Source organism: Streptomyces polygonati (assembly GCF_042650325.1).
GTDB classification, from domain to species: domain Bacteria; phylum Actinomycetota; class Actinomycetes; order Streptomycetales; family Streptomycetaceae; genus Actinacidiphila; species Actinacidiphila polygonati.
The window spans coordinates 9,204-124,546 of sequence record NZ_JBHSBB010000014.1 but is presented as its reverse complement, the minus strand read 5'-3'; the positions used below and the strand labels follow the sequence as shown (position 1 = coordinate 124,546).

The 115,343-nt window shown below is 71.4% G+C and carries 95 protein-coding genes and 3 pseudogenes (1 of these 98 only partly in view); 47 read left to right on the top strand and 51 right to left on the bottom strand.

The window, feature by feature from the left end; translation table 11 throughout:
* On the top strand, window positions 1-844 hold the 3' portion of the coding sequence (locus ACFO3J_RS21100) for a right-handed parallel beta-helix repeat-containing protein (protein ID WP_386431311.1). The gene continues 323 nt to the left of window position 1, outside the view; 844 of the gene's 1,167 nt are visible here — the last part of the coding sequence; the start codon falls outside the window, past its left edge; its stop codon occupies window positions 842-844.
* A 68-nt stretch (window positions 845-912) separates the two neighbouring features.
* Here the strand turns inward: ACFO3J_RS21100 and mug are convergent, their stop codons facing one another.
* The gene (gene mug / locus ACFO3J_RS21095) at window positions 913-1,539 is read right to left on the bottom strand and encodes a G/U mismatch-specific DNA glycosylase (protein ID WP_386431308.1); all 627 of its coding nucleotides are present in this window, start codon (window positions 1,537-1,539) and stop codon (window positions 913-915) included.
* Window positions 1,540-1,611: 72 nt separating this feature from the next.
* On the opposite strand from mug, the gene ACFO3J_RS21090 reads away from it, so the two are divergent.
* Window positions 1,612-1,872: a ribbon-helix-helix domain-containing protein gene (locus tag ACFO3J_RS21090; RefSeq protein WP_386431305.1), complete on the top strand. Its 261-nt coding sequence runs from the start codon at window positions 1,612-1,614 to the stop codon at window positions 1,870-1,872.
* Window positions 1,869-2,312, top strand: coding sequence for a PIN domain-containing protein (locus ACFO3J_RS21085; protein WP_386431302.1), 444 nt, complete (start codon window positions 1,869-1,871; stop codon window positions 2,310-2,312). Before ACFO3J_RS21090 ends, ACFO3J_RS21085 begins: the two co-directional genes overlap by 4 nt.
* 17 nt (window positions 2,313-2,329) lie before the next feature.
* Here the strand turns inward: ACFO3J_RS21085 and ACFO3J_RS21080 are convergent, their stop codons facing one another.
* Together ACFO3J_RS21080 and ACFO3J_RS21075 are read right to left on the bottom strand one after the other, a co-directional pair.
* Window positions 2,330-2,749 (bottom strand): PIN domain-containing protein, encoded by a 420-nt coding sequence (locus ACFO3J_RS21080; RefSeq protein WP_386431299.1) that lies wholly within the window; start codon window positions 2,747-2,749, stop codon window positions 2,330-2,332.
* On the bottom strand, window positions 2,746-3,024 hold the full coding sequence (locus tag ACFO3J_RS21075; RefSeq protein ID WP_386431296.1) for a CopG family transcriptional regulator: 279 nt from the start codon (window positions 3,022-3,024) through the stop codon (window positions 2,746-2,748). The genes ACFO3J_RS21080 and ACFO3J_RS21075 overlap by 4 nt, the downstream gene beginning before the upstream one ends.
* 420 nt (window positions 3,025-3,444) lie before the next feature.
* On the opposite strand from ACFO3J_RS21075, the gene ACFO3J_RS21070 reads away from it, so the two are divergent.
* The 7 genes from ACFO3J_RS21070 (at window position 3,445) to ACFO3J_RS21040 (ending at window position 12,000) form a co-directional block, all read left to right on the top strand.
* Entirely contained in the window at window positions 3,445-4,470 is a 1,026-nt protein-coding gene (locus tag ACFO3J_RS21070; RefSeq protein ID WP_386431293.1) for a M28 family peptidase, read from the top strand.
* A 154-nt stretch (window positions 4,471-4,624) separates the two neighbouring features.
* Window positions 4,625-5,824 carry a polysaccharide lyase family 7 protein gene (locus tag ACFO3J_RS21065; RefSeq protein ID WP_386431290.1) on the top strand — a complete coding sequence of 400 codons (1,200 nt, stop codon included), beginning with the start codon at window positions 4,625-4,627 and terminating at the stop codon, window positions 5,822-5,824.
* A 244-nt stretch (window positions 5,825-6,068) separates the two neighbouring features.
* Window positions 6,069-6,668 (top strand): N-acetylmuramoyl-L-alanine amidase, encoded by a 600-nt coding sequence (locus tag ACFO3J_RS21060; RefSeq protein WP_386431287.1) that lies wholly within the window; start codon window positions 6,069-6,071, stop codon window positions 6,666-6,668.
* Between the two features lie 176 nt (window positions 6,669-6,844).
* Window positions 6,845-9,682 carry a hypothetical protein gene (locus ACFO3J_RS21055; protein ID WP_386431284.1) on the top strand — a complete coding sequence of 946 codons (2,838 nt, stop codon included), beginning with the start codon at window positions 6,845-6,847 and terminating at the stop codon, window positions 9,680-9,682.
* A 118-nt stretch (window positions 9,683-9,800) separates the two neighbouring features.
* Window positions 9,801-10,124, top strand: coding sequence for a WXG100 family type VII secretion target (locus ACFO3J_RS21050; protein WP_386431281.1), 324 nt, complete (start codon window positions 9,801-9,803; stop codon window positions 10,122-10,124).
* Between the two features lie 46 nt (window positions 10,125-10,170).
* The gene (locus ACFO3J_RS21045; RefSeq protein WP_386431278.1) at window positions 10,171-10,485 is read left to right on the top strand and encodes a WXG100 family type VII secretion target; all 315 of its coding nucleotides are present in this window, start codon (window positions 10,171-10,173) and stop codon (window positions 10,483-10,485) included.
* 117 nt (window positions 10,486-10,602) lie between these two features.
* Window positions 10,603-12,000, top strand: coding sequence for an EsaB/YukD family protein (locus ACFO3J_RS21040; protein WP_386431276.1), 1,398 nt, complete (start codon window positions 10,603-10,605; stop codon window positions 11,998-12,000).
* A 62-nt stretch (window positions 12,001-12,062) separates the two neighbouring features.
* On the opposite strand, the gene ACFO3J_RS21035 is transcribed toward ACFO3J_RS21040, so the two are convergent.
* Window positions 12,063-12,650, bottom strand: coding sequence for a response regulator transcription factor (locus tag ACFO3J_RS21035; protein WP_386431273.1), 588 nt, complete (start codon window positions 12,648-12,650; stop codon window positions 12,063-12,065).
* A gap of 361 nt (window positions 12,651-13,011) precedes the next feature.
* Here ACFO3J_RS21035 and ACFO3J_RS21030 point away from each other — a divergent pair, with 361 nt between their 5' ends.
* The 4 genes and pseudogenes from ACFO3J_RS21030 to eccCa all read left to right on the top strand — a co-directional run bounded on the left by ACFO3J_RS21030 (window position 13,012) and on the right by eccCa (window position 20,739).
* On the top strand, window positions 13,012-13,803 hold the full coding sequence (locus ACFO3J_RS21030; RefSeq protein WP_386431270.1) for a hypothetical protein: 792 nt from the start codon (window positions 13,012-13,014) through the stop codon (window positions 13,801-13,803).
* Window positions 13,804-13,840: 37 nt separating this feature from the next.
* Window positions 13,841-15,619 (top strand): annotated as a pseudogene (locus ACFO3J_RS21025) (right-handed parallel beta-helix repeat-containing protein); the annotation flags it as partial.
* A gap of 318 nt (window positions 15,620-15,937) precedes the next feature.
* A pseudogene (locus ACFO3J_RS35970) lies at window positions 15,938-16,592 on the top strand (AAA family ATPase); the annotation flags it as partial.
* 139 nt (window positions 16,593-16,731) lie between these two features.
* Entirely contained in the window at window positions 16,732-20,739 is a 4,008-nt protein-coding gene (eccCa, locus tag ACFO3J_RS21015) for a type VII secretion protein EccCa (protein WP_386431267.1), read from the top strand.
* A gap of 64 nt (window positions 20,740-20,803) precedes the next feature.
* Here the strand turns inward: eccCa and ACFO3J_RS21010 are convergent, their stop codons facing one another.
* The 5 genes from ACFO3J_RS21010 to ACFO3J_RS20990 form a co-directional block, all read right to left on the bottom strand.
* Window positions 20,804-22,306 carry a SulP family inorganic anion transporter gene (locus ACFO3J_RS21010; protein WP_386431264.1) on the bottom strand — a complete coding sequence of 501 codons (1,503 nt, stop codon included), beginning with the start codon at window positions 22,304-22,306 and terminating at the stop codon, window positions 20,804-20,806.
* 177 nt (window positions 22,307-22,483) lie between these two features.
* Entirely contained in the window at window positions 22,484-22,798 is a 315-nt protein-coding gene (locus ACFO3J_RS21005; protein WP_386431261.1) for a hypothetical protein, read from the bottom strand.
* The gene (locus ACFO3J_RS21000; RefSeq protein WP_386431258.1) at window positions 22,795-23,895 is read right to left on the bottom strand and encodes a protein kinase domain-containing protein; all 1,101 of its coding nucleotides are present in this window, start codon (window positions 23,893-23,895) and stop codon (window positions 22,795-22,797) included. The genes ACFO3J_RS21005 and ACFO3J_RS21000 overlap by 4 nt, the downstream gene beginning before the upstream one ends.
* Window positions 23,892-25,025 (bottom strand): hypothetical protein, encoded by a 1,134-nt coding sequence (locus ACFO3J_RS20995; RefSeq protein ID WP_386431256.1) that lies wholly within the window; start codon window positions 25,023-25,025, stop codon window positions 23,892-23,894. The genes ACFO3J_RS21000 and ACFO3J_RS20995 overlap by 4 nt, the downstream gene beginning before the upstream one ends.
* A 164-nt stretch (window positions 25,026-25,189) precedes the next feature.
* The gene (locus tag ACFO3J_RS20990; RefSeq protein WP_386431253.1) at window positions 25,190-25,864 is read right to left on the bottom strand and encodes a vWA domain-containing protein; all 675 of its coding nucleotides are present in this window, start codon (window positions 25,862-25,864) and stop codon (window positions 25,190-25,192) included.
* A 385-nt stretch (window positions 25,865-26,249) separates the two neighbouring features.
* Between ACFO3J_RS20990 and ACFO3J_RS20985 the strand changes: the two genes are divergently transcribed.
* From ACFO3J_RS20985 to ACFO3J_RS20970, 4 genes are all read left to right on the top strand, one after another.
* Complete coding sequence (locus ACFO3J_RS20985) at window positions 26,250-26,789, top strand: hypothetical protein (RefSeq protein WP_386431250.1); 540 nt, start codon at window positions 26,250-26,252, stop codon at window positions 26,787-26,789.
* The gene (locus tag ACFO3J_RS20980; RefSeq protein WP_386431247.1) at window positions 26,786-29,863 is read left to right on the top strand and encodes a M48 family metalloprotease; all 3,078 of its coding nucleotides are present in this window, start codon (window positions 26,786-26,788) and stop codon (window positions 29,861-29,863) included. Before ACFO3J_RS20985 ends, ACFO3J_RS20980 begins: the two co-directional genes overlap by 4 nt.
* A gap of 127 nt (window positions 29,864-29,990) precedes the next feature.
* Window positions 29,991-31,586, top strand: a complete 1,596-nt coding sequence (locus tag ACFO3J_RS20975) for a purple acid phosphatase family protein (protein WP_386431244.1) — start codon at window positions 29,991-29,993, stop codon at window positions 31,584-31,586.
* Window positions 31,587-31,837: 251 nt separating this feature from the next.
* The gene (locus ACFO3J_RS20970) at window positions 31,838-32,329 is read left to right on the top strand and encodes a signal peptidase II (RefSeq protein WP_386431242.1); all 492 of its coding nucleotides are present in this window, start codon (window positions 31,838-31,840) and stop codon (window positions 32,327-32,329) included.
* Window positions 32,330-32,426: 97 nt separating this feature from the next.
* On the opposite strand, the gene katG is transcribed toward ACFO3J_RS20970, so the two are convergent.
* Window positions 32,427-34,658 carry a catalase/peroxidase HPI gene (gene katG, locus ACFO3J_RS20965; RefSeq protein ID WP_386431239.1) on the bottom strand — a complete coding sequence of 744 codons (2,232 nt, stop codon included), beginning with the start codon at window positions 34,656-34,658 and terminating at the stop codon, window positions 32,427-32,429.
* A gap of 335 nt (window positions 34,659-34,993) precedes the next feature.
* Between katG and ACFO3J_RS20960 the strand changes: the two genes are divergently transcribed.
* Window positions 34,994-35,404, top strand: coding sequence for a Fur family transcriptional regulator (locus ACFO3J_RS20960; protein WP_386431236.1), 411 nt, complete (start codon window positions 34,994-34,996; stop codon window positions 35,402-35,404).
* A 56-nt stretch (window positions 35,405-35,460) separates the two neighbouring features.
* On the opposite strand, the gene ACFO3J_RS20955 is transcribed toward ACFO3J_RS20960, so the two are convergent.
* Genes ACFO3J_RS20955 through ACFO3J_RS20945 form a run of 3 tightly spaced genes read right to left on the bottom strand, consistent with a single transcriptional unit; the run spans window position 35,461 to window position 37,610 of the window.
* On the bottom strand, window positions 35,461-35,982 hold the full coding sequence (locus ACFO3J_RS20955; RefSeq protein WP_386431233.1) for a hypothetical protein: 522 nt from the start codon (window positions 35,980-35,982) through the stop codon (window positions 35,461-35,463).
* Window positions 35,979-36,563, bottom strand: coding sequence for a thioredoxin family protein (locus tag ACFO3J_RS20950; RefSeq protein WP_386431230.1), 585 nt, complete (start codon window positions 36,561-36,563; stop codon window positions 35,979-35,981). The genes ACFO3J_RS20955 and ACFO3J_RS20950 overlap by 4 nt, the downstream gene beginning before the upstream one ends.
* Before the next feature lie 51 nt (window positions 36,564-36,614).
* Window positions 36,615-37,610: a helix-turn-helix transcriptional regulator gene (locus tag ACFO3J_RS20945; protein WP_386431227.1), complete on the bottom strand. Its 996-nt coding sequence runs from the start codon at window positions 37,608-37,610 to the stop codon at window positions 36,615-36,617.
* A 96-nt stretch (window positions 37,611-37,706) separates the two neighbouring features.
* Between ACFO3J_RS20945 and ACFO3J_RS20940 the strand changes: the two genes are divergently transcribed.
* Window positions 37,707-38,312, top strand: a complete 606-nt coding sequence (locus tag ACFO3J_RS20940; RefSeq protein ID WP_386431224.1) for a DinB family protein — start codon at window positions 37,707-37,709, stop codon at window positions 38,310-38,312.
* Between the two features lie 154 nt (window positions 38,313-38,466).
* Here ACFO3J_RS20940 and ACFO3J_RS20935 read toward each other — a convergent pair whose 3' ends face one another.
* The 3 genes from ACFO3J_RS20935 to ACFO3J_RS20925 all read right to left on the bottom strand — a co-directional run bounded on the left by ACFO3J_RS20935 (window position 38,467) and on the right by ACFO3J_RS20925 (window position 41,430).
* Complete coding sequence (locus ACFO3J_RS20935) at window positions 38,467-39,840, bottom strand: condensation domain-containing protein (protein ID WP_386431222.1); 1,374 nt, start codon at window positions 39,838-39,840, stop codon at window positions 38,467-38,469.
* Between the two features lie 364 nt (window positions 39,841-40,204).
* A complete protein-coding gene (locus ACFO3J_RS20930) occupies window positions 40,205-41,065 on the bottom strand; it encodes an ATP-grasp domain-containing protein (protein WP_386431220.1) in 861 nt (286 codons plus the stop codon).
* Window positions 41,062-41,430 carry a hypothetical protein gene (locus tag ACFO3J_RS20925; protein ID WP_386431217.1) on the bottom strand — a complete coding sequence of 123 codons (369 nt, stop codon included), beginning with the start codon at window positions 41,428-41,430 and terminating at the stop codon, window positions 41,062-41,064. The genes ACFO3J_RS20930 and ACFO3J_RS20925 overlap by 4 nt, the downstream gene beginning before the upstream one ends.
* A gap of 310 nt (window positions 41,431-41,740) precedes the next feature.
* Between ACFO3J_RS20925 and ACFO3J_RS20920 the strand changes: the two genes are divergently transcribed.
* The 7 genes and pseudogenes from ACFO3J_RS20920 (at window position 41,741) to ACFO3J_RS20890 (ending at window position 47,831) form a co-directional block, all read left to right on the top strand.
* Complete coding sequence (locus tag ACFO3J_RS20920; protein WP_386431214.1) at window positions 41,741-42,811, top strand: M4 family metallopeptidase; 1,071 nt, start codon at window positions 41,741-41,743, stop codon at window positions 42,809-42,811.
* Window positions 42,812-42,847: 36 nt separating this feature from the next.
* Window positions 42,848-43,207 (top strand): VOC family protein, encoded by a 360-nt coding sequence (locus tag ACFO3J_RS20915; RefSeq protein WP_386431211.1) that lies wholly within the window; start codon window positions 42,848-42,850, stop codon window positions 43,205-43,207.
* Between the two features lie 95 nt (window positions 43,208-43,302).
* Window positions 43,303-43,728: a VOC family protein gene (locus ACFO3J_RS20910; RefSeq protein WP_386431208.1), complete on the top strand. Its 426-nt coding sequence runs from the start codon at window positions 43,303-43,305 to the stop codon at window positions 43,726-43,728.
* Between the two features lie 107 nt (window positions 43,729-43,835).
* Entirely contained in the window at window positions 43,836-44,174 is a 339-nt protein-coding gene (locus ACFO3J_RS20905; RefSeq protein ID WP_386433090.1) for a hypothetical protein, read from the top strand.
* A pseudogene (locus ACFO3J_RS20900) lies at window positions 44,063-44,320 on the top strand (DUF6461 domain-containing protein); the annotation flags it as partial. The gene ACFO3J_RS20905 and the pseudogene ACFO3J_RS20900, both read left to right, overlap by 112 nt.
* A 219-nt stretch (window positions 44,321-44,539) precedes the next feature.
* A complete protein-coding gene (locus ACFO3J_RS20895) occupies window positions 44,540-46,828 on the top strand; it encodes a tetratricopeptide repeat protein (protein WP_386432994.1) in 2,289 nt (762 codons plus the stop codon).
* Between the two features lie 193 nt (window positions 46,829-47,021).
* On the top strand, window positions 47,022-47,831 hold the full coding sequence (locus tag ACFO3J_RS20890) for an AAC(3) family N-acetyltransferase (RefSeq protein WP_386431206.1): 810 nt from the start codon (window positions 47,022-47,024) through the stop codon (window positions 47,829-47,831).
* A 13-nt stretch (window positions 47,832-47,844) separates the two neighbouring features.
* On the opposite strand, the gene ACFO3J_RS20885 is transcribed toward ACFO3J_RS20890, so the two are convergent.
* The 9 genes from ACFO3J_RS20885 to ACFO3J_RS20845 form a co-directional block, all read right to left on the bottom strand.
* Entirely contained in the window at window positions 47,845-48,828 is a 984-nt protein-coding gene (locus ACFO3J_RS20885; protein ID WP_386431203.1) for a DUF6086 family protein, read from the bottom strand.
* Between the two features lie 7 nt (window positions 48,829-48,835).
* Entirely contained in the window at window positions 48,836-50,260 is a 1,425-nt protein-coding gene (locus ACFO3J_RS20880) for a hypothetical protein (protein ID WP_386431201.1), read from the bottom strand.
* Entirely contained in the window at window positions 50,257-50,577 is a 321-nt protein-coding gene (locus tag ACFO3J_RS20875) for a hypothetical protein (RefSeq protein ID WP_386431198.1), read from the bottom strand. Before ACFO3J_RS20875 ends, ACFO3J_RS20880 begins: the two co-directional genes overlap by 4 nt.
* 108 nt (window positions 50,578-50,685) lie before the next feature.
* Window positions 50,686-50,946 (bottom strand): hypothetical protein, encoded by a 261-nt coding sequence (locus ACFO3J_RS20870; protein WP_386431195.1) that lies wholly within the window; start codon window positions 50,944-50,946, stop codon window positions 50,686-50,688.
* A gap of 31 nt (window positions 50,947-50,977) precedes the next feature.
* Complete coding sequence (locus ACFO3J_RS20865) at window positions 50,978-51,769, bottom strand: ABC transporter permease (protein ID WP_386431192.1); 792 nt, start codon at window positions 51,767-51,769, stop codon at window positions 50,978-50,980.
* Window positions 51,766-52,767, bottom strand: coding sequence for an ATP-binding cassette domain-containing protein (locus tag ACFO3J_RS20860; protein WP_386431189.1), 1,002 nt, complete (start codon window positions 52,765-52,767; stop codon window positions 51,766-51,768). Before ACFO3J_RS20860 ends, ACFO3J_RS20865 begins: the two co-directional genes overlap by 4 nt.
* Window positions 52,768-52,862: 95 nt before the next feature.
* Window positions 52,863-53,753, bottom strand: a complete 891-nt coding sequence (locus tag ACFO3J_RS20855; protein ID WP_386431186.1) for a DUF4097 family beta strand repeat-containing protein — start codon at window positions 53,751-53,753, stop codon at window positions 52,863-52,865.
* 173 nt (window positions 53,754-53,926) lie between these two features.
* On the bottom strand, window positions 53,927-54,463 hold the full coding sequence (locus ACFO3J_RS20850; RefSeq protein WP_386431184.1) for a toxin-antitoxin system HicB family antitoxin: 537 nt from the start codon (window positions 54,461-54,463) through the stop codon (window positions 53,927-53,929).
* A 318-nt stretch (window positions 54,464-54,781) separates the two neighbouring features.
* Window positions 54,782-56,323 carry an FAD-dependent monooxygenase gene (locus ACFO3J_RS20845; protein ID WP_386431182.1) on the bottom strand — a complete coding sequence of 514 codons (1,542 nt, stop codon included), beginning with the start codon at window positions 56,321-56,323 and terminating at the stop codon, window positions 54,782-54,784.
* Window positions 56,324-56,494: 171 nt separating this feature from the next.
* Here ACFO3J_RS20845 and ACFO3J_RS20840 point away from each other — a divergent pair, with 171 nt between their 5' ends.
* From ACFO3J_RS20840 to ACFO3J_RS20825, 4 genes are all read left to right on the top strand, one after another.
* Complete coding sequence (locus ACFO3J_RS20840) at window positions 56,495-58,174, top strand: DUF262 domain-containing protein (protein WP_386431180.1); 1,680 nt, start codon at window positions 56,495-56,497, stop codon at window positions 58,172-58,174.
* Between the two features lie 753 nt (window positions 58,175-58,927).
* A complete protein-coding gene (locus ACFO3J_RS20835) occupies window positions 58,928-62,974 on the top strand; it encodes a glycoside hydrolase family 3 C-terminal domain-containing protein (protein WP_386431178.1) in 4,047 nt (1,348 codons plus the stop codon).
* 301 nt (window positions 62,975-63,275) lie between these two features.
* A complete protein-coding gene (locus ACFO3J_RS20830) occupies window positions 63,276-63,869 on the top strand; it encodes a snapalysin family zinc-dependent metalloprotease (protein WP_386431176.1) in 594 nt (197 codons plus the stop codon).
* A 198-nt stretch (window positions 63,870-64,067) separates the two neighbouring features.
* The gene (locus ACFO3J_RS20825; RefSeq protein WP_386431174.1) at window positions 64,068-64,610 is read left to right on the top strand and encodes a GNAT family N-acetyltransferase; all 543 of its coding nucleotides are present in this window, start codon (window positions 64,068-64,070) and stop codon (window positions 64,608-64,610) included.
* 21 nt (window positions 64,611-64,631) lie between these two features.
* Here ACFO3J_RS20825 and ACFO3J_RS20820 read toward each other — a convergent pair whose 3' ends face one another.
* The gene (locus ACFO3J_RS20820; protein WP_386431172.1) at window positions 64,632-66,329 is read right to left on the bottom strand and encodes a choice-of-anchor P family protein; all 1,698 of its coding nucleotides are present in this window, start codon (window positions 66,327-66,329) and stop codon (window positions 64,632-64,634) included.
* Window positions 66,330-66,559: 230 nt separating this feature from the next.
* Window positions 66,560-67,873 (bottom strand): metallophosphoesterase, encoded by a 1,314-nt coding sequence (locus tag ACFO3J_RS20815; RefSeq protein WP_386431170.1) that lies wholly within the window; start codon window positions 67,871-67,873, stop codon window positions 66,560-66,562.
* Between the two features lie 451 nt (window positions 67,874-68,324).
* Between ACFO3J_RS20815 and ACFO3J_RS20810 the strand changes: the two genes are divergently transcribed.
* Together ACFO3J_RS20810 and ACFO3J_RS20805 are read left to right on the top strand one after the other, a co-directional pair.
* On the top strand, window positions 68,325-70,067 hold the full coding sequence (locus ACFO3J_RS20810; RefSeq protein WP_386431168.1) for a ricin-type beta-trefoil lectin domain protein: 1,743 nt from the start codon (window positions 68,325-68,327) through the stop codon (window positions 70,065-70,067).
* A 199-nt stretch (window positions 70,068-70,266) separates the two neighbouring features.
* A complete protein-coding gene (locus ACFO3J_RS20805) occupies window positions 70,267-71,097 on the top strand; it encodes a glycoside hydrolase domain-containing protein (RefSeq protein WP_386431166.1) in 831 nt (276 codons plus the stop codon).
* 142 nt (window positions 71,098-71,239) lie between these two features.
* Here ACFO3J_RS20805 and ACFO3J_RS20800 read toward each other — a convergent pair whose 3' ends face one another.
* Window positions 71,240-71,779, bottom strand: a complete 540-nt coding sequence (locus ACFO3J_RS20800; RefSeq protein ID WP_386431164.1) for a GNAT family N-acetyltransferase — start codon at window positions 71,777-71,779, stop codon at window positions 71,240-71,242.
* Window positions 71,780-72,286: 507 nt separating this feature from the next.
* On the opposite strand from ACFO3J_RS20800, the gene ACFO3J_RS20795 reads away from it, so the two are divergent.
* Window positions 72,287-73,660 carry a ricin-type beta-trefoil lectin domain protein gene (locus ACFO3J_RS20795; RefSeq protein ID WP_386431162.1) on the top strand — a complete coding sequence of 458 codons (1,374 nt, stop codon included), beginning with the start codon at window positions 72,287-72,289 and terminating at the stop codon, window positions 73,658-73,660.
* 200 nt (window positions 73,661-73,860) lie between these two features.
* Here the strand turns inward: ACFO3J_RS20795 and ACFO3J_RS35965 are convergent, their stop codons facing one another.
* Window positions 73,861-74,076, bottom strand: coding sequence for a hypothetical protein (locus ACFO3J_RS35965; protein WP_449343648.1), 216 nt, complete (start codon window positions 74,074-74,076; stop codon window positions 73,861-73,863).
* A gap of 424 nt (window positions 74,077-74,500) precedes the next feature.
* Here ACFO3J_RS35965 and ACFO3J_RS20785 point away from each other — a divergent pair, with 424 nt between their 5' ends.
* Entirely contained in the window at window positions 74,501-75,700 is a 1,200-nt protein-coding gene (locus ACFO3J_RS20785; RefSeq protein WP_386431160.1) for a glycoside hydrolase family 75 protein, read from the top strand.
* Between the two features lie 216 nt (window positions 75,701-75,916).
* Here ACFO3J_RS20785 and ACFO3J_RS20780 read toward each other — a convergent pair whose 3' ends face one another.
* Both ACFO3J_RS20780 and ACFO3J_RS20775 read right to left on the bottom strand, forming a co-directional pair.
* A complete protein-coding gene (locus tag ACFO3J_RS20780; RefSeq protein WP_386431158.1) occupies window positions 75,917-77,152 on the bottom strand; it encodes a DUF4041 domain-containing protein in 1,236 nt (411 codons plus the stop codon).
* A gap of 591 nt (window positions 77,153-77,743) precedes the next feature.
* Window positions 77,744-78,586: an NPP1 family protein gene (locus tag ACFO3J_RS20775; RefSeq protein WP_386431156.1), complete on the bottom strand. Its 843-nt coding sequence runs from the start codon at window positions 78,584-78,586 to the stop codon at window positions 77,744-77,746.
* A gap of 569 nt (window positions 78,587-79,155) precedes the next feature.
* Between ACFO3J_RS20775 and ACFO3J_RS20770 the strand changes: the two genes are divergently transcribed.
* Complete coding sequence (locus ACFO3J_RS20770) at window positions 79,156-80,778, top strand: cellulose binding domain-containing protein (RefSeq protein ID WP_386431154.1); 1,623 nt, start codon at window positions 79,156-79,158, stop codon at window positions 80,776-80,778.
* A gap of 384 nt (window positions 80,779-81,162) precedes the next feature.
* Window positions 81,163-81,807, top strand: a complete 645-nt coding sequence (locus ACFO3J_RS20765) for a dihydrofolate reductase family protein (RefSeq protein WP_386431152.1) — start codon at window positions 81,163-81,165, stop codon at window positions 81,805-81,807.
* 104 nt (window positions 81,808-81,911) lie between these two features.
* Here the strand turns inward: ACFO3J_RS20765 and ACFO3J_RS20760 are convergent, their stop codons facing one another.
* The 4 genes from ACFO3J_RS20760 to ACFO3J_RS20745 form a co-directional block, all read right to left on the bottom strand.
* Entirely contained in the window at window positions 81,912-83,471 is a 1,560-nt protein-coding gene (locus ACFO3J_RS20760; protein WP_386431150.1) for an ABC transporter substrate-binding protein, read from the bottom strand.
* On the bottom strand, window positions 83,468-85,651 hold the full coding sequence (locus ACFO3J_RS20755) for a hypothetical protein (protein ID WP_386431148.1): 2,184 nt from the start codon (window positions 85,649-85,651) through the stop codon (window positions 83,468-83,470). Before ACFO3J_RS20755 ends, ACFO3J_RS20760 begins: the two co-directional genes overlap by 4 nt.
* Window positions 85,652-86,085: 434 nt before the next feature.
* A complete protein-coding gene (locus ACFO3J_RS20750; protein ID WP_386431146.1) occupies window positions 86,086-86,391 on the bottom strand; it encodes a hypothetical protein in 306 nt (101 codons plus the stop codon).
* 264 nt (window positions 86,392-86,655) lie between these two features.
* Window positions 86,656-88,272 (bottom strand): purple acid phosphatase family protein, encoded by a 1,617-nt coding sequence (locus ACFO3J_RS20745; protein WP_386431144.1) that lies wholly within the window; start codon window positions 88,270-88,272, stop codon window positions 86,656-86,658.
* A 586-nt stretch (window positions 88,273-88,858) separates the two neighbouring features.
* On the opposite strand from ACFO3J_RS20745, the gene ACFO3J_RS20740 reads away from it, so the two are divergent.
* The 4 genes from ACFO3J_RS20740 to ACFO3J_RS20725 are packed head-to-tail and all read left to right on the top strand — an operon-like array spanning window position 88,859 to window position 92,141.
* Entirely contained in the window at window positions 88,859-89,587 is a 729-nt protein-coding gene (locus ACFO3J_RS20740) for a hypothetical protein (protein ID WP_386431142.1), read from the top strand.
* A 38-nt stretch (window positions 89,588-89,625) separates the two neighbouring features.
* Window positions 89,626-89,826 (top strand): hypothetical protein, encoded by a 201-nt coding sequence (locus tag ACFO3J_RS20735; RefSeq protein ID WP_386431140.1) that lies wholly within the window; start codon window positions 89,626-89,628, stop codon window positions 89,824-89,826.
* A gap of 36 nt (window positions 89,827-89,862) precedes the next feature.
* On the top strand, window positions 89,863-91,437 hold the full coding sequence (locus ACFO3J_RS20730; protein WP_386431138.1) for a hypothetical protein: 1,575 nt from the start codon (window positions 89,863-89,865) through the stop codon (window positions 91,435-91,437).
* A 5-nt stretch (window positions 91,438-91,442) separates the two neighbouring features.
* Window positions 91,443-92,141 carry a TIR domain-containing protein gene (locus ACFO3J_RS20725; RefSeq protein WP_386431136.1) on the top strand — a complete coding sequence of 233 codons (699 nt, stop codon included), beginning with the start codon at window positions 91,443-91,445 and terminating at the stop codon, window positions 92,139-92,141.
* 137 nt (window positions 92,142-92,278) lie between these two features.
* Here ACFO3J_RS20725 and ACFO3J_RS20720 read toward each other — a convergent pair whose 3' ends face one another.
* Complete coding sequence (locus ACFO3J_RS20720; RefSeq protein WP_386431134.1) at window positions 92,279-93,043, bottom strand: macro domain-containing protein; 765 nt, start codon at window positions 93,041-93,043, stop codon at window positions 92,279-92,281.
* A gap of 235 nt (window positions 93,044-93,278) precedes the next feature.
* Between ACFO3J_RS20720 and ACFO3J_RS20715 the strand changes: the two genes are divergently transcribed.
* On the top strand, window positions 93,279-94,631 hold the full coding sequence (locus tag ACFO3J_RS20715) for a macro domain-containing protein (RefSeq protein WP_386431132.1): 1,353 nt from the start codon (window positions 93,279-93,281) through the stop codon (window positions 94,629-94,631).
* A 507-nt stretch (window positions 94,632-95,138) separates the two neighbouring features.
* Here ACFO3J_RS20715 and ACFO3J_RS20710 read toward each other — a convergent pair.
* From ACFO3J_RS20710 to ACFO3J_RS20670, 9 genes are all read right to left on the bottom strand, one after another.
* Entirely contained in the window at window positions 95,139-95,528 is a 390-nt protein-coding gene (locus tag ACFO3J_RS20710) for a hypothetical protein (protein ID WP_386431130.1), read from the bottom strand.
* Window positions 95,529-95,659: 131 nt separating this feature from the next.
* Window positions 95,660-96,070, bottom strand: a complete 411-nt coding sequence (locus ACFO3J_RS20705) for a hypothetical protein (RefSeq protein ID WP_386431128.1) — start codon at window positions 96,068-96,070, stop codon at window positions 95,660-95,662.
* 37 nt (window positions 96,071-96,107) lie between these two features.
* Window positions 96,108-96,263 carry a hypothetical protein gene (locus ACFO3J_RS20700; protein ID WP_386431126.1) on the bottom strand — a complete coding sequence of 52 codons (156 nt, stop codon included), beginning with the start codon at window positions 96,261-96,263 and terminating at the stop codon, window positions 96,108-96,110.
* Between the two features lie 135 nt (window positions 96,264-96,398).
* On the bottom strand, window positions 96,399-97,106 hold the full coding sequence (locus tag ACFO3J_RS20695) for a LuxR C-terminal-related transcriptional regulator (RefSeq protein WP_386431124.1): 708 nt from the start codon (window positions 97,104-97,106) through the stop codon (window positions 96,399-96,401).
* Window positions 97,103-98,407, bottom strand: coding sequence for an ATP-binding protein (locus ACFO3J_RS20690; RefSeq protein WP_386431122.1), 1,305 nt, complete (start codon window positions 98,405-98,407; stop codon window positions 97,103-97,105). The genes ACFO3J_RS20695 and ACFO3J_RS20690 overlap by 4 nt, the downstream gene beginning before the upstream one ends.
* A gap of 109 nt (window positions 98,408-98,516) precedes the next feature.
* A complete protein-coding gene (locus tag ACFO3J_RS20685; protein ID WP_386431120.1) occupies window positions 98,517-99,050 on the bottom strand; it encodes a hypothetical protein in 534 nt (177 codons plus the stop codon).
* 1,238 nt (window positions 99,051-100,288) lie between these two features.
* Entirely contained in the window at window positions 100,289-102,307 is a 2,019-nt protein-coding gene (locus tag ACFO3J_RS20680) for an ATP-binding SpoIIE family protein phosphatase (RefSeq protein ID WP_386431118.1), read from the bottom strand.
* Window positions 102,308-102,580: 273 nt separating this feature from the next.
* Window positions 102,581-102,847 (bottom strand): hypothetical protein, encoded by a 267-nt coding sequence (locus tag ACFO3J_RS20675; protein ID WP_386431116.1) that lies wholly within the window; start codon window positions 102,845-102,847, stop codon window positions 102,581-102,583.
* A gap of 601 nt (window positions 102,848-103,448) precedes the next feature.
* Window positions 103,449-104,282 carry a PIG-L family deacetylase gene (locus tag ACFO3J_RS20670; RefSeq protein WP_386431114.1) on the bottom strand — a complete coding sequence of 278 codons (834 nt, stop codon included), beginning with the start codon at window positions 104,280-104,282 and terminating at the stop codon, window positions 103,449-103,451.
* 901 nt (window positions 104,283-105,183) lie between these two features.
* Here ACFO3J_RS20670 and ACFO3J_RS20665 point away from each other — a divergent pair.
* Both ACFO3J_RS20665 and ACFO3J_RS20660 read left to right on the top strand, forming a co-directional pair.
* A complete protein-coding gene (locus ACFO3J_RS20665; protein ID WP_386431112.1) occupies window positions 105,184-105,519 on the top strand; it encodes a hypothetical protein in 336 nt (111 codons plus the stop codon).
* Window positions 105,520-105,524: 5 nt separating this feature from the next.
* Window positions 105,525-105,836 (top strand): hypothetical protein, encoded by a 312-nt coding sequence (locus tag ACFO3J_RS20660; protein WP_386431110.1) that lies wholly within the window; start codon window positions 105,525-105,527, stop codon window positions 105,834-105,836.
* Between the two features lie 1,364 nt (window positions 105,837-107,200).
* On the opposite strand, the gene ACFO3J_RS20655 is transcribed toward ACFO3J_RS20660, so the two are convergent.
* The 3 genes from ACFO3J_RS20655 to ACFO3J_RS20645 all read right to left on the bottom strand — a co-directional run bounded on the left by ACFO3J_RS20655 (window position 107,201) and on the right by ACFO3J_RS20645 (window position 109,073).
* Window positions 107,201-107,401, bottom strand: coding sequence for a hypothetical protein (locus ACFO3J_RS20655; protein WP_386431108.1), 201 nt, complete (start codon window positions 107,399-107,401; stop codon window positions 107,201-107,203).
* A 458-nt stretch (window positions 107,402-107,859) separates the two neighbouring features.
* Complete coding sequence (locus tag ACFO3J_RS20650) at window positions 107,860-108,003, bottom strand: HGGxSTG domain-containing protein (protein ID WP_386431106.1); 144 nt, start codon at window positions 108,001-108,003, stop codon at window positions 107,860-107,862.
* A 680-nt stretch (window positions 108,004-108,683) separates the two neighbouring features.
* On the bottom strand, window positions 108,684-109,073 hold the full coding sequence (locus ACFO3J_RS20645) for a hypothetical protein (protein ID WP_386431104.1): 390 nt from the start codon (window positions 109,071-109,073) through the stop codon (window positions 108,684-108,686).
* On the opposite strand from ACFO3J_RS20645, the gene ACFO3J_RS20640 reads away from it, so the two are divergent.
* From ACFO3J_RS20640 to ACFO3J_RS20630, 3 genes are all read left to right on the top strand, one after another.
* A complete protein-coding gene (locus ACFO3J_RS20640) occupies window positions 109,072-110,103 on the top strand; it encodes a hypothetical protein (protein WP_386431102.1) in 1,032 nt (343 codons plus the stop codon). The two genes, ACFO3J_RS20645 and ACFO3J_RS20640, sit on opposite strands and share 2 nt — an antisense overlap.
* Window positions 110,104-110,399: 296 nt before the next feature.
* Window positions 110,400-110,663, top strand: a complete 264-nt coding sequence (locus tag ACFO3J_RS20635) for a hypothetical protein (RefSeq protein ID WP_386431100.1) — start codon at window positions 110,400-110,402, stop codon at window positions 110,661-110,663.
* Window positions 110,664-110,668: 5 nt separating this feature from the next.
* Entirely contained in the window at window positions 110,669-111,025 is a 357-nt protein-coding gene (locus ACFO3J_RS20630) for a hypothetical protein (RefSeq protein ID WP_386431098.1), read from the top strand.
* Window positions 111,026-111,455: 430 nt separating this feature from the next.
* Here the strand turns inward: ACFO3J_RS20630 and ACFO3J_RS20625 are convergent, their stop codons facing one another.
* Genes ACFO3J_RS20625 through ACFO3J_RS20615 form a run of 3 tightly spaced genes read right to left on the bottom strand, consistent with a single transcriptional unit; the run spans window position 111,456 to window position 115,058 of the window.
* Window positions 111,456-113,471, bottom strand: a complete 2,016-nt coding sequence (locus tag ACFO3J_RS20625; protein ID WP_386431096.1) for a DNA recombination protein RecN — start codon at window positions 113,469-113,471, stop codon at window positions 111,456-111,458.
* Entirely contained in the window at window positions 113,468-114,046 is a 579-nt protein-coding gene (locus ACFO3J_RS20620; RefSeq protein ID WP_386431094.1) for an ABC-three component system middle component 2, read from the bottom strand. The genes ACFO3J_RS20625 and ACFO3J_RS20620 overlap by 4 nt, the downstream gene beginning before the upstream one ends.
* Before the next feature lie 40 nt (window positions 114,047-114,086).
* Complete coding sequence (locus ACFO3J_RS20615) at window positions 114,087-115,058, bottom strand: serine/threonine protein kinase (RefSeq protein ID WP_386431092.1); 972 nt, start codon at window positions 115,056-115,058, stop codon at window positions 114,087-114,089.
* Window positions 115,059-115,343 lie beyond the last annotated feature (285 nt).

Here is a 115,343-nt window from a genome sequence, read left to right as displayed (position 1 = left end):
GACGGTCAGCGGCCTCACGGTGGAGAACGCCACCGGCGAGGGCATCCTGCTGCAGAACGTCCGCCATGTGACCGTGGTGGGCAACGACGTCCACACCAATGACGCGGGCGTACGGCTGAAGAACCCGGTCGCGAACACCTACGCCTTCTGCCAGCCCCAGGGCGCGATGGCCAACGACTGCGGCGAGAACATCCACCTCGTGGGCAGCTCGGACAACGTGGTGGCGGGGAATTCGGTCACCGACGGCTCCGGCGGCATCCTGCTCACCGACGAGACCGGGCCGACCTCCCACAACACGATCTCCGGCAACACGGTGGCCGACAACCACACCGCCTGCGGCATCGTGCTGGCCGGCCACAGCCCGCTGGCGGCCCCCGGCGGTGTGCCCGCGCCCACCGCGGCCGGCGTGTTCGCCAACACCGTCACCGGCAACAGCATCAGCGGCAACGGCCTCCAGGGCGGCGGCGGGGCCGGCGTGCAGCTGGCCACCGGTCTGCCCGGCGGCGCCGTCTACGACAACACCGTCACCCTGAACGCCATCGACGGCAACGGCCACTCCGGCGTCACCCTGCACAGCCACGCCCCGGGCCAGTACCTGAACGGCAACAGGGTCGTCGCCAACCGGATCGGCACCAACGACCTCAACGGCGACGTGGACTTCCCGGTCCAGGACCCGCAGACCACCGGCATCTTCATCGGCACCGCCGCGCCCGTCTCCATCACGGTCCGCGACAACGTCATCAGCCAGGACCACTTCGGCATCTTCACCACCGGCCCGGTGACCGCGACCGGCGAGCGCGACAACCTCTTCCGCCATGACACGGTCTCCATCGCCACCGACTGACCCCTCCTACCCCGCTCGGGGCCCCGGCCTCCACCAGGGGCCGGGGCCCTGCGGCGCTTCGAGACGGCTCAGCCGGGTCCGGGCGGTCCGGTTTCTTCGGGCGGTCCGGGTGCTTCGGGGCCCAGGAGGCCCGAGCGGTCCGGGAGGGAGGCGGCGACGCGCAGTTCGGCGAACTCGCGGGCGAGGGCGGCCGGCGGATAGTGGGCGTTGAGGCCGCTGGGGTTGGGGAGGACCCAGAGGCGGGTGCTGCCGAGGGTCTGCCGCTGGGGGCCGACGCTCGCGCCGGGGGCGTCGAAGGCCGCGCGGTAGCCGGTGACGCCGAGCAGGGCGAGCCAGTCCGGGCGCAGATCGAGCACCCGGCGGCGCAGATCCCGGCCGCCGTCCACGTACTCGGCCCTGGTCAGCTCGGCGGCCCGGGCGGTGGGCCGGCGCACGATGCTGGTGATGCCGATGCCCAGCTCCAGCAGTTCGTCCTCCTCCGCGGCGGCCAGCCGCCGCGGGGTGAAGCCGGCCCGGTGCAGGGCGGGCCACAAGCGGTTGCCGGGCGTGGCGAAGTGGTGCCCGGCGGCGGCCGACGACAGCCCCGGATTGATCCCGACCAGCAGCACGGCCAGCCCCGGCCGCACCAGATCCGGCAGCCGCGCCTGCCGCGCGGCTTCCAGCTCCGCCCGCGAGGGGCCCGAAGCGCCGGTCACGTTCGTGGTCTCCTCCCGGCTTCCGCCTCCTGCGAATAGGTCGCCTGATGGTACATGACCTAGTATTGGTACATGTCGATGAAGCGAACCAATGTGTACGCCGATCCGGAGGATCTCGCGATCATCAAGGAGGCGGCCGCCCGTCGCGGCATCAGCGAGGCCGAGATCATCCGCCAGGGCATCCATCTCGCCGCCATGGCCAACCGCGTCTGGGACGAGCCGCTGTTCTCCCGTACCTTCGAAGGCCGCGGCCGCACTCCGTCGCAGGAGGACGTACGGAACGCGGTGGCCGACGCCGCCCTCCGGGAGAGCGGGCCCGGGACCGCCGCGTGATCATTGTCGTCGCCGACACCTCCGGCCTGCTGGCCGCGCTCGACTCCGCACACCCGGAGCACCGCGGCGCCAACGAGGCGATCATGGCCGCCGGCCTGCTCGTCATGTCCCCGCTGCTGCTCGCCGAGATCGACCATGTCGCCACCCGGGAACTCGGCCGCGACGCCGCGGTCAGCGCGATCGACGACATCCGGCGCTGGATGCGGGTGAGCCGCGTCGTCGTACCGGAGATCACCGAGACCCAGCTGGCGACGGCCCAGTCCGTCCGAGCCCGTTACGCCACCCTCGCTCTCGATCTCGCCGACGCGGTGAACGTGGCCCTGGCCGCCGACTACGACACGGACGCCGTCCTGACTCTCGACCGCCGCGACTTCCGCGCCCTACGCCCCCTCGGCCGCCACAAGTCCTTCCGCCTGCTGCCGGACGACCTCCCGCTCTGAGTCTCCTCGGCTCGGCGTCATACCTTTCTGACCAGGACGCGGTCGGGAAGCAGTCGCCGCAGGTCGTCGGGGTCCGAGGTGAAGACGGTCACCTGGCCGCGCCGGCGCAGGGCCACGACGGCGAGGATCGCGTCGATCGCGTATTTGTGGCCGTGCAGGCCGGTGTCGGCCAGGAGGCGGCGGGCCTGGCGGGCCTCTTCCTTGCCGACGTCGGCGACGGTGAGCCGGGAGAGCACCCAGTCCCAGCGCTGTTCGGTCGTCCTGCCGTCGTAGGCCTCGACGAGGGTCATCGGCGAGGTCACCACGTCGGCTTCGCCGCCGGCGGCGAGGTCGAGACGGGCGATCATCATCCGGTCGCCGCGGACCGCGAGCGACAGGGCTTCCGAGTCGAGGACGAAGGTGCGGAGCGTCTGCTGCCCGCCGCCGCGCCTGCTCACGCGGCGTGCCCGGGGTGGCTCTCGCCGCCGCCGCGGTGGTATTCGTGTTCGGCGTCGAGATCGTCCAGTTCCCGCAGCGCCGCGGCGCGCTCCTCCTCAGTGACGGGGCCGTGCTCTTCCTGGAGCCAGCCGGCCAGCTCCCGGAGCCGGTCCCGGTCGCGCTTGGACCGCAGCGCCTCCGCGACGTAGGCGGACAGGCCCCGCTCCGCCGCCTCCGTCCGGATCTCGTCGAGGAGCTCCTCGGGGATGGTCACCGTGATCTTCTTACTCACCATACTGGAGACCATACTCCGGGTATTTCCAGCCGTACAAGTTCGACCCCGTGGGCCGAATGCCCCCTCCTCCCGCGGTGACCGGCCCCTTGCCAAAGGGGGGGCCGTCCGGTGACATGGGGATACCGTCCGGTCGGTACGGGCGGTGGGCGGTTGGTGGACGACGGAGGGCGGGGGGCCGTGGGTGACTTCGGGGTGGAGGCGGAAGCGGGGGAGCTGGGGTTGGACCGGTCGGCGGATCCGGACCCACGCTTGCGCGCCGGGTGCGCCGCTGCCACCCGGTTGTCGGCGGTCCGGCCGGTGGCGTGGCCGGTGGAGTCGCCGGTGCGGCCTGGTGCGGTCGGTGCGGCCGGAGGTGCGGCCCGGCTCCCGGGCGGGCGGCACGTATCGTGGCCGGGCGGAACACGTCCCCAGCGAGGTTCGATGCGTCAGACCGGTCAGGCCGATCCCGACCTGCTGCGCCGCCATGTCGCGGCGCTGGCCGGCGGTCCCCGGGGGCGGCGGCACACCCCGCGCGCCATGGCGGAGGCCGAGGAGTACGTGGCGGGGGAGCTGCGGGCGGCGGGGTGGGACGTCTTCCGGGAGCCGTTCGACGCGCGGCTGCGCGTCGGGTCGACCGACCGGCAAGGGCACCGGGCGATGCCGCTGAAGGTCCGGCTGCACCGGGGCCTGTCCGGCGCCAATCTGCGCGCCGAGCTTCCCGGCGCCGGGACGGCGGCGGCTCCCGGCGGGGCCGGCGCGCCGACACTGGTCGTCGGCGCGCATCTGGACACCGTGCGGGGCAGCCCCGGCGCCGACGACAACGCCTCCGGGGTGGCGGTGGTGCTGGAGACGGCCCGGCTGCTCGGCGGTCTCGCGTCACGGCCCGCGGTCACCCTCATGATCTTCGACATGGAGGAGCTGGGGCTGATCGGCTCCCGCGCCGCCGTCAAGCGCCTGCTGCGGACCGGCCGCGCCGTCGGCGGCATGATCTGCCTGGAGTCGGTGGGCTTCTTCTCCACCGAGCCGGGCAGCCAGCGCCTGCCGGCCGGCGCCGGCCTGGTGATGCCCGAAGCGGTGGAGACCGTACGGCGGTCCGGCTTCCGGGGGGACTTCACGCTGGTCGTGCACCGCCGCTCCTCCCGCACCCTGGCCGGCACCTGGAGCCGCGCGGCGGCAGCGGCGAGCCCGGCGCTGCCCGCCGTCCTCCTGCGCGACCCGCGCCCGGACGGCCCGCTGGGCGCCGTGGCAGGGCTGGCCGTTCCCGCGCTCGGCAATCTCGACCGCAGCGACCACTCCCCCTTCTGGAACCACGCGATCCCCGCCGTGATGCTCACCAGCACCGCCAACTTCCGCAACGAGCGGTACCACCGCCCCGGCGACACCCCGGACACCCTCGACTACGAGCGGCTGGCCGCCGTCGCCACGGCCACCGCGACCACGGCCGCGGCCTGGCCCGGAGGGCGTTGAGTCCGGGGCGGAGACCGGTGCCGCGCCGGTGAGCGGGGCGCCGGAACGAACTCCTGTTGCCCGAGGGACCGTTGACGCCGTCACGGGGCCGTGTTATTCAACTCTGGCGCGCCCATGGACTAGACCATCCCCCCAGCGCCAAAGGATCCCCCACATGAAACGCCGCTCCAAACTCCTCGCGGCCACCGCCGCGGCAGCCGTCGCCGGCACCATCGGCGTGCTCAGCAACACCAGCGCCCTCGCCGCCACCGCCGGCCAGATCACCGGCCTCGGCGGCAAGTGCGTCGACGTCGCCAGCGCCTCCTCGGCCAACGGCGCGCATGTGCAGACCTACGACTGCAACGGCACGGCCGCGCAGACCTGGACGGTCGGCAACGCCGACAACACCCTCCAGTCGCTCGGCAAGTGCATGGACGTGACCGCCGCCGCGACCACCAACGGCGCCAAGGTCCAGCTCTACGACTGCAACGGCACCGCCGCGCAGAAGTGGACCGTCAGCAACGGCGAGCTGGTCAACACCGGTTCGGGCAAGTGCCTCGACGCCACCGACAACTCCTCGGCGAACGGCAACCAGTTGCAGATCTGGACCTGCACCGGCGCGGCCAACCAGAAATGGACGCTGCCCGGCGCCGGCACCCCGCCCACCAGCCCGCCGTCCGGCGGCCTCAACACCTCGGTCGCGCCCGGCGGCAACTTCAACCTGTCGGTATGGGAGTTGCAGGAGCCCATCGGCTCGCCCGGCTCACCCACCACCATCTCGTCCTCCCGGCTCCAGGGATCGGGCGGCTTCCAGGACTCGTACTTCTACACCGACGGGTCCGACGGCGCGATGACCTTCTGGGCCCCGGAGAAGGGCGTCACCACGCCCAACTCCAACTACGCCCGCTCCGAACTGCGCGAGATGAACACCAACGGCAGCGCCGCCGACTGGGCGCTCAGCGGCACCCACCGGCTGAACGCCACGCTGCGCGTGGTGTCGGTGACCTCCAACGTCTGCGTGGGTCAGATCCACCTCGGCTCGGGCGGCAGCTCGACCAAGCCGCTGATCGAGCTCTACTACCACTCCAACGGCGATGTCGTCGCGGGCATCGAGAACTCGCCCGACGGCGGCCAGAACACCCACACCGTGGGCCATGTGGCGGTCGGCACGAAGTGGAGCTACACCATCGGTGTCTCCGGCGGCAACACGATCGACCTCACGGTGAACGGCTCCACCACGCACTACGCCATCCCGTCGTCCTTCAACCCCTACCACCAGTACTTCAAGGCCGGTTCCTACAACCAGTCGTCCTCCGACAGCACCACCAACGGCGCCCGGGTGGCCTTCTACGGGCTGACCGTCTCGCACAGCTAGCCGGCCGGCTCGATTCGGTCCGCTTCGCTGCGGGGCCGGCCCGCCGGTGAACCGGTGGACCGGCCCCAACCTTCCAGTATCGCGCTCAGTGCCTGATCGACAACCCTGAGTAGTCATACTCATGTCCGCCTGGACCGGGCGCGGTCACGATGTGAGGTATCAGCAGGGCGCGAGGCCCGTGCGGCCTCGCGGGCCCACCGCACATCGTGCACCGCGCACCGGTGATCCCCAGGAGGGACCGGCCATGGCAACTCCCATGACGGCCAGTCAGTTCGTCAAGGCGCTCAAGGACGAAGGCGCCACCGTCGCAGAACACGCCGGCTGGCGCCGGCACAACAGGAACGGGCACGGCGCGTGGGGCCCCGTGCACGGCGTCGTCATCCACCACACCGCCGACACCGACAGCCTCGGCCTGTGCTATTCGGGCCGGTCCGACCTGCCCGGCCCGCTGTGCCACGCCCACCTCGCCAAGGACGGCACGCTGACCATGGTCGGCAACGGCCGCGCCAACCACGCCGGTACGTTCGCCGCCAACGCGGTGGACGCGATGACCCGGGGCGCCGCCGAGCACCCGCGGCCCGACGCGGCCGAGCCGGTCGACGCCAACACGATCACCTACGGTGTCGAGATCGAGAACCTGGGTGACGGCAAGGACCCCTACCCGGCCGTCCAGTACACGGCCGCGCTGAAGTTCGCGGCGGCGATCTGCCGCTTCCACCACTGGACCGCCGAATCCGTCATCGGTCACAAGGAGGGCACCCGCCGCAAGACCGACCCGAGCTTCGACATGAACCGCTTCCGCGCCGATCTCGCGGACCGCCTCAAGAGCTCGACCGCCGATTGAGGCCGCGCCGCCCGGCCCGCGTCGAGCGCGAGCGTCCTTTGTTCATCGATCGGACGGGTGGATGTAACCGGACGTCCCACCGGGGCAATTGTTCGATCAACGCGAGCGTGAACTAATAGGAGGACGGGTGCTCCGCCGGGGGCGGAGCCTTGCCGTGAGCGGAAAAGGAGCAGCGGGTGACGCTGTGGGCCAGGGGGCGGCCACGTTCGGGCGGCGGGAAAGGCCCGCGAGGGCGCGCCGGGCACCCGGCGGAGGCCGAGGCCCAGGCCCAGGCCGTGCCCGTCCTGGTCGAGGACCACGACGGGCTGATCCTGCTCCGCGCTCCGCTGGACGACGCGCTCGGTCCCGCCGATGTCGTGGATCTGACCCGCGGACTGCGCTCGCGCGGGGGCATGGTGACGCTGATCGTCGGTGCGCAGGCCGCGGCGGCCGACGCGCTGTGGCCACGCCTGAACGAACTGCTGGACTCCCTCCGCGACACGGGCACCACGGCCGTCCGGCTGGCGCTGGCGGGCGCCGCCGAGGACCACCCGGACCAGCCGGCCGTCGCCCGCCGGATCGCCGACGGCTGGGACATCACGGTGGAGGCCCCGGTCGGGGCGGTCCTCGCGGTCCCCGGCGGGTCGCTCTTCGCACCCGAGGGCGGCTGGTGGCGGTTCGCGCCGGGGGAGAAGCCGGTGGCGCTGGGCCCGCGCTGCCCGGCGCCCTCCTGGCAGGCGGCGTTGGGGCGGCTGCCGGCCCGTACGTCCGGCGGGTGCGTGGTGGGGCACATCCCGGCCGGCCTGATCGTCCGGCCGGCGGAGGCGACCGCCCCGGAGCCGGGTGACCTCTACCACGCCGTACCGGTCGACCCCAAGCTGCCGGCCGTGGTGGTGGGGGTGGCCTACGGCGAGGACGTCTCGGCGGAGGAGGTGGCGGCCCTGCTCGCGCACCTGCTGGCGGGGCCCGCTTCCCCCACCGCGTCCGTACGGCTGATCCCCGGCGGGCTCCAGGACCTGCTGCCGATGGCCCAGCGGGTCGCCGGCATCCTCGGCGGCGAGGTGGAAGTGACCACCGGGCTGCCGCTGTTCGCCGCCAGCGGGCCGCTGGCGTCCTACGCCGCGCGCTCGGTGCTGATCGGGGCGGACGGTTCGCCGGGGTGGCTGCCCTTCGTGGACGCGGTCGTATGCCGGCCCTCCCGGCCGGGCGCTCCCGCTCCGGCGCCTCGACTTCTGCGCTGGTCACCGCCGTTGCCCGGCCCGGGGCGCCCGGAGGAAGGCGTCGTACGGCTGTCGGACCGCTGGCAGGTCACGGCGACCAGGGCCGGACTGTGGGTCGACACGCCCGAGCGGGCCCATCCACCGCACACCGCCCGCCCGGTGGCGGCCGGCGGCCCGGCCATCGAGGTCGGCACCCGGGGCGAGCAACTGGACAGCACCCTGTGGCCCGACCTCTCCCGCCTGCTCGGCGCGCTCAGCGCGGATCTGCGCGAGCGTGCCACGGTGTACGTCCACGGCACCCTGCTGGACGGCGGTCGCGAACTGCGCCGCCTGGCGGTCCAGCACGGCCTCCGCACCATCCGCTACGCGACAACCTCGGCCGGCCCGGGCTCCGGCCCCCGGCGGCCCGTCCCACCACCGGGACCGCCCCGGGCCCCGGCCCCCGGCCCGCTTTCCGCCCCGGTCCCGGGGCCGCGACCCCGCGCGGCCGTTCCCCCCGTTGATCCCTCCGCCACGCCGGACGCGGGCGCGGGCCCGTCCGGGGCGCCGGCCGCACCGGGCCCGGCGCCGGACTCGGCGCGGGCGCCTGGCCCAGGCCGTGAGCCGATGGTGGGCGGCCCGCCTACCGCCGCCGGGCCCGTCACCCCGGCGCCGGCCCCGGGGCCACGACCTCCCGCGGTCGTTCCGCCCGCTCGCCCGTCTGCCGTTCCCCGCCCGGCGTCCGCCGCGCCGGACGCGGGCGCGGGTCCGGCGCGTGCGCCGGTCGAGTCCGGTCCGGCGGCGGACTCGGCGCCCGTGCCCGGTCCGGGCCGTGAGCCCGTGGCGGCTCCGGTCCCCTCCGCGCCCGTCGTTGGGCGGCGGCCCCCCTTGGGCGCTCCGCCGGCCCGTCCGGCGGCCCCGATGGACGCGGGAGCGGGCCCGTCGCGGGCGTCGGTCGCGCCCGGCCCCGCGGCGGACTTGGCGCACAGGCCGGCGCCCGGTCCCGTCCCACCGGCCACCGATCCGAAGCGCCCGCCGGTGCCCGCCTCCGGGATCGGAGCGGGCCGCCCGCTGCGTCCCAGTCAGCGCAGCACCGATGAGGAGCGTGCCGCGTTCCGGGCGCTGGCCGAGCCGGTGTGGAATCGGCATGCCGGGGTCGTCGCGCAGGCGCTCGCCGTGATGCCCGATCTGACCGCCGAGGAACGGGAGGCCGCCCGGGCGGACTTGATCGCGCTGCGGGCGTATCTCGACGACGCGGTGGGCCCGTTGGGCCATCGCGAGCTCACCCGGGCCCTGCGCGGCGGGGACGACCGGCTGCTGCCGTATGCCGCGTGCCTGGCGTCGGGGCTGCGCAGGATGCCGACCTACCGGGGGCTGCTGCTGCGCGGCACCGGTGCGGAGGACGGCCGTATGGAGGATCTGCTGCCCTGCGCCGGGCTCAGCGACCGGGCGCCGGTCAGCGCCGTGCTGTCCGGCGGCGGCACCGCGCTGCCGCCGGGCGCCCGCTATGCCCTCTGGTCGGTCACCGGCCGGAGGGTGCGGCATCTGTCCGACGGGCGGGACCATCCCGACGAGGTGGTGTTCCCGGCCGGAACGCCCTTCCGGGTCCTGGACGTCCGCCCGGGCGGCGCCTCCCCGCTGGTGCTGCTGCGCGAACTGCCCACGCCCGACACCAGGGCCGCCGCAGCCGCCGGGCAGGAGGCCCCCGCCGGACTGGACGACGCGGACCGCGCCGTGCTCGCCCGGCTGGAGGACGCGCTGCGGGGCCGCCCCCACCCGGCAGGGAAGGGCGGCTGGCCGCCGCGCTGCGCCGGCCCCATCGGCGACGGCCCCTGACCCGGCCGACCCGGCTGACCCGGCCGAAGGGGACATCCGAATGGGGGACTGGAGGCGGTGACCCCCCGCTGGGACGATGACGGGGAATCCCAGGTGATCGCGCGAAGAGGGTGGGCAGATGTCCGGCTATCAAGTGACACCGGAAGAGGTCACGACCGCCGCGGCCTCGTGCGACAGCACGGCGGCCACCGTCCAGGAGCAGCTGGCGACGCTGAAGTCGTACGTCGTCGACCTGGAAGCCTCGTGGCAGGGCATCGCCGCGACCACCTTCCAGGGCCTGATGGCGGAGTACGACACGTTCTCGACGATGCTGCACGACGCGCTCACCGACATCGCCAGCGGTCTGCGCGGCACGTACGTGAACTACTCCGAGTCCGAGCAGACCAACATCAAGACGATCACGACCATCCAGTCCGGGCTGTCGTCCGCGAATCTCAGCTGACCCGTACCCACCGCCGCGCCCCGGGCGCGCCGGCCGAGGAGGACGCGTGACGAACATCGACGGCTCGCCCATCATGGTCAAGGACGACCTCGCCGGCGCGGGCGCGTACATCAACGGGATCGCGCTGCAGATCGCCGACGAGCTGCACAAGCTCATCGGGCTGCTCGGACCCCTCCAGGAGACCTGGACCGGCACCGCGGCCACGTACTACGAAGGGCTCCAGCAGGAGTGGAACTTCGCCGCGGACGGCCTGCTCGGCCCGAACGGCGTGCTCGGCGAGATCGCCCAGGCGATGCACGTCAACTGGGCGAACTACAGCGAGGCCGAGTGGGCGAACGTGCAGACCTGGCAGCACACGTGACCCGCCGCCCCACCGTCGTCCACCGGGCGCCGGGCGTGCTCGCGCCCGGCGCAGAGGCCCCGGGCGCGAGCACGCCCGGCGCCCGCGCGTCCGGGTCGAACTGAGGAAAGCGCCGTCGTGGACGAGCACTGCCGTATCACCGTCGTCGGCGAGCGCCGCCAGGTGGACCTCGCGGTCCCGGCCGGGGCCCCGATCGCGTCGTACATCGACACCGTGGCGCGGATGTGCCGGCAGGACGAGACCGACATCATGCCCGCCGCGTGGTCGCTGGCCACCGCGACGACCGAGCCGTTCGCCCCCGAGTGGTCGCTGGCCGAACTGGGCATCGTGGACGGCCAGATCCTCTATCTGCGCGATGTGATCGTCAACGAGTTCGCCGAACCGGTCGTCCGGGACGTCGGCGAGCGCGTCACCCAGGTGGCCGAGGGCGCCCTGGACCGCCGCTGGGACGCCGGCGCGCGGACGGTCGGCGTGATGCTGCTCGGACTGGGCTGGCTGGTCGCGACACTGGTGGTGCTGGCGGTACGCGGCCAGGTGGGCCCCGACGCGCTCGCCGGGGTCGCGGTGGCGGCCGGCCTGCTGCTGCCCGCGCTGGCCTGGACGGCGAGCGAGCGCCGTTGGCCCGTCCCGCCCGGGCTGCGGATGGCGCTGGCGCTCTGCGCCGTGCCGGTCCTGGCGCTGGCCGCCCGGACGCTGGCCACCATGGACGGGGCCGGACCGGCGCACGGCCCGGACCCGGCCATGACCTCCGCCGGACTCACCGCCTTCGCGCTGGCCGCCGGGGCCCTGGTCGGCGCGTTCCTGGCCTATGTCGCCGCCCCCGGCGCCAGCACCTCCGCCGTACTGCTCGCCGCACTGGTCGCCGCCGTGACGGCGGCCCTGCTGGGAGTGGTGAAGGCGGACGGCGTCGAGTCGGCGGCCGTCGTCGCCGTCGTCGGCTTCGGGCTGCTGACGGTCGCGCCGATGACGGTGAGCCGGCTGGTGGCCTTCGCCTACCGGCGGGCGGACCCGCGGACGCCGGTCCAGGAGGCCGACGACGCGGTGGCGGCCGCGGTGCGTTCGGCCACCACCGTGCTGCTGGTGTGGAGCGGCGGCCTCGCCGCGGTGATCGCGACCGCGCTGGTGATCCTCGCCGACTCGGGATCGTCCTACGCCGCCGCGCTGGCCTGCTGCCTCGGGCTCGCCCTGCTGCTGCGGGCCGGGTCCGCGCGCATGGCCGCCGAGGTCGTGCCGGTCGGACTCGCCGGTGTCATCGGGCTGTTCGCGCTGCTGCTGCTGGGCTCCGGGCGCTTCGGCTGGCCGTACTGGGCCGGCCCGCTCTACGCCGGACTGATCGCCGTGGTGCTGCTGGTGTACGGCTTCCGGCGGCTGATGCGCCGCGCCGACCTGCCGCCCATGGGGCGCCCGGGCTGGCTGACCGGTCTCGGTTCGCTGCTGGGCGGGGTCGGGATCGCGCTGGCCGCGGCGACGTTCGGGATGGTCGACCGCTTCCTGGAACTCGGGCGGCACATGTGAGCCGGGACCACCGGGACCACCCGGGCCGGGGCGACCGCGCGCCCTCCGGTGCCCGGTCCCGGTCACCGCGACTCGTGGACCAGTCCGAGTTCGATGGCCTTCCTGGTGAGGTCGGCCTTGTTGCCGACGTTCAGCTTGTTCCGGATCCGCTTGACGTACGTGCTCACCGTCGCCTCGGTGAGGTCCATCCGGCGGGCGATCTGGCCGTGCGTCAGCCCGGCGGCCAGCCAGCGGAGCGTCTCGGTCTCGCGGCGGGCGAGCGCGGGCGGTGTCGCGGCGGCGGGCTGGGCCAGTTCGGCGTGCAGCCGCGGGGTCAGGCCGGGGGCGACATGGAGTCCGCCGCCGGCCACCGTACCGATGGCGAGCAGCAGCCCGTCGTCGTCGGTCTGCCGGGTCACACAGCCGTAGGCCCCGGCGCGCAGGGCGCCGGCCAGCAGCTGCGGGCCGGCGAAGTCGGAGACGACCAGCACCCTTCCGTGGGGCCCGAGTTCGGCCACCATGTCGGGAAGCGTCTCCTCCGCCTGCGGGGACGGTCCCAGCACGATCACATCGGCGCGCAGCGCCGGGTCCAGCCGGCACGGCTCCGCCACCACCGCGACGACACGCAGCGGCGGGCTGTTCGAGACCAGGTCCTCAAGGCCGCGGCGCACCAGGTTGTGGTACTCGACAATTGCAATTCGCGATGTATGGGCCATTTCGTTCCCGCGCGTCTCCTGGAGCTTGTGGAACTCCGGCCGACCGGCAATTCCGTTGGCCGTCGCAGGCAATGTATCCGCTGAATGTCACGGTCAACAGCGCTGGCCCCGACGGGGATCGAGCGGTGCCCCATGTGTCGGGGTGTGTCACCAGATTCGTCATGACGCACCATCAGGAGCATTCATTAATCTTCAGTTAATGCCGGATTCCTTTTCTCCGACCGCGGACTGACTGTAAGGTGCAAAAAGGAGGACCGGGGTTTCGGCGCCTCCGTGTGAGGACCCGATCCGGATCGGTGAGGAGCATCACCCGCACATGATCGACGAGGAGTGGCGGGGCTTCACCTCCGCCTTCGCCGAGGCCGTGCGACCCGACGACCCGCAGGGCCGGTCCGGCAGAAGGATGCTGGTCATCGGCTTCGCCGCGGTGCTGGTCCTGGCTCTTTCCGCGCTGGTGGACGGCGCGCTGGGCTGGGGACCCGCCGTGAAGCCGTCCGAGGTGGTGGCCATCACGCCCCACCCCGCCGCTTCCGGCGCCCTCTCCATCGGCTCGCTGCCCGGCGCCACGTGGACGGCCGTGGCCGGCCCGACGTGTTCCAGGCCCGGATCGACGTTCACGGCGTACGGCTACTCCACCGGGACCAGCGCCGACGGGACGACCGGCTGGACCACGTCGCGCAGCGGCGGCCACACCGGCGACGGCTGCACCGGCGGGTTCCTGTCCGTTCCGGTGTCGGGACGGGCGGCCGCGTACGACAGCGGCCGGTTCGCGCTGTGGACCTTCGACTTCAGCGACAAGTTCACCGGCGCTTCATGCCGGCTGTCCACGTACATCCCGGTCAACTCGTCGCGCTCGTACGTCGGCGGCGACCCCGCCTACTATTACTACTACGGTACCGACTACGCCTACGGCTCCACAGCGGCCCCGCTGGGCGGCTATCTGGTCCATCAGGTCGCCGAGCAGGGCACCTGGGTGACCAGCCGCCCCTTCGAGGTGACCACCGGCGAAGTCGCGCTGAGAATGGTCGACGCCGGCGCCCGGGGCGGCGCGGCCGCCGACGCGCACGCGGCCGCCGCCCAGGTCCGGCTCAGCTGCACCGCCACATGACGGCGGCTCATCGAGGCCGCGCCGGGCGGGCGGACCGATGACGACGGGGCTGCGGGTCGCGACCCGGGGCTGGGGCGCGTACAAGACCGTGGTGGCCGCCGTGCGCGACGCGCAACCGGGCGCGGTGGTGTCGATCCAGCCGGGCACGTACACCGAGAGTGTCGTACTGGACCGGGACATCACGCTGGTGGCCGAGAAGGGCGCCGGATCGGTACGGATCGTCGGGGTGCGCGGCGCCGCGATCACCGTGCGCGGCGGGGGCGGCGCGGTGCACGGGCTGGTGATCGAGAGCGGCACCGGTGAGGCGTCCGTGGTGGTCACGGCCGGCACGGTGCTGATCGCCGGCTGCGAGATCACCGGGGGCCGGGTCGAGGTCACCGGCACGGCGGCGCCCACCTTCCGCGACTGCTCGGTCCACCACACCGGCGAGGTGGGACTGTATCTCGGCGGCGACAGCCGGGCGGTGGTGGAGGGCAGCGGGGTCGCCGACATCGACGGCACCGGAGTCCTCGTGGACCACGGCGCCGACCCGAGCCTGCGGCGGCTGTCGGTGACCCGCACCGGCGGGCACGGCGTGCGCGTCCGCGGCTCGGCCCGGGGGACCTTCGAGGACTGCGAGGTGACGCACACCGGGGCGGCGGCCCTGGCCGTGGACGACCTGGCCCGGCCCACGCTGCGCGCCGTCCGGATCGGCGACAGCGCCGCCGAGGGCATCGTCATCACCGGGGACGCCGGCGCCGGCACCCGCGCCGCCGCGGCGGAGCCGGCGGCGGGCGACCTCGCGGACGACTCCGCCGGGGCGGCCGATGCGGCCGGCGGGGCCTACGGCGTCGCCCTGCACGGCTGCGAGACGGCGCGTACGGCGAGGGACGGTGTCCATGTGACCGGCCGGGCGGTCGCCTCACTGGTGGACTGCCGGGTCAGCGACGTACGCGCGGCGGGCCTGGTCGTCGGCGGGGCCGCCCGGGTGCGGCTGGAGGGCACCACCACCGCCGACACCGGCGGCACCGGTCTGGCGGTGGGCGGGACCGCCCGGGTGGAGGTCCGGCGCGGCACCTTCCTGCGGGCCGGGGCCAACGGTGTCTACGCCTCGGAGGCGGCCCGTGTCACCCTCATCGCGAGCGCGGTCACCGAGGCGGCGTTCACCGCCGTCCACGCCGGTGGCGCCAGCAGACTGACGGTCCGCGACTGCGCGATCAGCGGCACCCCGGAACACGGGCTGCGGGTCACCGACCAGGCGGTGGCGACGGTGGCGGACACCGGGATCGAGGGCGCCGCGCTGAGCGCGCTGGTGGCCGACGGCGGCGACCTCTCGGCCGTCCGCTGCCGGATCGGCGCGGCCGGCACCGGCATCAGCCTGACCACCGAGCACCGTCCGCTCATCGAGGACTGCGAGGTGAGCGGCTGCACCGGACCGGGGATCGACATCGGCGCCGGCACCGCCGCACTCGTGGTGGACACCCGGATCACCGGCACCGGAGCGGCCGGCGTCTTCGTCCGCGAGCGCGCCTCCGCATGGCTGTCCGACTGCTCCATCACCGACACCAAGGGCACCGGCCTGGTCGTCCAGACCCGCGCCATGCCCCGGGTGCGCGGCGTCACCATCGCCCGGACCGCCAAGAACGGCCTCTACGTCGCCGACGGCGCCGCCGGACGCTTCGAGGACTGCGACATCAGCGCGACCGGCTTCCCCGCGATCTACGTGGGCGGCGGCGCCACCCCGCTGCTGCGGGGCTGCCACATCCACGACACCGACGAGGACCTGAAGCTCGCCGACGACGCGCGGCCGGTCTTCGAGGCGTGCCGGGTCGAAGGGGTCAAGACCAGCACCCTGCCCGAGGAGGGGCGCCAGGCGCAGCCGCCGGCCGGGCCCGGCCTCACCGCGACCGGACACGGGACCGCCGCCGGCCCCGGGGGCCACGCGCGGCCGGCGGCGTCCGGCGACGGCACCGCTGAGTCCCGGGCCGAGACCCTCGCCGACGTGCTCGCCGAACTGGACGGCCTGGTCGGCCTGGAGGGGGTGAAGCGGGACGTCAGCACCATGGTCAAGGTGATGCAGATGGTGCGGCAGCGCACCGAGGCCGGTCTGGCCGCGCCGCCGCTCAGCCGCCATTTGGTCTTCGCGGGCAACAGCGGCACCGGCAAGACCACCGTCGCCCGCCTCTACGGCCGGGTGCTGGCCGCCGTCGGGCTGCTGTCGCGCGGGCACCTGGTGGAGGCCGACCGGGGTTCGCTGGTCGGCGAGTACGTCGGGCACACCGCGCCCAAGACCACCGCGATCTTCCGCAAGGCGCTCGGCGGGGTGCTGTTCATCGACGAGGCGTACGCCCTCACCCCCGGCGGCCAGGGCGCGGACTACGGCCGGGAGGCCATCTCCACCCTGGTCAAGCTGATGGAGGACTACCGCGAGGACGTGGTGGTCATCGTCGCCGGCTATCCGGACGAGATGGAGCGCTTCGTGGACGCCAACCCGGGCCTGGCCTCGCGCTTCACCCAGACCCTGGAGTTCGAGGACTACGACGGCGACGAACTGGCCCGCATCGTCGAGTGGAGCCCGCAGTTACGAGTACGACCTGCCCGAGGAGACCCGGGACGCGCTGCGCGGCTACTTCGCCGGGCTGGTCCGCGACGACCGCTTCGGCAACGGCCGTACCGCCCGCCAGACCTTCCAGCGGATGACCGAGCGCCACGCCCAGCGGGTGGTGGACCTCATCGGCCCGACGAAGGACGACCTCGGACGGCTGCTGCCGGAGGACCTGCCGCCGTCGTCGCCGTCGTCGTCGTCATAGGGGGGCCGGCGCTCCCTGGTCCCCGAACGGGGACCTCCCGGCCGTGGCCGGTCCGCTCCTATCCTGGCGGAAGACCCTGCGTCCGCCCCGGCATTCGCTGCACCAGCGCCACGGTCCCCGTCACAGACGAAGAGCTTCGATGTCCCGGATCATCTTCCACCGCCCCGCGCGCGTCGTGCCGCCGCAGTTGCCGACCGATCCGGTGGTGCTGGCGGCTCCGCCGCAGCCGGTCGGGAAGGACTCCGGCGCCAACTGGATGTTCCTGCTGATGCCGCTGATGTCCAGCATCAGCATGGCCGCCTATCTGATGTCCGGCGGCAAGAAGCTGCTGATCCTGCTGGGCATCGCCTTCGTGGTGCTGTCGATCGGCGTCACCGTGGGTGTCCGGACGCAGATGCGCGGCGCCGCGCGGCGCCAGAAGGTGCGGGCGCGCGACCGGTATCTGGAGCACCTCGTCGAAGTGCGGGACGTGGCACGGCACGTGGCGGAGAACCAGCGGGTGGTGGCCGCCTGGGCGTATCCGTCGCCGTACCGGCTGTGGGCGATCGCCACCCGGCGCCGCAGGGTGTGGGAGCGCCGGGTGACCGACCCGGACTTCCTGCGGGTGTGTGTGGGCGTCGGGCAGGCGCCGCTGTCGACACCCATCCGGCTGGCCACCCGCAACGATCCGACGGTGGAGTACGACACCAGGGCCAAGGCGGCGGCGGACCGGCTGATCGAGTCGATGTCCACGGTCGGCGGCCAGCCCGCGCTGGTGGACCTCGGGCGGGCCGGGATCGTCAGCGTACTGGGACCGGCCGGCGCCGCCCGCGGTGTGGTGCGGGCCGTGCTGTGCCAGATAGCGGTGCTGCACGCGCCCGACGACGTCACCGTGGCCATCGCCACCGGCGGCGAGGACTGGGAATGGGCCAAGTGGCTGCCTCACACCCACGAGCCGGACGCGACCGGGCAGGCCGGGGTCGTACCGCTGGTCGCGGAGGACTTCGAGGGCATCGCCGACCATCTGCGGACCCGGCTGGAGCAGGCCGCGGCCCGGCCCGCCGCCCGGCGGCTCGTGGCGGAACGGGACGCGCCGGACACCAGGCGGCGGCTCGTGGTGGTGCTGGACCGCTACGACCCCAGGGCCGCCTGGGCGCGCTCGCAGACCGCCGCCGAACTCACCGAGGCGGCCGGTCCCGACACCGCGATCACCGTGATCTGCCTGGTGGAGCGGGAGCACGACGAGCCGACCCGCGCCGACATCCGGGTCCGGGTGACGGAGAGCGGCGCGCTCACCCTGGAGGGCCGGCGGGCCGACCAGGGCTCCCCGGTCACCGACGTGGTCGCCGAGCGGCCGGAACCCCGGCTGTGCGAGGCCGTCGCGCGGGCGCTGGCCCCGCTGCGGCTGTCCGTCGAGGGCGACGAGGTGCTCGCCCAGACCATGTCGCTGCCCAGCATGCTCGGGATCGCCGACCTGGCCGCCTTCGAGCCGGAGCAGCTGTGGGTCGACGCGGACACCGAGGACGTCCTGCGGGTGCCGATCGGCTTCGACGGCGACGGGCAGCCGCTCGCGCTGGACCTCAAGGAGTCGGCCCAGGGCGGCATGGGGCCGCACGGCCTGGTCGTCGGCGCCACCGGTTCCGGCAAGAGCGAGCTGCTGCGCACCCTGGTCAGCGGACTGGCGATGACGCACTCGCCCGAACTGCTGAGCCTGGTCCTGGTGGACTTCAAGGGCGGCGCCACCTTCGCCGGTGTCACCGAACTGCCGCACGTGGCCGGGCTGATCACCAACCTGGTCGACGATCTCGCGCTGGTGGACCGGGTGCGCGACGCGCTGGTCGGCGAACAGCAGCGCCGGCAGCGGATGCTGCGCGACGCGGGCAACGTCGACACCGTCCGGGAGTACCAGCTGCGCCGTGCCGCCGGGGCGAGCGGACCGGACGGCCGCCCGCTGGAACCGCTGCCGTATCTGCTGATCATCGTGGACGAGTTCGGCGAACTGCTGTCCACCCGGCCCGACTTCATCGACCTGTTCGTGCAGATCGGCCGGGTCGGCCGCAGCCTGGGCATGCATCTGCTGCTCGCCACCCAGCGGTTGGAGGAAGGCCGGCTGCGCGGCCTGGAGTCGAACCTGTCCTACCGCATCTGTCTGCGGACCTTCTCCGCCGCCGAGTCCCGCATCGTGATCGGCGGCCCGGACGCCTACCGGCTGCCGCCGATCCCCGGTTCGGCGTATCTCAAGGTGGCCGAATCGGTCTTCGAGCGGTTCCGGGTGGCGCATGTGTCGGGGACGTACGAGTCCGCCGAGCAGCGCGCGCTCGCCGCCGGACCGCCGCCCACCGATCCGGTCGAGTTCGGCCTGCGCCTGCCGCCGGACCCGGCGGCCGATCCCGCCGACGTACGGGAGCAGCGGCCGCGGGCGCTGCCGACCGGGCCGACCGAGATGCAGATCGTGGTGGAGAAGCTGGGCGGATCGGGCCAGGCCGCCCACCAGGTCTGGCTGCCCCCGCTGCCCGCCGCGCTGCCGCTGGACGACCTGACCGGCCCGGTCGCGATCCACCCGGGCCGCGGCCTGTCCGCCGAGTGGTGGCCGCACAAGGGCCAGCTCCGCTTCCCGGTCGGCGTCCTGGACGTACCGGTCCAGCAGCTCCAGCAGCCGCTGGTGCCGAACTTCGCCGAGTCCGGGCATCTCGCGCTGGTGGGCGCGCCGCAGTCCGGCAAGAGCACCCTGCTGCGGACCCTGATGCTGTCCGCGATGCTGACGCACACCCCCGACGAGGCGCAGTTCCTCTGCCTGGACCTGGGCGGCGGTACGCTCCAGCCGTTCGAACGGGCCCCGCACGTCAGCGGGGTGGCCGGGCGGCACGATCTGCCGCAGGCGCGGCGGATCCTGTCAGAGACGCTCCAGCTGATCGCCGAGCGCGAGCGGCTCTTCCGGCATCTGGGTATCGACTCGGCCGCCGCCTTCCGGCGGCTGCGCGCCGCGGGCGGGCTTCCCCCCGCGATCCGGGCCGCCGACGTCTTCCTGCTGATCGACAACTGGGGGGCGGCGCGCGGCGAGATCGAGGGTGTGGACGCGGCCGTGCTCGACATCGCCAACCGCGGTCTGGGCGTGGCCGTCCATCTGATCCTCACCGCCAACCGCTGGGCCGATCTGCGGATGTCGCTGCGCGACGCCTTCTCCGCCCGGCTGGAACTGCGGCTCAACGACCCGGCGGACTCCGAGATCAACCGCCGCGCGGCCCGGCAGTTCGTCACCGCGGCCCCCGGCCGCGGCATGGCGCCGCCCGGCATCCAGTACCAGGTGGCGCTGCCCCGGCTCGACGGCCGGGACACCGCCGACGGTCTCGCCGACGCCCAGGGCGAGGCCATCACCAAGATCGCGGCGGCCTGGCAGGGCCGGGCGGCGCCGCCGGTCCGGATGCTGCCCGAGCGGGTGACCGTAGCCCAACTCGCCCTTCCCGAGGGCGATTCGGCGCCCGGTGTGCCGATCGGCCTCGGCGAGAGCGATCTCGCGCCGGTCCACCTGGACCTGACCGGGACCGACCCGCACTTCCTGGTCTTCGGCGACTCCGGCTCGGGCAAGTCGACCTTCCTGCGCACCTGGATGGCCGGGCTGATGGCGCGGCGCTCGGCCTGGGAGGCGCGGTTCATCGTCGTCGACTACCGGCGCTCGCTGCTCGGAGCGGTCCCGCCGGAGTACTTGGGCGCCTACGCGGGCGACTCCGGCGCCGCCGCGGTCTATGCCGAGCAGGTGGCGGCCAAACTCGCCGAGCGGCTGCCGCCGCCCGATGTGACCGTCGCCCAGCTGCGGGAACGCGACTGGTGGACGGGCCCGGAGTTCTATCTCGTGGTGGACGACTACGACATGGTGGGCGGCCGCCAGTCGCCGCTCGCGCCGCTGATCGACTACCTGCCGCAGGCCCGCGAACTCGGCTTCCACGTCGTGCTGGCGCGGCGCGTCAGCGGCCTGATGCGCGGCCAGATGACCGAGCCGATGCTGAACCGGGTCCGCGAACTCGGGGCGGCCGGCCTGGTGCTGTCCGGCGACCCGCGCGAAGGGGTCGTGCTCGGCGACGAACGGGCTTCCCAGCGGCCGCCGGGACGCGGTGTCCTGGTCCGGCGGCAGTTCCCGCCGGCCCTGATCCAGCTGGCCGTGGCGGACTGATCCCCCGCCGGCCCCGCGTGCCGGGCCGCCCGCGGCCTGCTCCCGGCCGCGGGCGGGGACACCGTCAGAGCGCGGTCGGCACCGGGAGCCGGACGCTGACCGGGTCGGTGCCGTCGTCGGAGTGGGCCGGGGCCCAGTTCTCCAGGGCGGTGCGGCAGGCGTGGTCGAGGTGGCGCAGGCCGGACAGGTCGAGTTCGATGGGGCGGTCCTTGGGCAGGCCCTCCAGCTGTTCCAGGATGCGGGGCAGCCGCAGGAAGGTCGCGTTGCCGGTGACGGTGGCGACGAGCCGGCCGCCGGTGAGGGTGCGGACGTCGATACGGGTCCGCGAGGTGTCCCAGGCCGACTTCACCACGGACATCAGCAGCCCGAACACCACCCCTTCGAAGAGGTTGGTGGCCACGATGACGGCGGTGGTGGCGGCCAGCACGACCGCCTCGCCGCGGTGTTCGCGCCACAGCGACGCGAACTCCTTGACGGGCACCAGCTTGACGCCCGCGTACACCAGCACCGCGGCCAGGGCGGTCAGCGGGATGACCGAGATCGCCACGGGCAGCAGCGCGGTGAACAGCAGCAGCCACAGGCCGTGCAGTACGCGTGAGGCCGAAGTACGGGCGCCCGCCTGGACGTTGGCGGCGCTGCGGACGATCACCGCGGTCAGCGGGAGCGCCCCGAGCGCCCCGCTGACGGTGTTGCCGACGCCCTGGGCGATCAGCTCCTTGTCGTAGTCGGTGCGCGGGCCCCGGTGCATCCGGTCCACCGCGGCCGCGCTGAACAGACTCTCGGCGGAGGCGATCAGGGTGAAGGCGAGCACGGTCCCCACCGCCGCCACACTGCCGATCCGGCCGAAGGCGTCGGAGCCCGGCGGCGCGACCGCGTCGAGCAGTCCGCCCACCTGGACCTTGGCGACGGACAGGCCGAGGACGGCGCTGGCCGCCGTGGCCAGGCCGACCGCCGCCAGCGCACCGGGCACCACCCGTACCCGGGCGGGCAGCCGGGGCCACAGCACCAGGACCGCGACCGTGGCGGCGCCGAGCAGCGCGGCGGTCAACTGCGGGCCGCCGTCCAGGATGTCGGCGGCCAGGCCGGGCAGCCCGGCGATCTTTCCCGGGCCGTCGGACGGCTGGCGGACACCGGCGAGCGCGTAGACCTGGCCCAGGACGATGACCAGACCGATGCCGGCCAGCATGCCGTGCACCACCGACAGCGAGATGGCCCGGAACCAGCGCCCGAAGCGCAGCACGCCGAGGGCGATCTGGAGCAGGCCCGATACCGCCACGATGGCGCCGAGCGCGGCGAGTCCGTAGCTGTCCACCGCGTCGTGCACCAGCACGGTCAGCCCGGCGGCGGGGCCGCTGACCTGTAATCGGCTGCCGGGCAGTAGCCCGACGACGACCCCGCCGACGATGCCGGTGATCAGGCCGAGTTCGGCGGGCACCCCGGAGGCGACGGCGACGCCGACACACAGCGGCAGGGCGACGAGGAAGACGACGAGGGAGGCGAGGACGTCCCGGCGGAGGACGGCGGGGTTCCGCAGGTCGGAGAGCTGGGGGAGACGCGGAGCGCGCATCGGGGTTCCTTGCGACGGGGGCGGGGCGCGGCCGGTGGGAGCCGGCCGGTCGAGGCCGGTCCCCAGCACTCTGCCGCAGTACCGCCCTCCGTCGAAAGACCATGAACTTGCCATGATGACGTAAAGCATTCGCAAAATTCGAACGCGTGATGGAGAAAGGGGCAATGCGCCGTCCGACTACGCCCCCGCACTCCGATTGCCCGTCGGCACCCAGCCGACCCCGACCTTCAGCCGCAGACCGCCGAAGAGCCGGCGGCGGCGCTTGAGGACGACCAGCTGCTGGCGCGGCAGCAGGATGTCCGCCAGCGCCCGGTCGGCCAGTTCGAGGGCGGCGCCCTCCCGCCCGGTGACCTCGATCCAGCGGTCGCCGACCGCGGTGATCGTGGCGCCCTCGACGGTGCGGCTGAGCGGCTGGGCGTGGCACACCACGCAGTAGGGCGTCCCTTCGGCGTTGACGTGATCGCACCGGCGGCAGCGCCAGCCGGGGATCACGTCAAGGGCCCTTTTTTTCGGATCAGTGAGCCCCTCAGTGTCCCTTCGGTCTTCGCCGGAGCCGAGGTCCCGGACCCGGCCCCGCTCCCGGCTCCGGACCCGCCGGCGATCCCCAGGCCCTTGCCCCGCAGCGCGCCGCCCGCGCCGCCGGACGTGCCGCCCGCGCCGCCGCCCGCGGTGGAGGCGGGCGCCGGGCTCGTCCCGGAACCGACCATCTTCCGCAGCAGCTTGAGCGACTGCCCCACTTCCGCCACCGCCGGGCGGTCGGCGGGGCCGGGCGAGAGCATCCGCCCGATGAGTTCCGACAGCGCCTTCTCCAGGTCGGAGGAGACCGAAGGGACCTTCAGGCTCCCGCCGTTGGCGATCACCTCGCCCGGATACCCGCTGGTGCGGCCGGAGGGCAGCACCCCGGTCAGGTACTGGCAGAAGAGCAGGCCGAGGGCGAAGACATCGGAGGGCAGGCCGATCGTGTCGGCCGTCGCGTTGCCGGTGACGTAGGCCATCAGCTCCGGCGAGTAGTAGACGGGGTCGCCGACCAGTTCGTCCGCCACCGGGACGTCCCCGACGTGGAAGCAGTTGTCGAAGTCGATGAGTTTGGTGGTGAACCGGTCGGGACCGATCTGCTTGATCAGCACGTTCGGCGGCTTCAGGTCGCCGTGCACCAGGCCGCTCTTGTGCAGCAGGCCGACGCTGTGCGTCACGCTCATCATCAGCAGCAGTCGGTGCGCCAGCGGCTGCGCGGCGATCGCCTCCACCGGCAGGTCGGCGGCCTCCACCCGGTCGGTGACCTTGTAGTAGTGCGCGCCGTAACGGAAGAAGTCCTTGGTGACGACGAGATTGCCGCCGGCGCTGCTGAGCGGGGACAGCAGCCGGTCGATCGTCTGGTGATGGGCCTCGAAACGCTCGCAGCGCAGCCGCTTGGCGGCCTTGCCCGCCGCGCTCCCGGGGCCGTCGGGGAGCGGATAGGTGGGGGCCAGGAACTGCTTGATGAAGTAGGAGGTGCCGTCCCGCGTCGCGAACGTCCACTGGCTCTGGCCGCCGCCCGCCGTCGAGAACGGCGCTTCCAGACGGTAGGGCCCGACAGCCGAATCCGTCACGGCCGGCCCCCTTTCTCGCCGGACTCCTCCGGCGCGCTGTCCCGGCGGGCCGGCGGCAGGGTGCGTACGGGTTCGCCGAGAAGGTGCTCGTACACCGGGCGGTAGCGCGACCACAGGTCCTGCCGCGCTTCGAGGAAGCGGGCTTCGGCGAGGGCGAGTTGCGCGCGCAGCTCGATGGTCTCCTGGTGGAGGTTCTCCATCGCGCCGACCTCCTGCTGCAGCGCGTGGAAGCGCTGGAAGAGGCGGTTGCCGGCCGCTCCCGGGTTGGGCCAGCCCACCCCGGCGACGGCGAGCGTGGCGTCGTCACCGGTCACCGCCTCGATGGCGGCCCGCACCTTGTCCTCCCACGCGCCCTGCACGGTGTTGTCCAGCAGCGCGCGCAGCAGCAGCAGTTCGAAGTGCGCCGGAGAGGGCAGGTAGCCGAAGCAGCCGTCGGACGCGGCGAGGAACAGGAACGGGCCGTGGGGCAGTCGGATCCGGCGGTGGTTGAGCTGGAACCGGCCGTCGCCCGACAGGATGTTGGACATCGGCGAGTCCTCCAGCAGATTGCTCATGGCGTCACCCCCCGACTTCAGGTCGTCCTTGGTGAGCTGCTGGAGTCCCCACTGCGGGGAGAGCACATAGATCCGGGAATCACCGGCCCACAGCGCGTCCAGCACCACACCTTCCTCGGCCACCCGGAAGACGCCGAGGGCCAGGGTCGTCGGCAGCGGGCGGATCAGCTTGCTGCGGAGGTTGCCCGACGCGGACGGGGAATGCTCCCCCAGCTGTTCCAGATCCCAGCGGATGGCGCTGTCCAGATAGGTGAGGAACCGGTCCAGCGCGTGGTCGGCCTGCACCGAGTCCAAGGCCGAGCCGGCCGGGAACAGCCAGCCCGACGGCCCGAAGTGGGCGTCGATCTGGGTGCCCACCGTGGACAGGACCTGCCGCGAGGCGAGATAGGCCGCGCTGCGCGGGCCGTCGTTCGTCGCCATCAGGGTGCTGCCCGCCCCGCCCAGCCCGTCGCCGACGCCGATCGCGCCGACGACGCCGGCCGGATACTCGAAGTGCCGGACCAGCGGCGGCGCGTCCTCGCCCTTGCCCGGCACCTTCTCGATGCTGATCCGCGCGGTGAAGAGCGGAGGGCACACCCACGGAACGGCGCCGACCGGCAATTCACCGGCACTTCGCGGATCTTGCGGGGAAACACTCTGCCCGGCCGGTCCCGGCGCACTCCCGAGGTGACGGCTGTCGTCACCCATCACTCTCTCCACATCCTCGAAGCCGAGGCCGTCGTCCTCCATCCGGTGATCCGTCACACGCTGGCGGCGATGGTGTCGATAATCGTGGAGTAGTCCACATCCGAAAGGCCGCGCCCGGCCTTGGAGGTGTAGTGGACGGTGTTCTCCCAATGCAGACCCATGTCCGTCCAGGCGTAGGCGTCGGGAGCGTAGATGATGAGCCGCTTCGCATTCATGTCCATGTAGTCCTGCCCCTCCCACAAATCGGTGAGGGCGTCGAAATCGGCCGGCATGCCTTTCGGGTAGACCACGGGCTTCGAGCCGGCGTTCTTCTCCAGCGGGTGCGCGCTGGCGTCGGTCCACACGATGATGACCTGGCGCCGCTTGCTGCCGGACTTGGCCCAGTCGGACCGCATCCCCAGCACCAGCCCTTCGAGCCCGCTCTCCGGTTCGTCGCCGCCGCCGGTCGGGACCAGCGCGCTCACGAAGGCGCTGTATTCCCCCTGCTGTGCGGGGAGTTCGAAGAACTCCGAAGTCTCCATGGACTGCTCGCCGTCCGCGTAGTAATCGCGGAAGGCCACCACCCGCACCCGGAGGGAGTCGATGGTCTTGTCCTTGGCGCGCATCGCGGCGGTCAGATCCTCGTGGAATCGCAAGGCGTTCGCCTTCACCTCGTCGAGGATGCCGTGCATGCTCCCGGTCACATCGATCACCAGCGCGATGTCGACCTCATAGGTGAATCCCTGCATCAGTTCCCCCAGAACTCGCGGCCCTCGCGACCGGGCTCCCCAGCCTGTCGCCTCCGCGGTCACCACGCTAGCAGCAGCCGGTATTCCGGCAACGGGTATTCTGTGAACCGGCTGGGAGCCGCCGGGCGATGATGATCACGCCCCTCCCATTCGCCCCCCATTCGCCCTCGCGTATTTGCCCGCCGCGTCCCCGCCGCGTCCCCGCCGCATCCCCAACGCATCCCCGCCGAGGCCGCGTCCCCGCCGCGTCCGGGGCCGGACCTCGGGGAATCCCCGGTGATCATGGCGCCGGTTCTGCCAGGCTGGTCGGTCCGGGACCGCCCCGGCCGCACGGCGAGGATCCGCTCGCCGCCGGGCCGCGGGCGCGCCGGAAGGGGGAGGGCGTATGCGGCGGGACATGGACGGCCGGGCGGGGGACTCCGGGGGCGGGGCGGACACCGAGGGCATCGGCCCGGGTCCGCGGGTGACCCTCGATCTGGCGGATCTCGCCCGGAGCGTGGTCGCGGCCACCGCGCCCGAGCAGCTGGAACTGCTGGAGCGGATTCCGGCCCGCTGGACGAGCGAGCGGGCGGCCGGCCGGCCGGAGGCAGTGGGCTGGACCGGCGGGACGGTCGCCTCGGGGATGACGCCGACCGTCCTCAGCGAGCTGGTCTATCCGCTGCTCACCGGTGTCTTCACCCAAGTGCTGGGGACCACCGCGCTGCTCGGCTGGCAGCACCGCCGCTGGCTGCGCCGCCGCCCGGCCGAACCGCCGGTCGCGCGGGTGCGGCTGAGCCTCGACGCCGACCAGATCGAGCGGTTCCGGGCCGCGTGCGTCACCCACGGCGAGACGCTCGGCCTGTCGGCGGCCGAGGCGGCGCTGCTGGCCGACGCGCTGTACGGCGCGCTCCAGCAGGAGATGGACGACCCCCGGCCCCGAGCGTGACCGGCCCCGACCCGCGGTCGGGGTCCACCCCGGGTGACTCGCCCGTCGCCGGCGTCGCCGCCGTGCCCGCGCCGCGGCACATGTGGTGGACGTATCTGCTGACCGGCTTCGCGCTGGCGGTGATGGGAAGCGGGGCCGGCCAGGCGCTGTTCCTCACCCGGGATCTGGGCCGGGTGTCGCGCACGGTCGACTGCCTGGCCCGGCAGGGTGTCGACCCGATCGCCCTGAACCAGGGTGTGGGGGGCCGGGCGAGCACACGGCTCCACGCCTGCACCGCCGCGTACAACGACCGGTCCGGTGTCGCGATGCTCGTCGGGGCGGGCGCGGTGCTGCTGGCGGCGGGTCTGCTGACGCTCTGCGGCGGCCTCCTGCTCCGCCTGCGGCTGCGCGTGCGGGCGGGCGGGCAGGAGGCGGCGGCCGGTTCCGAGGCCGCCGGCCGCGCGGCCCGCCGCTTCGAAGCGTGGTGCGACACCTGGGAGTTGACCGGAAGGCGCCGGCCGCGCCTGCTGCTGGCCGCTCCCGGGCGGTTCGGCGGACGGGCGTTCACCACCGGTGTCCCGCTGGGCCGTCCGGTGGTCGTCGTCCCGCTGTCGTACGCCTATCTCGCGCCCGAGACGTTCGACGTCGTCGTGCTGCACGAGTTGGCGCACGTACGCTCCCGGGATCTGCTGTGGGCCGCGTCCGTGTGGTGGACCGGCTGGCTCAACGTCCCGGTGCTCCTGCTGGCGCTCGGCTCGACACTGACCGACCCCGGCGGCTATCTGGCCTACGACGTCGGCGCGTTGGGGACCGCGGCCGCCCTCTCGTCGGCCGTGCTGGTGCTGCGCGCGGCCCTGCTGCGCCGACGTGAGCTGGCCGCCGACCGGTTCGCCGTCGAGGTGATGGGCGACGCGGGTCCGCTGCGGACCGCGCTCGGCGGACGGACCGCGATCCCGGGCGCGGCCGGGCCGTTCGCCACCGCGCTGGCCCAACTCCGGCGCGGCATCAGCCGGTTGACCGCCTCGCACCCGCCGCCCGAGGTCCGCGCCGCCGCCACCCCGGCGGACCCTGACCGGTGGGAGGGCGGCTTCGCGCTGTCGGCGGCGGCCGGTCTCGTCGCCATGTTCACCTACCAGGGCGTCTACACGCTGCTGGTGGACCTCTCGGCCTTCCGCGGGTCCGACCCCTCGACCGTCTCCGATCTGGCCTTCGCCTCGACCGGTCTGATCTGGGCGTGCGTCGTCGTCCCGGCCTGGGCGCGACGGGTACGGGCCTCGGCCCCGACCGGCTCGGCTCCCAGCTGGCGGGGCCCGCTGGCCGGAGCGCTGCTCGGGATCGTCGGGGGCTACGTCCTCCAGGTCCCGGGCGCGCCCCCGGTGACCGGCCGCAGCCTGTTCCGCGGCCATCTCCTGCTGACCACCGGCCTGTTGGCGGTCGCCGTGGCCGGCGCCGCCGTCCTCACCCTCGGACTCGCCACCCGGGTGGCCGCCGGCCGGCGCCCCCTCGCCCTGGCCTCGGCGGTCGTCACCGCGGCTGTCGCCCTGACCATGACGCTGAGCACGACGGTCACCCTGCTGGTGGCCCGGATCCGCTGGGAGAGCGCGGCGGGGGACCGGATGCTGCTGGTCGGACTGGGCGACCAGCGCTACTGGCGGTACGTACCGCTGCTGCTGCTCGTCGGGTGCGCCCTGTGCGCGCCGCGCGGTCTCACCCTGCTGCCCCGCCGGCACTGGCCGGTGGTGGCCGTGGTCGCCGCAGTCGGCGGGCTGGCCTCGGCGCTGGAGTGGAGACTGCGGATCCCGGCCGCCCGGCGCTCCGGCGACGCCACGTATCTGCTGCTCCACGGGGGCTGGTGGATCTGCGCGCTGGCGGGCTGGACGGCGCTGGTCGCGGTGCTGCTCACCAGGGCGGACCCGCCCCTGCCCGCCCCGCCCGCCGCCTCCGTCCCCACCGCCCTGACCGCCGGGCTTCTCGGCGCCGCGCTGGCCGGCCTGGTGCGGTCCCTCCTGCTGCTCGCCGCCGGGGGTTCGGGCGCCACCGGGCAGCTGTTCCTGAAATCCGTCCGCGTCCCCCCGTGGATGTTCCTCGCCACGGTGGTGGTGACCCTGCCCTGGCTGCTGGCGGGAGCCGGCGCCGCCCGGCGGCGCCCGGCGCGCGGGCGGACGGCGCCGCGCCGGGGCGTCACCGCGCCGGCCGCCGGTATCGGTGTCGCGGTCCTGGCCGCCGCCCTCGCCGCCGGGCTGCTGTCGCCCCTGACGGTGTCCGCCCACGACTACACCCGCGGCCTGGCCGCCATCCGGAGCGACCCGCAGATCCCGGTGGCGCCGGTGGTGTCCGCCGCGCCCGCGCCGTCCGCGCGGCCGAGGCCGACCGGGGACCGGAAAGTCCCCCCGCCGGCCACCCCCGTCCCCGCCCCCACTCCGTCACCGGACCCCGGCCGCCCGCTGAGCCGCGCCGCCGCCGAGCACGCCTTCGACGGGCTGCGGGCCCTGCTGCCCGCGCACTTCAAGCAGGTCCCCAACAGCGAGCACTCCACGCTGAGCGTCCGGCCGAAGTCCTGCCAGACCCTGTTCGACAAGGACTACGCCCACGACCGGGCGCTGCCCCGGACCGCCGACATCACCCGCACCTACTCGGCCCCGGCCGAGGGCACCACGTCCTCGGGACTGACGATCACCTTCACCGTCACCTCGTACGTCACCCCGCAGCCCGGCTTCACCTCCCTGCGCCGCGAAGTCGCCCGGTGCCCGCACCCCGCCTGGGTCAGCCCCGGCGCGGACGACGGCCTGATCCACGGGACCCTTACGCTGCGCGACCTGCCGGGCACGCCGTACCCGGCCGTCCGCGAGGGGGTGAGCCTGGTCTCCCGGACCAACGGGATCACGATCGTGGTCGCGGGTTCGTCCGACTCCGAGCAGATCGGCCACACGATCGTGCTGGCCGAGGTGGACTACGCGTACTTCACCGTCCCGCCGCCCCGCGCCGTCCGCGCGTACCCCCAGGCCCTGACCGCGGCGGCGCTGACCACGGTCGTCCGCAACCTCCGCGCCGCCGCGGATTCCCCCGGCTCCGCGAGTCCCCCGTCACACAGGTGACGGCCGGGATGACCGGCGCTTTGTGTGACGACTCGTCATATCGCACGCATGAAGCGGGTGTTGGCGGTCATCGGCTGTTCATCCGCAGGTCGAGCGCAGGTCGCCGGGCACTGCGACATTGCGCGCCATGGACACACCTCACACGGGTATCGACGCCAGGCTCGCCGCGAAGATGAGCATGGCGGAGCAGCACGAGTATCTGCGGTCCAAGGTGACGCGCCGCCGTATGGTGCTCGGCGGGATCGCGACCGCCGGTACGGTCGCCGCGTCCGGGCTGCTCAGCGGGGTCGCGCAGGCGCAGACGGCCGGGCCGTCGCTGCTGACCCGGCCGGCCACCGACCACCATGTGGACGGCGCGCTGGTCGCTCCGTTCGGCCGCCACCTGCAGTTCGGCGCCGACCCCACATCGGAGTTCACCATCTCCTGGCAGGTCCCGCTGGCGGTCCGCAAGCCGTTCGTCCGGATCGGCCTCCAGCCCTGGTCGCTCAGCCACAAGATCGAGGCCGAGGTCCGCGACCTGCACACCCCGCAGCTGCTGAACAGCACGCTGCCCCCGGTCGACCAGTACTACCTGCACGCGCGGATCGGCGGTCTGCGCGCCGGGACGACCTACTACTACGGCGTCGGCCACGACGGCTTCGACCCGGCGGAAGCCGCCGCGTTCGCCACCATCGGCTCCTTCACCACCGCGCCCGCGCGCAGCGAGCGCTTCACCTTCACCGCCTTCGGCGACCAGGGCGTCAGCTACCACGCGCTGGCCAACGACTCGCTGATCCTGGCCCAGAACCCGGCCTTCCACCTGCACGCGGGCGACATCTGCTACGCCGACCCGGACGGTTCCGGCCAGGCCAGCGACGCGGCCGACTACGACGCGCGCACCTGGGACCAGTTCCTGGCTCAGACCGAGTCGGTGGCGGCCCGGGTGCCGTGGATGGTGACGACCGGCAACCACGACATGGAGGCGTGGTACTCGCCGAACGGCTACGGCGGCCAGGAGGCCCGCTGGTCGCTCCCCGCCACCGGCCACGCCCCGAAGACCCAGCCCGGCGCGTACTCCTTCGTCTACGGCAACACCGCGGTGATCGCGCTGGACGCCAACGACGTGTCCTACGAGATCCCGGCCAACTACGGGATCACCGGCGGCAAGCAGACCGCGTGGCTGGACCGCACGCTGGAGGGCTACCGCAAGCAGCGCGGGATCGACTTCCTGGTGGTGTTCTTCCACCACTGCGCGTACTCCACCACCAACTCGCACGCCTCGGACGGCGGTGTGCAGGCGGAGTGGGTGCCGGTCTTCGAGAAGCACCAGGTCGACCTGGTGATCAACGGCCACAACCACGTCTACGAGCGGACCGACGCGATCCGCAAGGGCGCGGTGTCCCACGCGGTGCCCATCGGGGAGACCACCCGGCCGGCCACCGACGGCACGGTCTACATCACCGCGGGCGGCGCCGGCCGCAGCCTGTACAACTTCCCAGCCCCCGACACCTTCGAGGGCCACGAGAACCGGGTGGACACGGTGACCACCTGGCACTCCGCGAAGGGCGGCGGCCAGGTCGTGGACACCGTGCACTGGTCGCGGGTCCGCTACACCGGCTACTCGTTCATCTCGGTGGACGTCGAGCCGGCCCGCTCGGGCCGCGAGTCGACGCTCACCGTCTCGGCGATCGCCGAGACGGGCCAGCGCGTCGACCACTTCACGGTGGCGCGCCGCGCCAAGTGAGTCCTCGCGCCGGGCGGTAGCCGGCGCGGCGGGACGCGAACCGCCGGGCGGCTCCGGGTTTCCGGGGCCGCCCGGCGGCTTTCCCGGGACCGCGTCCGACCCCGGGGCGTGGCCGCTCCCGGCTGTGACGCCCGTCACCAGGCGGGCGGCAGCCGCTTCCCCGGCCGGCGGGCCGGGTACGTACCTCCTCGTTGCCCGGCACCGGCGCGTACGCTCGGTGAGGGACGGGGCAGAGGATCAGGAGGTGGGCGGTGCGGCGCACATACCTGCTGTGGGTGACGGCGGCCGCCGGGCTCGCGGTGGACCAGGGCACGAAGGCGATCGCCGCGGTCGCCGTCGAAGGCCGGGAACCCACGCACGCCCTGGGCGGCGCGGTGACCTTCACCGCCTTCCGCAACTCCGGCGCGGCCGGCTCCTTCGCCCCGCACGCCACCTTGGTCTTCACGCTCCTGGCGTTCGCGGTGCTCGCCTTCATCGCCCGCGTCTCGCCGTCCGTGCGCTCGGCCGGCTGGGCGGTCGGCCTGGGCCTGATCTTCGCGGGCGCCGGCGGGAATCTCACCGACCGCCTCTTCCGTACCCCCGGCTTCGGCCGCGGCGCCGTGCTGGACTTCATCCAGGTCGGCCACTCGGGGATCTTCAACCTGGCCGACCAGTGCGTCACGGCCGGCGCGCTGGTGATCCTCTTCCAGACCTTCCGCGGCATCCCGATGCGCACGCAGGCGCCCACCTACAGCCACCCCTGACCGGGCGCCGTACGACGCGGGGGCCGACCCGATGGGGCCGGCCCCCGCGTCGTGATCCGGTCAGGCGACCCGGAGCCGGGTCGGCCGGGTGAGAGGGTCAGACGAGGTCGAACCGGTCGAGGTTCATGACCTTGTCCCACGCCGCGACGAAGTCCTTGACGAACTTCTCCTTCGCGTCGTCGCTCGCGTAGACCTCGGCGAGCGCGCGCAGCTCGGAGTTCGACCCGAAGACGAGGTCGACACGGCTGCCGGTCCACTTGACCTCGCCGGTGGCGGCGTCGCGGGCCTCGAAGGTGTTCGCGTCCTCGGAGGTGGCCTTCCACGTCGTGCCCAGGTCGAGCAGGTTGACGAAGAAGTCGTTGGTCAGCACACCGGGGGTGGCGGTGAGCACACCGACCGGCGACTGCTGGGAGTTGGCGCCCAGCACCCGCAGACCGCCGACGAGGGCCGTCATCTCGGGGGCGCTCAGGGTCAGCAGGTTCGCGCGGTCGGTCAGCAGGTACTCCGCCGGGAGCCGGTTGCCCTTCCCGAGGTAGTTGCGGAAGCCGTCGGCGGTCGGTTCGAGCGCGGTGAACGACTCCACGTCGGTCTGCTCCTGCGACGCGTCCGCGCGGCCCGGGGTGAAGGGGACCTCGACGGGGAAGCCCGCGTCCTTGGCGGCCTGCTCGACGGCGGCGGCGCCGGCCAGCACGATCAGGTCGGCGAGCGAGATCTGCTTGCCGCCGGCGTGGGCGGAGTTGAAGCCGTCCTGGATCCCTTCCAGGGTGCGCAGCACGGTGGCGAGCCGGTCGGGGTCGTTGACCTCCCAGCCGGCCTGCGGCTGGAGTCGGACGCGCGCGCCGTTGGCGCCGCCGCGCTTGTCGCTGCCGCGGAAGGACGAGGCGGACGCCCACGCGGCGGACACCAGCTCGGAGACCGACAGGCCGGAGGCGAGGATCTCGCCCTTGAGGGCGGCGATGTCCTCGCCGTCCACGAGCTCGTGGGTGACGGCGGGCAGCGGGTCCTGCCACAGCAGCGTCTCGGTCGGGACCTCCGGGCCGAGGTAGCGCACGACCGGGCCCATGTCGCGGTGGGTCAGCTTGAACCAGGCGCGGGCGAAGGCGTCCGCGAACTGCGCCGGGTTCTCCAGGAAGCGCCGCGATATCTGCTCGTAGGCCGGGTCCACCCGCAGCGCGAGGTCGGTCGTCAGCATCGTCGGCGCGTGGCTCTTCGCCGGGTCGTGCGCGTCGGGGACGGTGCCGGCCCCGGCGCCCTCCTTCGGCTTCCACTGGTTGGCGCCGGCCGGGCTCTTGGTCAGTTCCCACTCGTAGCCGAACAGGATCTCGAAGAAGCTGTTGTCCCAGGTCACCGGGGTGTTGGTCCAGGCGCCCTCCAGACCGCTGGTGATGGCGTCGCCGCCCTTGCCGCTGCCGTAGGCGCTCTTCCAGCCCAGGCCCTGCTCCTCCAGCGCGGCGGCCTCCGGGTCGGGGCCGACATTGTCCGCCGGGCCCGCGCCGTGGGTCTTGCCGAAGGTGTGGCCGCCCGCGATCAGGGCGACGGTCTCCTCGTCGTTCATCGCCATCCGGCGGAAGGTCTCACGGATGTCGCGGGCGGAGGCGAGCGGGTCCGGGTTTCCGTTCGGGCCTTCGGGGTTGACGTAGATGAGGCCCATCTGGACCGCGCCGAGGGGGCTTTCCAGCTCCCGGTCGCCGGTGTAGCGCTCGTCGCCGAGCCAGGTGGTCTCGGGACCCCAGTAGACGTCCTCCTCGGGCTCCCAGACGTCCGCACGGCCGCCGGCGAAGCCGAAGGTCTCGAAGCCCATCGACTCCAGCGCCACATTGCCGGCCAGCACCATCAGGTCGGCCCAGGACAGCTGCTGCCCGTACTTCTTCTTCACCGGCCACAGCAGGCGGCGGGCCTTGTCGAGGTTGGCGTTGTCGGGCCAGCTGTTGAGGGGCGCGAAGCGCTGCTGACCGGCGCCGGCGCCGCCGCGGCCGTCGCTGATCCGGTACGTGCCGGCGCTGTGCCAGGCCATCCGGATGATGAACGGCCCGTAGTGCCCGTAGTCGGCCGGCCACCAGTCCTGCGAGGTCGTCAGCACCTCCGCGATGTCCTGCTTCACGGCCGGGAGGTCGAGGCCGCTGAACGCCTCGGCGTAGTCGAAGTCCTCCCCGAGCGGGTTGGCCACCGCCGGGTTCTTGGCCAGGATGCGCAGATTCAGCCGCTCCGGCCACCACGCGCGGTTGCCGCCGCCCTGGGTCGGATGCGGGGCGCGCTCGTGCGCGACCGGGCAGCCACCTCCGCTGTCCGTCTTCGCGTCTACGACGATTGCATCATGGTTCTCAGACATGGGAATCCTTCCGGACCAGGCGGATCACGGGGCTCATGGAACTGCGGGCGGTGGAACGGCGGGGGCAGGTGCCGTACGGGGAGCGAGGGGATGGCCTCACACGCGACGGGGGCGGTCACCGCCCCGGGGCGACACCGCTCGGTTCCTCGGCGGCGGTCCCATCACGTCTGTGTCTCCCGCGGTATTGGAGGCTTCCCGTCCCTTGGCTATCGCCGGAACCGATCCTACGATGGACTGAGTCCAAGTCAAGAAGTGCGCCAAATGCAGATCTGATCGGAATCCGGACATCCACTGGTAACTTCGGGTATCCCACGAACCTGAATAGGTGAACCGATATGAGCGACCTGCTGGAGCGACTGCGAGGGCGCGGCTGGCGGATGACCTCCCAGCGGCGCGTCGTCGCGCAGGTCCTCGACGGCGACCACGTCCACCTCACCGCCGACGAAGTGCACGCCCGCGCGGCGCGCCAACTGCCCGAGATCTCCCGGGCGACCGTCTACAACACCCTGGGCGACCTGGTCGCCCTCGGCGAGGTCATAGAGGTCTCCACCGACGGCCGCGCCAAGCGCTACGACCCCAACGCCCACCACCCCCACCAGCACCTGGTCTGCTCCAGCTGCGGCACCATCCGCGATGTCCACCCGACTGGCAACCCGCTCGCCGACCTGCCGGCGGAGGAACGATTCGGCTTCACGGTGTCCGAGGCGGAGGTCACGTATCGCGGGCTGTGCCCGGCCTGCGCGTAACGCGCTCCGCACGTCGGCTCACCGTCCCGACCGCGTCGGTCCGGCCAGCGCCGCCGTCACGCGCCCGGGACGGGCACGGCGACGGCATGCTCGCGGACCGGGGCCAGACAGCCCTCCGTACTCGAGCAGGCGCCGTAGGTGAGCCGGAGGACGGCCGGGGCGGCGGACCGGGCAGAGGTCAGGCGGGTGGCCAGCTGGAGGGTGACGGGGCCGTCCGGATAGACCGGCAGGGTCACGTCGAGGCCGGCCATCCGCAGCCCGTACGGGTGCGCGGGCGTGCTGACGGCTCCCCGCGCGGTGAGCGGCGCCGCGACGGCGAGCCGGGTGGGGATGCCGAGCCCGTCGACACCGCCGTCGGGGAGCCCCAGGCTGTAGAGGTGGAATCCGCTCCGCCGCGGGCGCAGTGTCGCGCTGACCGCGACATCATCCGCGCCGGACCGCTCCAGCGTGACGGTGACGGCCACCCCGCCGTCGGTGAAGGAGGCGTGCGTGGCGGCCGGGCCGCCGCGGCCACAGCCCGGCACCGCGGCCAGCACGCAGCAGGCGGCCGCCGCGATCCCCGCCAACCGCCGCCTCACGCCCACTTCTTGAGGAACGCGTCCACCTGGGACTCGGGCATGCTCCGGGCGTTGGCGAACTCGCCCTTGTTGGTGGCGATTTCGGTACGTCCCGCGGAATTCACCACGGTGAGCGCCGGGATGCCGCTGCTCCCCAGGTCCACATAGGGCGCCGCGACATCCAGATTGTGGTCGAACTCGCCGACGTCCACCCGCACCACGTGGTAGCCCGCCAGCAGCGCGGCTGTCGCCGGCCGGGCGAAGGTCGCGCCGAGCACGCGGCAGTCCGGGCACCAGTCGGCGCCGAAGTCGATGAGCACCGGACGGCCGTCCTTCGCCGAGGCCCGCTCGGCCGCGGTGATGTCCGCCGCCGCGTCCCGCGTGGGGTCGTAGCCCTCGGGCCCGGCCGGACTCGTCGGCGTAGCGGCGGGCTCGGCCACCGGAGCCGAGGACGCCACCGGCGCCCCGGTGCTCCCGGACGAGGCGGTCGCAGCGCCGTCGGCCGCCTTCTCGGACCCCTCGGACTGCGCGCCGCAGCCCGCCAGCACCAGAACCGCCGTCCCCGCCACCGCGAGCACCCGCAGCGAACGTGCCCCACCCATTTCCCGCCCCCGCACGTGTGTGGCCCCCCGGCCCCGACAAGACAGCGCACTTTAGCAGCGTGGACCCTGATCGGCCGGGCCCGGGCCCTGGGCGGCGGCGCGGTTGAAGTGGGCTCCCCAGGCGCGGATCCGGTCGAGGAGTTCGGGGGGTTGGAGGACGCGGAAGTCGGCGCCGAGTCTGCCGAGTGCCATGGTCGGCCAGTCCAGGGAGTCGGTGGTCATGCGCAGGCGGCAGTGCTCGGGGTCGAGTTCCTCGACCGTGCCCCAGCGGCCGATCCGTTCGCGTACCGTCGCGGCCGGGGCGGTGACGAGGACCTCGACGCTGTACGGGCGGGGCAGGTTGCGCAGTCCCGCGCGGACGAATTCGGCGGCGTCGGCGGCGGGGAGGTCGCGGGTCCGGAAGCGGGCGCCGGTTCCGCGGGGCGCGGTGAGGCGGTCGAGCCGGAAGCTGCGCCAGTCGTGCCGGGTGAGGTCGTACGCGACGAGATACCAGCGGCGGTGGAGACGTACCAGCCGGTGCGGTTCGACATGCCGATCGGAGGGGCGGCCGTCGGCCGCGGTGTAGGCGAAGCGGAGTTGCTCGCTGTCCCGGCAGACCAGCGCGACCGCGGTGAGCACCCCCGGGTCGATGCCGGCCGAGGCCGGACCGCCCCAGTCGGCCGGCACGGTCATCGCGCGCAGCGCCTCGACCCGGCGCCGCAATCTGACCGGCATCACCTGCACCACCTTGGCGAGCACACGGACCGAGCACTCGGCGATGCCCTCCACCGAGCCCTCCGCGGCGGCCTGCAACCCCACGGCCAGGGCCACCGCCTCATCGTCGTCGATGACCAGCGGCGGCAGCACCGCGCCCGCGGCGAGCTGGTAGCCGCCGTCGACACCGCGCTGCGCCTCGACCGGGTAGCCCAGCTCCCGCAGCCGGTCGATGTCCCGGCGCAGGGTGCGGACCGAGATCCCCAGCCGCTCGGACAGTTCGGAGCCCGACCAGTACCGGTGGTTCTGGAGCAGGGAGAGCAGCCGCAGCGTTCGGGTACTGGTGTTGGCCATGCCCTTCATCCTTCCGGGATTCAGGTCGGAAAGTGACCGCTGTGACTCCTAGCGTGATCTTCACCGGCGGAACAGGAACAACGGAAGGCGCGGACCATGAGCGACACCACGACCGGCACCACGACCGGCACCACGACCGACTCCAACACCCTTGATGAGGCGAGCGGCCGCGCCCCGGCGGACCGGCCGGCCGTCGGCGGTGAGCGTGCCGACCTGCTGGCGGTGCTGGCCAAGCACCGGCACTTCCTGCGCTTCACCACCCGGGGCCTCACCGACGAGCAGGCCGGGCAGCGGACCACCGCCAGCGAGCTGTGCCTGGGCGGGCTGATCAAGCATGTGGCCTCGGTCGAGCGCGGCTGGGTGGACTTCGTCCTGGACGGCCCGTCGACGATGGGGGACTTCACCGCCATGACCGAGGCCGACCTGGCCCGGCGGGCCGACGACTTCCGGCTGCTGCCCGGTGAGACGCTGGCCGGTGTGCTGGCCGGATACGCCGAGGCCGCCCGCCGTACCGACGAACTGGTCGTCACCCTGCCGGATCTGGGCGCCACCCAGCCGCTGCCCAAGGCCCCGTGGTTCGAGCCCGGCGAGGAGTGGTCGGCCCGCCGGGTGCTGATGCACGTCATCGCCGAGACCGCTCAGCACGCCGGTCACGCCGACATCATCCGCGAGTCCCTGGACGGCGCGAAGAGCATGGGCTGATCCCGGCCGTATCAACTGTCCGCGGTGGGAGGCTCGTCGCGGTACGGCCGGGAGGGGCGTCGGTGTGGACCTTGCGGAACTCCGGGGGGTAGGGGCGACGGGTGCCGGCTGGGGGGCGTGTCACCGGGCGAGGGCCCACCGGCGGGATCGGTCGTCAGACGCAGCCCGTGGCCAGGGCGTCTTCGATGATGGTGGCCTCGATCTCGCGCAGGAACTCCTCCATGACCGGGCGTGGGACACGTGAGGTGTCCGCCGTCATGGTCAGGTCGAGCGCGCCGGGGGTGTCCAGGACGTCCAGGCCGAAGGTGACGTCCTTGCGCGGGGGGAATTCGACGGGCCAGGTCACGGTCGTCTGCTCGCGGGCCCGGGGCAGCGGCAGGTGTTCGGTGCCGGGTGGAGGCGCCGGCCGGAAGAGGTCGGGTTCGCGGGTGTCGTTGTAGAAGCAGGAGTGGTCCGCGAGTTCCGGTACGTCCTTGCGGAGTCGTTCGACGTCCCGGTCCAACAGGCGCTTGTCGTACGACGCGTAGCGGTAGGCGCCCAGCGCGCTCGCGTGGACGCGCCGCAGCAGCGCCGGGAAGTCCCCTTCGGCCACGGCGGCGTGGAACAGTCCGTCCTGCGCCAGCGTGGTGACCGTCTGGGCCATTCCGGGCAGGAAGCGGTTGCCCACCACCAGCTGGAACTGCACTTCCGGCGCGTCGGCGAGCCGGGCGATCCCCCGGGTGACCGCCGCCAGCAGGACGGACGAGCCGCTGACGTTGCGTACCGCGGCGACATGGTCGACGGAGCGCAGCAGCGCGGGGGAATGCAGCACGACGTTGGGGAAGAGCGTGTCCGGGTCGTGCTCGGCGCGTGCGGGGAACAGCCGTCGCGGGCCGTCGCCGAGCCGGGCGCACCAGTGCCGGCGCGCTGCGGCGTCCCGGCGCCGGCCCCGGTCGGACTTCTGGTAGGCGGCCTCGTCGAGCGGCTGCGTCGCCGGGTAGAGCTTCCGCAGCGACTCCGGGCTGGTGCCGGCCAGCAGCATCACCACGTCCCGGGTGAGCCGGCGTAGTCCGCCGCCGTCGACCGCGGTGTGCGACAGGGCCAATTCGAAGTGCCGGACCAGCCCGCCGGCCTCCACCAGCCCGACCCGGATCGGCCAATGGGCCGCGCAGTCGAAGGCGCCGGCCGCCAGGCTCGCCAGCAGCTCCTTGCCGACCCGCTCGGTCTCCGCGGGCGCGCAGCGCCGGATCACCACCGGGATCTGCCCGGTGTCGTCCAGGACCTGGGTCAGTTCCCCGGTCGGCGAGGGCTCCAGCCGGGTACGAAGGGCCTCGTGCCGCCGGGCCGCGGCCGTCAGGGCGTCGAGCACGGCGGAGCGCGGGTACGGCGGGTCGAGTTGGACGCCGACCATCTGGTTGTACCGCCGCCCGTCGTCGCCGAGGGAGGAGATCGAGTCCCAGATCACCTGCTGGCCCCAGGTCGCCGGGCCCCTGCCCGACCGCTCCGCGGAGATCCGGAGGGCCAGCTCTTCCTCTTCCGTCTCGCTCATCGACAACTCCTCCTGTGGAACCGGCGCTTCCGGCCCCCTCGCCGGCCGGGGCGGTGAGCGGCAGTATGCCCGCCACCCACCCGGACGCGCGGCCGAAACGGGCGGCCGGCCCCAAGAACCCGGCGATCTGCCGGTGGCGCACCGACGCCGACCGTATGGGCGCCGGCTCCGCACCCGCCCAACTGCCTGTGTGGGGCAGCCGAGTTGAGACGACCGGCGTCGTACCGGGCCTGTCGGAGGTGGCGAATTCGACTGCGCAGGTCACCGGTGCCCGGCACAGACCCTGTGCGTAGGACGCCTTGCGCCGGGTCCGCCAGCGGCAGGCACTCCCCGTCGACGGTGATGAGACGTGACCGCTCCTCGCTCAGCGCTGTCCCGGCGTGCCGTGCCGGTCGCGCGGACCGCCGGGAGCCGGTGCGCGGCGGAGGAACGGGCGGTCCTGGTGCGAGAACCGCTGACGAGGCCCGGTGGCGCCGATCACGACATCCAGGACCCGGTCCGGGTCGGCGGCGTAACCGTTTGCGAACCAGGGCATGGTGGCCTCCACCGCCGCCCAGCCCTCCCGGCCGGTGTCGGGGTCCTGGAGGAGGCCGATGTCGACCAAGACCGCGCTGGGCAGATCCTGGCCGCAGGCGGCCAGCAGCCGTTCGGTGAAGGCACGGACATCGCGCTCGTGGACATCCTGGTGGAGGGGCGCGGTGTCCAGCCGCCCGTGGACGGCGTACCGGCTGGCGGTGGCGATCCGCCGGTCGAGCAGGAACAGCCGGTACTCGACCGCGAAGGTGACCACCTCGGAGACCAGCACAGGAGTGTCCGGGCCGATGTCGGCGCCGCCACGGGGCAGTCGGGATCCGTCGGCGTACACCGCGGCGGGGAAGGACTTGTCGCTGGGCGGCTTGACGAAGACCGGCGTACGCGCCGCCCACGCCTCCGACAGGGAGGTCAACTCGATCCGCCGCCCGCTGAATTCCTCGGGCAGCCGCACCAACCAGTCGTCCGGCGGCTCCAGCAGCCCCAGATCGAACCGTCCGGCGATCCGGTCGGCGGCGAGCGGCCCGCCGTACCAGTGCGCCGGGCGGCCCGCGGCCGGTTCCTCGACCGGCCCGGAATCGCTCGGGACGTGTACGTCCATGCCCCGCCGCGCCGCGGCGTCGGCGAGAAGGGCGGTGGTGGTGGTCCGCTGCCGCGAGGTGAGCAGCACCGCGGCGCCCGCGTCGCCGGTCACGGCGCGGCCCGGAATTCACGCACGACCTCGATCCGTCCGACGATGTGCTGGTTGAACTCCGCCAACTCCTCGGCCGGCACCCACAGTTCGAGGATCGTCCGGCCCCCGGCCTGCCGGACCGGATAGCGCGCCAGGAACGCCGATTCGACATCGAAACGGGTCACGTAACCGACCCCGGAGGCGGGCACATTCCAGTCACGAGCGATCCGCACCGCGTAGTCCTCGTTGAGCACCGGGTAGAAGATCGGCTGGTCCGCCAGCCGAGGTGGCCAGGCGGTCCAGCCCGACGCCTCGACGAGGGCGAGTTCCTCCGGCCCGGTGGGTCGCCACAAGGTCGTCGCTGTCCCGGGTGCCTGCGCCGTCATCGCCGCCCCTCCTCGTATCCGCTGCGGTGGCGGCTCACCGTACCGATCAGGGGGCGCGCGCCCCAGCGAATTCTCAACCGGGTCGCCCGTGCGGCACCGTTGGCGCCGGGACACCCGCGCGGCGGCGGAAGCCCGCGCCGATGCGGCAGTGACGCGGGGCCGTACGGATCCGGCCGAGGACGCGAGCCGACACGCCAAAATTTGGCAGGACCCTGCCAAGTCCGCAGCTGCGGCCCCATGCTGCACCCGGCGCACCTACCGCGCCGCCACACACGGGGGCACCACCGTGCCCGCAGCGGAGGGCAGTCGTATGAAGAGGAAGAGACGCGCGAGGATGCTGCTGACGGCCGGCGCCGCGCTCGCCGCGACCGTCTGCGCGGTCACCACGGGCACCGCGGACGCCGACGCGCCCGCGCTCGGCTCGGGGACCGGCGTGTACGACGGGACGGTGCCGCTGACGACGCTGAAGACCACCGCCGCGTACCTGCTCAAGGACCCGACGCGGGGCAACACCCTGACCACGGACGGCAAGACCGGCGCGGTCCTCACCGACCCCGACAACGTATGGGGCAACGGACTGCCCACGAACCGCCAATCGGCCGGTGTGGACGCCCAGTTCGCGGCGGTCTCGGCGTGGGACTACTTCAAGTCCGCCTTCGGCCGGGTCGGCGTCAGGAACGACGGCCAGGGCATCCGCAGCGTCGTCCACTACGGCACGAACTACGGCAACGTCTTCTGGGACGACTCCTGCTTCTGCGTGAGTTACGGCGACGGCGCCGGCAACACCCGCCCGATCACCGAACTCGACATCGCCGCACGCGAGATCACCCACGGCGTGACCTCGGCCGCCGTCGGCCTCTCCTCCACCGGCGAAGCGGGCGCCCTCAACGAGGCGACCTCGGACATCTTCGCGACGATGGTGGAGTTCGCGGCGAACATCCCGGCCGACGTCCCCGACTACCTCATCGGCGAGAAGGCCGATTTGAACGGCGACGGCACCCCGCTGCGCTTCATGGACCGCCCCTCCCGCGACGGCGCCTCCGCCGACTACTACTCCTCCGCGATCCCCTTCATGGACCCCTACCTCGCCTCGGGTGTCGCCGACCACTTCTACTTCCTCCTCGCCGAGGGCAGCGGCCCCCGCACGATCAACGGCATCGCCTACAACAGCCCCACCGCCAAGGGCAACACCCTGACCGGCATCGGCCGCACCGCCGCGGCCGCCATCTGGTACCGCGCCCTGACCGACTACTTCACCCCCTCGGCCACCTACCACACCGCCCGCGCCTCCACGCTGAGCGCCGCCGCCGACCTCTACGGGCCGCTGAGCCCCGAATACGCGGCGACCGCCGCCGCCTGGTCCGCGGTCAACGTCAGCTGACCGCCGTGCACCGGCCGACGCCACTACGCTCCCCGCATGGCTCTTGAATGGGAACAGGTAGTGATCGACGCGGCCGACCCGGCCGGGCTGGCGCGGTGGTGGGCCGATCAGCTCGGCTGGGTCTTCGTCAACGAGGACGAAGCCGGGGACGAATACGAGATCCGGCCGTCGCCGGACCGCCTGCCGGGACTGCTGTTCGTCCCCGTGCCGGACAGCAGGACCGTGAAGAACCGCCTCCACCTCGACTTCCGCCCCGACGACCAGGAAGCCGAGGTCGAGCGGTTCCTGTCCGCCGGCGCCCGGCGCGTCGACGTGGGCCAGGGCACGCCCACCTGGGTCGTACTGGCGGACCCCGAGGGAAACGAGTTCTGCGTCCTGCGGTCGCGCGAACCCTAGGGCCGGTCGTTCGGACCTCGGGCACCCCGGCTGCGCACGCGGCGCGCACCCGCTGCCTCCGCCGCCGCGGGCCCGGCTCGGGCCATAGTGGGGAGATGAGCGCAGACGACACGCATCCGCTGGCCCGGGCACGCGTGGCGACCAGGCTTCCCGCCCAGGATCTGGACCGGGCACGCCGTTTCTACTCCGAGCGACTCGGTCTGGAGCCCGTCGACGAACGGCCCGGAGGGCTGCTGTACCGGTGCGGGGGCGCGGACTTCGTCCTGTTCCGGTCGACGGGCGCCTCGCCCGGCACCTTCACGCAGATGGCCCTGGAGGTCGACGACATCGAGGCGGTCGTGTCGGAACTCCAGCGGCGTGGCGTGGTGTTCGAGGAGGTCGACGCGCCCGGGTTCCGGACGAGCGGCGGGATCGCCGAGATCGAGGGGAACTACCCGAGCAAGGGCGCGCGCGGCGAACGCGGCGCCTGGTTCCGGGACAGCGAGGGGAACATGCTGGGCATCGGCGAGCCGGTCGTCTGAGGAGGGTGCCGTTCGGCGCCCGTTCGGCCCCCGGCCGGCGGGAGGCGCGCGGATGCGGAGCCGAAAGGCGGGCACATGTCCTCCCGACGAGACCTGAGGAGACACCCGTGCCCGAACCCGAGACCGCGATGCCCGTGTCCCCCGCCCGACCGGCGCCGACGGACGCGCCCTACTGGGCCGAGGCCGCCCGCGCGGACGGCCAGTGGCACCTGACGGTACGGAGCCTGGACGACCACCCCGACCGCGGCGAGGTCGATGCCCTCGTGGTCACCGTGACGGGGGCCGGGCCGGGCGACGGCCTTCCCGCGGCGGAACTCGACCACATGCTGCGGGACTGCGGCTTCGCCCGGGACGGCGACTGGGAGAAGCGCGAGGACCACTGGACCGCGCCCTGCCGGCAGCCGAACACCTGGGGCGCCCCGCCGGCCCCGCCCGGTCCCGTGTAAAGCTGTTCGGGCCGGCGGCAGCCGAGCCGCTCGGTGCGTGCCAGGGATTCGACGTCGGCCTCGATCCCGGGCCCGCCGACGCTCCCCCCTCCGCGGACCGCAAGGCGGCGGTCTTCGCCCTGGCCGAGCGCCTCACCGGCGTACGCGTCACCGAGGATCAGGCATCTTCCGGGCGTTCGTTTACGTACCGGCGCGCGCTTGAGAGCATGGCCTGCCGACCGTTCGAGCAAGTGCCGTCGCCGAACGCCGAACCGAGCAGGGAACGCCGAGCAGGGAACGCCGAACGCCGCCGTACGGAGCCGGGAGACGCCGTTGCACGGATCCGAGTCCTCAGCCGTCAGCGGGTCGCTTCGAGGTGCCCGCTGATGGATGTGGCGGCCGCGCTGGAATCGCTGGCGGGGGTCGTCACGGCGGGGGTCGCCGCGTGGGGGCTGCGCGTTCAGGCCAGGGAGACGCTCGCACGCCGTCGGGGAGCGTCGGCCGGCGGTTCGGGGATGTCGGTGGCGCCGCCGATCGGCGCGGTGCCGGCGGTGGTGCGGGGCCGGGGAAAGGAGATGGGCCAGCTGGAGCGATGGCTCCGCAGGCCGCCGGGAGCCGTGGTCGTACTTGTCGGCATGGGGGGCGCGGGGAAGTCGACCGTAGCGGCGGCGCTGGCCCGGCACGCCGCGCAGACGCGGCGGATCGGACGCCGGCGCGCGCGGGTGTGGTGGATCTGGGCCGCCGACCCGCTGAGCCTGGCCGCGGGGCTGGTCACCGTGGCGAGACAATTGGGCGCCGAACCCATGGACCTCGAAGCGATCACCACCGGGGCTGCCGACGGCCCGGACCGTTTCTGGGAGCTTCTGGACAAGGCGCCTTCGGGCTGGCTGCTGATCTTCGACAACGCCGACTCCCCCGAGGTCCTGGCCGGCTCGCGCCCGGACGCCGGAAGGAGCACGCGTCCTGCGGCGGGACCGGTGGCAGCTCCGGTGAGCGCCGGGGCCGGGTGGGTGCGGCAGTCGCGTCGCGGACTGACCGTCGTGACCAGTCGTGACACCGACCAGGAGACATGGGGATGGCACGCTCGGGTGCTGCCGCTCGGGCCTCTCGGGGAAGCGGACGCCGCCCGGGTCCTGCTGGATCTCGCGCCCGGGGCGGGGAGCGAGGCCGAGGCGCGCGCGCTCGCCCGGCGGCTGGGCGGACAGCCGCTGGCGCTCCACCTGGCCGGAAAGTACTTGAGGTCTCCCGTCGCCCGCTGGCCGACCTTCGCCGCCTACCGTGAGGCGCTCGACAGTGACGGGGGACTGCGCCTGCTCGACGCCCCGGGGGCGCCCGACAGGTCGGTGCTGACGCGGACCTGGGAGCTCTCCCTGGACGCCCTGGCCCGGGAGGGCGTTCCACAGGCACGCGCGTTGCTGCGCCTCCTGTCGTGCTACGCCGCCGACGCCTCGATCCCGCTGGACCTGCTCGACGGCCGCCGCCTCTCCCGGCTCCTCCCGGCGGAGCCGTCGGGCGGTGCCACCGGCCAGCCGGACCTTCTGCTCGAACTGGGGCTGCGCGGACTGGAGAGATTCGCCCTGGTCGATAGCCGGTCGTCCGGCGGGGAGCGGGCCGTCGCACTCCACCCGCTCGTGGTGGAGACGAACCGGATGCACCTGCGGGCGGTCGCGGCGCCGTCCACCGAACCCGCCGCCTCCCTCGTACGGCAGGTCGCCGCCGGACTCGTGATCGACGCGCTGTCCGGTCTGCGCCTCGAAACACCCGCGCACTGGCCGCGCTACCGGATGTTCGGCGTCCACCTGCACGCCCTGCTCGACTCCGTGGCCGACCATCTCGACGAGGACTGCCTGAGCGCCCTGCTGCGATCGACGTGGATGACGGGGCGGGCCCTGGACGAGAGCGGAGCGCACGAGGTCAGCGAGCGGCTGAACCGTGCCGCGCTGGCCCACGTGCCCGGCCCCGACCACGAGATCGGCCTCTGTCTGCGCCATCAGCTCGCCTGGGAACTGGCCACGCGCGGCGAGTTCACCGGCGCCGAGGTGACCTTCGCCGAAGTGGCCGAGCGACGCGGGCGATTACTGGGGGCCGACCATCCGGAGACGCTGAACAGCCGCCATGAACTCGCCTGGGTGGCCGGCTGCCAGCAGCGGTGGACGGAAGCGGAGGCCGACTACGACCTCGTGCTGGAAGACCGGCGGCGCGTCCTGGGCGAGCAGCATCCCGACACGGTCCTCACCAGGTTCGAACGTGCCTGGGCCATCGCCAACCAGGGCCGCTACGAGGAGGCGGAGGCCGAGTTGCGGCAAGTCCTCTCGGATCGCGTCCGGTTGCTCGGGGAGACGCACGACCGGACGGTGGGCACCCGCCACGAACTCGCCTGGATCGCCGCCAAGCAGGGACGCCTCGTCGAGGCTGAGCGGCTCTACGAGCAGGTGCTGGCCGACCGCCTTCGGGCGCTCGGCGACGAGCATGTGTCCACGCTGACCGTCCAGCACGAGCTGGCCTGGGTGCTGTCCCTCCAGGGCCGTCGGAAGGAGGCCGCCACCCGCTACGCCCGGGTCCTGGACGCCCGCCGCCGGCGCCTCGGTGAGGATCACCCCGGCACCAGGGCGACGGCCCTCGCTCTTGAGCAGCTGGGCCACGGCCGTACGGTCGACGCCCGTCATCTCGTCTGAACAGCGGTGCGCTCCCGTGTCCGGTCATCGGCGCGGCGCCCATGGGGCCGGTCTTCCGCCCCGAGCTGTCCGGATTCCGCCACCACCGGAACCGGCCCCCGTGGCATCCTGTTGTTCAGGCTGTGAGGGTCCTCGTCCCAGAACCGAAGGGCGTCGCGCTGTGTCGATATCCGCCGGGCAACTCTCGGGCGCGATGGACGATCTCGGCCTGGCCGCCCGGCCCGTCATGGTCCACTCGTCGCTCCGGTCCTTCGGGGAGCCGGTCGAAGGCGGCGCGGACGCGCTGCTCGACCTGTTCCTGGCGCGCGGCTGTACGGTCCTGGTGCCGACCTTCAGCGAGTCGCAGTTCGGCGCGGTGCCCCCGGCCACGATGCGCCCGGCCCGAAACGCCATCGACTACGCGGAACTGCCCGCGGACGCGCCGGCCGTCCAGGAAGTCCCCGAATTCACCGTCGACTCCACCGTCGTCAACGCCGGCATGGGCGTCCTCCCGGCGCGACTCCTCGCCCGTCCGGACGCCGAGCGCGGCGCCCACCCGCTGAACTCCTTCGCGGCGCTCGGGCCGCAGGCGCCTGACCTCATCGCGGCACAAAGCCCGGCCGACGTCTACGGCCCCGTCCGCCTGCTGGCCGAACGCGACGGTGCCGCCCTCCTGCTGGGGGTGGGACTCAACCGGATGACCGCGCTGCACTACGCCGAACAGCGGTCCGGCCGCCGCCTCCTCGTCCGCTGGGCGCGCGACTCCGGCGGCCGCGTCTTCATGGTGGAGACGGGATCCTGCTCCGAGGGCTTTCCTCACCTGGAGCCGTTTCTCCGCCCGTACGTCCGCACCACGCGGGTGGGGGAATCCTCTTGGGCCGCCTACCCGTTGACGGAGGCCCTCGCCGCCGCGAGCGAGGCCATGTCCGCCGACCAGGCCGTCACCCGCTGCCCCGACCGGACCTGCCTCCGCTGCCGCGACTCCATAGCCGGCGGCCCGATCGGCCCCGCGCCGCTCGGCTGACCTGTCGTCGCGGTCAGCGGGGCATCTGGAGGGCGTGCTGGTCGCGGAGGGCGGTCCAGGCGGCGCGCTGTTCGGCGGGGTCGGTCGGCGGGACGTCGTGGCCGGCGCGGTGGAGGAGTTCCAGGGCGGTTGCCAGGAAACCGACGGTCAGCGACCGCTCGATGCCCTCGTCGGTAAGCCCGTACCGGTCCAGTGCCGCCCCGCAGAAGTCGCGCAGGCCTGCCACGTCGATCCCCGCGCCGGTGCCGGAGGGGACGCCGATGCCGGAGGGGACGCCGAGCAATCGCGAGACCAGGGCGGCGTGGCCGGTGAAGAGGCGGGCGACGGCGGAATCCACCGTCCACAGTACCGGGCCGGATTCCGCGCTCTCTCCGGCGACGGCCCGGAATTCCACCGTATTCTCGGCGCTACCGGTCCTATTGGTGGCCTGCGGAATACGGGCGCCTTTCCGGATCTGTTCGGCGGAAGCCGCTGGCAGTGTTCCGGCGGCGAGCACCGCACGGACCCGGTCGAAGATGAGCGTGTCCTCCATGACCACGGACCGCGCCGTGATGTCGTCGACGAGCAGGCGCAGCACCTTCAGCCACTGACCGCGGAAATACGCCGCCGGCACCACCAGTCGGCCGCGCTCGTTGAGCAGGTCCGCGGGCCCCCAGTCGACGCTGTCCCAACGGGAGTCGATGACCAGGTCGCCGCCGTCGCGGTCGATCCGCCACTCCGCCTGGAAGCCGGACGGTCCCCAGCGGACGTATCCCGGTTTTCCTGTGCCTTCCGTGCCCTCCCCGCCCTCCGCCAACATCGCCAGCATCGCGGCGATGTCGTCCACCATGACCTGCACGTCCTCGCAGTACACCAGCGACACGGGCACGCCGTTCCAGGACAGGATCATGCGGTCGGTGTCGGCGGGGTACATCTCCGCGACCGCCTCCGGCATGTTGTCCACGACGCCGGGGACGTCGCGGGCCTCCGGCGAACCCGTCTGAATCCAGAAATCCATGACCAGCCTATTTGGTATAAGGGTACGCGTGGACCGTACCATCAGGGCGGACCTTGACGTACAGCGCGTTCGGTTTTCTCGTGGTTCCGTCCGGCAGGTATTCGACGCAGTCGTTGTCCGGCGGCAGATCGAAGAACCCCTGCTTTTCAGGGCCGAGTTGCGCGGCCTTCCGCACCGCGTAATCCACGTCGGCCGGGCTCCCGAATTTACCCTGCGGATTACCCGTCTGCTTCGCCCGCTGCGGCCCCTCGTTCCAGTCGATGCCGTGCTTGCCGCCCTTCAGGGCATTCCCCTCGGGCTTGTACTTCTGCCCGTTCTCGGTGACGCCGCTGCGGACCTCGGCGACTTGCTTGGTGCGATTCAGCCCGGAGAGTTCCGACTTGCGCTGCGTGTGACGGGCCTGGTCCTCCTCGGAGATCGGCTCCGGCTCGCCCTTCGACGTTTCCGTGCCGGACCAGTCGCCGCCCGCACCGCCACCGGTGCCCTCGGACGTCAGGTCGACGCGGTCAGGACCGCTCGCGTCCATGGCCAGCCGGCCGCCGCCGGCCGCGATGAGGCCGACCCCGCCGGCGATCGCGGCCGCCGACACCACACCGGCCGGAACACCGAGAAGGGCGCCGACGCCGATGATGTCGAGGGCCGCGCCGCCGATCTCGCCGCCGGCGCCCAGGGTGGCCAGCCCGATACCGGTCAGCACCTCGCCCACCGCGCCGGCGTCGTGCGCCATCGCGTTGCCGAGCGACGCGAGGTCGGACAGCGCGGTCTCGCCCACGTTCTCCAGGACGTGCCCGGTGTCCGAGAGGATCGTCCCCGCGGTGTCCTTGACCTTGTCCCAGGTGCTGTCGTGCATCCCGTCGTGCGTGATCGCCCGGTGGATGCGCGAGGCGGCGGCCTCCGCCGCCTGGTCCCGCAGGTGCTTGGCGGATGCCAGCAGCCGCTTGGCCGCGCCCAGCGCTTCCCGCGCCGCCCGCTGCTTGCTGCGCGCGGACGTCGCGTCCGGGTCGTCCTTCGGTGTGCCCGCGGGCAGCGACCGAAGGTGCCGCCCGGCCGCGCTGCTGTCGGCGTCCGCCGCTTGCGCGTCCCGCAACGCCTTCAGCGACAGGGCCTGCGCGTGCGCCAGCGCGCTCGCCCAGTCGGCGTCGCTGCCCTCGTGCACGGCGACGCCCATCGCCGCGGCGGCCTCGTCATAACGGTGGAACGCCTTGCGCAGGTCGTCCACCGTGTCACGCGCCGCGTCCCGGAAGCGCCCCGCGGCGTCCGACGTCCACGACTCCACCGACGCCAACGCCTGTACCTCACCGGTCTCGCGCCGGATGTCGTCCGCGGTGTCGCGCAACGTCAGTCCGAGCAGCGCCACCGACTCCGGATCGCCCGGTACCGGGTCACCGCTCTCGCCGAGCACCGCCCATTCGTGCGCCGGCGGCCGGCTCACCCGAAGCCGCCCCCGTGTGCGGCGTCCGCGTCCTGCTTCCGCAACGCCGCGGCCAACTGGGCGTCCACGCCCTCATAGGACGTGGCGGCGTCCTCGGTGATCACCCCGAGCGTGCGGATACGCTCCGCCAGACGTTCCCGGTGGATCCGCCAGTTGTCCGCGAAGTCCCCGAACGCCGACATGATCCGCGCGTCGCCCAACTCGGCCGCGGAGTAGCCTTCGGTCGGATTCGGCCGACCGGTGAACTCGTCGTAGATGCGCTGCAACGACCGCGAGCACTCCCTCAACCGTCCGGTATCAGCCTTGAGATCACTCACGCCGACCCCCTACCGCCTTACGACGCACCGCGTCGGCCGCGGCGAGCCCGCGCGGTCGGACGACGCCGAGGATATCAACAGTGCTCCGTGACCCGGCGGGACCAGGTGTCAGGGCATGGCGGCCCAGGAGACGGTGAAGCTCCCGGCGGCGCTGATCGGTGAGACGAGGGTGCCCGCCGCCTGCTGGACCTGCGGGTCCGCCAGGGCGAGGCTCCTGCCGTTGGCGGTGGCCGAGGTGAAGGCGGCGATGACGGAAGAGCGGGCGATCGGGTGCGGCGGGCCCGCCGAGGGGACCTCGGCCAGCACTTCGGCGGAGGACAGTCCTGCTCCGGCGAGCGTCTTCTTCGCCGAGGCGGTCCAGATCGACAAGCTCGACCGGGTGGGGTGACCCGAGCGGCGCTCAGCGCGGGTCGCGGCCGAACAACGCCGTCGACCAGCGGTAGCCGAGCGCGGTCAGGCCGACGCACCAGAGGATCGCGAGCCACCAGTTGTCGCCGATCGCGGTGCCGAGCAGCAGGCCGCGCAGGGTCTCGATGGCCGGGGTGAACGGCTGGTACTCGGCGATCGGCTGGAACCAGCCGGGCATGGACCCCACCGGGACGAAGGCACTGGAGATGAGCGGGAGGACGATCAGCGGCATCGCGTTGTTACTGGCGGCCTCGGCATTCGGGCTGGCCATGCCCATGCCGACCGCGATCCAGGTGAGCGCCAGGGCGACCAGTGCGAGCAGCCCGAAGGCCGCCAGCCACTCCAGGGCCGTGGCGCCGGCGGACCGGAAGCCGATGGCCACGGCGACGGCACCGACGAGGACGACACTGGCGAGCGACTGCACCACGCTGCCGACGACGTGTCCGACGATCACCGAGTCGCGGTGGATCGCCATCGTGCGGAAGCGCGCGATGACCCCCTCCGTCATGTCGGTGGAGACGGACACCGCGGCCCCGACGACGGTCCCGCCGATGGTCATCATCAGGATGCCGGGGACGATATAGGCGATGTACGCGGAACGGTCCGCGCCGCCGCCGCCGATGCCCGCGCTCATCACGTCGCCGAAGACGTAGACGAAGAGCAGCAGCAGGACGACCGGTGTGAGCAGCAGGTTCAGGGTGAGGGACGGGTAGCGCCGCGCGTGCAGGAGGTTGCGGCGCAGCATGGTGTTCGAGTCGCGTACGGCGAGGGCGAGCGCGCTCATCTGGCTGTCTCCTTGGGCTGGTCGGGGATGCCGGCACCGCCGGTCGGGGCGAAGAACACGTCGTCGAGGTCGGGGGTGTGCACGGTCAGCTCGTCCGCCTCGACGCCGGCCGACTCCAGCCGGCCGAGGAGGGAGCGCAGCTCGCGCTGGCTGCCGTCGCTGGGGATCCGCAGCGACAGGGTCTCGTCGTCCAGGGCGACCTCGCGCAGGGCGCCGGCGGCGGACCGGTACGCGACCGGATCGTCGAAGCGCAGCCGCACATGGCCGCCGGGGATGAGCCGCTTCAGCTCGGCGGCGGTGCCCTGGGCGGCGATCCTGCCGTCGCTCAGGACCGCTATACGGTCGGCGAGTTCGTCGGCCTCCTCCAGATACTGGGTGGTGAGGAAGACGGTGACGCCGCCGGCGACCAGCGCGCGGACGATCCCCCACATGGTGTGGCGGCTGCGCGGGTCGAGGCCGGTGGTCGGCTCGTCGAGGAAGATGATCCGCGGGTCGCCGACCAGGGTCATGGCGAGGTCGAGGCGGCGCTTCATGCCGCCGGAGTAGGTGGCGGCGGGCTTCTTCGCGGCGTCCGCCAGGTCGAAGCGCTCCAGCAGCTCGGCGGCGGTGCGGCGGCCCTCGCGGCGGCCGAGGTGGTGCAGGTCGGCCATGAGGAGCATGTTCTCCTCGCCGGTGATCAGGCCGTCGACGGCGGAGAACTGCCCGGTGACGCCGATCGCGGCCCGCACCGCCTGCGGGTCGGCGGCCAGGTCGTGGCCGCCGACCCGGATCGGGCCCGAGCCGGGGTCGGCGGTGATCAGGGTGGAGAGGATCTTGACGGCGGTGGTCTTGCCGGCGCCGTTGGGGCCGAGCAGGGCGAAGACGGTGCCTTCGGCGATGTCCAGGTCGATGCCGTCGAGTACGGCCTTGTCGCCGTAGGACTTGCGCAGTCCGGTGGCGGTGATCGCCGGCGCCGTGGCGCTCACGGCGATCGGCGCGGATACCTGGCTGGCAGTCATGCCGCTTTCCTTCCGGGGGGTCGGGGGGTCGGGGGGTCGGGGGGCCGGGGGGTGGGGGGTGGTGCGGGAGTCGGGGCACGCGGGGTCAGGCGGGGTCAGGCGCGGCGGATGACGATGTCGCCGGCCGAGGTCCGGGCGTGCACCTCGACGGTCTCCTCGGAGTCCCCGGGGCCGGCGGCGGAGCCCAGCGAGTTGCGTACCGTGCCGTACTTGGGGTTCAGGTCGAGCCAGGCGGCGGTGCCCTCGTGGATGCCCACTTCCAGGTCGCCGACGGAGGTGCGCAGGTCGACACGGCCGCGGGTGACGTCGCCGACGCGGATGCCGCCGTTGGAGGACACCGCGTCGACCCCGGCGTGGGCGACGCCGACCTCGACCCGGCCGTTGGCGCACTTGGCGCCGACACTGCCGTGCGCGACGCCGACGGAGACGTCGCCGTTGGCCGCGTTGGCCTTCAGATCGCCGAGGACCTCGCCGACCTTGGTCCCGCCGTTGCCGTTCTTGACGGTCGCGCTGCCGGCGACGGTGCCGATCTCGATCCGCCCCGAGCCGACGACCTCGATGTCCCCGGCCGAGCGGGCCAGCCGGATGTCGCCGTGATCGGTCCTGAGGCTGGCGCCGGCCACCTCGTCCACCTGGAGGTCGCCGAGCGAGGACTTGAGTGTGACATCCCCGAGGCGGCCCTCGCAGGAGAAGCTGCCCATGGCCGAGCTGCCCCGGACATCGGACCCGGCGGGCAGTTCGACGCTGACCACGATGGAGCCCGGCCGGCCGAACAGCGACCGCTTCTTGGGCGTCCTGATGGTGAGGCGGCCGCCCGAGCAGGTGACCTCGGTCTGCTGCACGGCGCGTACGTCGTTGTCGTCCGATCCGTTGCTCGGCAGCACCTCCACCACCGTGTCGGTGCGCTTGCCCGCGCTGATACGGGCGGTGCCGGAGTCCAACTCAAGGATGGCGGAGATCGGTTCGGGGGTCTCGAAAGAAGGCATGACTGTTCCGTCCTCTTGGCTTGGTGGGTGATCCCGCTGGTGAGGCGGGTGTCGAGTGATGCGGCGGCGGGATCGGCGATCCCGCCGGTGAAGGTGGGGCGGGGCGGGCCCGCCGCCTAGGGACGCCGCGGGACCCGCCCTACGGGCGGACGGCGCTATTTGTCAGACACGGCCTAGCGGACCCAGCCGGTGAAGCCCCGGCCGCCCGAGTCCTTGGCGCGGCCCGGAGGGTTCGCGCGCTCCCCGCCGTCGAGGGCGGTGGACACGGCCCGCACCAGCCAGGCGTTGACCGACAGGCCTTCCTCCGCCGCGGTGCTCTCGGCGCGGGCCTTGAGGTGGGCCGGGAGGCGGAAGTTGATCCGCGCCATGGCGCCGTCGTCGTCCGCGAAAGGCGGCGGCGGGGTGGCGGACGCGGGGGCGGGGGCCGCCTCCCAGGCCTCCCGCGGCTCCCGGAACGGCTCGGGGGCGGGCGGCGGAGTCACCACGAACTCCGGTTCCAGCCCGCGCAGTCGTACGTCGACCGAGCCCGGCGCCAGCTCCCGGGTGACCTCGCTCATGGCGGCGGACAGCGCGTTGAGCAGGGTCAGGCGGGCGGCGGACTCCAGCGGGGCGGTGAGTCGTTCGGCGAGGGCGCGGGCGTCGTCGCCGCCGGCGTCCGCGGCGACGGCCAGCTCTTGCCGGAGGTTGTCGACGTAGGGCGTGAGGTCCATGGCGCCATGATGGCACATCCATGGCGCCATGGCGAGCCAGATTGGCTCCTGTTTGGCGTCTGCCCGGCTGAGCTGGGGTTATCCCGTGAATGGGGGTGCTGTGGCGCCGTGGTCGAGAGGCTGGGCGCCTATGGTGGCGTTGTGGTGGTGCCATGGTGGCACCACCCGGGCGCGGGCTTGGCGCCACGTACGCGACGGCCTGGCGCCACGGCCGGGCGCGCGCCGCATACGGCTCTGCCGCGCCCGTACGGCTGGGGGAGGCAGTCCGAGCCGGACCGGGCCCACTGAGCCCGCCCGGGCGAACGCGGACGAGCGGCCTCAGGACGAGAGCAGATCCCCGTAGGCGTCCAGGGGCCCCTCGTCCTCGAAGGTCGCCACCGCGCCCACATATCCGTCCGGGCGGAGCATGACCCGCCCGCCGCGCGGCAGCCCGCAGCGGGCGGCTGTCGCCCCGCCCGGGTCTGCGACCACCGCGTCGTAGCCGTTCACGGGCGCGCCGGCCGCGCTGACGAGGATCTGCCGCACGCCGAATCCGTAACGGGAGGCGTGGGGAGCGGGCACCGCGCCGTCGGGCGCCAGGGTGAGCAGGACATGCCCGTGCTCGGGCGCGAGCACGGCGCGCAGCGCGGGGTCGGCGACGGGCAGGTGATCGCCCCCGCTGATCGGCGAGCGACCGGCCGCCCCGACGACGACGGGGCTGCCCCGATAGGACAAGACGGTCTCCTCGACCTTGTCGGCCATCGCCAGGCGGACCGGCGCGAGCGCGGTCACCGCGTGCATCACCCGGTTGCGCAGCCTCTGCGCGACAGGGTTGGAGAGCGTGCCGACGTTCGTCAGAGCGGTGGTGAACTCGATGACCTTGGCCCCGACGGGGTGGCGCTCGGCGTGGTAGCTGTCCAGCAGGGCCGCGTTCGCCTGCCCCGCCTCGGCGAGCGCCAGCTTCCAGCCGAGGTTGAAGGCGTCCTGCATGCCGGTGTTCATGCCCTGACCGCCGGCCGGACTGTGCACGTGCGCGGCGTCACCGGCGAGGAAGACGCGCCCGATGCGGTACCGCGGCACCTGGGCGTGGTGGATGTCGAAGGTCGTCAGCCACCGTGAGTGCTGGATCGCTATTCGGCTGTCGCTGCGCTCGTCGGCCACCCGCTGCAGCCACTCCTGGGTGGCCGGCCCGTCCGCCGTGGTCGGGATCTGCGCGATGAGCCGCATCCTGCCGTCCTTCATCGGGAAGACCAGCAGCGGACCGTCGTGCGCCGAGAAGAAGGTGTACATGGTGTGCGGGTCGAAACCGTGCTCGGCGTCGACATCGCCCATCAGGAACCGCTCACCCTTGAACGACCCGGCCAGCGCGCTGCCGACCAGGCGCCGTACGTCGCTGTGCCCACCGTCCGCGCCCACCAACCACGCGCCCGCGACCACTTCTTCGCGCCCGTCGGCGTGGCGCACGGTCACCCGCACCCCGCCGCCGTCCTGCTCCAGCGCGGTCACCGTACGTTCCCGCTCCACGGCGACGCCGTGCCCGGCCAGGGCCTCGGTGAGGATGCGTTCCGTCTCCGTCTGGGCGATGGTCACGGAGTACGGGTACGGGCTGTCCACCAGGCCCAGTTCGATCCGAGCGACCGTCTCCCCGTCGGCGCGCAGCTCCATGGCGTCCGTACGGACACCCGACGCGAGGACCTCCCCGACGACTCCGCCGCGCTCCATCAGCTCCAGGCTGCGCGCGTGCACCAGCACGGCCCGCGACTGACCGGTGGGCGCGGCCAAACGATCGAAGATCCGCACCGGCACCCCGCGACGGGCCAACTCCCCCGCGACCGTCAGCCCGACCGGACCCGCGCCTGCGACGATGATCGGATCACTCACCAGGGGCCCCCGCGCTCACACTCGGCGCCGACCAGCGCCCGGTCTCGACAGCCGACCGCGAACAGGCGGCCGACCCTGCGGGAGTGTATATCCGGCGCCCGACCGCGAATCGGGCCCGGCAGCTTCCACGTTCCGCCCACACGGCTTCCGGCGTCGCGGAACGATGGACGCATGAAGCAGCTCGAAGCCCATGAAATGCCCCTGGACAAGGTGTTCTGCAGCGACTACGACTTCCGTATTCCTCAGTACCAGCGGCCCTACGCATGGGAGGTCGAGCAGGCCCAGCAGCTGTTGTCCGATCTGACCGAGGCGTTGGACGGAGGCGCCGAGGAACCGTACTTCCTTGGCTCCATCGTCCTTGTGAAGCAGCCGTCGGACTCGGTCGCCCAGGTGATTGACGGGCAGCAGCGGCTCACCACGCTCACCATCCTGCTGGCGGTGCTGCGTGACCTGGCCGAAGATCCCGCGCTGCGGGCCGAACTGGACGCGGCCGTCCGCGAACCGGGCAAGATCTCCAAGGGGTTGTCGGCGAAGCCTCGTTTGACCTTGCGTCCCAAGGATGCCGAGTTCTTCCGCGACCATGTGCAGACGAAGGGCGCGACGCTCTCGTTGTCCGGCCTCTCGACGGGAGAGCTGAAGACCGACGCGCAGAGGGCCATCCGGGACAACACGAACGCTTTGGCGGCGGAGTTGTCCGGGTGGACCGCCGAACGGCGGCTGGAACTCGTGCAGATGATGATCGTGCGGACCTTCCTTGTCGTCGTGAGCACCCCCGATCTCAGCAGCGCCCACCGGATTTTCAGCGTGATGAACTCGCGCGGGCTCGACCTCACGCCAGCCGATATCTTCAAATCCCAGATCATCGGCGACCTCGGCGAGGGAGAAGCCGCGGACACCGCCGCCGCCAAGTGGGAGGACGCCGAACAGGCCCTGGGCCGTGATGACTTCGCCGAGCTGTTCTTGCACCTTCGTATGATCTATGCCAAGGAGCGGGCCAAAGCGGAGTTGCTCAAGGAGTTTCCCCGACAGGTGCTGGAGCCCCATTTCCTGCCCGGCAAGGCGCAACTCTTCGTCGATGACGTACTCGTGCCGTACGCCAACGCCTACGTTCAGATGCGCGACCACCGCTACGATGCCGACACGGGCGCCGACCAGGTCAACGCGTGGTTCAGGCGGTTGGCACAGATCGACAACAATGACTGGCGCCCGTCCGCCCTGTGGGCGCTGCGGACGCATGGAAACGATCCGCAATGGCTCAACAGCTTCCTTCGGGCGCTGGAGCGCCTGTCGGCCAGCATGTTCATCCGGCGGATGTACACGACCAAGCGGGTCCAGCGATACGCCGAGCTGCTGCGTGAACTCGACCGAGGCCGCGGCTTGGACTCACCTTCGCTCCAGCTCACGGAAGAGGAGCGCGCCGCCACGCGGGAACGCCTCGAAGGGCCCGTGTACCTGGACGTCAAGACACGCAAGTACATACTGCTCAGGCTGGACGAAGTACTCGTCGAGGGCTCCGGCGTCGTCTACTCCCACCCGTTGATCACGGTCGAGCACGTCCTGCCGCAGAACCCCAAGCGCGGCTCGCAGTGGCTGGCCGATTTCACCGACGAGGAGCGTCAGTTCTGGACCAACCGGCTGGCCAACCTGGTGCTCCTCAACCGGTACAAGAACTCGCAGGCCCAGAACTACGACTTCGTCACGAAGAAGGGGCGCTACTTCACCGGAAGACTCGGCGTCGTCAACTTCGCCCTGACCACCCAGGTTCTGCGCACCCGGGAGTGGACTCCGCTCACCCTGCGGAAGCGGCAGGACGCTCTTCTTGAGGAACTTTGCGTCGCCTGGAAGCTTTGACCGTCCGCGACTCCGGACCGGATCAGGGTCGGCGGGGACCGGCGCGTTCCCGGTGCCTGTCGTCCGGTAGCCCGGCGAAATCAGCGGCCGAGAGCGGTGTGGAGGTGTGACGCCCGAGGAGTGCTTAGGCTCGCACCTCGGAGTCGGGGTCCGCGAGGAGACCTGAGCCCACTGCCGGGTCCTTGCCGCGTCATGCCCTCTGGCCCATGATCCCCCGACCGCGGGGTGATTGAGGAGGAGCGGGCCCGCTCTGCCCAACGGCTGCCCCGGGTCGGGGCTTCTGACCAGACGGGGTAACTCGCCCTAGGCGCGCCGGTTCTGCTGCGCCGGGCGCACGAGTGCCTCGACGACCGGTTCGGTCGCGACGGACAACCGGGCCGCGCGGCAGGTCGCGGGAGCGGCGAACCTGGTGCGGCGGGGTCCGCTTCTTCGGCCGTTGCCGAGTTTTGACGCAACCTTGGAGAGCGCTCTCCCATCGTCCTCGGCCTGCCCGGGGGACACTCTCCATGGTTCGCGGAACGCCATATGACGCGCTGAACTGCCGCTTCCTGGCGCTCAGTTCCGCCATGCCCCGCCCTGCCGTGCCCTGCCGTGCCCTGCCGTGCCCTGCCGTGCCCTGCCCCCGAGCCGGGCGCGGACGTCCGCTCGTGGAATCCGGCCCCGCCCGGGCCGGTCGCCCCACCGCCCCACCCGCCGACCGGCCCGGGCGGTCCGGCGCCCGAGAAGAAGAACCGACAACCGAAAGGGAATGCAATGAGGCTGCTCCCTCTCCTGCGTCCGCCGGCGCCCGCGCGCGGCAGACCGCGACCGACCCGCCGCCGACCCACCTTCCGCGCACTGCTCTTGGTCGCGGCCCTGTCCGCCCTGTCGCTGGCCGGTGTGCACTCCTCGGCCTACGCCGCCGCCGAAGCCGCCTTCGGCGGTACGCCCGCCCCCGTGCCCGGCACGGTCCAGGCGGCGAACTACGACACGGGCGGCCAGGGTGTGGCGTACAGCGTCGTCACCGCCAACGGCAGTGCCAACAGCTACCGTTCGGACGGCGTTGACCTGGAGAACACCGCCGACACACAGGACACCACCCCGGCCGGCGGCGCGTACGACGTCGGTTGGATCACCGCCGGACAGTGGTTCAAGTACACCGTCCAAGTCGCCACCGCCGGAAACTACAGCGTCGCCTTCCGCGTGGCCTCCCCGTACGGCATCACCGACGCGCTGCACATCGCCAACTCCGCCGGCACCAATCTGACCGGCGCGGTCGCGGTGCCCAACACCGGCGGCTACGAGACCTGGACCACGGTCACCGCCAGCGTCACTCTCGCGGCCGGTCAGCAGACGCTCACCGTCGACCAGGACTCCAACGGCTGGAACTTCCACTACTTGGCCTTCACGCAGGGCTCAGGCGGCGGCGGAGGAGGCACCGGCCCGAGCGGCGAACAGCCCTTCGGCGGTACGCCCGCCCCGGTGCCCGGCACGGTCCAGGCGGCGAACTACGACACCGGCGGCCAGGGTGTGGCGTACAGCGTCGTCGCCGCCAACGGCAGTGCCAACAGCTACCGTTCGGACGGCGTCGACCTGGAGAACACCGCCGACACGCAGGACACCGCCGCGGCCGGGGGTGCCTACGACATGGGCTGGATCACGGCCGGACAGTGGTTCAAGTACACCGTCCAAGTCGCCACCGCCGGGATCTACACCGTCAGTCTCCGGGTGGCCTCGCCGTACGCCGTCACCGACGCGCTGCACATCGCCAACTCCGCCGGCACGAACCTGACCGGCGCGGTCGCCGTCCCGAACACGGGCGGCTACGAGACGTGGACCACGGTCACCGCCAGCGTCACTCTCGCGGCCGGTCAGCAGACGCTCACCGTCGACCAGGACTCCAACGGCTGGAACTTCCACTACCTCGCCTTCACCCAGGGCTCGGACGGCGGCGGAGGTGGGGGCGGCGGAGGCACCGGGGGAGGCACAGGGCCGACCGAGTACTGCGGTACGCAGGACCTCGCGCTGGACGAGCCGACCACGGCCTCCTCGACCCAGGACGCCACCGACTACCCGGCGTCCGACGCCACCGACGGCGACCCGGGCAGCCGCTGGTCCAGCGCGGCCGCCGACCCGCAGTGGCTGGAGGTCGACCTCGGCTCCCGGCAGCAGATCTGCGCCGTGGGACTCCTCTGGGAGGCGGCCTACGGCAAGGCTTTCCAGGTCCAGGTGTCCGACGACAACGCGACCTGGAACTCGATCTACTCCACGACGACCGGCACCGGCGGGAGCCAGACGATCACCGCCTCGGTGACCGCCCGCTATGTCCGGATGTACGGTACGGCCCGCGGCACCACGTTCGGCTACTCGGTCTTCGAGCTCGCCGTCTACGGCCTGACCACCGTGGCCCCGGTCACCGGCGGCAACGGCAACGGCGGCAACGGGGTCTGCTCCTGGGTCGGTTCCACCGCACCGGTCGCCCAGCGGGTCCAGCAGGTGCTCAACACCATGGACCAGTCCGAAGAGGTCACGCTGGCCTCCGGCGACGGCAGTTCGGCGTACATCGGGCAGGTCGCCGGCATCCCGAACCTGTGCATCCCGTCGTTGAACCTGGAGGACGGCCCGTCCGGAGTCGGTGACGGGAACGGCGGCGTGACGGCCTTCCCCGACGGCGAGAACGCCGCCGCGACCTGGGACCCGGCCCTGATCGGCCAGGAAGGGGCCGCCAAGGGCGCCGAGTTCGCCGGCAAGGGCGCGAACGTCTCGCTCGGCCCGACGACCAATCTGGTGCGCGACCCGCGCTGGGGCCGTACCTACGAGACCTACGGCGAGGACCCGTACCTGGCCGGGCAGATCACCTCGGCGGAGGTGCAGGGTCTGCAGAGCCAGGGCGTGATGGCCGAGGTCAAGCACGCCGCCGCCTACGACCAGGAGCGGTATCCGAACGGCGGCGACAATGAGACGGTCAGCCAGAAGGCGCTCGAAGAGCTCTACCTGGCGCCCTTCCAGACCGCCATCGAGCAGTCGGCACCGGGCTCGGTGATGTGCTCCTACGCCGTCGTCAACGGCGCCCCCTCCTGCGCGAACGCGGACATGCTGCAGGACGGCCTGAACGAGCAGGCGAACTACGGCGGCTTCGTCGTCTCCGACTGGGGTGCGGCGGGCAACGCCGTCGCGGACGCCGTGGGCGGGATGGACATAGCGATGCCGTTCTCCGACGCGAGCGACGTGTCCGCCGCCCTCACAGCCGGGACGCTGAAGCAGGCGACCCTGAACGCCGTCGTGGCCAGGATCCTGACCCAGATGTTCGCCTTCGGCCTGTTCGACAACGCGCCGACGGGCTCGCTCGCCGCCACCGTCACCACCGCGGCGCACCAGCAGACCGCGCTGAAGCTCGGCGAGGAGGGCACGGTGCTGCTGAAGAACAACGGCCTGCTGCCCCTCAACCCGAACATGACCGGCTCCATCGCGGTGATCGGCACCGACGGCGGCGCCGGCGTCGAACTCGCCGGCGGCGGCAGCGGCGGAGTCGACAGCTCGAACACCGTCTGGCCGCTGACCGGTATCCAGAACGCAATCGGGCCGAACGCCAAGGTCACCTACACCGCGGGCGACGACAACGGCACCGCCGACATCCCGCAGGCGGTCGCCGCGGCCCAGGCCGCGACCGACGCGATCGTCTACGTCAGCGCGCCGGAGGGCGAGGAGAGCGACCTGGCCACGCTCAATCTGTCCAGTGCGGACGAGACGATGATCAACGACGTGGCCGCGGTGAACCCGCACACCGTCGTGGTGATCAACAGCGGTTCGCCGGTGGTCATGCCGTGGCTGAACAACGTCGCGGGCGTCTTCGAGAACTGGTACGGCGGAGGGGAGACCGGCGCCGCCACCGCCGCGCTGATCTTCGGCGCCGTCAACCCGTCCGGCAAACTGCCGGTCACCTTCCCGGGCAGCCTGAGCCAGGTCCCGGCCCAGACCACCGCGCAGTGGCCGGGCACCCCGACCGGGCCGGTCTACAGCGAGGGCGTGGACATCGGCTACCGCTGGTACCAGTCGCAGAACATCACCCCGGCCTTCCCGTTCGGCTTCGGCCTGTCCTACACGAAGTTCTCCTACTCCAACCTCAATGTCGGCGCCTTCAACGCCAACGGCACGGCGTCGGTGACCGCGACGGTCACCAACACCGGCTCGGTGGCCGGCGCGGACGTGGCGCAGCTGTACGTCGGCGACCCGGCCGCCAGCCAGGACCCGCCGGAGCAGTTGGGCGGTTTCCAGCGCGTCATGCTCAACCCCGGGCAGAGCGCGACGGTCACCTTCCCGCTGACCGTCCACGACCTGGCCTCCTGGTCGGCGGCGGACAACCAGTGGGAGGCCGCGGCGGGCGGGTACTCGATCAAGGTCGGGGACGCGTCCAACAGCCTGCCGCTGACCGGCTCGACCAGCCTGGCCCACACGCTGACCGGGCAGATCGCGGCCGGTGCCTCGGGTGCGGGCGTCTCACTGACCAACACGGCGGTCAGCGCGAACGTCACCGCGAACTCGGGCGTGCCGGGCGCGGAGACGGTCGGCGTGGTCAACCCCTTCGGCTACAGCAGCCCGAAGGGCAAGGCGGTCTCCTTCGCCGTCCAGGCGGTGGATTCCGACACCTCGCAGGCCCTCACCTTCACCGCGAGCGGGCTGCCGCCCGGCATCACGATCGCGGCGAACGGCACGGTCTCCGGATCCAGCGCCACCCCGGGGACGTACACGGTGACGGTGACGGCCGCGGACACCCGGGGAGTCTCGGGTACGGCCACCTTCGTCTGGACCGTGGCGCGCTGAGCGCGGTGCCCCGCCGTCCGCACCGGGCGGCGGGGCACCCGATCGAACCCACCGAGGACGACTGACCGAGGACGACTGACCGAGGACGACCGACCAAGGACGACTGACGCCGCCGCGCGGTCCGGGCTCCACCGCCGGACGTGGTTCGACGACGTCCTCGCCGACCCGCTCCCCGCTCGGCACGGGCGACGGCAAAGCTCATTCAAAGCCTTTTGACAGCCGGGTACTTGTGGAGCCCGTTCCTGGCGTGGTGCTCTTGTGGCTCCTAGGACAACTGATGCCGAGGGGGTGCACGAGTCTCATGATCAAGCGAATAGTCGCGATGGCGGCGCTGATCCCGGCCATGCTGGGGGTCACATCCGGGGTCGCTTCGGCGCAATCCGCGCCGCAGGCGAGCGCGGCGGTGGTCACCCTGACCTACGACGCCAGTCAAGCGGGGCAGTGGGCGAGCGCGATCACGCTGGGCGTGCAGAACTGGAACAACGCGGTGCACAACGTCCACCTGCAGCCGGCCAGCTCGCGCGCCTCCGCCAACTTCGTCTACAAGGCGACCACCGGCTGGCCGCAGACGACCCTGGGCCCGATCCTCCCGGGCGGCGGGAAGGGGCAGGTGCAGCTGGGCCAGGAAGCGGTTGACGAGGGATACGACGTGACCCGGATCACCGCGCACGAGACCGGGCACATCCTCGGGCTGCCCGACCACTACACCGGGCCCTGCTCGGAGCTGATGTCCGGGCACGGCCCCGGCACGGCCTGCACCAACGCCAAGCCGAGCGCGGCCGAGGCGGCGCAGGTCGACCGCAATTACGCGGGCCGCGCGGTGGCGGCGCGCACGGCGCGGCAGCAGGTCGTGGTCGACATATGGTCCGGAGCGGTGCTGACCGGTTCCCGCTGACCGGTTCGCGCTCACCGGTCGTCGAAGCGCGCGGGCCGGATACGGCGTACCGGCCAGCCGGGCGTGCGGGCGTACGGGTCGGGGGACGACCATCCCCGACCCGCACGCCCGTCGCCATGAGATGCCCCCGGCGGCGCGCCCGGCCTGGCTGCCCGCGGTTATCCTGCCTCGTTCCGAACAGGCCAGGAGGAGTCCCGCATGAGCAGCACCGCGTCGCCCTTTCCCGAGCGGATCGAGCTCACGGGGGAAGGGCTCGTCCTGCGCGACTGGACCGAGGCGGACCTGGGCGCGATGCCGGAGCTGTTCGACCACCCGGACATCGCGTACTGGACGCCGATCGTCTCCCCCTTCGACGCGACGGCCGCCCGCGTACGGCTGGACCGGGACCGGCAGTTGCGGGCGGAGGGCACGGCCGTCCTGCTCGCCATCACCGTGGACGGCCGCGCACCCCTCGGCGAGGTGATGGTGCGGCGTGCGCCCGAGGGTACGGAGATCGGTTACGTGGTCGGCCCGGCCCACCGAGGCCAGGGGCTGGCGGCGCGCGCGGTGCGGGTGCTGGCCGCGTACGCCTTCGAGCAGCTCGGCGCGGAACGGGTGATCCTGGAGGTGGAGGCCGAGAACACCGCCAGCGTGGCCGTCGCCACCAGGGCGGGCTTCCTCCTGCTCGACGTGCCGCTGATCACGGGGGAGGAGAAAGGGCGGCCCTACGCCCTCCAGACGTGGGGCCGCGAGCGGAGTTGAGTCCCTTGCGCGGGTGCGGGGTCAGGACGCGGGGCAGGTGTCCGTGGTCGTGAGCAGGGCCGCGGTGCTCTGGGCGATGGTGACGTGGACCCCGGTGAGGAGGGTCAGCGAGAGCGCGGTGACGGTGATGCCCTTGCCGCCCGCGATGGTGGTCTGCTGATTGACGACCAGTGAGCCGACCAGCGGCAGACCGATGGTGGTGTTCGGCGCCGTGTCGGCGGCGACGGCCACCCCGGCGACGCGCAGGTTGGTCAGCGCGGTCGCGCCGGTCAGGGTGATCGCGCCCGGTCCGGTGCCGGTGAGCGGCTGCCGTGCCTGGGCGGAGGTGCCGACGAGGTCGGCGGAGATCAGGCCGCCGAGCAGATTGATCCCGCTGACTTGGGCGTGGGCCGCGGCGGTACGGGCACCGTCCGCGTCGACGGTGCCGGAAGCGTCGGTGGTCAGCACGCCGAGGCCGCCGAGGCTGCCGAGTCCGGCGCTGAGCACGGAGTGGCTGTCGTCGCCCGGCAGCGGCGTGCAGGAGTGGGCGGACGCGGCCAGCGGGCCGATGCCGAGCAGCGGCGAGGTGAGCCGTACGCCGTGGGAGCGCGCGTCGAAGACGGGCGCGGTGAAGGTCACCGAGGCGCAGCCGGGCAGGTCGAGGCCGACCGCGTCGGTGATCGCCGAGCCGCACACCTGGTAGGTGCCGCCGGTGATGGAGGTGACCCGGACCGTGGCGGTGCAGTCCTGCTGCCCGGCGCCCAGGTCGCCGCGCACGGTCACCGAGCCGTTCGCGGCGTCCGCGGTGGCCGTACCGGACCCGCAGCTGGTGGCGGCGCTGCCGCCGTCGAGTCGCAGGCCGGCGGGCAACCGCGCGGTGAAGGACCAGCCGTCCTTGGCGGCGAGTTCGCTGGTGTTGGTGATCGTGAAGGTCAGCGTGGTGGGCGCGCCCACGGGCAGCTGAGTCGGCCCGAAGCCCTGGTCGAGTTGCGGAGTGGCGTCCAGCAGGCGGACGTTGTCGATCGCGCCGTCGTTGCCGCCGCCGCTGGCCTGCTCGTTGACCAGCCGGATGCCGGCCGAGTCGCCGGTGAACAGCACCGAGCCGTTGCTGGCGTACGTGCCCACCGAGGTGCCGCCGATGACCGTGCCCGGATTCTGGCAGGGGTCGATGGGCGAGCTGAACGCGGCGCGCGCGCTGCCGGCGTCGAGCAGGTAGAAGGCGAGCAACGGGTGGTTGGCGAAGCAGTTCTGGGCCGCCGCGTCCACCGAGAAGGTGAGGAACCGGCTGTCCGAGCTCAGCGGGATCGGCCGCACGGTCTGCAACTCGGTGCGGCCAGCGCCCGGATCGCCCGAAGTGTAGGCGGTGAGCGAGTGGTTGGTGGTCGCGTCGCCGCCCGCCCAGGTGCCCAGCGCGGCGGCCATCTGCTTGTTCGCGGCCCAGTAGCTGCCGCAGTACACGCCGGACGGGGGAGACGCGGGGGCCTGTTCCGAGACGAGCAGACCGTTGCAGGAGGTCAGCCAGGCCGGATCGGCCGTATACGTCTCGGCCAGCGGCGCGGCTCCGGTGTAGTCGGGCAGGGTCGTCACCGCCGCGCCCTGGCCGTTCTCGAAGTCCTCGGTGAACACCGTCGTCGGCGGGCTCGGTATGCCGGGGTGCCCGGGCGCGTTGGCCTCGGCCGGCCCGATCCCGGCCAGCGATCCCGCGGCCAGCACGGCGGCGCCGATCAGCGCCGCGGCCAACCGGCGTCGCCACCTCGCGTTCGTCCGGCCCTCAACTCGCTTGTGGGTCAAGCTTCTTGACGTCATGTCAGCAAACCCTCGCGGCTGCGGGCGGTCCGCACACCGGCGCGTGGCGCTTCGTTTGGTGCACGGACGGATCGCGCGCCGCACAAGCCGGTGCGTACTGCGACGAGCCCCCGGCGCGGCTGCGGCCGGGCGGTCGGGGAGGTTTGCCGTCGGAGGCGGCCGGTTCAGCTGTCGCCGACGTCCGTGCCGTCCGCGACATCCGTGCTTGCCCCGGAGTCCGTGCCGTCCCCGGTCGTGTCCCCGCCGCGCTCCGCCGTGGCCGGCTCGCCGCCCGACCGCAAGGTGAGCAGCGTGATCTCGCTCGGCGCGAAGACCCGGAAGGGCGGCCCCCAGAAGCCGGCGCCCCGGCTGGTGTAGAGCTGCGTCCGCTCGCCGTGCCGGCTCAGCCCGTGCACCACCGGCTGATCGATCCGGACGAGGAAGTTGAACGGCCAGATCTGGCCGCCGTGGGTGTGCCCGGAGACCTGGAGGTCGATGCCGGCGGCAGCGGCCTGCCGGACGTACTTGGGCTGGTGGGCGACGAGCAGGACCGGCCGGTCCGGGTCGGCCCCCGCCAGCGCGCCGAGCAGGTTCGCGCGGTGCCCGGCCAGGCCGGAGGACTCCGCGGTCACATCGTCCACGCCCGCGAGGACGAGGAAGTCGCCGCCGCGCTCCACCACGACATGGCGGTTGTGCAGCGGTTCCCAGCCCAGTTCCGCCATGCGGTCCAGCCAGCCCTGAGCCTCGCCGAAGTACTCGTGGTTCCCCGTGACGTAGACCTTCGCCAGCCGTGACCGGATCGTCCCGAGCGGCGCGGACTGCTCCCGGCGCTGGGCGGGGGTGCCGTCGGCGATGTCGCCCGCGTGGACCACGACGTCCGGGTCGAGCGCGTTGACGGCCTCGGCGACCCGCGCCGACCAGCCCGCCCGGTCGATCGGCCCGAAATGGGTGTCGGCCAGCACGACGACCTGAGCCCCGTCCAGACCGCCCCCGAGCCGCGGGACATGGACGTCCAGCCGCTTCACCCGGGGTACGCGCATGGCCTCGTGATGCCCCCAGGCCAGCAGCCCGGCGGAGACCACGGCAACGGTCAGGGCGACGCTCCTGGCCCGGTCGGGCCCGCCGACACCGAGCCCGATCAGCACCAGGTGCGCCAGACCGCCCAGCACCGACCAGGTGAACAGCACCCAGACCACCCCGAGGGTGCTGTCCGCGACGCGAGCCGCCCGGTCGACCCGCCGGTGCCCGTGCCCCGCGGCCATCAGGAACGGGAAGGAGACCAGCCAGCAGGCGAAGACCACCGTGCCGCCCACGAAGACCGGCAGCGGCCAGTCGGCACCGGAAGCGAACAGCGTCCACCAGGGCAGGACGAACAGCAGCGCGAGGACCAGCAGGACCACGACCCCGCCCAGCCGCCGCCGCAGCGACCCCCGAGGCTCGCTCTTGGCACCCGGCGCGGCGGTCGGCCCGACCTCCGCCTCAGCCGGGGCGCCGGCCACAACGGTCTCCGACCCCCCACCGGACGACCGAAGCTCCGTCTCCGACCGGATGGATCCGCTCTCCGCCATTGCGCCGCCCTCACATCCGCCGTCCCACCGTCCACCCCCATCATCCGCCCCCCGGCGCCCCGCCGACTCCTCCGAGCCGCGCGGCCCCGTCACGCGACCGGGCCGCCCCCGCGGCGGCGCGGTCGCCGGGTGAGGATGCGGACGGCGGTGAGCGGCGGTGGACGCTGACGGACGTCGGTGCACGTCGTTCCGCGGGCAAAGGCGCGCCGACCGTCTTGTCGAACATCGGACTGATCGACAAGCTGTGTACATGACATTCTCGGAGTGCCTGTCCCGCAGGTCGGACTGATGTCCGTCAGCATCGGGGCACCCCGGTGTATCCCGCCAGCGGCTGCGTCAACGGCCACCCGAGATCATGCCTTTTCCCCGGAGGTCCAGACATATGCGCTTGAATTTTGCGAGTCAGCGGCGCGGCGGGTGGAAGAGAGCGCTCATCCTCCTTCCCGTCGTCGTGGTCACGGTGGCGGCCACCGTCGTCGTGACGCTGAACGCCGAGGCGGCGGTGCCCCCGACGCCGTCGGGCTTCACGCTCACCTGGAGCGACGACTTCAACGGCGGGTCCGGCGCCGGCATCGACCAGAACCTGTGGAAGTACGACACCGGGCCCGGCAGCAATTTCGGCACCGGTGAGATCGAGACCATGACCAGCAGCACGTCGAACGTCTACTACGACGGCCAGGGCCACCTGGTGCTCCAGGCCCAGCACTCCGGTTCCGACCCGCGGGGCGGATGGACCTCCGGGCGCGTGGAGACCCAGGCGGCGACCTTCGGCGCCCCGGCGGGCGGAGTCGTACGCATCGAGTCCGTCCTCCAGCAGCCCAACGTCAGCACCGCCAACGGCGCCGGCTACTGGCCGGCGTTCTGGATGCTCGGCGAACCGCTGCGTGACGGTGTGACCTGGCCGAAGTCCGGCGAGGTCGACATCATGGAGGACATCAACGGCCGCAGCTCCGACTTCAGCACCATCCACTGCGGTGTGAGCCCGGGCGGGCCGTGCAACGAGTCGACCGGCATCGGCTCGGGTGAGCGCGCCTGTTCGGGCTGCCAGACCGGCTTCCACGACTACGCGGCGGAGATCGACCGCTCGGTCTCGCCGGAGCAGATCCGGTTCTACCTCGACGGGAACAACTTCTTCACGGTCAGCGCCAACCAGGTGGACGCGACCACCTGGTCCGACGCGATCGATCACCCGTTCTTCATCATCTACGACCTGGCGATCGGCGGCGGTTTCCCGGACGCCTTCGGAGGTGGCCCGAACGCGGCCACGGCCTCCGGCGGCAAGCTCGTCATCGACTCGGTGGCCGTGTACAACAAGGGGCCCGGGTCCGGTGGCGGCTCCGGTGGCGGCTCCGGTGGTTCGGTGAGCGGCCGGACGATCACCGGTCCGGGTGGCAAGTGCGTGGACGTGGCGGGCGACGACACCGGCGGTGACGGCACCGCGGTCCAGCTGTGGGACTGCCAGTCGGCGGCCAGGGACCAGCACTGGACCTGGAGCGGCCAGACCCTGCAGACCCTCGGCAAGTGCCTGGACATCGCCGGCGGCAACAGCGCCGCGGGTACGCAGCTACAGCTCGCCACCTGCAACAGCGGCGGCTACCAGGCATGGGTGCGGCAGACCGACGGCTCGCTGCGCAACCCGGCCAGCGGTCGGTGCGTCGACTCGCCGTCGGGCGCCACCGCGAACGGCACACGGTTGCAGATCTGGGACTGTAACGGCTCCGGCGCCCAGAAGTTCGCCATCGGCACGCCGATCTACGGTCCGGGTGGCAAGTGCGTCGACGTGGCGGGTGACGACACCGGCGGTGACGGCACCGCGGTCCAGCTGTGGGACTGCCAGCAGGCGACCTCGCTCGACCAGAAGTGGACCTGGAACGGCCAGACCCTGGGCACGCTGGGCAAGTGCCTGGACATCGCCGGCGGCGTCAACGCGGCTGGCACACCGCTCCAGTTGGCCACCTGCAACGGCGGGGCCTACCAGAACTGGGTCGCCAACGCCGACGGTTCGCTGTCCAACCCGACCACGGGCCGGTGCGTCGACTCGCCATCGGGTGCCACCGCCAATGGCACGCGGTTGCAGATCTGGGACTGCAACGGCTCCGGCGCCCAGAAGTTCGCCCTGGCCTGAGGCAGGCAGACCCCCGGCTGGCTACTCCAACACCCCGGTCTCGCCACGGAACGCGCGGCGGTGTGCGCCGGCCCCGGCTCCGTCAGCCCCAACAAGCCGGACACCGCCCGAGAGTGCTCTACGATCAGGCGTTCGGCAGAGCCGAGCCGATGAGGACGAGGCAGCGGCCGAGGGCCGCGGACGAGATGAGGGTGGGGGATTGTCCAAGCACCGTTTGTCCAAGAAGGGCCGGTACATCGCCTGGACCACGGCGGGGGCTGTGGCCGTGGCAGGGGGTCTTGTCTTGGCGCAGACGTCGATGGCCGCGACTACGTGGCCGGCGCAGAAGACCTTCACCGGTCGCGCCTTCGACACCTGCACCGCTCCTTCGCAGGCCGCGATGAAGGCGTGGAAGACCGATGGCTACTACGGTGCGGCCGCCGTCTACGTCGGCGGTAAGAACCGGGGATGCGCCCAGCCCAACCTCACCGCGTCCTGGGTGAAATCGGTCAACGCCGCCGGCTGGAAGCTCATCCCGATCTACGTCGGCGCGCAACCGCCGTGCCAGAGCGGCTCCAGCCCGGAGAAGATCACCGCCGCCACGGCTACCGCGCTCGGCGCGAGCGACGCCAAGGATGCCGTCGCCAAGTCCGCGGCGCTGGGTATGAAGGCTGGCTCGCCGATCTACCTGGACATGGAGGCGTACACCGTCACGAACACCTCGTGCAACAACGCTGTCCTGACGTACGTGCGCTCCTTCACCGCGACGCTGCGCGGGAAGACCTACCGCGCCGGCTACTACGGCTTCACCAGCTCCAGCGCCAAGGCGATCGCCACCGCCGCCAACAAGACGGACCTGCCCGGCAATCTCTGGTACGCGCTGTGGGACGGCAAGGCCAGTACCACCACGGACTGGCCCTGGGACGCCAAGCAGTTCACCGACCACAGCCGAGGCCATCAGTACACCGTGAACAGCAAGGAGAGCCGCAAGGGTTACACCATCACGGTGGACCGGGACTCCTGGGACGGCCCGGTGGCCGACATCGGCTGACCCGGCCCGCTCAACCGGGCTTTCAAGCCATCGATCGTGGCCGGGCCGCGCGCAGAGGTCGGGCGCGGCCCGGCTGCGGCCGGCTACGACCACCTCGCGCGCACCGCGTCCGGCTGCCCCCGCCTCCCTGTCGAGCACGAGTTCAAGCGGACGGCGTGGCCGGGGACCGCAGGCCGAGCCACTGCTCGGCGTCCCAGGCATGGAACCGCTCCACCTCGGTGAACCCCAGCTTCGCGGCGAGGCGCAGCGAGCGGGCGTTGGCGGTCTGGGTGGTGAGCACCACCGGCTCGCCGGGAAGGATGCCGTCGAACCATTCGAGCGCCGCCGCGCATGCCTCGGCGGCGTAGCCGAATCCCCAGGCCCGCGGCAGGAACAGGTAACCGAGATCGGCTTTCCCCGCGGCAGCCGGGCGACGGTGTTCCGTTGCCCTCCTGAGCAGGATCTGGCCGATCATCGCCCCGCCGAGATCGACGACGAAGCTCCCGGGCCGGCGCCCGGGCGCCCCGGGCATCTCGCGCTCGAGCTCCTCGCGCGGCCGGGGGCCGCCGAGGTAGGTGTGCACCTCGGGCGACGCGAACAGCTCGATGAACGCCGCGCGGTCCCGGGCCTCGGACCCGCGGAGCACGAGCCGCCCGGTCCGGATCGGCTCGGGCGGCCAGGCGACAGGGCCGAGTTCAGTCATGCCGGCCAGCCAATCAGCGGACCCGCCGGCGATCAAGACGCCCGGACCGATCGGCCCGCCGGCCCGGGCCCCAGACGCCCGGCCCGGTGCGGAGGCCGGCCCAGGGTCATTAGGAAACTTTCCTTACGACCTTGACCCGGCGTCACCGTCGCTAGTTAACTTCGGGAGCGACGCAGATCGAACAAGCCTCCCAGGCCGGAACCTGCTCCAGGAGCGAGGTTCGGACCCGGTCGCGGGTTCGGTCCGCCTCCGACCCGGCTTGCCCGCTGACGAGACGTCGGACGCTGGACGGTCCAGCGGCTCCATGACGACCGGGGCCATCGACCTCGCTCGCCGACCTCCAGCACCCCCCCCACCCCGGCACCCCCCATCTCCAGCACTTCCCCACTCCTCACCGCACCTTCCGACCGCGGCCTTGGCGCGGCGGGCCCCTGGTGTCTTCAGGGCCCCGCGGCGCGGGCGGTCCGCGGAAGAACCCCACGCTTCCGTCTGCACCAGGAGAAACCTGTGACATGGTCACGTAGAAGGAAAATGCTCATCGCCTCGACGCTGCCGGTGGCCGCGGTGGCGATGACCTTCTCCACCGCCGCTTCCTCCACCGCCGCCTCCACCGCGGCCGCCGCCGCCTTCCCGGCCCACTACGCCGCGCCGTACCTCTACATCAACAGCGGGAACGCCGGCGACATGGCCGCCGACATGGCCGCCACCGGGCTCAAGGACTACACGCTGGCCTTCCTCGTCCCCCAGTCCGGCTGCACCCCGCAATGGGGCGCCGGCGGCTCGGTGGGCTCCTTCACCTCGCAGATCAACACGCTCAAGGCGGCCGGCGGCAATGTGATCCCCTCGTTCGGCGGAGAACCCGACGGCAACAACCCCAACGAGATAGCCCAGACCTGCACCTCGGTCACCTCACTGACCGCCGCCTACCTCAACATCGTCAACACCTACGGGGTCAACCGCCTGGACTTCGACATCGAAGGCAGCGTGATCAGCGACTCGGCCGCCAACACCCGGCGCAACCAGGCCCTGGCCGCCCTCCAGGCCCAGGACCCCTCGGTGCAGATCGACTACACCCTCGCGGTCGACCCGAGCGGCCTGCCCTCCACCCAGCTCAACCTGCTGAAGGACGCCAAGAGCAAGGGCGTGAACGTCAACCTGGTCAACATCATGACCATGGACTTCGGCGACGGTCAGAACGCCTTCAACGACGCCGAGTCGGCCGCCAAGGCCACCGCCGCCCAACTCGCCAGCCTGTACGGGATCTCCACGTCCGCCGCCTACGCCAAGATCGGGCTCACCCCGATCGCCGGGCAGAACGACGACAACGAGAACTTCACCCAGGCCAACGCCACGGCGCTGGAGACCTTCGCCGCCACCAACGGCGTCCAGGAGCTGTCCTTCTGGGAGGTCGACGGCTACGACAAGGGCACCGGCTACGCCTACTCCCGGATCTTCAACAAGATCACCGGCGGCACCACCACTCCGCCGCCCCCGCCCACCAGCGGCGGCCAGATCACCGGCTACGGCGGCAAGTGCGTCGACGTCGCGGCCGCGAGCAGCGCCAACGGCACCGCGGTCCAGCTCTACACCTGCAACGGCACCACCGCCCAGCAGTGGACGTCCTCCAACGGGACCCTCCAGTCGCTCGGCAAGTGCATGGACGTGACCTCCGCCGGTACGGCGAACGGATCGAAGGTGCAGCTCTACGACTGCAACGGGACCGCCGCGCAGCAGTGGACCCACCAGTCCAACGGCGAACTGGTCAACGCGGGCTCCGGCAAGTGCCTCGACGCGACCGGCCCCAGCTCCGCCGACGGCACCCGCCTCCAGATCTGGACCTGCTCCGCCAGCGCCAACCAGCAGTGGACCCTCACCAGCTGACACCCCCCTGACCGGCGAGCCCCGAACCGCCCCAACCGGCGGTTCGGGGCTCACCCGTCAGGTCCCATCACCGACGGTCACCGGCGATATCCGGGCCCCGGGCGCTCATGGTCCTGCTGACGCCCGCGAAGTGCGCCCCACCGGCCGTCCTCGGTCCAGGACACCCGGGGGCGGGGTGGCGGGCCGGAGGTGGGGCACCGTCAGATGCGCAGTCGGGTCGGTGTGATGACCAGCGCGGCGGAGAAGAGTTCGGCGAACCGTTCGGGGGTGCCGAAGATGGCTCCGATGCGCTCGGTGTATTTGGCCAGGTACGCGGGCTGCGGGTGCGCGGTCGACTGATCGGCGGCGTGTCGTGCGAGGCCCTCGACGCGCACGATGTTCCTGCCGATGTCGGTGACGTCGAGCACCAGGCTCACCTTGGGGTTCTCGGCGATGTTGCGCAGCTTCTCCTTCTCCGGCTGGCCGGTCCTCGGCGGACGGGGCGCTGGGGCAGGCGCTCCGGCGGGCGCGCCCTCGCAGTGCGGATCCGCCCGGGGGCGCCGGGCGTGCCCTCGGAGGCCGTGGCCTATGCCAGGGCTCTGCCGGGCCGGATCCGCCGTTCAGCTCCGGCTCCTCGCCCTTCTCGAAGGGCCCCTGTGGCGGCCTCGGCGCTTCGCTCGTACCCCTTACTGCTCGATGATCTTGAAAGCGTGCAAGGGCCGTTCGGCGACGCGCGCCGCCGGCGCTCGGAAGCACAGATTTCGTAAAGCTGATGAACGAGACGATTGCGTGACGGGGTTCACAGATGGTTCCATTAGTTAGGAAGTTTTACTAACGATTGATGGAGGTCCCCCACCCGCCATGACATCGACCCGTACGCGCCTCGCCGTGGCAGCCGCCGCGGCCCTCGCGCTCGCCATCCCGCTCGCCGTCGGGAACGCCGACGCCGCCACGACGCACGCCGCCGCCAAGGCGCCCTCGGCTGCCGCTCCGGCCGCCGCCACGTACACCGCCGCCCAGGTACTCGCCGGCGTCCAGCAGAACTCGACGGCCGCGAACAAGGTCAACACCAAACCCCACATCAACACCATGACGCGGGCCCAGAACGTGAACGTGTACCAGGTCGCGACGGGCGTCTACGCCTACTCCTCCAGCATGGCCATCGACACCGACGGCAGCGACCCCGATCCCGATCCCGATCACCAGGGCGAGACGACCTGGGAAGACAGCAATGGCCAGGCCCTGGGCGCCCACCACGTGCCGTTCTACGTGCTGGGCGACGACTGCTGGGACCGTACGACCCCCTGCCCGCACTTCTTCTACAAGGAACGCGGCATGAAGGGGCGGCAGTTCGCGCTGATGTTCTACAACGGCAAGGTCATCGGCTCGATCTTCGGCGACACCCAGACCGCGAACAACCAGACCACCTCGGACAACGACTCCCGCGAACTGGGCGAGGCGTCGGTGAAGGCGGCCCAACTGCTCGGCATCCCCAGCAGCGGCACCACCGGTGGTGTGGACGACGGCGTGACCGTGGTGATGTTCTCCGGTTCGTCCTGGGTCGTGAACGGCACCAACGCCACCCTGAACGACAACGCCCAGGCCCTGGTGCAGAAAGCCCTGGACAGCCTCGGCGCGAGTATGGCGGGTACGACGCCGCCCACGACTCCGCCGCCGAGCGGCACGCTGTTCGAGGCGGAGACCGGCACGCTGTCCGCCGGTGGCACGTTCGACTCCAACCACCTCGGCTTCACCGGTACCGCTTTCGCCAACCCGGCCAACGCGGCCGGCTCGTTCGTCGACATCCCGGTCACCGCGGCCGCCGCCGGCACCAAGACCCTGAGCTTCCGGTACTCCGACGGCACCACCGCGGCGCGGCCCGCGACCATCTCCGGCAACGGCACCTCGCGCGGCACGCTGAACTTCCCGACCACCGCCAACTGGGACACCTGGACCACCGCGTCCATCTCGGTGCCCCTGACGGCGGGTACCAACACCATCCGGATCACCGGCACCACCGCGGACGGCCCCGCCAACATCGACTCGGTGACCGTCTCCTAGCCGACCCACCGACCCCACACGTCCCGGCGCCGGCCGGCGGCCCACCTCCCGTCGCCCGGCGCCGCTGCCGTCCCACCGGCCGGCGCGCCAGATGCCGTCGGTGTCGAGCGCGCGCCCGGACCTCAGCTGGTGGAGAGCCGCCCCCAGACCCCGGACCGTGCCGATGAGCACGCCGGGGTGCGCGGATGCGCTGTCCGACGCTGTTGCCCGGCAGCCTCACACACGGGGAGACGACGAGGTGCTGGCCCGCCATTCCAGCGCCTCGGGCTCTTCGGTGAACTCCACCAAATGCTGGCCGGCGAAGCGTTGCAGCGCGTCCCGCACGTCGCTGGGAGTGACGTAGAAGAACTCCTTGCGGCCGTTCACCCGGTTGACCCTGCGTGATGCGAACGTCTGGTGGAGCTGTGCTTCGAGGCCGACGGCGTCCTTGCTGAAGATCAAGGCGTGTACGTCGAACCGGAAGGGGACGGCGGCGCCGCTGAGTTCTTGGACGCGTTCCAGGGGTTCAAGCCGCCGGGTGAGGCCGATCTTGACCATCCGGTCGCCGAAGGCACCGACATTCGAGATGACATACACGTAGCCCGCCCGGATGTTGGCGGCTCTGCTCTCCACATCACGCAGCGCGGCGTCGATCTCGGCGAGTTTGGCTTCCATCTCGCTGACCGCCGCGTGGTCGCCCCGCTCGCGGAGACGCTCGAGGGCGGCCTCATAGTGCCCCTGCTCCTTCCGCAGTTTCTCCCGCTCGCGATCCAACTCGCGCTGAACCGCGGCCTCCTCCTTCTCGCGGGCCCGCAGTTCGCGCTGGGCTTCCTTCTCCTCTTCCTTCTTCTGGAGGAAGTCGGAGGCGAGTTCCAGTTCCCCTACCCGGGCGTTGTGGTAGCTGTCCGAGATGCGGATGTGCATCGTCGCCCCGAGTCTTGCGATGGTTTCCCGGCTCTTGTAGAGCCGGTCGATCAGCGAATTCAGCCGGTGCGGACGCATGCTGCGGACGGCGTAGTCCGCTTCCGCGTTGTAGGCGCGCAGCATGAGCTTGGAGAAGTCCCGGACCATCTTCTGGCCCTCACGCTTGGAGCCGTTGACGGTCCAGTCCGTAGCGGCGAGGACCGCCTGGTTTGTACGCGCGAGGTTCTTGATCTCCGCCTGCAGGGAGTCGAGACGGGTGCGATAGGCGACGGCGTCATGCAACTGGTGCCGGTAGGCGTAGATCCCCACTTCCTGCAGCAGCGCCGTCTCGTCCGTGGTGACGATCTGGGCTCGTGTCGCAGCAAGGTGCGTCTGCGCCTCATGGGTCTCCCGACGGTACTTCTCCGCGTCCTTCTGGAGACGCTGGGTCTCCTTCGCCGTCTTACGGGCGTCGTCCAGGATCTCCTTGGCCACATCCCGGGCGTCCTTGCGCATGCCCTCGGCTTCCGCTTCGGCCTGCGCCCTCAACGCGGCCGCCTCTGACCGCACTTGGTGAATGAGCCCGGCTATCTGCTCCGCGTTCGAGCCCTGCGTCCTGGCGATCCACGCACGGAGTTCGGAGGCCTCGGAGGCTTCATCGCGGCGACGGCGACCGAACAGGCCGCCGCGCTGCGGTGGCAGCGCCGTCGTGATCCCCTGCCCGTCGTCCTGGGATGGCCCCGCGGTCCCACCGCCGCTCTCCCCCGCGGGTTCTGTTACGTCCGCGCCCGTACGAGCCCATGAAGGGCTCCTGCCCTCCCGCTGGTTGAAAGGTTGATCCATCGCAAGCCCCTCCGACCTCGCTGCGCGCGGACGCGCCCACCCGACGATCTCCGCCGCGTCTGTTCACCGTGATGCGACAGGTGCGGAGAGGGGCATCTTGGCGGATGACCGCGACCCAAGGTCGGAAAAGTCCAATCATTGTGACCTTGTCGTGATTGGTGATGGGGAGCGCGCTCCGGAGTATCCCAACGCGGTCGTCCCGGCGGGTGCCCTGCTCATCGAGCGGCACCGGGTTTTCGGGAGCACCGGAGTTCAGAGGGAACGGCTGCGCGCGCCTCCAACTCGTCCACGTCCGGGATCAGGACGGTGACTCGTGCCTCACGGCTGGAAGGGGATCTCCAGCGGCTTCGCGCGGCCGAGTTCCGGGACGAACGCGCTGTCCTTGATCTTGAAGGTGGCCGAGCCGAAGTCCGCCGCCATGAGCCGGTCCCGCAGCCAGTTGGTGGGAGCATCCACCTGCGGCCAGTGGTTCCAGTCGACCAGCGGCGGATAGAACCACTGGTGGGTCGGGTTCTCCACCGCGTCGTCCGACGCGTTCGCGATACGGAAGTCGTGGGTGAAGCCGCCGTCTTTTTGATAAACGACCTTGGGATGCGAGTTCTCGAACCGTACCTGGGACCGTGTGTATGTCTTCCAATTGCCGTGCTGGGAAACGGAAAGGTATTCCACCTGGTTCGACGACTGGTTGACCCAGGAGATCACGGACTCGATGTCGTGCCGGTGGCCGTTGGTACCGCCGGCGATCTCCCCCACCCCGTTGGTCGACTGGTCCTTCTCGAAGTAGCTGTCGTACATGACGGCGCACCAGCCGTTGTTGCACTCGCTGCGCGCGTACGTGTTCGAGCTGGTCAGCTGGGCCATGTCGTGACAGTGCCCGTTCACCGCTCCGCCCAGCGCGAGGCCCGGGTTGAGGTTGCCCTGGATGTCCTCGGCCGACGTGGCGAAGCACCCGTCCCCGTCGTAGTCGTACGCGGGGGAGAACGACGCCTCCGTACCGCCGGCCCCGGCCGGGAGATTGCCGATGACATCGGCCTGGGCCGTGAGCGGCGCGGCCAGCAGCGCCGTGGCGGTACCGGCGGCGAGGAGCCCCGCTCTGATAAGCCCCCTCGACCTCCGCCGGACCGAACCGCGTGATGCCTGTCCCACAGACGATGTACGCATTCCCCATTCCCTCCTTCACGGGCTGTTCTTGGCGGATAACCGCTGACCCCGCCGGCGGCATCCGAAGCCCCATGAGATGTATCAGGGCCACCCGTTTCCTTTCCCGTTCCAGGCGTGAACGCGGCGTGAACGTGCGGAAGTTCGCGCCGCGGTGGTCGCCCCAAAACGGCCGAAAAACCGAAGAACAAGCGCGGGGCGCGGGAACCTCCCGCGCCCCAGGCGCAGTTGCGCGGCCGCTCCGAGATGCTCGGGGCCGGCGGCCGTCAAGGCGTCCGGGGGGTGCCCGCGACACCCGGCGTCCCGAACTGGTCTAGACGAATCCTGCCGGGATCCCTTGACGCCGCCCGGCGCGGCCCGCCACGCTTCGCTACGCACGCAGGTGTAAAGAAAGTTTCCGATGAGGTGCACGACCGACCGGTCAACGGCTTCCCCGCCTCCCCCCGCCCTGATCACGCCGCGCGACTCCTCCCCACCCGCCACCTCCCCACCGTGCGAGGGCGTGCAGGGCACCGCCATCCGCGTACCGGTCCGTCGCCGTACGCGGCCTCGCCCCACAGAGGAGCATCCCCATGAGACGTGCGTCCCTGCGCGCCGCGACGACCGCCGCTCTGGTGGTCGGCGGCATGCTCACCGCCGCCGCCCCGGCCTCCCACGCGGCCGACAACACCGGTCTGATCGCGTCCTTCTCGGTCACCTCCACCTGGGGCACCGGCTTCGAGGGCGGCTACACGGTCACCAACAAGTCGACCCATACGGTCGGCCCGTGGACCATCACCTTCACGCTGCCCGCCACCGAGGCCGTCACCAGTACGTGGAACGGCACGCTCACCCACAGCGGGACGCAGTACACCATCACCTCCCCCACCTGGGAGGCCCCGCTCGCCCCCGGTGACTCCGCGCCCGTCGTCGGCATGGACTTCAGCTACAGCGGCTCGGTCGTCCAGCCGAGCGGCTGCCTGATCAACAACGGCCCCTGCGCCGGCGTCCCCGCCGACACCGTCGCACCCTCGGTCCCCGCCGGCCTCGCGGTGCGGGCCACCGGTCCGGGCAGCGTCACCCTGGGCTGGAACGCCTCGACCGACAACGTCGGTGTGGTCGGCTACCAGGTGTACGAGGGCGGCAGCGTCGTCGCCACGACCTCCGGCACCGGTACCACCGCCAAGGTGACCGGCCTGCTCCCCGGCAGCAGCCACAGCTTCTCGGTGACCGCGCTCGACGACTCCGGCAACCAGTCGGCGCACTCCGCGACGATCACCGCGACCGCGGGCAGCGGCACCACGCCCGGTGTGGCGGCACCCTTCATCGACCTCGGCGCCTACCCGACGCCGAACCTCACGCAGATCGCCACGAACACCGGGCTGCGGCAGTTCTCGCTCGGCTTCGTCACCGCCGGGTCGACCGGCTGCGCGGCGAGCTGGTTCAACTCCTTCGACCCGGGCGCGGCGTGGGACCGGGCGGACTTCGACGCACTGCGGGCGATGGGCGGTGACGTCCGGCCGTCCTTCGGCGGTGAGGCGGGCACCGAACTGGCCCTCGCCTGCACCAGCACGACCGCGCTCCAGGCGCAGTACCAGAAGGTCGTCGACGCCTACGCGCTGGATCGCGTCGACTTCGACATCGAGGGCGCCGCGGTGGTCGACCACGCCTCGATCGACCGGCGCTCGACGGCCGTCGCCGCCGTCCAGGCCGCACAGCGCGCCAAGGGCCGCGACCTCAAGGTCACCCTCACCCTCCCGGTCCTGCCCAGCGGCCTGACCGCGGACGGCGTCTACATCCTCGACTCCGCCAAGGCGCACAACCTGAGCGTCGACACCGTCAACCTGATGGCCATGGACTACGGCGACAGCGCCGCGCCCAGCCCGTCCGGGAAGATGGGCACCTACGCCATCCAGGCCGCGACCTCGACCCGCGCCCAGATCGCCTCGGTGTGGCCGAACCTCACCACCGCCCAGACCTGGGCGATGGTCGGCCTCACCCCGATGCTCGGCCAGAACGACAACGCCAGCGAGGTGTTCACCGTCGCCGACGCGCAGCAGGTGCTCACCTTCGCCCAGCAGAATCACCTGGGCGAGCTGGGCTTCTGGGACGTCACCCGCGACGGCAACGCGTGCACCGGCGCCCTGAACGACTGCACGAACGTCCCGCAGACGCCGTACCAGTTCTCCAAGCTCTTCGCGACCTACGCGGGCTGACCCCGCGACCTCGCCCCGGCCCCGGCGCCGAACGGCCCATCCCCTCGCCGCCGGGGCCCGCCCCATCCACCCGCCAGCCGTTCCCGGTCCGCGACGACCCGCGCGTTGATGGAGCCGGATGCCGACGAAGTGCTCGTACGCCGACGGCGACCCGGTCTCGCCTGTCCGACGTCGCGGGGCCCCACCCCTGGGATGCCGTGCGCGTGGCACGGCTCCGGCCGGCGGGAGGCGGGCTGCGGCGTGGCCACGCCGCCAGGACGGCCGCACGCCGGCGCGCCTGAAAAAAAGTGGTGGGCCGCTGTCGATCCGGCCGTGTCCCGTTCGACGTCATGATGTGCGGCGCCTCGCCGCACGGTGACCGGACAGGATCGGACGAGGAAATCCGTGAATCAACTGCTGAGAGTGATGAACTTCGGGGTCTCGAGTGACGGGATCGGCGCCGGCGAGGACCAGAGTCTGGAGCGGCCGTTCGGTCATGTCGATCCCGGCAGGCTGTTCGCGTGGGCCGGTGCCACGGCGAGCTGGCCGATGCGCACGGCTCCCGGGGGGAGCCGGGGTATCGACGACTACTTCACCCGGGACTTCGCCCGCAACATCGGCGCGGAGATCATGGGCCGCAACAAGTTCGGCCCGCAGCGCGGGTCCTGGCAGGACCATGAGTGGCGCGGCTGGTGGGGGGAGGAGCCCCCGTTCCACACGCCGGTGTTCGTCATGACCCACCACGAGCGTCCGTCGTTCACGCTCTCCGACACCACCTTCCACTTCGTCGACGGCGACCCCGCCGCCGTCCTCGATCAGGCTCGCGACGCGGCGCAGGGCAAGGACGTCCGGCTCGGCGGCGGGGTCAGCACCATCCGGCAGTTCCTGGACGCCGACCTCGTCGACACCCTGCACGTGGTGGTCTCGCCGGTGGAGTTCGGGTCGGGACTACGGCTCTGGCAGTCGCCCGACGAGCTGCTCGACCGGTTCCACCTGGAGGTCGTGCCCAGCCCGAGCGGCGTGACCCACCATCTGTTTTGGCGAAGGTGACGCGAGGGCCCACGTGACGTCTGGCATAGCGCCGCGCGGCACAGCGCACACCCCTGCCGGCAGCGGCCGGCACGGAACATGCAGCCGCCCTGCTCCCCGGCCGCTCATGTCCCGCGCGGGGCCGTGCAGTCGGCCGGGGGCGGGCCGCCGGTCGGCCAGGCGATGCCGACGAGGCGGGTGGCGTGCGCGGCGGGGTCGAGGCGGACCACGGCGACGGCCTTGTCGTAGGCGTTGCCGTAGTTGTCCAGGCAGATCCAGCCGCTGGCGCCCCTGACCGGTGTCGTCCCGTGCATGTTGTCCCGGGAGTGGCCCACCTCCGGGAGGCGGGGTATGCGCACGTTCGCGCCGGTGGCCGTACGGATCTCCCTGACGGCGGTCCACACCGTGTCGTACTGGGTGATCGTGCGTTCGTCGGTGAGGCCGATCTCGCCGATCGCGTGGCCGGCCGCCTGCACAGCCTGTGCGAACTCGGCGTAGTCGTCCTGCGAACCACCGGGCGCCGGCGTGCGGCCCTTCCACTCGTCCGGGTAGCCCAGGGCCGCGTACTCCACGGTGATCCCGGACTTCTTCAGCTTGTCCCAGTCGAGTTCCCCGTCGCCGACCAGCACGGACGCGTTGGAGCCGCTGACGACGGTGTACGGGGTGTCGCAGGCGCCGTTGGCGAGCGCGTTGACGAACTGCCGCAACTGGACCGGGCGGCCCGCGAAGTAGATGACGTGCGCCTTGGCGGCGCAGATGTTGGCGAGCTTCCCGTCGAAGACGTTCGAGATGTTCCCGGGGTCGTTGATGTCGTCCGGCGACTGGAACTGCTCGACGTGCGCGTTCGGGGCCTGACGCTCGAATGCCTCGCGCAGCGTCTGGATGTAGTTGTCCCGCGGGCGGGTGTCCTCCACGATCAGGGAGCCGTTCGGGTCCCGGGGCATGAAGTGGACGAGCGCGTTCGCCTCGTCGGAGTTGGTCGGGGCGACCCGGACCAGGTTCGTGAACCGGCGCGGCTGCTGGGGGGTGTTGGTGAAGTCGTCCGCGGTGAGCGGGCCGCCGACCAGCGGGATGCCGTAGGTGTTCGCCAGCGCCGACATCGCGTCGGCGGTGTCGGCGACACTCAGGTTGAAACCGGCGACGACGCGCAGGTTGTCCCGGCCGGAGCGCGACATGGCGGCCAACTTCGCGACGACCGGGCGCCATTGGGTGTAGGCGCGGCCCGGGTTCGCCAGCACCAGGCGTATCGCCGGGGCCTCGGAGTTGTCCTTGCGGTTCGCCCGCCACTGCGCGAGGTAGGCGCCCTGGACCTCCTCGCGGATCTGGCGCTGCTCGGAAGCGCTTGAGGAGACCATGGGGATCATGAGCGCCACAGTGGCGTAGGGGTGGGTCGACTTCGTCACCGCCCGGTTCTCCGCGCGGATGCGGTCGGTCACCTCGCGCAGGTACGCGGGCGCGTAGTCGTACGACCCGTCCGTGACGCCGACGCACTCGTGGTCGGGGCCGTACTTCGAGACGCCCGAACCCCCCTTGCCGCAACCCGGGTGGTCGGGTGGTATCACCACCGGGCGCAGCAGTGCCACGACGACGCCGACGACGGCGAGCAGGGCGACGACCAGCACCGACTTGAAGATCCGGCCGGGAGGCCACCGGAACCACTCGCGCAACTGGTCCAGGACGTTCATGCGTCGGCACCTCCCGATGACGTCAGATCGGGCGCCTTCACCGATTCCGACAGTAGTTGCGGCCATTGGTCGTGGGCGTCGAAGTACACGGCCTGCGCGGTGCCCGCGGAATGCGTGGCCAGGACGGTCATCCTCTGTTCGATCCGGGTGACCGCACGCGCGTTGGGGACGGCGTCCAGCGCCGACAGCGCCCACAGTTCGCGCACCAGGTGATCGATGGCCTGATGGACCGCGGGTTCGTCGCTCCCGCAGGCCGGGCATCCCGCGCGGCTGCCGTCGGGCGGCGGCGACAGCGGGCGCGGCGCGGCGCAGACCAGGTTCAGCGCGGCCAGCCAGGCCTGGGCGTCGTCAGCGTCCGAGCCGCGCCGGAAGAGATGGTGCAGGGACCGTACGACGAGGTCGCAGTCGCCCATCGCCAGCGCGTGGTGCAGATAGCGCGTGTCGGCTGTGACGGCGCCCAGCCCCAGCGGGTGGTTCGCGTCGAGCCGGTGCAGCAGCCGCCGGTGGACGGTCTGCCAGGCCTGCGGGTCGCCCCGCAACTCGTGCAGCAGCAGGGCGCGCAGCGTCGGGTCGGCGACGAAAGGACCGTCCGTGCCCGGCCAGCTCGGGCCGTGCCAGTGGCCGCGCGCCAGGTACAGGGCGCTCTCTCTGGCGGCCAGCGGGCCGTTCAGGAAAGGAGGGAGGCTGTGGCTCAGGTGGACGGCCGCCGGCGCGTCCAGCGCGGGGGAGTAGTACGTCAGGCGCCGGCGGGTCGCCTCGTCGGGCACGAGCAGCCGCAACAGGCGTGCGCCCACTGTCGTTCCGGATCCCGCGTGGCCGTCGGCGGGAAGGTCCAGCAGCCCCGACGGGTCGGGGGGCCGGCCGGTCCGTAATCGGGGCAGCGCCGCCTGGACGAGCGCGTGGACGACTCCCGCACGTCCGCCGCTCAGCTGCTCCACCGCCATCACCAGGCGGTTCGACGGCCTGCTCGCGCCGAACATGGCCTTGATCGCCGGCGCCTTCAGCGCGGTCAGGCCCAGCGTCAGCAGCCACTGCTCGGGGTCGCCGCTGCCGCGGGGAGCGGGCGGCCGCCAGGACGTGTGCCGCGCGACGGTGTCCACCGACGGGTGGGCGGTCTCGTCCCCGGAGGCGGTCAGGACCACGACGAGCTGGTCGGGGCCGCCGGCCGCGGACTCGTGGCGGGCGTGCAGCAGCAGTTCCTGGAAGTCGCCTCCCGCACCGCCGGGTTCGGCGTTGTCGAGCAGGACCAGCGGGCGGCGTACGCCGTCGTACTTGCGCATCGGGCCGTAGTGGGCGGAGACGTCGGCGAGCAGGGCGGCCACGAGGTGCCGGTGGGCGAGCAGCCTGCCGTCGCCCTCCGTGTCGCGGAAGTCCACCGCGAGCGCGGCCAGTTGCTCCAGGCCGTCGCCGGTCGGCGCCACTTCCCGCTCGGCCCACCAGCCGCGGGCCGCCTTGTTGACCCGCCGGCCGAACAGGCGCTGCGTCACGATCGGCACGAGCGACCTGGCGGCCGCGGCCAGCGACTCGTCCCCGGTCAGACCCCCCGCGCCGTCGATCACCGCGGCCATCAGGCCCTGGACCAGGCCCGCGGTGTTGCTGCGGTCGGCCGTCAACTGGTCGTTCAACTGCCGCTCCGCCTCGGCCTGTTCCAGCGGGGAGTCGGCGCGCCAGCCGCTGACGGCGACCAGGCCGTGGGTCAGGCGGGGGAACTCCAGGGGGACGCCGAAGTTCTTCGGCTTGCGCCGCAGGTCCTTCTCCAGGGTGTACAGCAGATCCGTCACCGGGGAGGTGTTCGCCGTCCGGCGGGTCGTGTGCACCGCGTCGGGTTCGTCCGAACCGCCGCCGGCGTCCGCCCACGGGGACCCCGGCGCACCCGGTCCATCGGCGTCCGGCCCCGCCGCGCCGGGCCCGGGCTGCTGGAGCGTCCAGGGCTGCGGGGGCCGCAGGTCGTGACTGGCCAGGTCCAGTAAGGACAGGGGTATGCGCTGCCGGTAGGCGTCGGCGAGGTCGGCCAGGATGGCGCTCTTGCCGGCGCCCCGGCTTCCGACCAGCCGTACGACGGGGCCGGCGTCCCTGGAGTCCACCGGCCTGCGCCCGCCGTCGCCCCGGTACGCCACGCCCACCAGCCGGGGCACCAGCCCCTGTAACAGGGCATCCCTGCCATACAGTTCCGACGCCATACACCCCCCACCTCTCCGGCCGATCCCCGGCCGTCCCCACGACCGACCCGCTCGATCCCTCAGCCCGTCCCCCGGCCCGTTCCCGGCAGACCTCCCGGCCGAACCCCCACCGACTCCTGGCCGAACGGCCCGGCCACCCCGCCCGTTCCCGGTCGACTCCGGCCGCCCTCTCGGCCAACTCCCGGCCACATCCGATCCGCCGCCGGCAGCCGGCGGCAGTCATTGCATCGTATGGCGTCAGAAGCTCGCACGAGGGCGCCATGGCGAAGCCGCCCCGGACGGAAGAAGACGCGGCCGAAGGAGACCCGTCACTCCGTCGCAGCAGGACGACATCGTGCCTGGTGAGGCACCGGCGGAGGACCTGAGCAGCGTCCGGGCAGCAAGGAAGCCCCGCCCGGCAGGTGGCCGAACGGGGGCGGTCGTGAACGGGCGGCTCAGCCGTCGTTCGGGTCGGGAACGTCGACGCTCTGGCCGAACTCGCTGACGACGTGCTGGCCCGGGAAGACGACGGTGAGCTGGTCGCCCGAGCAGCCGGAGCCGCTGTAGACGACGACGGGCTGGTCGGTGTGGTTGTCCACGCTCAACGGCCACAGGTCGGAGTCGTAGCAGCCCCGCGGCTGCTCGTAGACCTTTCCGTTGATGCGCAGCCAGCCGTCGGCCGCGTGGGAGAGTCCGGGGACGGCCACCGCGATACTCGCGGCAGCGGCGAGGGTGCCCAGCATCCTCATGGCGCGTTTCATCGGCTTCCTCCGTGTATGGACGCGCGCCGCCCTGTGCGGCACTCTCCGTGATGATGGAGGTGGAGTTCGATGACACAAAGTAGCGGCACGCCGATACGGGGCACCGCACCCTGAAAGATGAGCAGGCGTCACATCATCAGCTCATCGGACCGTGTCCTCTGGGTGGCGGGACCCAGGGCGAGCCGAGGCCGCCGCCGGCGACGCCTGGGCCGGGACACCGTCCCGGCCCAGGCGTCGACCACTACCGCCGCTGGTCGCGGTAGGTCAGTGGTGGCTGTTGCCGCCGTCACTGCGACGGCGTTGGAGCGTGAACTTCTCGAAGACCGACAGCTCACCGGTGGGCGTGATGATGTTGTAGTAGGTGACGTGGATGCGCGTCGTGTCACCGGCATGACGGCCCGGGTCGACGGCGAACTCGGCGAAGCCGTACGGATGCTCGGCGTCGCGGACGCCGATCCAGATCGCCGTCTCCTGCTCCTTGACCGAGTTGAACTTGCCGACGTGCTCCGTCTGGACGTATGCCGAGTGATGCCCGTGACCGTCGGCGTCGTCAGTGGTGAAGCTGTTGTTGGTGATACCGGACACGCCGCCACCGCCGAGGACCATGTGCGTCGTGCCGTGCGCGCTGTCGATGACGTCGAGTGCGGTCTGACTCGGGTTGGGTGTGAGGGTGACGCTGCCGGGGACGACGCCACGCACCGCCAGCGAGCGCTCGTAGTCGTGCTCGTGGCCACACACCACCAGGTCGACGCCGTACTTGTCGAACAGCGGGCCGTACGCCGCACGCAGTGCGAGATCGGGGCCGTTCGCGGCGGTCGCCGAGCTGATCATCACCTGGTGCATGCAGACGACGATCCAGTCGATGTCCTTCGAAGCCCGCGCCGACTTGAGCTCCTTCTCCAGCCAGGCGAGCTGCCGACCGCCGGAGTAGCCCTTGATGTAGATGTCGCCGCCCTCCTGCAGGGCGATGTCGTCGTTCTGCAGGGAGATCACCTTCACCGAGCCGACCGTGAAGGAGTACCAGAGGTTGTCGAGCTCGGGCTGGGTCTCGGTCGAGGGCAGCTCGAAGTAGGTCTGGTACGCGTCGAGACCGAGCGTGCCGTTGCCCAGCTCGATCTCATGGTTGCCCGCGCACGGCATCCACGGGCGGAATCGCGCCGAGCGGCTGTTGTTGGTGAGGAAGTCGTGCCAGACCCGGATGCGGTCGGGCCCGGTGTTGGCGTAGCAGAGGTCACCGTTGAGGAGGTGGAACAGCGGGCCGACCTTCTCGACGCCGGTGACGATGTCGGCGGCGGCGGGCGTGGCGTTGGGCTCGAAGTCCCGGCCCGAGGCGTCGGCCGGGTTCGCTCCGGTCTTCCACGTCACGCTGGGCGCGCCCTGGTCGCCGAAGCTGGTGAAGGTGAAGGGGGCTCTGCCGGACGGCGCCGTGTGGAAGGTGCCGGCGTCGGGGGTGGCGCCGTCGTGCTGGGCCGCGTACAGGTAGTCGGTGTCGGCCCTGAGCTTGCTGATCAGCGCGTGGTGGACCCAGACGGCCCGCCCGGAGGCGCCGTCCACGTAGGTCTTCGTCGTCGCGTGCGCGGTGGAGCCGAAACCGCCGCTCAGCGTGCCGTAGACGACCCGCGGGTTCTTGACGGCCGCGTCGGTGACCCACGAGACGACCATCTGGCTGCGTGGGTCGGCGCCGAAGGTCAGGTGCAGGCCCTGGACCGGGGTGGTGGACGAGCCGGTGGTGAGACCGGTGACCTCCGACGTCGCCGGAGCCGCCTCGGCGGTTCCGGCGCCGAGGATCAGCGGGCCGGCGGCGGCGCCGGACACGGTCGCGCCGAACAGGCCGAGCGCGTTGCGACGGGAGATTCGGGTTTGCTTGGATTCTTCGGACATTCCGGGGGCCTTTCGCGTCTTCGGGTGCAGCCGAACACCGACCGGACAGCAGCGGTTCGAACCTGACAGCGGACTGCGGCAGGCCAGCGGTGGGCACACTCACGGACGCTAGGAAGAAGGGACGTCCGGCGCGGCGGGACGGGCATGAACGCCAGATGGCAGTCACCGCAACGAACGGCGACTCCCGACGTCCTGGAACGGCTGCCGCCGCACCGCGGCTGAGCATCGTCGTACGCCTCGCCGATGAGCGCCATCGCCCCGCGGACGGCCTCGCTCCCGTCATCGCCGCGTACCGGCGGCACCGGTCATTGCCATGCCGGAACCGGGACGCACCACCTCCGGATCGGAAGCGGATCGGAAGCGCCGGGAGCTGGCCGAGGAAGCAGCGGGACTGGTCGCATCGACTTGAGAACAAGCCGTTCTCCGTATTTCCCGTACCGGTGGGCCCGATGGGGGGCCGCGATTCGGCTGCCGTCGGCCTACTGACATGTGATGGATCGTCAGCAACAGGCCGCGGGCGGCGAAGTCGGTTGTGTAAGCAGGCGGTGAGCGATTCGGCCGCCGTCGGCAAGCGATGGAGTGCGCTATGTACGATTCCAGTCCGCAGGCGGGTCCCCCGGGCCCCGGCCTTCCGCCCGACCGCGCCGTGCGGGGCTCCCCGCCGTCGTACCGCGCCGCCGGCCTGATCCCCGCCGCCGGGCGCGTCCGCACCCTGGTTCTCGCGATGGTCGGGATTCCGCTGCTGCTCGTCTTGACGGTGGCCTTTGTGCGGGGGACGGGCTCCGGCGGGTCCGCAGGACAGGCCGCCGACGTCCGGTCCGGCATCACGGCTGGTGCCGATGGCGGTACGCCGCAGCCGGCCCGACAGCCCTCGCCCGCCGCGTCGTCGACGCAGTCGCCCTCGCTCCAGCCGTCCACGGTCGCGCCGTCGACCGCCCAGCCGTCCACGACCGCCTACCCGACCGCGCCGACCGCGCCCGCCGGCCAGACCCCGGCCTCCCCGCCGCTGAACACGGACACCCCCGCCCCGGCGCCGGACACCACCGTCAACAGCTACTACGCCGCCATCAACAGGCGGGACTTCACCACCGCCTGGAGCATGGGCGGCAAGAACCTCGACCCCACCTACGCCGGCTTCGTCGCCGGCTTCGCCGACACCGTGCTGGACACCCTCACCGTCGTGTCCGTCCAGGGCGACACCGTCTCGGTGACCCTCGACTCCCTCCAGGCGAACGGGGCGCGGCACTCGTACAGCGGCGCCTACCGGGTCCACGGCGGCGTCATCGTCGGCGGCCACCTGGTGCGGACCGCCTGACCGTCCCAGCCCGAACACACACAACGGGAGCGACCTCCGTGGACCAACGACCCGTCGGCGCACCGCCGTCGACACCGCCGCCGCCCGACCGGGCCCCGGCGGGCACGGCGGGGAACCGCCGGCACGCCTACGCACCTCTCGGCCTCAGCCTCGGCCCCGGCCCCGGCCCCCAGCGCACCTTCGCGGTGCTCGTCATCGGCATACCTCTCCTTCTGATCCTCCTGCTCAGCCAGGTGTGACGGTCGGCGAGTTCACGAGCGGAGTTCTGAACGACCATGAGTACTGCAACGGTTCCCCGGCGGGATCACGCGACGAGCAAAGCGACCCGCCTGCTGTCCGCCGGTACGTATCTCGACCCCCTCTACCGAAAGTCGGTGATCAAGGAGCTGCTCACCAACCGTTTCCGCGTGGTGGCGCCGTCCTACGGCTACGACGCGGTGTCGGTCCTGGCGCACGCCCTCGCGGCGCACCGACTGCGCCGCAACCAGCTGCTGGCGCTCGGGGGCGGCACCCTCGCCATCCTCGTGCTGACCGTGAGCGGCGTCGTGGGATTCGTCGTCGCACCGCTGCTGTTCGTATGGCTCGTCTGGGCTACGGCGTACCTGCGGCGGATCGCCACCCTCCAGACTCTGATGACCCGTCTGAAAGACCATCCCGGCGGAGAGTTCGACGGTTCGTACCCGGCGACCCGCCGGCTCACCGAGGGACTGGTGCGCAAGATCGATCATGAGCAGTCGTCCGGCAGCGGCACGGTCTTCTACGGCCGCTACCACCCCTTCGTCGGCGCGGGCCAGCTCGTGCACGAGTGGTCGAACGCGGAACTGCTGCTCGGTGCCCCGATCGGCGCGCTCGAACGCAGCGCCGGCCGGGCAGCGGCCTTGGCGGTCGGTGGAATGGAGATCGCGCCCGGTTTCGACGAGCTGATCGGCGGTGAGCCTCGCGAGCGCAAGGACATCATCCCGTTCACCGTCGCCGAGCTCACCTCCTATGTCGCCACCCGCATGACCGCGGACCTGCACGACGACGCTCCCGAGGACGAGCGGATCACGTCCCTCACCGTCGAGCGCCGTCGCTACGCGCGGGCGATCAGGGAGCTGAAGAAGACCAAGCACCGGGCGTGGTCCCTGGCCCCCGCCGACGACGAACTGCCGGACGTCCACTGGGACGACGAGTACGACTCGGCGCGCGAGTACCTGTGCGTGCGCGTCGGCTCATGGAACCAGGAACTGGTCACCTCGATCTTCGTCGGCTTCGACATCAAGGGCAACACCCTCCACACCGAGTTCTACACATACGCCCTGGCGCCGCTCATCGAGAGCTTCCACCTGGTCGACCGGCTGCCCGACTCGCTCAGTGGCCGGCTGATGTGGCGGGTGGCCCGGGACGTGGCCAAGGGCGCTCCCCGGGACCTGGTGAGGCTGCTGGTGAACCCGCTGCGCGAGCGGCTGCCGCGCAGGCTGCGCAAGGGGCGCTTCCTCGTGGAGACGGCGCCGGTGGTGGACTACAGCGAATTCCGTCTGGGCCGTTACGTGACGACGACCGCCAACTGCGGGGCGCGCACCAGCGTCCGGGAGATGGCGACCAACAAGACCTTCCACCACTTCTTCCAGGAGTCCGACACGGTCAAGTACACCCAGATCGTGGAACGCCGACTTCTGAAGATCATCCGGGACTTCCTGTTCGAGCACAACGTGGACCTCGACGACCACGACGCCCGGCAGGGGGACATCCTCAACCAGCACTTCGGCGACAACAACAACTTCGGGTCGGGCAATCTGAGCGTCGGCAATGTCGGCAGGCAGTCGCTCAACAACAACTCGAAGGCACCCGGCGAGAAGCGGAGGGATTAGGCGCCATGGGCGGATACCAGCAATTCGGGAACAACAACAACACGGGCAGCGGCAACATGAGCGTCGCCAACAGCGGCGACCAGACGATGAACGCCACCACCCACCCCGCCGGTTCCCCGGAGCGCGCCACGGGGGAGCGGCCGGCCCCGGTGCCCGCCGACCGGGCGCGCAGCGTCTTCGTCGTGCACGGGCGGGACATGCAGATGCGGGGCAGGATGTTCTCGCTGCTGCGCCAGTTGGACCTGCGCCCGCTGGAGTGGGAGGACCTGATCAAAGGGACCGGGGGAGGGTCGCCGTTCGTCGGCGACGTGGTCGCCAAGGCACCGTCGCTGGCGCAGGCGGCTCTGGTGCTGCTCACCCCCGACGATGTCGCCAAGCTGCACCCGCAGCTGCTCGGCGAGGACGAGTTGGACGATGAGACCCGGTTGACCGGTCAGCCCCGGCAGAACGTGCTCCTCGAACTGGGCATGGTGCTGATGGCGTACCCCGAGCGGACGATCATCGTCGAGGCCGGCAAGCTGCGGCACGTCGGCGACACCGCGGGCCGCAACGTCATCCGCTTCGACGGCAGGAACACCGCCGCGGCCGTCGGCAAGGTCGTGGTGCGGCTCAAGGAGGCGGGCTGCCGGATCAACGACACCGGCTCCGACTGGCGGCAGATCGAGGAGTTCACGGACCTGGCCGCCTACCGTCGCAGGGCGTGAGTCCGGGCACGGCCGAGTTCGGGATGCCGGGCTCGGGGCGCTGAGATGAGGGGCGGTTCGGGGGCCGGTCGGCCCCCGAACCGCCCTTCGCGCGTCGTGTGCGTACGTCCGGCCTGTACGGACCGGGGACGTACGACTCAGGGGGTGAGCTCGAAGCCGGACGCCAACGTCGCGAGGAACGCCGCCACTTCCGGCATGTTGATCCTCGCCAGGTCCGCGGGCCGCACCACGACCCGCAGCTCCCGGCAGATCGCGCCCTCCCGCGAGCGGGCCACGAAGGACAGCAGGATCAGCCGCAGCAGGCTCTCCTGGTCCAGGTAGTCGAGCCGGGAGAGCCCCGAGCCGACCAACGGCATCGCCACGCACTCCAGTTGGGCGTGCCGGTGGACCGCGTCCCACAGGCGGTTGAGGCTGAACCACAGGTCCTCGACGCTGGAGCCGGCCACATAGTCGTTGCCGATGCGGCAGTAGGCCGAGCCGAAGACCAGCTGCGGGCGCGCGCCGAGCACGGCGACCGTGCCGATCGCGTAGCGGTCGAGCTTGCCGAGCGGCTTGTGGGCCCGGTCCTCGCGTGCGACGGGCGCGACCGTGCCGAGAGCGGCGCTCAGCTCCGCGTCCAGCCGCCCCACGTCGCCCTCGTAGCGCCTCAGCAGCAACTGCCCTTGCACACTGGAGTCGTTGATGACGACTCCGCCGGCCGACTCGGTGTCGAAGGTGTCACTGAACCCGACGACGAGGTGGGCGCGCTGCTCGAAGAGGTCGCCCTCCTCGACGGCCACCGCCATGTCCGGGCGCCTGAACTCCTGCCGCACCGCGGAAGTCGGACGGGCCCGCACCAGCCCCCACACCAGGCAGAGCACCATCGAGCCGACGGCGGCCGGGCCCGGCTCGGGGAAATGCACCGGAAAAAGCTGGCCGACGAACTGGAGGACCGCGCTTATTCCGCCGAATGCCGCCATGGCATTGCGCACGAACACCCGGCGCGCCCGCGGGCCACCGATGATCCGCCGCCACGGCCGCCCCCGTAAGCGCTCACGGGGATAACTCCAACGCACAACCCCTCCTCGGAACTTTGATATTCTGCTGGAAACGCCTCCGGAACGACACGACGTGGGTCAGAAGCGGGTGATGGATCGAATGGCACGCATTCGTGTGAGCGTTCTGGGGCCCGCGCGGCTCGAGTTGGACGGCGTCGCGATATCCCTGACCCCGCTCACGACCCGGCTGTTGATCCGCCTGGTGGCCGCCGAGGGTGAGGCGGTGCCGGTGCGGAAGCTGCGCCGGGACGTGTGGAGTCTTACCGCCGATCTGCCGCACCAGGCCCAGCGCAGCCGTAACGAGGTGCAGAAGCGGGTACTCGAACTGCGCCGCGCCCTCGACCCCGAGCAGTCCGGCGCCGCCGCCGGCATCCTGCGCACCGAGCAGCAGTCGACCGCGCGCGGCTCCGAGACGGCCTACCGACTCGTGCTGGGACCTGGTGAGTTGGACAGCGTGGAGTTCACCGACCTGGTCAACGGCGCGCTGCACGCCGCCCCGGTGACAGCCGTACACCGGCTGGAGGAGGCCCTGCGGATGGTCCACGGCCGACCCCTCGCCGAAGCGAACGGCGAGGGCTTCGCCGATCCCCTCATCCGCAGGCTGACCGGCTTGCAAGAGACTGCCAGAAGGGAGCTGATCCGCAACCATGTCGAGTTGGGACGCCCCGAACTCGCCCTTCCGGTAGCCGAATTGATGGCACAGGAGCAGCCCGACGACCTGGAGGCGATACGGACGCTCGACGCGCTGCGGGCCGAACTGCGCCGGCGGCACGGCGCGGAACTGCTGCGGCACACGATGTCCGGCCTGCACACCGACGTCGTGGTGGTGCGTGGCGACCTGTTCGACCAGTCGGACGCCAATCTCGTCGTCGGTTTCACCGACACCTTTGACACCTCCACCGACCAGGATCTCGTGATCAGCCGGGACAGCGTGCAGGGCCAGCTGGTCGAGCGCGTCTTCGACGGCGACCGCAGGCTGCTGGACGACAAACTCCGCCTGGGACTGCGGGCGTTCACCGCGATCTCCACGGAGAGCGCCCAGCACAAACGCCGCGGACGCCGCGTCCGCTACCCGATCGGCACGACCGTGGCTCTGCCGGTCGACGGGCGGCGGGTGTTCGCGACCGCGTACTCCCGACTCGGCAACGACCTCCTCGCCCGTTCCGGACCTGACGACCTGCGGTTGAGCCTGGAGAACCTCTGGTCGGCGGTGGCGCTGCACGGGCTGTTCAAGCCGGTCGCCGTGCCGCTGCTCGGCTCCGGTCTCGCCCGGGTCGTCGAGCTCGACCGGGCCCGGCTCGCGACGCTGATCATCGAGACGTTCGTGCGCGCGTGCCGCCGCCTCCCCGCCCTCGCGCCCGAACTGCGCATCGTGATCCGCCCCGACGCGCTGCCCAGGACCGATCTGTCGCTGGTCGAGAAGTGCCTGCAGGAGCTTGATCGTTCGGAGTGATCCCGGCCGCCGGGTCGGGTGAAGTGAGCGCGCCGGTCGACCCGTTGGGGGAGTCCGCGGTGGTCGGTCCGGCCGGCCCGCGGCGGGGGTGGAGCCGGCGGGCCCCGCAGCGGCCGACGATTTCCTCCGCATCGTGTCCCCCTCCCTGCGGTGTGGCTCCGTCGGCCGCGTGGTCCGTCGCACCGGCTCCGACCCCCGCTGAAAGCCATTCCACCGCCGTACCCGCTTCCGTCGGCACCCGCGGCCCGCTTCCGGTCCGCTTCCGATGCGGGCGGCAGGGGTCACGGTGGAGTACACGATGGGGCGGGGCTGTTCTGACCTGGGGCGGGAGCACTGGAGTAGCACCCAGCGGATCGCCTCTCAGACTCCGGGTGACCGCTTCCCGCTCTGTGGCCGAGTCTTCACGTGCTCGCGTCCTCGGACCGGCCCGGTACGTTTCGCCGGCCTCACTGCCGCTGTCGGCGCCCGGTTGCGGTTGGCCGCCCCGTCGGACGGCCCTCAGCGTCGTCACAGGGGGAGATCCGCGTTCCGCAGCGAAGGGTCGGCGGCGCGGAGGCGCTCCACGACGGTGTTGGCCTTCTCCTGACCGGCGGCGCGGGAGACCGTGTTCTTCAAGCCGCCGACGGCCCGCCCCAGAGGGGACGAACCGACGGCGACCAGCTGGACGGCGCGCGCGTCCTGCTCGTCGACGATGTAGATCTGGACGGTCCAGCCCCCCGTCAGCGTCTTGAGCGAGGCGAAGGCCTTGAAGTCGACCTGCTCCTCGAACGGGTTGGAACTTTCGTCCACCGAGCCGAACTCCACCTTGCGGGAGAAGGGCTGGAGGGTCGAGCTGAAGATCTCCTTCACCTGCTCGACGGAGAGCACGGTACGGATCCTGGTGACAGAGACGGCCATCTTTGTTCTCCTCGGATGAGGGCCGGCCGGTTCAGCGGCCGGTGGAAGGGACAGTGCGGTGCTGCGGCGCGGCCCGAAGCCGGCGGGCCCCGAAGCCGGTGGGGTTCGCCGGATGTCCGGACGGCCGGCTGTCAGCCGGTGCGCCAGGCGCCGATCGTGACCGACGCGGCCTCAAGGGCCATCAGCACACCGACGTTGATGCCGATGGTGTTGCCCATCCACCTGGTGATCTGCCGGTCCGGCCGGTCGAAGTAGGCGTGCCCTTCGCAGCCGTTCGCCGTGGCGGTGAGGTCGACCCTGAACTCGAAGTAGGTCTCGACGGTGTTGCCCGCGGTGACCGTGATGCCGTCGTCACCGAGCCGGCTGATGAAGATCGCCGCCATCGGTCCCGACGCGGACACCGCGAACTCCGGCGTGGACAACTGACCGGCCAGCCCTTTGTGGACGACCTTGAGCGTGTCCTGAGCCGAGTGCGGAGATACGAACCGCCCCACCTCCCCGGAACCGCGCCCCGATGATGTCTTGCTGCTGAAGAGTCCCATGCGGTCTCTCCTTTCTCGGCTCACTTTCCCGGTGCGGTCACTTGCCGTTGATGACGCGGCGCGCCCGGTTACCGCGCGAACCGCTCTCCTTGTAGAGGACCTTCAGGAGTTCCGTCTCCCGCGTGGTGAGAGAGCCGAGCCCTATGCCCTCCGCCTTTTTGATCACCCGTTCGTACTCTTCCGCGCTGGCCATCTTTTTCCTCCCCTGGGGTGTGACCGGCTCTTCTCGCCGGCCGGGCCGGTTTCCCCGATCGGCTGATCCCGATTCTCCCGGCGGGGAAACACCGCGGATACCCGGGAATTCGGGGGGTCCCGCCGCCGCGTCGAGTCAGGAACGGCCGGGCGGCTTCGGCTGCCAGTCGGCGAGATCGGCGGGCTCCAGGCCGAGGTAGTGCTCCAGGTCGGCTGGAGAGTGGTGGCGCAGATAGTCGGCGAACTTCGCCTTGACGCCGTCCATGTAGCCGGCGGCGGTCTGCGCGGAGATGTGCAGGCGCCTGCCGATACTGGGAAAGGACTCCCCGCGGGCGCGGCCGGCCAGCACTTCCCGCTCCCGTGGGGAGAGCCCGGGGAGCAGGTGGCGGCGCTCGGCCAACTCGGCGAGGCCGGTCAGTTCCTGGGTGATGACGATCCGCCCCTGTGCGACCGCGCGGGCGGCCTCGGCGAGCGCGTCGACCGGCTCCGCTTTGTGGACGATGCCGCCCGCCCCTGCGGACAGGCAGCTCACCAGGATGGCCCGGCGGACCTCGTTGGTGTAGACGAGGGCCCGGTACCCGGCCTGGACGACGGCGCGGACGGCGTGTGGGCCCTGCAGCCGCGGTGCCCTGCCGGTGCCGCCCAGTTTGAGGTCGATGAACACCAGATCGGCACACGGGGCGGCGGTGAGCAGGGACTCGGCGTCGTTGAAGGCACCGATGACGTCGAGGTACGGCATCAGCAGCGGCAGGCCGTCGCGGATGACGGTGTCGTCGTCCACCGTCGCGACGCGCAGCCGCGTGTCGTCGCTGGGGCACGTCGTACGGTGGTCGGTGGCGGTCACGGAACCTCTCCCAGCGGACCGCGCAGGACGACGGTGGTGCCGTCACGGGGATGCGCGTCCAGCTCGACGTGAATGTGGTGGCGGGCGAGGGCCTCGATGACCTGGACCCGCAGGCCGAAGCCGAGGGGTGTTGTCACCGGATCGAAGCCGCGTCCGTCGTCGCGGACACTGACCTCCCATTCCCGCCCGGCCTCGTCCGCGTCGGCGTGCACGACGACGTTCCGCGCGGACGCGTGCAGCCGGACATTGTGCAGCAGCGTCTCCAGCGCGGACCGGACGACGGCCGCGGTCTCCTCCGGCAGCAGGATGCCGTCGGCGAGGTCGAGGCTCAGCACCATCGGCAGATCCCGGAAGCCCTCGGCGGCCTCGCGCACAGCGCAGGTCAATGCGGGGTCCGCACGGTCCGCACGGTCCGTTTGGGGTGCGGCGACGGCGCCGGCTCCCGGCGCGGGCGGCCGGGAAGGGGCAGGCACCCGGGCCTCGTTGAGGAAGGCGCGGACCTTGTTGGCGAGCGAGACGGCCTGGTCGCGCAGCGTCTCGTCCAACTCGGCCGGCAGGTCGGTGCGCGCGAGTAACCGCAGCACACTGATGTTGTCGTGCAGCAAGGTGCGTTGGCGGTCGACCTGTTTCAACCGGGCCGCCTCCGCGGCCGCTTCGGACGCCAACCGCCGGGCCTCCTCGGCCTGCGCGCCCAGTCGGCGCAGGAAACCCACAAGTAGCCTGCTCAGCAGAGCGAAACCGGCGTACGAGAACGCGTTGGCGATCACCGTCGCCCGCGTCGGACCGGTCGCCAGCGGCAGATTGCCGATCAGATAGGCGGCGGTTATGGAGGCCACCGCCAGCGCGGTGTGCCGCGGTCTCCTGAAGACGATGCCCGCTCCGCAGGCGCTGCCCAGCGTGCAGGCGAAGCCCCACGCCGTCCAGCTGCCGGTGACGTCCCCGGCGCGGATGAAGGCGGGTTGCAGGAGCAGGACGCACACCGCGGTCAGGCTGTCCGCCCGCCCCCAGCGCTCGTCGCGGTACTCCCCGGCCCGAACGACGACGGTGGCCAGGATCCCTGATTCCACAACGTAGCAAGCCAGTACGGCCAGAAACAGCCCACGCGACGTGGTGTGCCGCAGCGCGGTCGGCAGCGACAGCAGCAGCTGGCAGACATTGATCAGGCGCACGCCGAGCACGACCGTCAGCGCGCAGGTCTCCACTCCGGCGGGGGTGGCGGGCAGGCTGCCGTCGCCGGACCGCCACCCGGCCAGGGTCCGGGTGAGACGGCCGTTCGCCCCCGCCATGGCGAGTGCTCTCATGGCCGGCATCCTCGCCGGTCCCGAGCCCCCGGCGGCACCCGGTATTTCGGGGGTGCCGGACGTGGGGGCGGCCTCCACGGTCGGCCGGGGGGGATTCGCCGGACACGGCTCAACGGGGCCGGAGTTGGTTGGAGCAGTCCAGCAGCACGTCGCCCGCGGTGACGGTGCCGGTCGGATGGTCGACGATCACCGTCCCGGCCGGGAGACGGGGCAGCGCCCGGACCGCGGTGGCGTAGATGCCGCGCAGAACCTCGTGCGACGGCGGATCGAGTCGCATTTCCAGGTGGTTGCCGAGGCCCATCCGGGGAGCGAGGGCGGTCACGAAGAACCGTGCCATCAGCGCGACCCGGGCCACCAGGAGGTCGTCGCCGGTGTTCTCCGCCCGCTCGGCGACTGCGGCGAGCCACCGCCAGGGGCGCGCCAGCCCGGTGGCGGGCGCCTTCCCCATGGCTACCTGCTCCATGGTGGGCGCTCCACTGGCGATCGCTATCCGGCTTCCGGCGAAGTGCAGCCCCGGATCATTGCCGGCCGAGGCGAGAAAGGTGGCGACGAGTTCTCCGGCCCGCTCCAGGTCGGACGCCGCGATCACGATCGGCGGCTCCGGCGGCGGCTGGGATGTCGATCTCCTGCTGAACAGGCCCATGGGCTCTTCCTTTTCGGCGCACATGTGTCGCGTGGTGTTGCGGGGTCGGAAAATAACCGGCGCGCACCGATGGACGACGTGCCCCGGGCGAGAACACGGTCTCCTTCCGGCGACGATCCGCCCACATATCTTGCCGCAACCGCGCCGACTCCTCAGCGGAATCGGAAAAAACTCGCGAAACCCAAGGCGGGTCGGCGGACACCGTGTCCGCACCGGTACGCGTTCGGCCCCCACCGCACCATACGCATCTCGCGTGGAATTCCGTCAGCCCTTCCGCATTTGTGCCCAGGAAAAAGTACGTGGTCGGACGGTTTCCCGGCGCACACCCGGAAAATTCCCATGACTGTCCCGGCAAACGCCCAGCGCGTCAGCACATGGAGGCGGTCGAATGGCCGGGCCGGCTGATGATCCGGGGGCACAGGGTGAGTTCGGGGACCGGATACGACGACTCCTCTGTGGACCAGGAGGCCGAGCGCCGCCGCGCCGTCCGTGCCGAACCGGTCTCCCTCGCCGAGCGGGTGAAGGGTTTCAACGCGCAGGCGAAGCCCGTCCAGCGGGCGTACCGGACCCAGCGGATCCGCGTCGCCGCGGTGTCGGTCGGTCCCGGCGTCGGCCGACACCGACCAGCTGGCCGCACTGTGACTGCCGCACGGGACGAACTCGTCTGCGGTGAGTCGGAGTTGTCGCGGCGGATCGCCGAGTCCTGGACGGCTTCCGCAGCCTGGTCGGAGCGGGAGCCGGCAACCGGCGTCCACCAGCCCGCCGCGGAAGCCGTCCAGGTCCGGGGCGCCGGTCGACCGCGCGCCGAGGGTACGGGCAGCGGCGGTGAGCGCGGGTCGGCCGCCGCTCCATGGGGCAGACCTCCGGCCCGCGGAGGCGGCTCCCCCGTGATCCGACCCCAGCCGAGGGGAACGCCAGCGGACCCCGCTTCAGCTTTCGCTGCCACGCTGCCACGCCGCCCGCGTCGGTGCGGCGAATGGCCACGGGCGCGGTGGGGGCGCCGAACTCCCGTACCGGTTGGTCGCGGGCTCCGGCGGCCAGTGCGTGCAGCAGGAAATCGCGGTTGACGGCGATCCCCTCGGGCGTCGGGAAGCGCGTCAGTGGCCCCATCTGGGAGGCGGCGCGGGAGGGAACCGAGGGCGGCTCGGAGCCCCCCCGGCAGAACCCGTACCTTCCGATCGGGACCTCGGGCTTCGTTCGCGGCCCCCTGCTCGCGTACCTCCTCCCCATGCGGATTGTCAGGCGGCATGCGGCGCGGCCGGCCCCGCACCCTTGAGCTCGCCGTTCGGCAGCTCCTGATCGGTGTCCGGCAAGTCCTGCTCGGTCCAGATGCATTTGCCGCCTTGGAGATACCGGGCACCCCAGCGCCGGGAGAGGGCTGCGACGAGTTGCAGGCCGCGTCCGCCTTCGTCGGTGTAGTCGGCATGGCGGATGCGAGGGGTGTTCAGGCTGCCGTCGTAGACCTCGCAGATCAGGCTCCGGCTGCGCAGAAGGCGCAGCCGGACCGGGCCGCTCGCGTGCCGGATGACATTGCCGACCAGCTCGCTCACCAGTAGTTCGGTGGTGAGCACGAGGTCGGCCAGTCCCCAGGCGGTGAGCTGTGCGCGGATGTATTGGCGGGCCTGACCGGCCGCCCGAGGATCCTCGGGCAGGTCGCAACCGGCGACGTCACGGGGGTCGGTGCACCGGGTGTGGACGATGAGCAGGCCGACGTCGTCATTGGTCTGCCTGTCGTCGGGCAGCAGCGCCGAGACGACTGTGTCGCACAGCTCCTCCAGGTGCTGGACGTCGTCGTCCTCGTCCGCGACCTGGAAGTACGCGGTGGCGGAGGCGGCCTGGGCCAGAACCTGTTGGAGGCGGGCCAGTCCCTGCTCCACGTCCTGGGTGGGCGACTCGATGAGCCCGTCCGTGCACAGGACGAGCAGGCTCTCGCCGGGCAGCTGCAGTTGGTGTGTCTCGAAGGGCGGATGTGCGGCGCCCAGCGGCGGGTCGGCGGCGACGACGGGGCTGTGAACGGTGCCGTCGGAATGGACGACGACCGGTTGTGGGTGGCCGGCCAAGGCGTATGAGCAGGTGCGGGCGACCGGGTCGAAGACGGCGTACAGACAGGTGGCGTAGAAATCCTCGCCCAAGTCGGAAACCAGGTCGTTGAGGCGGTCGAACAACTCGTCGGGAGCCATGTCCAGGTCGGCGAGAGTGCTGACGGCGGTGCGCAGCCGTCCCATGGTGGCCGCCTCCGCGATGCCGTGTCCCATGACGTCGCCGATCACGAGGGCGACCCGGTCGGCGGACAGCGGGATCACGTCGTACCAGTCACCGCCCACCTCTTCGCCCTGGGCCGCGGGCAAGTAGCGGGCGGCGGCGCGGACAGCGGGTAGCCGGGGCAGCGCGCTGGGGAGTAGACCGCGCTGCAGTTCCCGGGCGCGGGCGTGCTCCGTGTCGTACAGGCGGGCCCGCTCCAGGGCCTGCCCGACCAGACCGCTCAGAGCCGTCAGCAGGGTGCGCTCCTCGTCGCTGAAAGGGCGCGGCTCGCTGAAGGAGACCGTGCACAGGCCGATGGTCCGGCCGGAGGCGATCATGGGGAGGAACGCCCACGCCTCCTTCGGCGAGTTCACACTCACCTGGCTCATCGAGGGATAGAGCCGGTTGTACTCGGCTTTCGACTCGATGAACCGGGGAGTGCGCGTCCGTGCCACGTCGTGGACCGTGGCGTAGTCGGAGAGCGGGAACCCGTCCATCAGCCTGGTGAACCCTTCCGGGTAGCCGGCGGAGCCCACGGCATACAACCGCTCGTCCTCGTTGAGCACCTGGACCAGCAGCCCGTCGGCACCGAACGGGGGCATGACATAGTCCGCGACGGCCCGCACAACGTCCTGGGCGGTCATGGCCTCGGCGAGCGCGGCGGTCAGCTCGCCCATCAGGATGGAACGCTCTGCCATGGCCACCGGACCAGGGGCCGACGGCTGGGGCACCCCGGGCACACGCGCCGCAGCCCACGCCGCGATCGCGCGCAGGAAGGACCGCTGCGTCTCGTCCGGCTCGCCGGCCGCGCCCGTGAGCACCGACAACGCCCCAACGGGACCGTCGGCACCCAGGAGCGGCACCGCGGCCGTGCCGGACGCCCCGATCCCCAGTGCGTCCCCGTCCACCCACACGTAGCCGCCGCGCCGGACAGCGCGTGCGGGAGCCGCGTCCTGCTCGCCGTGCAGCTGGGCCCACGCCTCGGCGACCACTGGGGTGACTTCTTCGGAAGCCACCAGCCGCAGCCACCCGTCAGCGGGCTCACGCCGGTGCGCCAGGGCTTCCAGGCCACCCAGGCACGTCTTCGCCTGTCGGAGGGCCAGGGCAAAGGCCAGGGACTGGGTGCTGTCCGGCAGCTCTCCGTCCGGGGACCGAGCAGCCGACGAAGCCCCTGGATCCACCGGGGGCACTGGACCGGAGGAGCCTCCGGAAGGGGCCTTCCCAGCTGTCATTTCGCCCTGCTCGCCTTCTGCTCAGGGGAACGGAGGAATAGGAAAAATCGCTAGATTTCAGCCCTCCTGAAGAACGCTAGCACTCTTCGAGACGAAGGGTCCGCCTTCCGCGGCCGGCCCCTGGACGGCCGCGACGGCCGTCACCGGCGCCCGCCGGGCACTGGGGGCGCCGGAGACGTTCCGCTGGCCGTATGCTCCGGTGACCTGCGACGACGTGCCGGAGGCGACGATGCTGCCCTGACGCAAGATCGCCACCCGGCCTGCGAGCGCCTCGGCCTCCTCCAGACAGTGCGTGGTCAGCGGCACCGTCGTGCCGCTGGCCACGCAGCTTCCGCACGAGTTCCCAGGTGCCGCGCCGCCTCCCCGGGTTCAGTCCGGTCGTCATCCCCCGGGCGGCCACCGCCGGACGCGATGGAGAGATGCCACGAAACGCCGCGCTAGATGGGCATTACGGGCAGCGACTCCACGGATCCAAGGTGACGTCCGTCCGACCGCTCGGGCGAGGCACACCAGGTGCCCTGGGCCGCGAGCCACGTGAAGTCTGCGTAGGCCAGGTGATCTTCATATGCGGCGTCGTTCGGGGGCCGGCCGGGGTTCAGCGGCAGAGCCCCATGATGATGTCGTCGAAGTGGGGGAACTCCCGTCTGGCCTGTTCGATTACGGTGACCGCCGGGATGCGGCGGTCCGGTGCCGATTCTTCTGCGAGGGCGGTCGTCGCGGCTGGGGCGCGGTACCCCGCCGGGTACGTAGGAGGTTGCGGCCTCCCGTGGGCCGAATCCGTCGGCCGGCAATCAGGGAAAGGCGCCGAAATCGCGCTCGCGATGGCGCCGGTCCCGCCCTTGGATCCGGGGAACACGACAGATTGTGGTCCAGCGCCCCGCCGGCCGACCGAGGCCGAGGCCGTGAACGTCGTAGGACGGGCGGATCAGCGCAGGCCGGCGAAGAGGTCGTTCTCGGGTACGGCCGCGCCGGTGGTGTCCCGGACCCGTACGAAGGTCTCCACGCCCATCAACTCGCCGAACCTCTCCTTGCCCATCTTGAGGAAGAAGATGTTCTCGCCCTGACTGGCATGCGCGGCCAGCGCGTCGAACTTCTGACCGCTGAACGCGGTGGTGTCCACCCACGTGGTGATCTCATCGTCGGGGAGGCCGATCTCGGCCAGCGCGGCGGCCTCGGCAGGATCCGGTGCGGGCATGTCCTCACCGACCTCCCGCATGACCTCGCCGAACCGCCGCATCATCGAGCGGGGCATCGTGGTCCAGTACACCTTCGGTGTCAGCGCGGTCATCTCCAGCGCCGCCATCGTGATGCGGTGGGCCTGGATGTGGTCGGGGTGGCCGTAGAAACCGTACGCGTCGTAGGTGACGACCACGTCAGGTCGGTAGTGCCGCATGAGTTCCGCGAGTCGGGCGGCGCCTTCCTCGACCGGGGTCTGCCAGAAGGCCCCGGGGGCGTCGTTGGTCGGCCAGCCCATCATCCCCGAGTCGGCGTAGTCGAGCATCTCCAGATCGTTGATCTTCAGGACGTCACAGCTCGCCTCGAGTTCCTGACGGCGCATCGCGGTGACCGCCGCCGGATCGTGCCCGGGATCGCCGGGCTTGACACCCCCCGGTCCGTCACCGCAACCGCCGTCGGTACACGTCACGAGAACCGTGCGGATGCCCTCCGTCGCGTACCGTGCGAGGACTCCTCCGGTTCCGGTGGCCTCGTCGTCGGGGTGGGCGTGCACTGCCATGAGCGTCAAGGGCCGGTCGGTCATAAAAGAGTCCTCCTGCAGAAATACGTCTTGGCAACCGTGCCAGCCGGACCGGCTGTTCCCGGCAAGGCCGTTTGACCGTCCGGGCTTCCCAGCGAACGAGGTACAGGCGCGATGTCCATGTCCCGGCGCCACGTCGGATCCGACGTCCGAAGGACCGCTCCCCGAACTCGGTGAGCAGATCCCGGCCGATCCCGGACCCTGGGTCCGGATTCCCTCATCCGCCCCGTACGAGTCCCCAGACGGTACCTTCCCAGCGATTCTTCCCTGTGCCTCTGACACGGGGGTCAGCGTACGAACCGAGTGGACGTGCCACGACCGACGCCCGGAGCTGACAACGACGAAGGCCCGGACCGCTGAGCGGCTCGGGCCTTCGATCAAGGCGGAGGATACGAGATTCGAGCCCGTGAGGGGTTGCTCCCGACACGCTTTCCAACGGGTCACGAGGCTGTACACGAGGAGGCGTAGACGTTCCGACCTGCGGCGGAACGGTTCGCCCGGCGAGTGACGGACGGTCCCGGACGCGGCTGAAGAGACCAAAACTGAGACCAGAGGACCACACGTCGTCGCCAGCGCGATGGGTCTGCAGCTCAGGCTCCGCACGGCTGCCGACGCCTGTGTCGGATACGGATCCCTCTTCCTGCCGACCTGGCACGGTGTCACCCAGCCCTCTAGCCCTCCGGTCCCAGGGATTCTGCCACTACACGACCGTGGCGCCCACGGACCGGTCCCGACATGCCGCGACCGGAGCAGGAGCCGAACTCCCGCTCCAGGACCGACAGCAGCAGTGCGTAGGGGTGCCTCTGCCTTCTCCACGGCCGTGTCCGGGCCAGGGCGCTGCCGATGTCTGTTCCCCTATCAGAAAAAAGTGATAACGCTCCGCTCCGCCGTACGAATAGCTAGCGTGAAGTCGGAAACGACGAGCCGTGACAATGGCATCCGCACCATGGAGACACATGTGACGACATCCCCTATCCCTTCCGGGGAGGGCACGAGGACCCAGCCCTTACCCCGCACGATCGAAGCGATCACCGCTGCGCTCGGTGAGGAGAAGCGGCAGGCGTTCCACGCGGCGCTCTGGCGGGCACCGCTGGGGCCGGAACTCGATGATGTGATGAATCTGTGGTGGATGGAGGCGATGTTCGATGCGGTGCCCGGCCGTGAACGCCGTCTGACCAGGACGGTCGCCGGCCGTGACCTGGTACGCCTCCCGGATCTGTTCGTAGGCGATCACCGGTGAGGCCGGTGTCACACGGCTGGCAGGCCGTCGCCGAACTGAGAGCGGCCGAAGTCCTGCATGCCATGGGAACCTTGGGGTTCAGAGAACTCCACGACCAGATGGTCCGCTTCTTCCGCGCGCTGGCTCTCGAAGTGGGCGATTCCGTCGAGTCGGGCAAGACGCCGCCGGGACTGCCGATGGAGATCGACGATGTCATCTGGTATAGCGTGGCCGTGCCCCTGGAAGGCATCTTCTTCAGCTACAGCGTCTATCCCGGCGAACGGCAGATACGTATCTGCGACCTCATCTGGATCACCACGGATCCGGATCTGCCATGACCCGTCTCCAGCCCGAATCCCGGTGCCGCCACCATGAACGGCGCTACCGGCCTGGTGAGGTGCCGGGGACACGAACGATGCTGCAGCAGGACGGGCGCCACCCTGCGACCAGGTCCCCAGGGGCGGGCCGGTAAGTGAGCCGGTGCCGGCCGTCCTCCTGGAACAGGTCGTAGCGATGTCCATCGCAAGACTCCATCGAGGGCCACGGATCCGGCTGGTGGATACCCGGCAGCCAGAACGTCACCGGCGCCCGCTGTCGACGAGCCAGTCGCACCGTGAAATCGGTGCTGATCACGTTTGCCCCCGGTAATCATGGAGCCCTTGATCCTGTCCCGTGGCGAGGCTCCGTCGCTGCACTCGCCGCCGCGTGAGTACTTCCGTAACTACGCAGGGTGGCGTGTGATGCATCCCCACGAGTCACAACAACGCCAGGGCGGTGAACATCCGGGCCAGGGCAGCCTTTTCGGCAGCAAGCGCAACCGAAACCGCAACCACGCAACGATGAGGGCCCCGACCGCTTGGCGGTCGGTACCCTCATCTGCCCTGGTGGGTGGGTGCGGAGGATACGAGATTCGAACTCGTGAGGGGTTGCCCCCAACACGCTTTCCAACTGTTCGTCGGGGGGTTCAGGAGGGTTCGGCAACGTCCTGAGCTGCGTTTCTGCGGCATCACTGGGGATCAACGGACGGTGCTGAACGGGGGCGAATGCAACCCGAACTGCAACCCTTCCGCCCCGGGCTGCCGGTGCGGAGAACACAGCGACCCAGGGTGAGCGGAGTGGTTCGGGACGTAGGCCGGGGTCTCAGCTGATGGGACTGTCATGTTCGGTTGGGCGGTTGAGCCACTGGTACTTCCAGTACCCGAGAAGGGCGCAGTTCGAGTTGAGTGAGCTGTCCGTCAGGTCACGTCCGCGAGGTTGAGTTTCTCCTGGTCTCGGGACTGGTCGCCCCGGGGTCACGGCTCGGCTGAACTGGGAGCTCGTAGCCGGCCAGGGCGGTGACCTGTGGCCGGTCTGTTGCCAACCGTCAACGTTGGTCGTCACTGTTCATCTCCGGACGGCCCCGGGACGGTTCGGGGGCAACCGACTGGTCGGCGGCCGGAAGATCCTCACGGATAACGCTGGGCGTGTGAACAGTGCGTCGGCGAAGGCCCTGCTTTGCACGACGCAAGAGCAGTCCACCGCCTGACAGGACAAGGGTAGATGCAATGTTGATCAACAGATCATGGATGACGTCAGCCATCTGTCTCTCCGGGGCAGCTAGAAGCTACCCACCGGATGAGCGGGCTTCGGCGAGCGACGCATCGTGTCGACTACGTCTGGAAAGTAACCCCGTCCTCGCACAGGGACAGCTACCAGGCTGCGCCTACAACGGTAGCAGCGAGATGTCTAGCTGATCAAGACCCGCAGCAGCGACAGCTTCAAGCATCGTCCACCATCTATCTGCCTTCACCTGCGGGGTACGGAAGCACAACGGGCAGATGAAGGTGTACGAATTCTTGCCAATTGCGCTGTGGGGCTTCGCGTCGGCCATGGGAGGCGCAAAATGCACCAGGGCGAAGCTCATGCCTCTCTCCTCCGGCAGCAAGCGGGCAGTCGTTAGCCGGATGCGGCGGTGCTGGGAGCGATCGGTACACACGATCGCAATGAAGTGCCGCGGCCCGTCTTCGGGTGTCTCCTGAGCATCCGTCACGCGAGGAAACGACTCGATGAGGTCGGTGGAGCGGCTTTGGGTGGAGCTGCCATGGGTCGAGAGATCGGTGCCAGGTTGCTGCGCCTCGGGCAGTCTCTGGACGTGACCGCCCGCAATAGCCCGATGTTGGCCCCGATCTTCGAGGCTCGCCCCATGGTGGCTGCCTAAACCCGTGGAGCCGACCAGCCCCAGCCCGGAGTGCTCTGACCTCATGTCTTCAGCTCGCCTTTGGGGGTGCGCGGCGCCGGCCGGACCGAGCGGGGCGGAGACAGGAGTGACGGCGCGGCCGCGAGCCGGACCTCGCGATGGGCTCGATCGCCCGCCGGTTGAGGTCAGCGCTTCTTCCGCTTCTTTTTCTGCACGGGCGTCCACTCGCCGCGGTGGAACTGGCAGCGCGAATAACCGACCATCGCGGGGTTCTGGCACGGCTTGCCCGTCTTGGTCTTCGTCGAGCCGCACTTGACCTGCTTGCCCATGGGTTCTCCTTGAGCTGTGCGAGACCGCGTGTTGAACTCATCGCACCCTGCGGCCGCTCGCACTGTCCGGGCAACAGCTTCTTTCGGCTGATTCACACCGGTATGAGACCGGTTTGCATGGCGTGGGGCTGGCAGGGGTGAGGCAGTGCCCATGAGCCGGCTCCCACTGAAGGGCGGCTACCGACCTGGCCCGGATGCCCCGGCGGTGGAAGCAGGCGAGGACCGCCGTGAATGCGTTGTCCCGGTCGATTGGGAGAAGGCTGTCCCACGCGATCAGGCTCTGTGGCGGGCGGGATTCTTCGCCAACTAGAAGTCCGCGTGCAAGCTTCGAGCCCACTTCACCATCGATGAAGTCTCCCGCCACTTCAACATCGCCTGAGAACATCGAGGGGCCCCGCAGTAAACTGCGGGGCCCCTCGACGTCGTGCCCGGTGAGGCACTGGCGGAGGATACGAGATTCGAACTCGTGAGGGGTTGCCCCCAACACGCTTTCCAACGGAGCGCGAGGCCGTACGTCAGGAAACGGAGTCATTCTGACCTGCGGCGAAACGAGTGTCCGGGCTCAGAGTGGACGGCTCCGGACGCGGCTGAATGAGACCAGGACTGAGACCGGGATGGCTGGCGGTCCCGGTCGCGGGAGCTCACCGGACTGGCGCCAGCTCACCCTCTGACGAAGCCCCTCAGACGAGGTTTCGCGCCTCCCAGCAATCGCGGAACCAGGACAGCGTCGCGTACAACCGCTCACGATTCGTGTCGTCCTCCAGCACGGAGAGGCGGAAACTGGGGCGCAGCTCCAGCTTGCCTTCCGGGAGGGAGACGCACTCCATCTCGTTCAGCCGGTTCAGAAGTTCCATGCGCCGCGCGCGGTCAACGAAGGGCTCGCGGTTCGCCATGTGTGCGAAGACGACCTCCGCTACGCCGCCCCGCCCGCTGCCGGGATACAGCGTGAGCGAGCTATTCGATGTGACACACGCCACACGGTCCTCCGCGAGCTTTTCTGCCGGAACACCGAGCGTCTGACGACCGATAGGTGAAGCTGCCGTTTGACGCTGGAGGGAACGCACGTCCATGTCCGACCAATCCGTCGCCCAGGAACCCGCAACTGATCGGGCCACGACCTGTCGTGACTGTTCGAGAGATAAACGGATAGTCACCTTCGCCCGGGACCTGCTGGGCGCTGTTGTCCGCGAGGCAACCTCCAGCAAGCTCCCGAGAGGGGTGCCGATCACGATGCGCTCCCTCGTGATGTTCGATCACGGCAGCTCGGGCTGCGAGGTGTACGGCGTCCACAACGACGGCGCGCTGTCGAGCCAACCTTTGGGTGACCTTACGCTCCCGGCCCCGCGCCCCGTTAGGCACGACTGGTCCGGATCAGACGTGCTGTCCGTGGACTTCCCTCTGGCATACGCGACGCGGGTGAGGTGGGACGGGGAGGTGACCATGTCGCCCGCCGGCCTGTCCACCAATGGAGATATGCCGGACACGGTGGAAGCGCTCAGGGCCCGGCAAGCAGCAGCGCGTGGGGAGAGAGAATCGATCGACTCCTTCTCTTACCGCGTGCTCGGACTGCGCGGCGGCGCGCGGTGGCGGGAGGCTGTATCGACCGCGCTGCTGGGCGACTGGATCGCGCCGTTGACCCAGGAGGGGGTCCTGCCGGGCACGGCCATCAGCGTGCTGCGCAAGGAGGCGAGGCTGATTCACCGGCAGTTGGTGCCGCTGTGGCGGCGCCGTGCCGGCCGGTCACGGGTGCTGTTGCTGGATACCCCTTCGGCCGCCAGCCTCTCGCTGCACGACATGGTCGCCGACCGCCTGCTGCTTAAGGGGAGCCCGGGAGGCGGCTTCACGCCGGATGATCCGCGGCTGGACGCCTTGCTGCGGTTCCTACAGCCGCATGAGCGGGCGGTCATCCTGGCCTGGGCGGATCCGTCGGTCGCTACGTGGACGGACGCCGCGCTGTATTCGGGCGCGGGCGATCCTGCGGCGTTCGGCGAGCGGGTGCGGCGGAAGACGAAGCGCTGGATCGCCGAGCAGAAGCGGCGTCGCGCACAGCAGCAGCCGAAACTGGCCGGGGAGTACTGGCCAAACGACGGCCGTCACTGAGCCGTGCGTCTGTAGGTATAGCTGTAACACCGCAGCGCAGATGGCCTTTTTGCCCTCAGGTGACCGCTGGAGCGACTGGACTCCCTCACTGTGATGTGATGAGAATCGCAATAGATTTTTTGCCGGTTCCGCGTTCCTCGTTGCAGCTTCCCCTCCACGAGCACCGCCCGCACCTGTCCCCAGGGCGTCGAGGGGCGCCCTCCCCGCCGACGCCGAGATTCTTTGCCGGTTGCGGGGCCGCCATCTGCATCCATATACGCACGCCCATCCGTTGAACCGAACCCGGAGGCCACCCCATGCAACCGCTCGCCGACCACCGTCCCGCTCCTCTCGATCCGCTGGCCTTCCGCGGCGGCTTCGACGGCGCCCGCCTCGTACTGGTGCTGCGTGGGCTCAACCCCGATGAGTTACGAGTCGCCCTGGCCTGGGTGCAGGTCGCAGTCGTCGATATAGTCCTGCCTGACGCGTACGGGGAGATAGTCCGCTGCGAGCTCAAGCGGCTGGGCACTCGACACACCGAGCGCGCCGCTGCCGCAACCGGCGCAGGGGCCCGCCGATGAGCCCGATGATCGACGCAGACCCCTGGTGGGCCATGCTGCTGTCGCTGCCCAGCGCGACCGCCGTCATCGTTCGAGCGGTCTTCCCGCAGGATTCCGCCGACCGGCTGGCCTGGTGGCGCGATCGGCGACGTCATCGTGGTTGCGGGCCGTCCCGACGCGCCAGGGCGGCCGATCAACGGCAGGCTGACCTCATGGAGCCGCGTGCGGTGGTGGAGTCGCCGGGCCGCGATGACGGGTGGCACGTCCGGGTCGGCACGGAGATCATCGGTGTGGCGTACGGGCCGCGCGACGTGCTGGAGGCCCTGCAGCGGGCCGGCGCGGTCGAGGACGTCGACCAGGTCGACCTGGTGACCGCCGACTAGATTGACTGGCACGGCGGCGGCCCGGACGCCTCGCAGTGATCGGCTGCAGACCGAAGCTGGGGGCGGGGGTGTAGACGACCGTTTACGCCTCCCGCGCGGATTGGCTCGCTACGGGACGCCGTGGTTTTGATTCTCTTCGCCGCAGCCGCAGGTGAATGGGCCGCACTGCTTGCGGAACCACATCGCATTCGCATGGCATGGCATGGCATGGGGCGATAGTCCCAGCTTCCTCAGTGCCGGGATGCTCCGTGCTGCCGGGCACGTTCGCTTCCGTGCCGATGGATGGCTGTCAGCCGGCTGCCTGCCTTGGCGTCATCGGGCCGGGGCTGGGCTCCCTATGAGTCCCGCCCCGAGGCCGCTGGCGGCCGATCGCCAACGCCGCGGCAGACGCAGGGGCTGGCGGACGAATGGCCTGGGCGGGGTGAGGAGGCTATTCGGGGCTGCCTTCGTCTGTAGTGGTCTCGTCATCGATCAGCCCGTAGGGGGGTCGGTCCTCGTTGCGGCTGTACCGGACCACGACGTTCTCTTCCACGAGCACGGGCGGACTGTTGTCGACGATGATCACCTGGGCGCCGGCTCCCTGTTCAGCCAGCCAGCTGCTCAGGTGGCGGTAGAAGTCGTCGATGGCGATCGCGTCTGCGATTACCGCGTCCCGGGTGGCGCCGTGGCCCAGGTTCTTCTGCGGGCTGTCGATCATGAGGAAGCCGGGATGGGCGGCCGATGTTTCGACGGCCACCTCGAAGACGGCCAGCTGCCAGGCCAGGGTCAGGAGTGTTCGGGCGCCGGATGATGCCTCGCGGTAGGAGTCGCCGCGCACGTGAGGAACCAGGTTGGTGTCGATCATCGGCTGGCTGAGTTTCGGGTAGCGCCACTGCCGCAGGAGGTCGCTGTATCGGCCGCTGATTCGGCCGACGACCAGGTCCCTGTCCTGTGCGGCATCTCCCAGCCGGTCGCGTTCCTCCCGCAGACGTTCGATCTGTGCCTCCTGCCGCTCCACGAGCGCGGCGCGCTTCTCCAAGCCAGCCTGAAGCTTCGTCGCGTTCTCGGCGTGCTGGAGATGACGGAGGACTTCCTCGCGCCGACGCTGAAGGTCGTCGCGAGCGGCGAGGAACGGGGTGACGGTGGGCGAAGTAGCTTCGTCCACCGCGGCGGCGGCACGTTCTTCGTTGATGGCGGCGTCTTCTGCCTGGAGCTTCAACGTGGCGAGCGAGCTGTCCAGGCCCTCGATGTAGGCAGTGATCTCCTTCAAACGGGCCTTGGTGGCCCTGACCTCGGCCGCGACGTTCAGCCGCCCTTCATCCGACGAGTGCTCGGCTGTGGCGGTGCCGAGCGTCAGGTGACCGTCGTCGTGGGGCAGCTCGTGACTGCACAAACTGCACGAGCCGTTCTCCACCGACGGGGGGGCAGACAGCCGATTCAGGCACGCCGGGCAGGTCGTGACGCTGAGGGGGTCGAACAGGCGCTGCGCTTCGGCCAGCATATTGAGCTTGACGAGGTCGTCCGCGTACTGCGCCCGCAGCGGCATCATCCGGGCGAGTTGCGTCTCGCAGTCACGTACCACGCCGGCGGCTCGCCGGGCGCGCTGGGCCGCTTGCTGGTGCTCACGGCGCAGACCCCCGGCGAAGGTGGTGCCGGCTTGCGCTGCCTCGTCGAGGACCCGTAGCTGCTCGGTCAGCTCCCGCAGCTCGCCTTCGTATTGCTCAGCGATCAGCGCGCCGACCGTGGGAACGTCCTGCTCGTCGACGAACGCCCGTGCTGCGGCGAGTTCGGAGCGCGCCTGGGTGAGTCGGGCGCCCAGTTCCTTGATGCGTTGCCCAAGCTCGACGGCGCGGTCGTCGTGAACGCCGAAGACGACGTCGACCACCTGCTTCAGCTTGTGCTTCTTCATGTACTCGTTCTCGAACAGAAAGTTCTTGGATGCGACCCGCTCGTTGGGAAGGAACGCGAGGTTCATGAGGTCGCGGATGCTCAGCGGGTCGGTCCGGGACTCACGGCTGGAGGGGGCCTCCCGCAACTGGACGCCTTCAAGCTTGCAGTGCCCCAGCAGCAGAGCGGAGAGGCTCTCGGGCGCTCCCGCCGGGTCGATGGTCCTGCTCTCAGGTTTGGAAAGCGGCGGGCTGTCCAGCGTCCCCCGGCGTACGTAGGCGACCTTCGACGGCTCCCCGACGGGCCGCTCGATGACGTGCGGTTCTCCGGACAGCTCGACTTCCAGAAGGCAGGAACGGACCTTCCGCAGCACTTCAGGATGGCGTGGATGGCGCTTCCCACCGAGGCCATAGGCGATGAACTCCAACACCGCGGTCTTGCCTGAGCTGAATGCCCCGGCCACCACGGAAAGGGCTCGCACCCGCTGGTCGTGCGTGAAATCGACGTCATAGTTTCGGCTGACGCCAGCAAGGCGCAGGCGCCGGATCCGGATGCCGGGCAGAGGCTGCATGGTGGTCATCCCTCCCAGGGCATGTCAGGTGCCTGCGGTCCAGGTCCCAGCACGCTGAGTAGCGCGGCACCGGGACCGCCTTCTCCATCCGGCCGAAGCCACAGTGCGGTCTGTTCCCGCAGCGCCTTGTCGCTGAGCTTGCGGAGGCTACGCACGACGATGGACGCAGCAGTGGTGAACGACGCGGCGTAGGTGGCGGTGAAGCGAGCCCCGAGTTCCCGACCGCGGTTGCTGATCGAATAGGCGAAGGCTCCGTTGCGGTGGTGGACCTCACAACACCCGTAAGCCACGAGCAGTCCGAGATCGTGCCGGATGCGCTCGCGTCGACTGGTGAAGCGCTGCGAGGAGGACGCGTACGAGAGCGCCTGCGGATCGAACCCGGCCAGCCTGAGCATATTGCCCTCCCGGCCGTCGGAATCGACGACTAGGAAGGGATTCGCCGATAGGAAGTCGTAGTAGCCGATGCGTTCCAGGCTCGCCCCCTTCGCGTCCTGTCCGGCGACAGCGTCGAGAAGAAGCAGCAGCTGCGCCAGCCGGAAGGTCACCTCGTCCTCCGGCATCACCACCGGCCTGTGTGCATCCACAGCGAACTCCTCGTAGGTCTAACAGGTCAGGCGACGGCGGTCAGCTGTCGGAGTGCTCGGTGGCGATCTCCCGCCAGTGTTTGACCCAGCCCGCCTTGCGGTTGTCCACGAGCCGGTGGACCAGCCCCCAGCTGTGCACCAGCTCGAGGCGGAGCAACTTCGGCAGTTTGTCGTGCTCGTTGCGTACTTCCCGCCAGACACGGGTGTGGAGCCGAAGCGCGTCCTCCGCGGCGCACTCGTTGAACTGCATCTCCCATAGGCCGTGGAGCGTCGCATCGGCGGAACTGAGTGCCGCCACCTCCGCCGGAACATCCTTGTGCGCGATCTCGCGAGCAACCAGATCGGCATTGAAGAACTGCCTCTTGGCCGAGCCCAGCTCCACGTGGCCGGCCTCGGCCATCTGCCGAATGAACAAGGCGGAGCCAAGGGCGGCTGCCTTGTCGTCCTCGATCTCGAATACCAGCCGAAGCTGCTCCATAGGGGCGGGGGCGGCCTGGGCGTATGTCTCGTAGAAGGCGCGACGCACGTCGTCGCCCTCGGGGCTAAGCAGCTTCTTCCGGAGGGCGGTCTCGTCCCAGAGCTGGATGACGAGGCTGTGTTCCTTTTCCTTCGCCTTCGTCCAGGTGTCCCACCAGGCCGTCATGGGACCGTCCATGCTGGAGGGGATGCACAGAATCCAGCTGGCGATGGTATGGCCGTTCATGGCGGCTGCCTTCAGCACGTTATCGAGCGAGTCCTTGACCTGCTGAACGTGCTTTTTGGTGGTGACCGGCATGAAGTACTTGGACTGCCACACTGTGATCACTCCGCCGAGGTTTCCGGCGAAAGCGTCGATACCCCAGTCGCCTGGGTTGGCAGCGATGGACCGTACGTTTGGAGTCGTCGCGGCGGCAAGCTGAGCGATCATCGTTTCGAAGTCGTCGCGGGCTCCGCCGGGGCTTCCCCCGCGGACTGCGTGCACGTCGAAGCTGATTGGCTGGACACCCGTCGGTACGGCTATCGAGTCAGGCACAGCCCACCCCCCCTGCGCCGGTGGCTGCACACAGGATGTTCCCCGCGCGTCACACACCGTATCGATGGAGCCTATCCAACGGACAGTCGTCTGATCAAGAAGTGGAAGGCGCTGGCATCGCAAATACAGTCCACCGCTCAGCATGGCGATCGAGCGGAACCTGCGGGTCACGGTTCAGGGATGTAGGTCGTCTTGGCGAGAGAACTGCAGCCCTCTCCCGCAGAGTTGCCGTCGCGGCCTGATCGCGGCAACTGCAACCCTGTAACGGCGTCGGCCCGGACAGTG

What these genes read in the sequence shown, in the direction of transcription:
- ACFO3J_RS21090 (WP_386431305.1), top strand. Translation starts at nt 1,612, where the DNA reads ATGTCGATGAAGCGAACCAATGTGTACGCCGATCCGGAGGATCTCGCG.
- ACFO3J_RS21075 (WP_386431296.1), bottom strand. Translation starts at nt 3,024, where the DNA reads ATGGTGAGTAAGAAGATCACGGTGACCATCCCCGAGGAGCTCCTCGAC.
- ACFO3J_RS21070 (WP_386431293.1), top strand. Translation starts at nt 3,445, where the DNA reads ATGCGTCAGACCGGTCAGGCCGATCCCGACCTGCTGCGCCGCCATGTC.
- ACFO3J_RS21065 (WP_386431290.1), top strand. Translation starts at nt 4,625, where the DNA reads ATGAAACGCCGCTCCAAACTCCTCGCGGCCACCGCCGCGGCAGCCGTC.
- ACFO3J_RS21060 (WP_386431287.1), top strand. Translation starts at nt 6,069, where the DNA reads ATGGCAACTCCCATGACGGCCAGTCAGTTCGTCAAGGCGCTCAAGGAC.
- ACFO3J_RS21050 (WP_386431281.1), top strand. Translation starts at nt 9,801, where the DNA reads ATGTCCGGCTATCAAGTGACACCGGAAGAGGTCACGACCGCCGCGGCC.
- ACFO3J_RS21030 (WP_386431270.1), top strand. Translation starts at nt 13,012, where the DNA reads ATGATCGACGAGGAGTGGCGGGGCTTCACCTCCGCCTTCGCCGAGGCC.
- eccCa (WP_386431267.1), top strand. Translation starts at nt 16,732, where the DNA reads ATGTCCCGGATCATCTTCCACCGCCCCGCGCGCGTCGTGCCGCCGCAG.
- ACFO3J_RS21010 (WP_386431264.1), bottom strand. Translation starts at nt 22,306, where the DNA reads ATGCGCGCTCCGCGTCTCCCCCAGCTCTCCGACCTGCGGAACCCCGCC.
- ACFO3J_RS20990 (WP_386431253.1), bottom strand. Translation starts at nt 25,864, where the DNA reads ATGCAGGGATTCACCTATGAGGTCGACATCGCGCTGGTGATCGATGTG.
- ACFO3J_RS20985 (WP_386431250.1), top strand. Translation starts at nt 26,250, where the DNA reads ATGCGGCGGGACATGGACGGCCGGGCGGGGGACTCCGGGGGCGGGGCG.
- ACFO3J_RS20975 (WP_386431244.1), top strand. Translation starts at nt 29,991, where the DNA reads ATGGACACACCTCACACGGGTATCGACGCCAGGCTCGCCGCGAAGATG.
- katG (WP_386431239.1), bottom strand. Translation starts at nt 34,658, where the DNA reads ATGTCTGAGAACCATGATGCAATCGTCGTAGACGCGAAGACGGACAGC.
- ACFO3J_RS20960 (WP_386431236.1), top strand. Translation starts at nt 34,994, where the DNA reads ATGAGCGACCTGCTGGAGCGACTGCGAGGGCGCGGCTGGCGGATGACC.
- ACFO3J_RS20950 (WP_386431230.1), bottom strand. Translation starts at nt 36,563, where the DNA reads ATGGGTGGGGCACGTTCGCTGCGGGTGCTCGCGGTGGCGGGGACGGCG.
- ACFO3J_RS20945 (WP_386431227.1), bottom strand. Translation starts at nt 37,610, where the DNA reads ATGGCCAACACCAGTACCCGAACGCTGCGGCTGCTCTCCCTGCTCCAG.
- ACFO3J_RS20940 (WP_386431224.1), top strand. Translation starts at nt 37,707, where the DNA reads ATGAGCGACACCACGACCGGCACCACGACCGGCACCACGACCGACTCC.
- ACFO3J_RS20935 (WP_386431222.1), bottom strand. Translation starts at nt 39,840, where the DNA reads ATGAGCGAGACGGAAGAGGAAGAGCTGGCCCTCCGGATCTCCGCGGAG.
- ACFO3J_RS20925 (WP_386431217.1), bottom strand. Translation starts at nt 41,430, where the DNA reads ATGACGGCGCAGGCACCCGGGACAGCGACGACCTTGTGGCGACCCACC.
- ACFO3J_RS20920 (WP_386431214.1), top strand. Translation starts at nt 41,741, where the DNA reads ATGAAGAGGAAGAGACGCGCGAGGATGCTGCTGACGGCCGGCGCCGCG.
- ACFO3J_RS20915 (WP_386431211.1), top strand. Translation starts at nt 42,848, where the DNA reads ATGGCTCTTGAATGGGAACAGGTAGTGATCGACGCGGCCGACCCGGCC.
- ACFO3J_RS20910 (WP_386431208.1), top strand. Translation starts at nt 43,303, where the DNA reads ATGAGCGCAGACGACACGCATCCGCTGGCCCGGGCACGCGTGGCGACC.
- ACFO3J_RS20895 (WP_386432994.1), top strand. Translation starts at nt 44,540, where the DNA reads ATGGATGTGGCGGCCGCGCTGGAATCGCTGGCGGGGGTCGTCACGGCG.
- ACFO3J_RS20890 (WP_386431206.1), top strand. Translation starts at nt 47,022, where the DNA reads ATGGACGATCTCGGCCTGGCCGCCCGGCCCGTCATGGTCCACTCGTCG.
- ACFO3J_RS20885 (WP_386431203.1), bottom strand. Translation starts at nt 48,828, where the DNA reads ATGGATTTCTGGATTCAGACGGGTTCGCCGGAGGCCCGCGACGTCCCC.
- ACFO3J_RS20865 (WP_386431192.1), bottom strand. Translation starts at nt 51,769, where the DNA reads ATGAGCGCGCTCGCCCTCGCCGTACGCGACTCGAACACCATGCTGCGC.
- ACFO3J_RS20860 (WP_386431189.1), bottom strand. Translation starts at nt 52,767, where the DNA reads ATGACTGCCAGCCAGGTATCCGCGCCGATCGCCGTGAGCGCCACGGCG.
- ACFO3J_RS20855 (WP_386431186.1), bottom strand. Translation starts at nt 53,753, where the DNA reads ATGCCTTCTTTCGAGACCCCCGAACCGATCTCCGCCATCCTTGAGTTG.
- ACFO3J_RS20850 (WP_386431184.1), bottom strand. Translation starts at nt 54,463, where the DNA reads ATGGACCTCACGCCCTACGTCGACAACCTCCGGCAAGAGCTGGCCGTC.
- ACFO3J_RS20840 (WP_386431180.1), top strand. Translation starts at nt 56,495, where the DNA reads ATGAAGCAGCTCGAAGCCCATGAAATGCCCCTGGACAAGGTGTTCTGC.
- ACFO3J_RS20835 (WP_386431178.1), top strand. Translation starts at nt 58,928, where the DNA reads ATGAGGCTGCTCCCTCTCCTGCGTCCGCCGGCGCCCGCGCGCGGCAGA.
- ACFO3J_RS20830 (WP_386431176.1), top strand. Translation starts at nt 63,276, where the DNA reads ATGATCAAGCGAATAGTCGCGATGGCGGCGCTGATCCCGGCCATGCTG.
- ACFO3J_RS20825 (WP_386431174.1), top strand. Translation starts at nt 64,068, where the DNA reads ATGAGCAGCACCGCGTCGCCCTTTCCCGAGCGGATCGAGCTCACGGGG.
- ACFO3J_RS20810 (WP_386431168.1), top strand. Translation starts at nt 68,325, where the DNA reads ATGCGCTTGAATTTTGCGAGTCAGCGGCGCGGCGGGTGGAAGAGAGCG.
- ACFO3J_RS20800 (WP_386431164.1), bottom strand. Translation starts at nt 71,779, where the DNA reads ATGACTGAACTCGGCCCTGTCGCCTGGCCGCCCGAGCCGATCCGGACC.
- ACFO3J_RS20785 (WP_386431160.1), top strand. Translation starts at nt 74,501, where the DNA reads ATGACATCGACCCGTACGCGCCTCGCCGTGGCAGCCGCCGCGGCCCTC.
- ACFO3J_RS20775 (WP_386431156.1), bottom strand. Translation starts at nt 78,586, where the DNA reads ATGCGTACATCGTCTGTGGGACAGGCATCACGCGGTTCGGTCCGGCGG.
- ACFO3J_RS20770 (WP_386431154.1), top strand. Translation starts at nt 79,156, where the DNA reads ATGAGACGTGCGTCCCTGCGCGCCGCGACGACCGCCGCTCTGGTGGTC.
- ACFO3J_RS20760 (WP_386431150.1), bottom strand. Translation starts at nt 83,471, where the DNA reads ATGAACGTCCTGGACCAGTTGCGCGAGTGGTTCCGGTGGCCTCCCGGC.
- ACFO3J_RS20755 (WP_386431148.1), bottom strand. Translation starts at nt 85,651, where the DNA reads ATGGCGTCGGAACTGTATGGCAGGGATGCCCTGTTACAGGGGCTGGTG.
- ACFO3J_RS20750 (WP_386431146.1), bottom strand. Translation starts at nt 86,391, where the DNA reads ATGAAACGCGCCATGAGGATGCTGGGCACCCTCGCCGCTGCCGCGAGT.
- ACFO3J_RS20745 (WP_386431144.1), bottom strand. Translation starts at nt 88,272, where the DNA reads ATGTCCGAAGAATCCAAGCAAACCCGAATCTCCCGTCGCAACGCGCTC.
- ACFO3J_RS20740 (WP_386431142.1), top strand. Translation starts at nt 88,859, where the DNA reads ATGTACGATTCCAGTCCGCAGGCGGGTCCCCCGGGCCCCGGCCTTCCG.
- ACFO3J_RS20730 (WP_386431138.1), top strand. Translation starts at nt 89,863, where the DNA reads ATGAGTACTGCAACGGTTCCCCGGCGGGATCACGCGACGAGCAAAGCG.
- ACFO3J_RS20725 (WP_386431136.1), top strand. Translation starts at nt 91,443, where the DNA reads ATGGGCGGATACCAGCAATTCGGGAACAACAACAACACGGGCAGCGGC.
- ACFO3J_RS20715 (WP_386431132.1), top strand. Translation starts at nt 93,279, where the DNA reads ATGGCACGCATTCGTGTGAGCGTTCTGGGGCCCGCGCGGCTCGAGTTG.
- ACFO3J_RS20710 (WP_386431130.1), bottom strand. Translation starts at nt 95,528, where the DNA reads ATGGCCGTCTCTGTCACCAGGATCCGTACCGTGCTCTCCGTCGAGCAG.
- ACFO3J_RS20705 (WP_386431128.1), bottom strand. Translation starts at nt 96,070, where the DNA reads ATGGGACTCTTCAGCAGCAAGACATCATCGGGGCGCGGTTCCGGGGAG.
- ACFO3J_RS20700 (WP_386431126.1), bottom strand. Translation starts at nt 96,263, where the DNA reads ATGGCCAGCGCGGAAGAGTACGAACGGGTGATCAAAAAGGCGGAGGGC.
- ACFO3J_RS20690 (WP_386431122.1), bottom strand. Translation starts at nt 98,407, where the DNA reads ATGAGAGCACTCGCCATGGCGGGGGCGAACGGCCGTCTCACCCGGACC.
- ACFO3J_RS20685 (WP_386431120.1), bottom strand. Translation starts at nt 99,050, where the DNA reads ATGGGCCTGTTCAGCAGGAGATCGACATCCCAGCCGCCGCCGGAGCCG.
- ACFO3J_RS20670 (WP_386431114.1), bottom strand. Translation starts at nt 104,282, where the DNA reads ATGACCGACCGGCCCTTGACGCTCATGGCAGTGCACGCCCACCCCGAC.
- ACFO3J_RS20655 (WP_386431108.1), bottom strand. Translation starts at nt 107,401, where the DNA reads ATGAGCTTCGCCCTGGTGCATTTTGCGCCTCCCATGGCCGACGCGAAG.
- ACFO3J_RS20650 (WP_386431106.1), bottom strand. Translation starts at nt 108,003, where the DNA reads ATGGGCAAGCAGGTCAAGTGCGGCTCGACGAAGACCAAGACGGGCAAG.
- ACFO3J_RS20640 (WP_386431102.1), top strand. Translation starts at nt 109,072, where the DNA reads ATGTCCGACCAATCCGTCGCCCAGGAACCCGCAACTGATCGGGCCACG.
- ACFO3J_RS20645 (WP_386431104.1), bottom strand. Translation starts at nt 109,073, where the DNA reads ATGGACGTGCGTTCCCTCCAGCGTCAAACGGCAGCTTCACCTATCGGT.
- ACFO3J_RS20635 (WP_386431100.1), top strand. Translation starts at nt 110,400, where the DNA reads ATGCAACCGCTCGCCGACCACCGTCCCGCTCCTCTCGATCCGCTGGCC.
- ACFO3J_RS20630 (WP_386431098.1), top strand. Translation starts at nt 110,669, where the DNA reads ATGATCGACGCAGACCCCTGGTGGGCCATGCTGCTGTCGCTGCCCAGC.
- ACFO3J_RS20625 (WP_386431096.1), bottom strand. Translation starts at nt 113,471, where the DNA reads ATGACCACCATGCAGCCTCTGCCCGGCATCCGGATCCGGCGCCTGCGC.